Here is a 114097-nt window from a genome sequence, read left to right on the forward strand (position 1 = left end):
ATGTCCCAGACCACCCCCTGGAGGCTGCCCGGAAGCGGGGACAGGTTGGCCAGGAGCTGGGAATCCGGGAAACTGACGCTGTGCACGTGCTGCATCGGTGAAGCCTATCGGTTGGTGGTGAAAGGGGTTGGCTGCAAGCCGCTGGTCAGGCGGCCTGCCCGCGCCGGTTGAACGTCAGACCGCCCGGAACCTGGAAAGTAGGCATGAGCTCGAGCATGCCGACGTTCACGTGGCGTGGGGTATCGATCGCGTAGTCCAGGGCGTTGACGATGTCGTCCGTGGTCAGGGACTCGTAGCCCTCATAGTAGGTTTCCCAGGCCTCAAGCATGGCCTCGGGACTGCCGCCCATGTTCCGGCCGAAGATCTCCGTTTCCACCCGCCCCGGGCAGATTTCCGTGACGCGGATCCGTTTGCCCACGGTATCGTTCCGGAGCTGCCGGGAGACCTGGTGCACCGCGGCCTTGGTGGCGTGGTAAACAGTGTGGCCATAGAAGTTGTACAGGCCGGCAATCGAGCTGATGTTGACCACATGGCCCAGGTCGCGCTCCACCATGCCGGGCAGGACCAGCCGGGTCAGCTGCAGCAGCCCGCGGAGGTTGACGTCCACGAGTTCGTCGATGTCCTGCTCGGATGAATCAAGGATGTTGCCCGGCCGGGAGACGCCGGCGCAGTTGACCAGGACGTCGATCTCCAGGTCCTGGACCGCGGCGGTCAGGGCTGTCGTGTCGGTCAAGTCGACGACGTGGGGAACTGCGCCCGTCTTGTCCGCCAGCTCTTTGAGCCGTTCCTCGTTGCGGGCTACTGCATGGACGGTAAGGCCCCTCTTGGTGAGGCGTTCGGCGATGGCGGCGCCCATCCCTGTGGAAGCGCCTGTCACGAGGGCAGTTGAATAGTCTGAAAATGGCATGAAAGTCTCCTGTGAAGGTGGGCGAAGGTACCCGGTTTGGAAGCGGTGGGGCCTTGTGGCCGTTTTTTATGCGTCGCGAAGGGGCAGGTGGGCGCGGTCCTTGACGCGGCTTACCGCTGCAAGGGTGCCGAGGGCGGTAATGACCGCGTAGAAAGCCGGCATGTAGATGTTGCCCGTTTCGGAGATGAGCCAGGTCATCAGCAATGGGGCCGTTCCGCCAAAGAGGGCCGAGGAGATGTTGTAGCCCAGGCCGTAGGCGGAGTAGCGGACGCGGGTGGGAAACAGCTCAACAATCAGGATATGGATGACGGCGGTATGGCCGGCGAAGACGACGGCCATGATGGACGCGCCGAGTATGGCCAGGCCCATGTTGCCGGTGGCAATCAGCGCGTAGGACGGAACGCCGAGGACGGCCATGGCGATTGCGGAGCCGGCGATGACCTTCTTGCGGCCGATACGGTCAGAAAGAGCCCCCATGAACGGGATGGCAAAGCAGATAACCACCAGGCTGCATGCCGTCACCAGCAGGGCTTCGCCGATGGTGAAGTTGAGCTGCTTGCCCTTGAGGAACGTGGGCATGTAGGAGAACAGGACGTAGTAGCCGGAGCCGTTCATGAGCGGGATGAAGAGCGCCAGGAGCATGGCGCGCCGGTGCTCAGCGGACTGGAAGGCCTCTTTGAGGGGGTTCTTGGAGAGACCGCCCTCTTCCTTGAGCTTCTGGAAGTTGGGGGTGTCGCTGATGGCCTTGCGGATGTACCAGCCGATGATGCCCATGGGGATGGCAACCAGGAACGGGATTCGCCAGGCGAAGGACCCAAAGCCACCGCCCTCAATGGCTGCCTGCGTGAGCCACGGGGACATCGAGTAGGCCACGAGGGTGCCGGTGAGCAGTGCTGCGAAGGATGCAATCTGTGCGTAGGACGTGATGACGCCGCGCTTGCCTTCGGGGGCGTGTTCGGCCAGGAAGGTCATGGCACCGGCAGCTTCACCGCCCACGGAGAAGCCCTGCAGGAGCCGGAGGAGGACCAGCAGTACCGGCGCAGCGATGCCGATCGCGGCGTAGTCCGGGAGCAGTCCGATACCGGCCGTGGCAGCGCTGATCAACATAATCACGAAGACCAGCAGCTTTTGCCGGCCGATGATGTCCCCGAGGTAGCCGCAGACCACCGCACCCAGGGGCCGCACGAAGAACGAGACGGCATATCCGGCAAAAACGAAAAGCAAGGCGTTGTCCGGGTTGCCCGGGGCCAGGAAGACAAGGGCCAGGGTACCTGCCATGAAGGCGAAGATGCCATTGTCGTAGAGTTCCACGAAGATCCCGACGCAGCCGGCCGTTACTACTTTCCGGGCTTGTCGCGCATCGAGGCGGTCATGCTGTTGCGGACTGGCCGCACGCGTTGGTGTTGTCACTTTGGGTTCCTTAAGGGTTTCTGGCACGCCGCGCATGCGCTTAGATTCCTGCAGCGGCGGGGAGTTCCCGCCAGCCGGCGCTCGTTCCGATGCCGAGGAGGCTAAAGACCGTGTTGACTCGGGTTCGGAGCCTTTCCAGCTCCATGCACGCTGCCCGATGCGTGGCGGTGGCTTCTGCAACAGTCGTCCTGCAGAAGTTGATGGTATGCCCGGGCCGGGCCTGCCCGAGCAGGTCCAGGGAACGGGTGGTGGCCACAGCGAGCACCGGGTAGCCGGCCGTCACACCGCGCCCCCGGAGCAGCAGGAGCAGTTCGTCCCGGGACGGTATTTCGATGGCGCCTACGGGGACGCCGCGCGAAAGTACTTCCGCCGTCGTCTGCCGCTCCGGCAAGGCGCCGCCAAGGCGGAGCCCGATGTGGTTGCTTCTGGGGCTGACCGTGTATGTGCTCGTGAACAGCAGTTCTGCGGTGCTGCCGAACTCTTCCACGTCAGGGCCGTCGGTCACCTCTATGACTTGGTGGGTGCTGAAGTCCGGCGCGGCGAAGCCCAGCCGGAACAGCGGCAGGCCAAAGTGGGGCTGGGTGATGGGAGCGGTGGTCTTCTGCGTCGCGATCTCGCTGCCCTCCACGAGCTTCAGGCCGAAGCCCACTACCGTGTCGGGCGCACAACTGCCGAGCAGGGTGGGAACGTCAAAGGACCCGTGGACTGCAATGTAGGCGCGCAGTCCTGTCCGGATTCGACGGATAGCCACTGTTTCTCCTGCCCGGACGGAGACCGGTTCCCACTGCGGGCATTCCCTGCCACCCACGGTAAGGTCCAGGGGGGCGCCGGTGACGGCGATCAGCAGGTCCGTCACCGCCCGCATGCGGAAGTCCAGTGCCGTGATTTCCAGGAGTGGATCATTGTCCAGGTTGCCGGCCAGGATGTTCGCGGCCTTGGCCGAAAACTGGTCCAGCGCACCGTTCACGGGAAGCCCGAACGCAGGCCCTTTGGTTCGTCCCAGGTCGGTGACCACGCAGTGGCCGGGCTGCAGGATGACGAGTGAACCGGTCATGGCCGTGCCTCCAGGAACTGCCCGGCAAAACGGGTGAAGTCCTCCTCAGGGATCTGGTGGAAGCGCAGCTCGTCACCGGGAACGTAGGGAACCAGCGGTTCGCGGGATGCGTCCAGAACGGTCAGGGGTGTCTGGCCGATGACGCACCATCCGCCCGGTGCAACGGCGGGGGCAATCACGGCTTGGCGTCCGGCGACGGACACGGCCCCGGCGGGAACTGAAAGCCGCGGATCCTTGAGCCTGGGCACCGGGAGCGGGAAATCCGGACCGTCCATCATGGGCGAGCCGGCGGGCGCACCCAGGCAACGGATGATGTAGGTCTTTTCGGTGTGCCGGGCGATGACGTCTGCCACCTCCAGGCCCTGGTGCTCCGCCACGCGTTCCAGGTCGGGTCCGCAATCACCGCCGTATACCACCGGCACGTCGAATCGTCGCGGCCGCCGCAGCGCGGTTCCGGCATATTCCAGCTGCCTCATGCCCAGCTGGACGAAGGCCCGGACCTGCCTGGCGGATGTCACGTAGGGATCGAATTCGACCAGGACGGAGTCGTAGGTCGGGACGGCGCCGTAAATGCCTTCGACGGCTGCTGTCCGCAGCCAGGCTGCGAGCGAGTGGACCGCTGTCCAATTGGCTTCCACATCCGATGAGGTGGCGACGGCCCGAAGGGCCGCGTCACCGGCTTCAAAGATTTCGAGGGTAGGAGCTGACATCTCAGGAGACTTTCTGGCTCGTCGGCAGCACCTTGGCCAGCGGCGCGATGGCCACTCCGGCCGCCACGAGCTCGGTCTTGATCAGCCGGGCGAGTTCAACTGCCCCCGGGTTGTCGCCGTGCAGCAGCACGGTATCTGCCTTGATCGGCAAATCACGGCCGGATACTGCCTGGATCAGGCCTTCGCGCACCATGCGAACGGTCCGCTCAACGATGACGTCGGGGTCGTGGATAACGGCGCCGGGCTTGGTGCGCGGTACCAGCGTCCCGTCGTCCTCGTAGGCGCGGTCTGCGATTCCCACGATGGCCACGCGGAGCCCGCGTTCGGCAGCGGCGTCGGCCAGCTCTCCGTCCTGGGCCAGCACGATGAGGTCCGGATCGACGCGCAGGGCTGCGTCCGCCACCGCGTCCGCGTAGTCCGGCCGGGTCGCGACGAGGTTGCCCAGACGGCCGTGCGGCGCCAGGTGCGCCACGGAGCCACCATGATAGGCGGCGAAGGCCTTCAGGGCACCAAGCTGGTAGATGACGTCGTTGCGGACCTCGTCTGCGGTGAGATCCATGGTGCGCCGGCCAAAACCGCGCAGGTCCGGGAAGCTGGGGTGGGCACCGATGCCCACTCCCCTGCTGACGCACGCCGCCACGGTCGCATTCATGATGTCGGGGTCTCCGGCGTGGAACCCGCAGGCGATGTTGGCACTGGAAACGATGTCCAGCAGCGCGTTGTCGTCACCGATTGAGTAGGCACCAAAGCCCTCACCGAGATCCGCTACGAGATCAACTGTTGGCATTCTGGGCCTTCCTCTGCTGGTTGCTGTTGTTGCCCGTTGCACCGTGTTGGTGCGGACCGGACGGAGTGAGCTGGTGGTCCCTGCTGAACGCCCTGGCGGGCACTCCGGGGGACATAAAAAGTCTGTCACCGAGAGCTGAGCCACACAAAGACGTAATCGGTGTCACGGGATAGGGCCCGGTTATGACCCCGGGCCCTATCCTCAGCTGGTGTTGGGCTGCCTGGCGCGGCTTGTCAGAGCGCTTTTCGCAGACCCATGACACGTTCGACAACGACCACCACTGCGAGGGAGATCAGGATCAGGATCACGGAGAGTGCGGCGACCGCCGCATCCGCGGAGTTCTCGACGTAGCGCAACACCTGAACGGGCAGCGTGGGCAACCCTGACTCCGCAACGAAGAGGGAGATGACCGCTTCATCGAAGGAGACAATGAAGGCGATGACCCCGCCGGCAATGACGCCCGGCTGGATGATCGGCAGGGTCACTCGACGGAAGACGGTCCAGGAGTTCGCTCCCAGGATGCGGGCCGCTGCCTCACAGGAAGTGTCCGTGGTGGTCAGGCTCATCAGGGTGGTCCTGATGACGAACGGGATGGTGATGGCAACGTGGCCGATGATGATGCCGGCGTATGTGTTGGTCAGCTTCAGTGGCCCGAACAGCAGGACCATGCCGAGGGCCAGGACAATGCTGGGGATCAGCAGGGGTGAGAGGAAGAACGACTGGACGGCGGCTTTCGCCTTGAACTGGTACCGGTCCAGGGCCAGTGCGGCCGGTACGCCCAGGGCCAGGACAACGATCGTCACCACGACGGCGACGATCACGCTGACCCGCATGCCGTTCATGAAGGTGCTTTCCTCCGGCAGCATCCCGTACCACTTCAGGGTGAAGCCTTCCGGAGGGAAGGACAGGTACTGGTTGGAGGCAAAGGAGACCACGAACACGATCAGCAGCGGGGCCAGCAGGAACAGGTAGAGCAGGAATACCAGGAGGCCGAATGCGGGTTTCGCTGCATTGAAGCGCGGCTTGAACAAGGGTGCTTCGCTCATGGCTAACCTCCGATCTTTCGGGTGAGCCGCTGGTAGACGGCGATGATGAGGCCGAACAGGACCAGCAGGATGACGGATAGCGCCGCGGCGAAGGGCCAGTTCAACAGGCCGGTGGTCTGGTCGTAGATTTCCGTGGCGAGCACCTGGACACTGCCGCCGCCAAGCAGCCGCGGGGTGATGAAGGTGCTGATGGACAGGACGAAGACGAGCAGGAACGCTGTGAGGATGCCTGGCAGGCTCAGCGGCAGGGTTACCCGCGTGAACACGTTGAGCTTGCTGGCTCCCAGCGATCCGGCAGCTTCTTCAAGTTGCGGGCTGAGCCGCCCAAAGCCGGAGATCATAGCCAGGATGGCGTACGGCATGAAGATTTCCACCAGGCCGATGGTGACGCCGGTCATGTTGTTGGTGAGCTTGAGCGGGGTATGGATCACGCCCAGGCCGGTCAATGAAGAGTTGACCAGGCCGTTGGTGCCCAGGATGACCATCCAGCCGTAGGTTCGGACGACGGCGGAGGTCAGGAGGGGTGCGATGGCGATGGCCAGGAGCAGGCTGCGGTATTTGCTCCGGCTCCTGGCCAGGAACAGCGCCACTGGATAAGAGACCAGGATGCACAGGACGCCGACGGTGAGGCCCATTTGGAAGGTGTCCAGCGTGACTTTCCAGTAATACGGATCGGTGAGGGGCTGGAGATAGGTGTCGAACGTAAAGGTCTCTTCAATGACCCCGTCCGGGGCGCCCCGGTTGAACGACATCCGGACCATATAGGCCAGCGGGAAGACGAAGCTGACCAGGAGGCCCAGCAGCCCCGGGATGAGCAGCGCGAGGTAGGTGCGGCGGTTTCGTTTCGCTGTTGCCCGCTCCAGTTCTCCGGTTTCCGCCGGCCGCAGGGCTGACCGTCCGCGTGCCTGGAGCATGGTCATGATGCCTGCCCTTTCGCCAATGGCGGCAGGATGTAGGCATCTTCAGCCGACCAGGACAGGTAGGCTTTGTCGCCGACGCGGGGCAGCTCCCCGCTGGAGGTGAGCAGCTGTGCATTGAAGCTCTTTTGGCCGACCTTGACCGCGACGGACAGCGCGTCCCCCGTGTAGCTGACACGTTCGATGGTCCCTTCGATGGCGTCACGTTCGCCATGGGAGAGGGTCACTTTGAGCCGGTGTGGACGGATCACCAGTTCATGGGTTCCGGCGAGCCCGGAAGAACCAACAGCGCCGAACCCTCCAAGGCCCTCGATATCCACCTTGTAGTAGGACTCGCCCGCGGCGGCAGGCCCCGCTTCGGAGACGACCGTGGCCTGCAGGAAGTTGGCCTGGCCGATGAAGTTGGCCACGAAGTGAGTGCGGGGACGTTCGTAGACGTCGGTGGGTGAGCCAAATTGTTCAATCAGGCCGCCGTTCATGACGGCGATCCGGTCGGCCATGTCGAGTGCCTCGTCCTGGTCGTGGGTGACGAAGAGCGTTGTGGCACGGGTGCGCTGCTGGATGGACCTGATCTCGGTGCGCATGGTTTCGCGGAGTTTCGCGTCCAGGTTGGAGAGAGGCTCATCGAGGAGGAGCAGAGTGGGTTCCACCACCAGTGCCCGGGCAAGCGCGATGCGCTGCTGCTGTCCGCCGGACAGTTCACGTGTCTGGCGCTTGCCGAGATGGCCGAGCTGGACCATCTCCAGGGCCGCGGCGACGCGCTTCTTTTGCTCTGCCTTGGGTGTCTGCCGCATTTGCAGGCCGAAGGCGACGTTTTGCTCCACGTTCATGTGCGGGAACAGGGCATAGGACTGGAAGACCATGCCCATCCCGCGTTTGTTGACGGGGGTGTGGGTGATCTCCTTCCCATCCACCACGATGGACCCCGCGGTGGGGTCCATGAGGCCGGCCACCATCCGAAGCGTGGTGGTCTTGCCGCAGCCCGAAGGGCCCAGGAGCGCCACAAGGTGCCCCTCCTCCACCTGCATGTTCAGGCGGTCGACGGCCGGTTCCAAGCCAGCGGCGTATCGCTTGGTCAGATCAACGATCGACAGTTTTGTTTGACTCACGGTTCAGTTCTCCTGATGCAAAGGGAGGGAGGGGCGCCTGTTGGGGGCGGCTATTTGGTGATGATTTCGCGCTTCCAGGTGTCGGTCCACTTGTCGCGGGCCGAGGACAGGAAGTCGACATCGAGGGGGATGATGTTCAGTGATCCATCCGTGGGTACCACCCGGCTCTTGACGTCGGCCGGAAGTTCCGCGTTCGTTACCGAGGGGGCGTAGAAGAGAGCCTTGGCGAAGGCGGTCTGAGCTTCAGGCGAGAGGGCGTAGTTCATGAAGGTCTTTGCTGCGGCAGAGTGCGGGGCGGCCTTGACCAGGTTGACCGTGTTGATTTGGTAGACGGTGCCTTCCTTCGGGAAGGTGACACCCATCTTCTTGTTGCTTTGGTCGCTGTAGAACTGGCCGCGGGCGTTCTGGCCCAGTCCCAGGACTGTCTGCCCCGTAATGACGTTCTGGTACTCGTCAGGGTTCGGCGCGAAGGTCTGCACGCCTGGTGCCATCTCCTTGAGCTTGGCCACGGCCTTGTCGATGCTCTTGGTGTAGTCCTCGCCCTCCATTTTTGCGGTGATCGCAGTCAGCGAGAGTCCCAGGAGTGATGGCGGTGCGTTGACGTTGATCTTGCCTGCATAGGCGGGGTCCCACAGGACCTTCCAGCTGTCGGGGGCCTGGGGGAAGGTCGTTGTGTCGTAGAGCAAACCGACGGCATCGAGCATGGCGACGGGGCCGTAGCCGTCTTTGTCACGGAACTTCTCCGGGACATTGGCCAGGTTAGGTACGGCCGCCTGGTCAACCTTGTCGAAGAGGCCCTGCTTGTTGCCCGTGGTGGAGACGGAGTTGTCCATGATGGCCACGTCTGTGGCGGGGTTGCTCTTCTGGCCCTGGAGGGCGCTCAGCATCTCCGCGGAGGACCGCTTCGACGAGAAGTTGATCTTGATGTCCGGGTACTTGGCCTTGAAGGGTTCAATGACGGCTGCCGTGTACTGGTCCTGCCACACGCCCGAGTAAGCGATCAGATTGACCTCGCCGGACGTTGCACTGCCGGATCCCGACGATGACGGGGAACCTCCGCAGCCGGACAGAACCATCGCCGACACGGAAATGGCTGCAACGGCCGCCAGCTTTCCTTTTATTGCAATTTTCATCTGAAGCTCTTTCCATTAGAGAAAAATTCGGTTTGGCAGGTGATTCAGAAACATAGCAAAGCTAGGGATTGCTTGTTTCCGAAATGTATATAGAGGACGACTTTCCGCCGCCGGGCCGCTTTATGCAAAACCGGTATGCCGTCATTGCCAACAGTTATGGAGGGCGGGGGCTAGAATGCTGTCATCTAAATGTCATCTGACATTAAAGCTAGGTCGGAGACCTGGATCACACAAAGACCGATTGCATGTCCCGCCATAGCATTCGGATATGACCCCGGCCTTGCCGGTTCTGCAGGAAGATGGAGCGCATGGACACTCGAAAGCTGGCGTACTTCGTAAAGATCGTCGATTCGGGAAGTATCACCAAGGCGGCCGCTGCCCTGCACGTGGCCCAGCCGGCCCTCAGCCAGCAGGTTTCGGCCCTCGAAACCGAGCTGAAACAGCGGCTGTTGATCCGCAGCAAGCAGGGTGTGGAGCCGACGGCGGCCGGGCACACGTTGTACCGGCATGCCCAGACCATCCTGCGCCTGGTGGAGCAGGCACGCCTGGACGTCGCCGCCTCGGGTGCGGCCCCCTCCGGCCGGGTCTCCATCGCGATCGCTCCCTACAGCATGGCTTCCAGCCTCACGCCCCGGATTATTAGTGAAGTGGGGCGGCGGTATCCGGATATCGTCCTGCATATCACCGAGATCTATGGCGGCGTGCTGAGCGAGGCCATCAAGAACGGACGCCTGGACATGGCCCTGATTTATGAGCCGGGGCCCATCCGCGGGGTGCAGTTCACTACCCTCATCGTGGAGGACCTCCACTTGGTGGTGAACGCGCGGCGGGACATAGGAGTGGAGCCCGGCGAAGGAACCATAGGCCTGGAAGCGGCGGCAACTCTGGGCATGTTCCTTCCGGAGCAAAACCATACGCTGCGCCAGGTAGTCCAAGCCGGGATTGAGGGTAAGGGCATGAAGCTGCGGCTGGTGGGCGAGGTGGAGTCGGTACCGTCGCTGACGCGGCTGCTGCGTTCGGACCTGGGCGCCACCATCCTGCCCAAGTCCGCCGCGGACGCTCTGTTCCATGAAGAAGACTTCCGCGTGCTTCGGATTGTCGACCCCGCATTGCAGTGCAAAATTGCGCTGTGCACACCGGACCACGAACCCTTGTCAGAGGCGGCTTCCGCCGTGCTGCTGGTGCTCAAGGAAATGCTCCAGGAAATGCTGAGCACAAAATACGCCCAACAGGGCGGCGCTTCATAAGACCGCCTTATCATGGCACTCAGCTTTAGTCTTATCCGGATAACCCACATAGTTCTAGGATGAAATCAGAAAGGTTCACCAATACCTTCGCCTGATAATAATGTCCCTGGAGCCAGCCGTGAAAAAGATAAACCCGCAGTACCGGAAATCATCGGAAAGAAAAATACAACTGAAGGCCAGCACTGGTTCGCACTGCCCTACGAACGGCTTTTGGCGAGCGGAAGACCGGCCGGCAGAGCCGGTTTTCGTATTCGAGGGAAGCATGATGCCGCCGGGAAAGCGGGGCTCCACGATGTGGTATCTGGACGACGCACAAGTCGGGCCGCCCTCCCACCTTTTGCCCGGTATGAACTGATCGACAGCAGGCAAAGCCCGGAGTTCCGAACGGAACCCGGGCTTCTTGCATTTCCCGGGCCTCTTGCATTAATCGAGCCCCCGCAACTGCCGTTATGGGTGCCCGGACGGCAGTTGCTTTGCTTGGGGCGGGCGCACGCCGGCAGGACGCCCTGGCTTGTCGAGCTAGGGCGTCCTGTGGGGAGCAGCGTTGGGGGTGAGCAGGGGGAGCTACAGGGACGGCTCCAGTTCGGCGTCCTCGACGAGTAGTCCTTTGGCCTTGAGCACGTCGGTCAATTTGCACAGCTCGATGGTGGTGCCGCCTTCCTTGTAGCGGCGGATGAGGTCGTCCTCGGCGTCGACGCGTTCCTGCGACAGCCGGATCACTTCCTCGATCTCTTCCTTGCGGACCACCACCACACCGTCCGCATCCCCCAGGAGGACGTCACCGGGGTGGACGATTTCGTCGCCAAACACTACCGGGTGGTTGATCGGGCCGATGGTTTCCTTGACAGTCCCCTTGATGCAGATGCTGCCGGAGAACACGGGAAGTCCAAGTTCAATGAGGTCCTTCGTGTCCCGGACCCCGGAATCGGTGACCATGCCGGCCAGGCCCTTCGCCTTCATGGCGTTTCCCAGCACGTCGCCGAATGTGCCGGCCTCCTCGTATTCTCCGGCCGAGACCAGGACAACGTCGCCCTGTTGCGCGTAGTGGATTGCCACCTGGAGCATCAGGTTGTCCCGGGGCGCACACACCACGGTGACTGCGGGCCCGCAGAAGGACATGCTGCGGTCGATGGGCTTGATCTTGGAGCTCAGGGCGCCTTTACGCCCCTGCGCTTCGTGGACGGTGGCCGAAGAGAACTTGGAAAGCCGCTCGATGGCGTCCTCAGAGGGCCGGTCGAACTTAGTCTTGACGTGGATCATGGTGTTGCTCCTTGCGGGGGATTCAATGGGCGGATGCTCAGGCGAGCGCCTGGACGGCCTTGTCGATGGCGGCAATGGATTCCTCGATGACTGGGAGCCCGGTGGCGTAGGAGATTCGGAAGTAGGGGCCCAGGCCGTAGGCCGATCCCTGGATGACAGCGACTGAAGCCGCTTCCAGCAGGTAGAGGGTGAAGTCCTCGTCGTTGGTAATGGTCTTGCCGTCGGGCGTGGACTTTCCCATGACACCGCCGCAGTTCACGTAGGCGTAAAAGGCGCCGTCCGGCGTCGAACACTTCAATCCCTCGACCGCGTTCAGTCCCGCGACTGCCACGTCGCGGCGTTCACGGTATGTTGCAACGCTCTCGCGGACGAAGGACTGGTCTCCAGTGAGCGCGGCGGCGGCAGCAGCTTGGCTCACGGAGGACGGGCAGGAGGAGATCTGGGACTGCAGTTTGTTGATGGCTCCCACCAAAGGCGCCGGTCCTGCACCATAGCCCAACCGCCAACCGGTCATGGCGTATGCCTTGGATACACCGTTAGTGATCAGCACGCGGTCCTTCAGTTCCGGGGCCACCGCCACCAGGCTGGAGATGGGGTCAGCACCGAAATGGATCTCGTCGTAGATCTCATCGGTCATGACGTAGACCCACGGGTGTTCCTTGAGAACCTCCGCCAGTCCGGCCAGTTCCCGGCTGGAGTACACGGCGCCGGTGGGGTTCGACGGCGTGTTCAGGATGAGCCACTTGGTGCGCTCAGTCAGGGCCCCGGCCAGTGCTGCAGGAGTGAGTTTGAAGCCGTCGTCCTCGGAGCACGGGACAATGACAGGAGTCCCTTCGTTGGCCAGCACCATGTCCGGGTACGACACCCAGTAAGGGGCCGGAATGACGACTTCGTCCCCTGCGTCCAGGGATGCCATGAACGCGGTGAAGATAACCGGCTTGCCCCCTCCCCCGATGGTGAGTTCACTGGTTGAGTACCGCAGCCCCGTCTTCTTTTCCAGGGATTGCAGAATCGCCTTCTGGAGTTCGGGTGTGCCATTGACCGACGTGTACTTCGTTTCGCCCCGGGCGATCGCGGCAATGGCCGCGTCCTTGATGTACTGCGGGGTATCGAAATCCGGTTCGCCGACGGTCAGGTCGAGGATGCGCCGGCCTTCGGCCTTCAGTTCCCGCACGCGGGCCGCGGCAGCAACACTGGGCGAGGATTTTATACGGGTTACACGCGATGCGGGCACGAATTCAGGCATGTTCTCTTCCAGGGGTTCCAGAACGGACGAGTTTGGTTCATTCGAGCCTAGGTAAGGGAGGCCGGGGTTGGATAAGACCTAATGTGCGTGGACGGATAAGCGGTCCTTATGACCGGCAGCCAGAAGTTTTACCTATCGCACCACGCACTATCGGTATTGCCTCCCGGGCCGGGATACGGCGTAGCGTGCAGGTTAACCATGGCGCTGCGCCAAGGGACGACGGCGGCCCTTGGCGCAGCCTTCCGGACACGCGGCTCCGCCAACTCCCTCAAGAACACCAATCGCCATGCCACCAAGGAGTAAAGGTGCCCGGCACACAGACCTACGCACAGATGATCACGACTTCGGGGGCCCTCCCGACGGGCAGCCACTCCCCTCGCGGTTACCGATACCGCGGCGTGCCAAGGCAAGACGCGGCCGCATCCCGGACGGAGGAGCTTCTCGGCCTTCTCGTACAGCAGCGAAAGATGATTGCCCTTCGGAACAGCCGACTGCGGGCACTCTCCTGCGAACTCAATGAGCTGATCGCACAGGCCATCTGCGACGGCGTCAAAGTGGCTGCGGTCGCGCTGGCGTCCGGCCTGCCGACAGCCAGTGTCCGCACCACCGTGCTGGCCAGGGATGACCTTTTCCCGTCAGGCCAAAGCCGCACCGAACAGCTCCGCTGCATCGCGGCCCTGGCGGCAGAAGTGGCAGAGGTGGAAAGCGTCCGCGACGCCATCGAGCGAAAGCGCACGGAGGTGTTAGCCCTCGCAAGAAAATCCGGCCTCCTGGACGACTATCAGCTGGCCTGCGCCAGCGGACTCAAGCACGACGAAATCCGCAAGATGACCCGGGGAATCAGCTCACGGAATCCGGGGTAGAGGTGTCTTCTGCGCATGCAGCCAACCACACTACTGACCAGAAGGGCCGCCCGACTCGATGAGCGCGTGCCGCTTGACACGTACCCATGTCAAGCGAGGCGCCAGCCACTTCTCGAAGCATGTGGAGTCCCTGCCGAGCGCGCATCCCACTACGCCGCCACGATGACTTCCACAAGGCAGACGTAAAGCGGTCGCCTCAGGTCGTGGTTGCTTCGCTCCGTTTGCGCCTACCAAACAATTACCAGTTGCAAACATCGACATCCCGGTTGCCTGGAGCCCCGTGCCCGATATCTTCCCGAACGACGGCGTAACGCAATCATGTGCACGTTCATCACCTCGTCAACAGCCCATTTCACAGGCCTCTCAGTGGTGTCCGAACCGCTCCCGGGCGGTCCGAGCGGACGTGCCGAGGGCGTGACCGATAGTCTCCCATGAGTCTCCGTTAGCGCGGGCGGAGCTGACAGCGGCGTCTAGCTCGGCCTCGGCCTTCGCGGCGGCCGTACGGGCAGCGGTGATCCGGCGGAAGTCCGCGGCGTCCCTGTTAACGTGAGGCGCCGGGCTCAGGCGAAGGAGCGTACCATCCACCAGCAGCGGCGCGGCTAGGTGCTCGACGTGCAGGACGTAACCTTCTTCGGGCCCGCGCTGTACGTAGATGGTGAGGACGGTCTTTCCCTCGCCGTCATCAAAGTCCACTTTCCCGTAGCTCTCACTCGGGCCAACGGGCCAGGGGCGCGGCCTCAACCGCCCTCCAGCTTCGTACGGCGTCGGCTCGTAGACGTGCTCCGCGACCCTTAAGTCGGGGGTCCGTGCTTCGCGAGGGGGCATACTGACCTTTCTCCTTTAAGTTGTCTTGCCACTGCGCGGAGGCGTAGGGGCCGCAGCAAGGGCTCTCGGCTGGGTGCGATGCCGCTTCATATGGATTCCCCCACTTCATCACCTTGTGTTCGCAACGCAGTGCGGGCAGCGCTCTAGTACAGATACCAGTACAAGTTACTGCGGGTTGAAACGCACGAGTACCGAGTACGCGATCCTCCCGCCAAGCAGTAGCAGGGAGACGAGAAGCCGGGAAATAGGGGCAGCGGCGTCCCCGTCGGCCTCTCCTGCAGCTCAACCGCGTTGACCGTACCTGCGAGGACAGGCGCGGGCGCCAATGGGCCCGCTCATCTGCCCATCCTGTAACGATGCGATGGAGTCACCCCGTAAGGTGAAGGCCCGGGCAGGTTGTTACCGCCCAAAGCCGCCCTTCCTTTTGCACCAGGCGGCGGAGACTCGCTCCCTTCCGGCCGTCTGTCGGTTTCCAGATTCATGATGATTGCACAGAATAATGGGACCATTGAGCGCTGATGCGCTGGACGAGAGGCCGTTCGCTGTCGCTCTTACGTCGTTGGCCGTCATCGTCGCGGCAACCTGAGGTGGTGGGCCAGCGAGGCGTTTTCCGGCCGAGGTGAAATCCTGTTTCGCGGACACAAGAAAGCCCCGGACGTGTGAACTGGTCGGTTCAGGGGTCCAGGGCTTCACGGCCTGCTATCGCTCGATCGTGACGCTGAGATCCAGGTGGATGCCAGCGGTGGCGAGACGGTCCTCCAGGAAGCGGGCGAGCCGCTCATCAGTCGAAGTATGTGTGCCCATCGGGACAGCACCGCGAAAAACAGCTTGGGTACTTGTGGACCTGAGCACATCAAGGGGTGCCCAATGCAGGTGTCTGGCGCTCAAGCGTTCGATGTCAGTGCGGAAGCTGCCGCGGTGGTCGTTACGGGCTGACGCGCGCATTGTGAAGGGAATAAACGTTGTGGGCAAGAGGGTCCTTTCGAATGAGCCAGCCAGCGTCCGGCGGCCCCACTATGCACAAGGTGCTGGCAGGCTCCCCTATTCCCTCTTTGCTGTAAGAGAGTCGTGCTTCACGCGGCTCTGCTTAGGATCGGCACACAAGACCAGCTGACGAGCATGAAACAAGTCCGCCCGACCGACGAGAACAGCGAACTCGCGCGTCAGTGGCGCTTCTCCACCGGCCGGTACCTGTCAGCGAAGGCAGCCAGTGCGTCGTGGAGCAGCGGCTGGTTGTCCAGCTGGTCCAGGGGCCAGGAACGGGACGGTGCTGGTAGCTCCGTCACCGGAAACGGTGAAACCATGGTAGGAGCCCTGCGGGGTTGCGACAATCGGCTGTGCGGTTAACTCAAGAGGCGCCTTCTTGCTTCATTCGCTGAAACCCCGATCAACCGAGGACTGCCCAGCCTTATCAGATCGAGCCAGGTCATGGCTGCATTAGCACGAGCAGCAACGCCGGCTGCGTCCGGCATGGCCTAGATCGAGGCCCCGAAAAAGAGCCAGTTTGCGAGACCGAGTAGAAGTGGCCGCCACTCCCCCGGTTGTCATCCCTTTATATAGGAGTGAAAGACCAGCTCCACCCCAACGCCCGCGCGACGTCGTAAACTGCCCGACTTCAGCAGGTTGTTCCGCGCCCGGTCATACCCTGGGTGCAACGCAAGGAGTTGCGCGCATCGGCAGTAGGATTCGGGTGGCCGATCGATGGGATCCAGAGCGATTGCGCCAACACCTTCCGCTTTCACTCGATAGGAGCGCTGACTTGGCCGGAGTCCATGAACCGAACGTGATCGATCTCGTGACACACGACCCCTCCCGTGACGAGTACAAGCTGGTCATGGTTGAGGGGCGGCCGTGGTCGGATGCACCCGAACAACTCGCACAGCTGAGCGAGAAGATCAACAACTACGCCATGTTCGTCCTCAATGAGGGTCTGCTGCGCGCGTACCCCGAGACCGCCGGACATCCACTATGCGTCCAACTGGATTGTGCGACCCCACCCACTGCGGAGGCACAGAAACTCATCAATCTGGCCTCGCAACGTCTCCTCGATTACGGCATCCGGTTCATTGTCAATCTGCTCGAGTGACCGCCCGGCATGGAGAGGCTTGGACACAACTGGTCCACCGATCGGGGCGGCGGGTTGCAACATCGGGCCGAGTGCGGACCTGACATGCTGATTGGTTGCGAATCATCCGAACAAGGTGTCCTGTGAAGGATCTCTCACCGCGAAACTAAGTAGCGTCTCTCACGAGGGATACATTTTCCTGGGGTACGACAGCCCTACACCTCGCGAACTGGCAGGCCTTCCGAAAGGAGACCGAACCGACTCCGCGGATATGTGGAAGGCTGTTAGGAATGAACTCGGTGCCCGAGACAAGACGTTGAGGACGCGGCTAGGTTCTTCCTCACGGGTCGAGGCTCATGTACCGGGACGGCTGGTTCCCGCTGGGTCAGCCATGCGACCTGGGCGCCGGCATGCAACGGCTGCAGATCCCGATGTCGATGTTTATTATTGCCCCTCGACGCCGTGGCTTGCAGGTGCCACCACATCCTCCAGTACCGACCTGTCGAAAAAGCGGACCTCGCCCGTGGCCTCGAAGAACACCGGAACCACTGAAGTGCTCGCGTCCTTGGACGTTTCATAGATCTCAGGCGCACCTCCGTGTTTCCGGGCGATTGTCCCCAGGAGATCGGTACCGCGAACACGGACGGTTCGATATTTATAGCTCATGGTGACCCCTTCGTCGGCTACGGCAAACCCTACCCCTGGAACGCGTACCTCGGACCTTCCGGCGGAAAAAGACTTCGGCCGGCAAAACCCCAATACCGCGCCCTTGTCCAAGGCCTGACCCGCAAGGGCGTGCGGGTCATGGCTGCCTTTGTCGAATTCGAAGGCTCCCTCATCAGGGAACTTCCAACGGAAGGCATCGCCCTTGCTAAGCAGCGCCGCGCCTACAAAGGGCGGAAGAAGACCCTCACACCGGAGCGGGCAGCGGAGCTGGCCCAGCGCGCCACAAACGCTGTTCCAAGAGCTCTCCTCGCCCGTGACTACGGAATATGCCGCGAATCCGTCCACCAGTACCTGCGCCACTCCAAGCTGGAGTGAACCAGCCCCTGCCGGCGCCGTCCACTACCGGCTCTTTGTGCCATGCGGAGAGGGCTCCTTCGGGTTCCGAAAGACAGGGTTCCGGGAGCATCTCGGGCGGCGCCCCGAACTCCCATCCGGCCGGAAGTCGCCCGTGCCACTGCTGCCTGCGTTCAACGCGTGCTCGGCAGCTGGGCCTTAGCCGGGTAACTGCCAGTAAGTCTTGCTTGGGTCAGGGAAGCTTCCTGGCCAACCGAATCAGTCACAGCTCCTCCACAGCAGGGCGAAAGTACCCGGACAGCGTGCCCCCGCAGGATAGGAACAGCTTCGAAATCCGGAGTGGAACCAGCAAGGAGAACAACTGTGAATAACGTCCGGAAAATCGCGGCAGGTGCCACCCTGATGGGAGCACTCATTGGGGCGGGGCCCTCACCGCCGCCGCCCTGCCAGCAAACGCCGGCACCACAACGCCCCACCTATCCAGCGCATCTCAGCCCGGTGCGGGCCATGGCAGCGAAACACCCCTCACGGGCGACACCGCTGACAAGGTCAAGGCGGCCGTCCTGGTTGCCAACGCCGGCGCCACGGTCGATTCCATGACCACTGAGGATGACGGCTCTGCCGCGTACGAAGCGCACATCACCAAATCCGACAACACTCACGCAACGGTCAAGCTCGACACCAACTTCACCATCACCGCCACCGAAACCGGCTGCCACGGTGGCAGTCGCGGAGGTCACGGGCATAACGGCAGCGAGACGGACCTCACCGGTGATACAGCTGACAAGGTCAAGGCCGCCGTCCTGGCTGCCAACGCCGGCGCCACGGTCGATTCCATGACCACTGAGGACGACGGCTCTGCCGCGTACGAAGCGCACATCACCAAATCCGACAACACCCACGCCACCGTCAAGCTCGACACCAACTTCACCATCACCGCCACCGCAACCGGCGGGCACTGAGCCGATGCCCTGGCTCCCCCGCGCGGACACTACACATCGGCGTCCGCCCGGATTTCTCTTGCCACTAAGAACGTGATCAATCGACCTCAAGGCCCGGTTGGGACCGCACCCTGACAGAGGTCTTCCTGCCTGCCACCCGCTCAAGAAGGACGCTGATGATCATCGTCTACCACTCCCCGGTCCTGCTGATTGCAGACCGTCCGCACTCCATCTCTGCCCTGGCGACCAGGCCAGTGAGCGCGTTGCCGGGAACCAACTGGCGGACGCGCAAAATGCCGTCAGCAGCACCGGATGAAAGCGCAAAAAAACCAGCAAACGCACACCCTGCGGGTAACTGACTATGAGAACTACCACGGCCGCCGCCGGTCCTCACCTGGTCACAGCACGGCGTCCGGCAGGGGGCCGCGCTTATGTGTGGGCTTGGTTCCAGAGGGCATTGTCCGTCACGGTCGTGGCCGCTGCCGTCGTCGTTGGCGTGCAGCTGGGCCTGACCGGCCCCACCGTTTCTCCTGTTCAACCCCCGGTCATCGCGGGGGCAGTCACGGCTGGCTCCGGTATAGCGACCGCCCCGATTCAACAGGTGCGTCCCGCGCCTGCACGGGGCGGGACGGCCCGCGCAGACGGCCGGGGAAGGCGCTAAGACAGCTCTAAACAATCCTAAAATCCGACAGTGCCGCTTGCGCGCGTCAAAGGAAGAAGACCATGAGTACAAAAGCCTACCGCCGTTCCGGATTTGCGCGATCCGATGCGCCGGCAGGGACTGCCATGAGTGTTTCACCGGCTATGGTGCTCTGGCTGGTCATGGCAGGGGCCGGCGCCGTCGTCGCCCTGGCGGTCATCAAGGCTCCCCTCCCGGTGTTTTTCAACCTTCCCCTCCTGGCACACACATCCGGTCTGCTTGCCGGCTACGGTGTAACCGTCATGGTGGCACTGATGTCACGCGCGCCTGCCCTGGAACGTGGAGTCGGTGCAGATCGGCTGGCCCGATGGCATGGCTTGGGCGGCAGGGCAATCTTCGCCCTCATCCTCATCCATGGCGTCGCCGCGACCGCGGCATGGTCAACGGGTCAACGGATTCCAATATGGGCTGCCACCGTGGAAGTTCTCCACATGCCAGGACTTGTCGCTGCCACAGCCGGGACATTGCTTTTCCTGTCTGTTGGCTACATCTCTGCGCGGAACGTGCGCCGCAAGCTGAAGTACGAGACCTGGCACTTCCTCCACCTGCTGACCTATCTGGCGATCGCACTGTCCTTCTCCCACGAACTGGCAGGCCCCGATCTGGCAGGACTACCCCTCGTACAGGTCGCGTGGAGCCTGCTCTACACCTTCAGCTTCGGGCTGGTACTCCGGTACCGGGTCCTGGCACCGCTCACACAGTTATGGCGCCACGGGCTGCGCGTTGATCACGTGATCAATGAAGGAGGCGGAGCGGCCAGCATCATCCTTCGCGGCCGCCACCTCCACGAACTCCACGCCGAATCCGGACAATTCTTCCGCTGGCGATTCCTGACGGAAACGCTGTGGAGATCGTCCCACCCCTTCTCACTTTCAGCACCGCCCCACGAGCAGTTCCTGCGGATAACCGTCAAAGCGATCGGTGACGGCACGCGGCTGATCCATGCCGTGAAACCCGGCACAAGAGTCCTCGCCGCCGGCCCATACGGCGCCATGACGAACGACCGCCGCTTAGGACGAGGGGTCCTCCTGATCGGCGGCGGGGTAGGCATCACCCCCATGCGTGCACTCTTTGAAACACTGCCGGTCCCCGGAAGCACCCTCACCCTGCTCTACCGCTCGTCCGCTCCAGGAGAGATCCTGTTCCGCGACGAGCTCGAACACATCGCTCAACGACGGGGCGCCCAACTGATCTTCCTGACGGGGAGATCCTCAGACCCCCGAAACGCGATAACCGCCCAAAGCCTCCAGCAGATGGTCCCGGGTCTTGCCTCCCGTGACGTCTACATCTGCGCATCCCCAAGATTCTCCGCCGCCCTGACAGCGGCGCTGATCCAGGCGGGCCTGCCACGCAGACAAATCCACCAAGAGGAATTCAACTTCTAATCCCACTACATGCAATGAATGCCCATCCAGCAGGCGCGATCCACCGCCTGGTCACGGCCTGTCCGATAAGCGGTGTGTGGGTCCGGCCGGTTTTCATTAGTAAGTGGTTCCTTCGAACTGTCCGGCGAAGGTAATAGCGAACGCGTTCACCTCATCACCCAGCGTGCCCGACCGCGGCCGGTCGGATCAAGAGACCTGGTCACTGAATACAGACATTTCAGGGCAGCGGCCTCGTTCGAAAAGTGCCCGCGGACCCTCACGGCCCTTCGGTAGCGGGCATTGATCGACTCGATCGCGTCCGTCGTGCACGCACCTCAATCTCGACCCGGCCGATCTCGGTCAGCACGGTCTGGGATCTGGTGCCGTTGCTCATGTTGGCTGCGATCGGCGTCTGGCCATGCTCGTGGCCCAGGTGCTCGGTCAGTTCCGCTTCCAGCGCGGTCTCCAGCACATTCCTCGTCAGCTGGTTCAGCAGTCCGCCCGGGCCTACCAGGCTCACCCCCTGTTCCTTGGCCTGCGCGAGCAGCCGCTTCGCAAGTTCCTTCTGCTCGATGATCTCTCCCGTCACAGGATCGATCATCACCCCTGTCATCTCGGTCGTGGACTCCGACACGGGCGTCTCCTTTCGGATCAGGCCGGAACCTCACACACCGTCTTTCTTACAGTCCCTGTTCATGATGCCCGCCATCGCTGGGATTGCAGGAAAGCGGCTGCGTTGCGGGGTGCGTCCACGACCACGGATCAATATGGTTGATAGGCGTGAGCTATCTGAGCTCTTGCCGTCCTGAACCTTTGAGCGGTCACTGTCCGAGCCGCCTCCCGATCAACTCCCTAAGGAAAACTGCGTGGATACACGGAAGCTAAAGTATTTCCTGGCCGTTGTGGATCATGGTGGCTTTAATCGGGCTGCAGAGCACTTGCTGATAGCGCAGCCTTCGTTGTCCCAAACCATTGCCAGTCTTGAAAAGGATTTGGGGGTTCCACTGTTCCATAGGATCGGACGTCGGGCGGTTCTGAGCGAAGCCGGTCAGGAGCTGGTTGGTCCTGCCCGGTTGGTCATGCGGGACCTCGATGCGGCGCAATCCGCAATACAGGCTCTTCGAGGTGTCCGCAGCGGTCAGCTGGACATCATCACGATGCCGTCACCGGGGATTGAACCTTTGACTTCCATGATCGCCGGGTTCACCCGCTCGCACCCCTCGGTTCGATTGAACGTGATAGCCGCCTTCACTCCGGAGGAAGTCATCGAATCCGTCCGCAGTGGCAGCACGGAGATCGGACTGGCTGGATCACCCAATCCCATCCGGGTCCCCGGAGTCCACGTGCTCGAGCTGGAGCGCCAGCCACTGATCCTGATCGTGAACCCGCAGACCGACACCTTTCGGCCTGGAACCGCAGTCCAACGGGAAGATCTGGCCGGACACCGGCTGATTGCAAGCCAGCGCGGATCGCTGATGCGATGGCTCGTAGATGACGCTCTGGCCCGCGGTGTGGATCTTGAGATCGTGGTTGAGGTGGCCCACCGGACATCCATCCTGCCGCTGGTACTGGCGGGCGTCGGGCACGCCGTTATGCCTTCGTCCTGGGCCCCGCTGGCGCACAAGTCCGGGCTTCGCACCCTTCTCATCGAGCCCGTATCCGACCTCGACGTTGCAATCCTGAGCCGCAAACAAGACCTCACCCCAGCTGCCAGGGCATTTTTGAAAATTGCCAAGCTGCACGTAACCCGGCCAGAGACTTCTCAGGAGAAATCATAGGCGGATCCTATATAGCGCATTGGATCTTGGTCTTGGACGCAGTTGGACTGCAGCCCGTCTACTTGAAGAGGAAGGAACGGTGTGACCCTGCTAACAGGCAAGCACCTCAGACTCAACGAGGAGACACATCAACATGAGTACCACCCAGACATTCAGCATCGCTTCAATCCCCGCCGACGGCGTGGGCAAGGAAGTCGTTGCAGCCGGCCGCCGCGTCCTGGACGCCCTGTCCGAAAACTCCAACGGCAAGTTTGCATTCGATTGGACCGAGTTCCCCTGGGGCTGCGGCTACTACGAAAAGACCGGCCAAATGATGGACCCCAAAGGCTTGGAAGCCCTGAAGGACTTCGACGCCATCTACTTCGGCGCGGTCGGCTGGGAAAACGTTCCGGACCACATCAGCCTCTGGGGCCTGCGCCTGAACATCACCCAGAACTTCGACCAGTGGGCCAACATCCGCCCCGTCAAGTTCCTGCCAGGCGTCCAGTCCCCGCTCCGCAAGGCCGACACCACGGAACTCGACTGGGTTGTGGTCCGCGAAAACAGTGAAGGCGAGTACGCAGGCCTGGGCGGCCGCAACCTGAGTGGCCGCGGCCCCGGCAACGAGGTAGCCCTGCAGACCGCCCTGTTTACCGAAAAGGGCTGCGAACGCATCATGCGCTTCGCCTTCGACCTGGCCCGGACCCGCACCGTGAAGAAGGTTTCCTCCGTTACCAAGTCCAATGCCCAGCAGTACGGCATGGTCCTGTGGGACGAAGTCTTCAACCGCGTGGCGCTGGACTACCCGGACGTGCAGACCGAAAGCGTCCTGGTGGACGCCATGAGCGCCAAGTTCATCCTCAAGCCCGAAGACCTGTCCGTTGTGGTGGCGTCCAACCTGAACGCCGACATCCTCTCCGACCTGGGTTCCGCGCTTGCCGGCAGCCTGGGCCTGGCCGCCAGCGCGAACCTGAACCCGGAGCGCCGCTTCCCGTCCATGTTCGAACCGGTCCACGGATCCGCTCCGGACATCGCCGGCCAGGGAATCAGCAACCCGATCGGTGCCATCGCCAGCGCCGCCCTCATGCTGGATCATTTCGGCCTGCCTGACGAAGCACGCCGGGTGGAGGCCGCCATCGAAGCCGCCACCGGCTCGGGCCACCTGACCCGCGACGTCGGAGGCGACGCCACCACAGAGGACGTCACCGAAGCCATCATCAAGGCCCTCACGCTCACTCCGGCAGCCGTCTAAGCAAAGCAGTTCCCCCGGCGCGGCCGTGCGGTTGCCGATGCCACTCCGGGGCGGGTGGTAAAGCAGCACCGCCGCCCGCCCCTCACCACCTTTTTCAGAACATCCTCCAGCGACATTCCACAATGAGGTAGGACATGGACCACACCACCGCCGCCGGCAAAGCGACACCGGCCACCAAAACACGCTGGTACCGCCAGCTCTACTTCTGGGTACTGACAGCAATTCTTATCGGCATCCTCGTCGGCTGGCTCGCCCCGACCGCCGGCATCGCCATGGAGCCCATTGGCACTACCTTCGTGAACTCGATGAAGATGCTCATCGGCCCCATCGTGTTCCTCACCATCGTTGGCGGAATCGCCAGCGTCGCGGATCTGAAAAAGGTCGGCATGACCGGCCTGAAAGCTCTGACCTACTTCCAGGTCGGCACCATCTGCGCCCTGGCATTCGGGCTTGTGGCCATCAACGTCTTCCGCCTCGGTGAAGGCGTGAATGCTGATGCGAGCACCATCAAAACGTCCGATTCCGCAGCCAAGCTGATCGAAGCCGGTGCACACCAGGAGTGGTGGCAGTTCATCACGCACATCATCCCGAACAGCATCGTGGGCCCCTTCGTTGACGGCGACATCCTCCAGGTCATCTTCATCGCCGTGGTCTTCGGCATCGCCCTGAACTCCATGGGCAAGGTGGGCGCACCCGTTCTCGACGGCGTGCAGCGGCTCACCGGCGTGATGTTCAAGATCCTGGGCTTCATCATGAAGGCCGCCCCGCTGGGTGCCTTCGGCGCCATGGCCTTCGCTGTTGGCAAGTACGGCGTCTCGTCGCTGACCAGCATGGGCGGGCTTATCGCGCTCTTCTACGTCACCTCCATCCTTTTTGTGGTGGTGGTCCTCGGCTCCGTGATGGCCTTCCTGAAGCTGAACATCTTCACGATGATCCGCCATCTCAAAGAGGAGTACATGCTCATCCTGGGCACCTCCACCGCCGAACCCGCCCTGCCCGGCCTGATGCGCAAGCTCGAGCACGCCGGAGTCAAGAAGGAAACCGTGGGCCTGGTTGTCCCCACCGGCTACAGCTTCAATCTGGACGGCGCGGCGATCTACCTGTCCCTCGCCGCCCTCTACATCGCCCAGGCCACAAATACCGACCTGACCATCGGCCAGCAGCTCGGCCTGCTCGCCGTCATGCTCCTGACCTCCAAGGGCGCAGCCGGAGTGGCCGGCGGCGGCTTCATCGCCCTGACCGCCACCCTCACCACCATCGGCACTATCCCGGCCGCCGGCATCATGCTCATCTTCGGCATCGACAAGTTCATGTCCGAATGCCGGGCCTTGGTGAACTTCACCGGCAACGCCGTGGCCACCCTCTTCATCGCCTGGTGGGACCGTACCCTGGACGTGGACCGCGCCCGCCGCGTCTTCGCCGGCGAAACCGTCGAGCCCATGCCCGCCGAAGACCCGATCCACCTCGACGACGTCACCGACATCGACGACGACATCGCCGGGTACGGCCATCACGCCCCCAAGCATGCTGGAACCGAAGACATGACATCCACGGGACCGGCCGCCGTCGAACCCTCCACCGACCGCCGCCCCGCCTTGTCGGAAACTGTCTGACATGACCGCAGAAACCGCCCCGCAAAGCGTCCGCGCCCTCATCGCGCCGGACAAGTTCAAAGGCAGCCTCACCGCCAGCGAAGTGGCGGACGCCCTGGCCTCGGGCCTCCGCTCAGTCGCTTTTCCTGGCGGCCAGGTCCACTGCGAACTGCTGCCGCTGGCGGACGGAGGTGACGGCAGTGTCGATGCCGCCGTCACCTCCGGGTTCGGCCGCCGCAGCTACACCGTCGCGGGACCCACCGGCCAACCGGTGCAGGCAAGCATCGCGTTCGACGGCACCACGGCAGTGGTGGAGGTGGCGAATACTTGCGGGCTCGGGCTGCTCCCCGGCGGAAAGTTCGAACCGCTGGAGGCCTCCAGTCACGGCTTCGGCGAAGCAGTCCTTTTCGCTATCAGCCTCAACCCCGCCAGGATCATCCTGGCCCTGGGCGGCAGCGCCAGCACCGACGGCGGGATGGGAATGCTCACGGCCCTCGGCTACCGCTTCCGCGACGCAGAGGGCCGGCAACTCTACGGTAGCGGCCGGGCGCTGGCCCAGATTCACACCGTTGAGCGGACTGACCGTCCCGAGCTGGGCGAGACTGAACTGGTCGTGGCCAGCGACGTCCATAATCCGCTCCGCGGCCCGCAGGGCGCACCAGCGGTGTTTGCACCGCAGAAGGGCGCCACGCCCCCTGATGTTGCCGCGCTCGACGCGGCCCTGGCGAACTTCGTGGCGAAAATGTCCGAAGCAGGATTCAAGGACGCCGCGGTGCTGGCAGAAAACGACGGAGCAGGCAGCGCAGGCGGCATCGGCTACGCCTGCCTCCTGCTCGGCGCCCGGCAGGTCTCCGGCGCGGACTACTTCCTGGACCTGCTCGACTTCAACACCCGCAAGGACAACTGCGACGTGGTGATCACCGGCGAAGGCAGCATTGACGAGCAAACCCTTGCCGGGAAACTACCGGCGGCGGTGGCCCGACGATCCGGAAATCGCCCCATTATCGCCGTTGCCGGCCGCTCCATGCTTCCCAAAGAGCGCTGGCCAGACCTGGATCTGACCAATGTGTTCACCCTGGGTGAATACACCGACCGGGACTCATCAAAGGATCCCGAACTCTCCGCGTCGCTGCTGCGAAAAATTGGCGAAGACATCGGCAAAAGCCTCCTGGAGTTCAGCTCCCGTTAGCGTGGGAAACTGAAGCACCCGTCCGAGGAGTCACACGGGCGGGTGCTTTTCATTGCCAGTCCGCCTTGAACAGCGACCTCATCTCCAAACCTATGACAACGTCCAGAAGGCAGCCAATGATCTTCGCAAGGCTGTGGCCATCAGAGCCGACGTGCAGGAACCAAGATCGCGGACCAGATTCGACCCTTCTGCGAGGCGCTAATATTGACCCGTTCGCCTTCGCGAAAGCCCGAGCCCGAGCCCGAGATGCTGGTCTGCGTCTGGGCTGAGTTCGTGGCGGTCGGGCACGATGGGTAACGAGGTGGAAGCTCGCGCTGAACGCGTTCGCTATTACCTTCGCCGGGCGGTTCGATAGAACCACTCACTAATGAAAACCGGCCGGACCCACACACCGTCTATCGGACAGTCCCTCGCGGGCGTATGGAAGAGAGCGTGCCAGGCGGCCAAGTTTGGGCCATCGCTTCACGGAGCCTTGGCGGGCTCCTGTTGTGCCTGCGAGTCGCTGGTCGCCATGAATATTCTGGGTATGACGCCAAGGCCAATAAGGCCTAACGAGTAGGACGGTGAGGTCTTGCTCTTCGTGGAGACGCGCGAGTGTCTGACTGACAAGTCGCTGTGTTCTGCTCAGCAATGGGCGCCATTCGGGCATGTTTGCATGCGGTGGTTGCCGGTTGGCAGGGTCTTGGGCTTGTCCTGCCCAGTGGCGTGCTGCTGACAGACGTGTCAGTGGCGGCTGTGGGCTCGAGCTGCTGAGCGGGCTAGGCGGCGGCCGACCTCGATGGGTGAGCGGGGGTGGCCCCGCAGGAAGGCAGCCAGGGTTCCGCTGTAGGCCAAGAGCACTTCATCAGCCAGGTCTTGAGCGCGCGGCCCGGCAATCGGGTGCGAGAAATGCAGGAGGCGGGTCGCGAGCAGGTCGGTGTCCGCGGCCAGGACGGTGCTGATCTCGTCCGCAGCGGCGGGAAGCTCGGTGGCGGCGGCCAGAAAGGCGCACCAGCGTGAAGGGTGGTTACGGTCGCGCCGGTAGGCGGCAAGGGCGTCGAACAGCGCTAGCAACCGCTCCATGTCGTCGTCGGCAGCGACAATGTGTTCATCCCACACTGCCTGCCAGTCCGCCAGCCGAACTCTCAAAGCCTCTGCTATCAGTGCGTCCTTGCTGCCGAAATGCGTGTACAACGTGGCGGTGGAGACATCCGCCTGACGCAGCAGATCATCAACAGGCGTGACGCGGATGCCACGGTCGAACAGCACTTGATCGGCTGCCTGAAGCAGCCTCGCGCGGGCGGGAAGGCGCTGACCGGTGATCACCACTCCACTGTAACGGCCACTATCGCAGAACGACAGTTCTGCTGTAGCGTAACGCTCGTTCTTACGTTGATGGTCCCAGGAGGATACGATGCGGGCTTTGGTGGTCAGCGGCATGGCCTTAATCGCGGCCACCTACGGGCTGGCACGCTTCGGTTACGGGCTTTTCCTGCCCAGGTTCACCGAGACCTTCCACATGGACTCGGCCACTGCCGGGCTTATCCAGGCCGGAAGCTTCCTCTCTTTCTGTTTCGCGGCATTTCTCGCTTCGCGCATTGCTGCCCGCCCGACCCTGGTCGTGCTGTGCGCGGGGGCAACGGCTGCCCTGGGATCTGTGGGTGTGGCGGTCGCCCCTAATGTCGTTGTCCTCGCGATTAGCGTGGTTCTGGCGGGTGCCGGTGCCGGATTCGCGACCCCGGGTCTGGTCACGCTCATCGAACGCGATATCGTCCCGCCACTCCAGGAAAGCGCGCAGACGATTGTCAATGCGGGCACCGGAGCAGGCATCGTCGTCGCGGGCATCCTCATGCTCCTCACAATCGGTCAATGGCGCTTGGGCTGGCTCGCCATCGCAGTCCTGGTTTCCATCGCTGCCGTTGCCACCCTCCGTGCCGATCGATCCGCCCACCGGGGTAGGGCCGCTGACCCCCCGCCACGGGTGCGCGCCCGTGACCTGACGCTACTGGCCTGGCCTATCGTCGCGGCTGCTCTGGCCGGGGCCTCCAGTGCTGCGATCTGGACTTTCGGCCGCACGGTCATGGACGCTTCCCGTCCGGGTGAGGAGTCATACTCCATCGTTGCGTGGATCGTCCTGGGAGCTTCCGGCGTGCTCGGCGCCACCGCCGGAAAGATCGTTAAGGTGTGGAGCCTGCGGACGGCTTGGATCCTGACCTCGTTGGCCATGGCAGGCGCGACGACCGTCCTAGGTGCTGCACCAAGTGCCCCCTTCGCGGCCTATACCTCCATGGCGCTGTTCGCGGCCAGCTACACCGCATTGTGCGGTGTTCTCATCATCTGGGCCGTCCGCCTGGTTCCCAATCGCGCAGCTGAAGGCACAGCCGCGCTGTTCATCGCCCTCGCCATCGGCCAGGCGGTCGGTTCGGCAACACTGGGAGTTCTGTTCACCCCCGATTCTCCGGGCCTGGCCTTCACAGTCGCCGGGATACTCGGAATCCTTGCAGTGCTACCGGCGATGAAAAGCCGGCCGGATGCGTCGTCCTGCACCAGCACCACGGCGCCGGCCGAGGTGAGGCTCAAGCGGACCGGTATATGAACGGCCCTTCACGGAACACACTTGCCGGTGGTTCGCCTGACTGTGAATGAGTGTGATTAGTAGCGGTGTTTGGCGTTGTTCTGTTTGCGATACATCGCGCGGTCTTCCGAGCGGGGAAACCGAAGCATCCCGCTAAGCCTTTCAATGAACTGGTCGGCTTGGGCGAGGTTTCATGCCATCTTGGCCCGCTGATGCACGGCCCATTCGAGGAATCACTGCAGGGCCTTGCTGCTTGAGACTGTTCGTTGCGAAGGTCGTACATGCTGCCCCTCAGTAACGCCCGAAAGTGCCGTGCTCCAACCGGACGTTACGCGCGGCGCACTACCCGAGATGCCCGTCGGCGCTTCCCCTACCGGCACACCCTTAAGGAAGACGTAAGTGTGGACACTGTCAACACCGATTGGGCAGGACAAAAGACTGAATTAGCTGCCCACAAGAAGCGCTTCCAGAAGACGCTCCGCACGGAAATTGGCGAGGTCAAGTAGTCCCCGTAACGCCTAACCATGAACTGGTGTTGGACACGCACGCCCAACCCAACAGAACCGGGAACGAGGAACCGCACAACCCCACACCAGAGCAGGCGGAGGGCCCACCCGCCAGGACCCTGAGCCCACCACCCCGCACACCTGAACAGAGAAGAGCACTGAAAATCTATTGCACGAAGGCTGCGATTCCCCTAGTCTGATATCGATATCAGCGATACAGGTCTCGTATTGGCTGCTGCCTTTGCCCCTGCTCAATTGCTGCTTCGAATATGACGAACGAAGGGGTTCACCTTTGAAAGACCCAGCAATTTGCCGCCCACTGGGGGCTGCCCTGGCACTTTCCCTGCTTGTCGCGACTGTAACTGCCGGGGGCGCAATCGCGGCGTTCCCCCAAGCACCTGCGACAGATACTTCCCAAGGCTTCTCTATTCCAGGAGCGACCTTCGAAGAAGGTGCACAGCCGTCCCTGCCCGAGGGCTGGAGCCAGAGCGGACCGGGAACGACCTCTACCGGCACGGCTTCAGCACGGACCGGAAAATCCGGCGCAAGAATCAACTCCGTCTCTGAGACCGACGCGACGGTGCTCAGCTCCCCCGCCGTTAAGTTGAAGAAGACCACCGACGTTGTTTACTACCGCGCCCTGGTGCGGCCAGCGGAAGGGTCACCAAGGGTTGAACTTCGGGTGAAGTTCACCGCAGCCGACGGCAGCGAAGTAGGCCAGCAGGTTTCCACCCTTACGGCGATGAAGCCGGGCTCCTGGTCCGAACTGTCCCTGACGGCCGCCACCCCAGCTGACGCAAAAAACGTCCAAGTCTCGATACACGTCCTGGGAGCCACAGCTGTGGATGTCGATGACATCTCCCCCGACGTCCGTCAACAGCGGGAACTCGTGCCAAATGGAGGGGCAGAAACTGCTAGCGACACCGGCCAACCAGGGCCGGCCGGGTGGTCCCCGGCCTCCGTACAGTGGACCCCTGTCACAGTCCCGAACCCCTCGGCGGAATCAGGGACAACAACCCCGGAAAACTGGAAGACGTTCAACTACTCCGCAGCTAAAGCCATGATGGTTTGGGATAACGCGGTTGCGCACACTGGCACAAAATCACTGCGCATTGACGGTGTCCCCGGGGGCATCGGTGACTGGCAGCAAGTCAACTATGTCCCGATCTCTCCAGGCACCTACAAGTTCGGGTTTTGGATTAAAGGACAGAACGCCGCCCCTGGTGACATCCGGCCCTTGGTGATTTTCCGCAATGCCAACGGCCAAACGGTCGGCGGCGACCGGATCATCCAAAACACGGTGTCCACGTCGGACTGGACCTACGCTGAGTCCATACTGGCGGCACCTGCCGGGGCCGTCTCGGTCCGGATCGACTACCGGCTCTACAATGGCGGAACTGCATGGTTCGATGACATCACCATCGCGAAGCAGACCACCGTATCCGGCGTGGCCGAAGGAAACACGGCCGGCACGGACTCCGGAACCGCCCAAACCGGGCAGAATTCCCTGACCCTTACCAATAGATCCGACGGCGACCAGTCAGTCCTGGAGTCTGCCCCTATTCCCGCCGAGCGGCTGGCAGGCTACGACTTCTCAGCCGCGCTGAAAACGGATCTGGCCAGCGGCTCGGCGGCTGCAGGGCTGAAGTACCTGGACGCCAACGGAGTCACCCTCAGCGAACAGCTGACTGAGCCTGTAAGCGGCGCTACCGGATGGCATGCCAGCAGGCTGCAGGGGTTTCCCCCCGCGGCAGCAACCGAGGCCCGGGCCTTCGTCCGCCTCACCGGCAAAGGCCAGGCATGGTTCGACGACGTCTCGCTCGTTCGGAGCACCGTCGTCGACCCGAACGCCAAGGCAATCGCCCGGCCGTCACTGCTGCTCAACAGCTCCGAGGTCAAGAGTCTGCAGGACCGCGTCAAGACGGGCGTTGTAGGTGAGGAGTACCAGCGCCAGCTCGCGTTATCCCAAAAATGGACTGTCGACCAACTGAAGGACCCCGCCTACCTGGTCAACCCCTACAGGGCACAGAGCAACATCTATACGGTCCCGGCCGGCGCCACCAGGATGCGCCTGTCTTTCGACGTCGAAGGTAAAGGTTCGACCATGATCGACGCCATCACCCTCACGTCCCTGGCCAACGGCCAGCCCGTTACCATTCCGGACAATAGCTTCGAGGAGTTTGGCTCCGGCACGAGCCCCTGGACTGCCAACACGGCGGGTGCCGCGGTCAGCAGGACCACCGATTGGGCCGCAGCCGGCGCCGCCTCCCTTAAGTACGCCGCCGGCTCCCCCGCCGGCAAGGCCACGGTGACCTTGAACCAGGACCTTCCGGCAACGGCAGGCGCCCGCTACTCCCTCGGAGCCACCATCAGCCAGCGTGGACTCATTGAGGGGGCCGGCCTCACCTGGAGCGTCACGTATACAAATGACGCCGGGACACCGGTAGGCGCAGCGTACAGAGCCCCTGCCTACAACTGGGACACGCACACCCGGTGGGATTCACCGCTATTTGAGGCCACACAGGCGAGTGCCAACGTGTACCTCGTGACCGGGGACGAAGAAGCTGCCCAAAAGGCGATCCTAGGACTCAAGTACCTCATTGGTGAGTCGGTGTGGGGTATGAACTACGCCCTCACCACCGGGGGCAAGCCCAACGGTGAGGACGGCTACGGGGCTGTGCATTTCGGCCGCGCGATGGGAGGCTTCGCCCAGGCTCTGGACCTCGTCATCAACTCAAAATCCATCAATCCTACCGACCAAGCATGGCTCATCGACCGGCTCGGCTGGATGCAGGACACCCAGATGAACCTGGCCTACTACGACCGCTCCACCGATGCGGGCCGGATCTCGAACTGGAATCTTGACCGGGCCATCGGCGTCGGTCTTGTCAGCATGGCCCTCCCGAACCTGACGTCATCGGGCACCTACCGCGCCCACGCCCAGGGGGAAGTCGAATGGACCCTGCAAAACGTCGTCGGCGACGACGGGGCATTCCCCGAAACCATCAGGTATCACGCCGCCCCGCTGGTGCGTCTCGTGCCGTTTGCGCAGGCGCTTCGGCGGGCCGGTGGGCCGGATCTGGTCAACAACGACAAGCTGAAAAAAATGTTCTCCTTCCTTGTGAACATCCAGACTCCTGTCGATTCAACCAACACCAAGGCGCCGGGAACAGTCCTAATGCCTGCCATCGGTGACGCTGACTACAACGAAAAGCCCTACCGGATCCTCGGCTGGAACGCCCCGCTGTACGAGCATTCCGACCCAGAGCTTTCCGCCGCTATGCAGTGGACCTGGAATCGGGCAGGGTCACCGATAGCCGACACCGGCGCCAACCCATGGGCACTGCCGCCGCTGCTAAACACTGACCCGGCACTGCCCTCCAAGGACCCGGCCTTGTCCTCGACAGCGGTCAAGAGCGTTGGGTACGACATCCTGCGAGACAAGGTGGGAACGCCCGACGAAAACTACCTGATCATGTCGGACACGCCGCGGCCCCTGGGCCACAACCACGATGACCGCAGCGGCTTCTCCCTCTGGGGCAAGTCCGTTCCCCTGGCCCTGGATTCGGGTGTGGGCGGCTACTTCAACGGGGACAATGTCTGGTTCAACAGTGCAGCGGCCCACAACGTTGTCCAGTTCCAGTCCGACGGTGCCTGGCAGGGCACGGCCCCATCTGTGGAAACGCCTGTCCGCTACTACTCAGACAAGCTTGACCTGGTCCAAACCGGCGGTGCCACGCCGGGTGCCACGGACTACCAACGGAACATGATCCAGCTCAAGGGCGGATTCAACGCCTTCCTCATGTGGGACCGCATCAAATCCTCCGTACCGAGCCGGTTCAACCTGCACACGCTGACCACGTCAATAGACCAGGCCCCCGGGTTGCTCACGGCCCACGGTTATCAGGGAGTGGATCTGGATGTTCACCTCCTCGGATCGGCGCAGCCCTCGGTTGGCCTCGACAAGGGCAAAGTCTCCGGTGATTGGCCACAGGAGAACCAGCAGTGGCTGCAGCTTGGCCAACCTGCCGGAACAGACCACACGGTTATGCTCCAGCCACGGGCGAAGGACGCAAAGCCAATCGAAACCATCGAACGCGCAACCGGCTCCGGTACCCTCAAAGCGTTCGAGTTTGTCGCTGCCAACGGAGAGCGTGCCCTGGTTGTCCTCAATAGCGGGGACGCGACCGCCAGTACCGAGCTCGGACTGACAGGAGACTGGACGGGCGCTACCCCCGAGGCAAACGGCTCCATCAACGGCACCGCCGTTAACGTCAGCGCTCATCAGGCTCTGGTCCTCATGAAGGCCTCGTAGGGCCAAGAATGCGGAAGGATTAGCTGAGGCGGCCCAAGACGGTCCCGCCTCAGCTAACCTGCAGAACTGAAAATTGGCACGGCGCACAAAAGGCCGGTGGAAATGGCATCATCAGCCATCTCCACCGGCCTTCCGGCATCCCAGGAAGATCATGTCCCTCGGCGTGCACCCCGGTCCGATCCGTCGGGAATTCCCAGCAGGAGGGCGGCGCTGGATTCCTCGTCCGTGCGGAGGGGGCGTCCCGGATAATCGCTGTTCCTGTGGATCGATGACCTGCTGCAGGAACATGGCACGGTGCCCGGCAGCCGTTTGCCCCTGATACCGGGTAAACCCGCGGGCGTGAGTGTCCGGAAGAACCAACAGGGGAAGTAGTTTGTGGCTTCCCCGTATACTCCCACGTACCCATTTTCACGGGTGAGGCCGGCCAGGCTCAGCCCGTAATAGTGGGGACCGTAAGGCATCCGCCGGACCTGGCGGCCTTAGTCATCGAGCTTGCTAAGGGCGAGGCCCTTCACACCGGCCTGCTTTAAGCGTTAAGAAATGACCGGGGTGTGTACCGGGATCCATATCCTCATGGTCGAGCTGCCGCGTTCGGCCCAGGAGTGGTACGGGACCAGCGCCGCTTGGGCGCTGCCGGCGGTCACCGTGTCATTTTGGTTTGCGAAGGGCCAGGCGCCCCCGGCCGGTCCCCGGTGCAGTCCGCCCAGCTGTACGGTGATGGTGCCGTCCTTTTCGGTGAGGCCTGCCGCTGTGTCTATGTGGGCGTCGGCGAGCTCCCATCCGGCCGGTAGGTCAACAGATTCCAGGGCGAAGACTTCGGGACCGCGCTCGATGGCCACGCAGCCGCGGACAGCGTCAATCCGGTCATCGGGCCAGGAGAATCGGGGAGCCATCGGAAGGTCGAGGATGATTTCCTGCCCGGGCCGGAAAGCCTCTGTGACTGTGATTGTTCCGGGGCCGGCAGGCTTCGGCCCTTCGCCGGCATTCAGCGTCGCGCCGGTGGCCCAGGCGGGGACCCGCAGACTGATGCTGACGGGCGTACCGGGCGCTTCGGCCACGGTCAGCTTGATCCGTCCTGTGGCTGGGTAGTCGGTTTCGACGTCCAGGATCAGGGCGCCGGTGGCCAGTTCGGCGCGGATGCGTCCAGCCGCGTACTGGTGAATCTGTACTCCGTCTGCGTCCGTGGTTGCTACATAGGAGCTGAGGCTTGCCAGGGTCCGGGCGACGTTGGGCGGGCAGCAGGACACTTCGAACCACGCCTCACGGCCGCTGGAGCCTCCCCGGATGCAGACGCCGTCTTCGTTCAGTGGCGCCTCCCCGGCGGTAGTGCGCTGATGCAGGGTGTTGGCGTAGAAAAAGGACTTCCCGTCGGCGGAGGGCGATGTGGCCACAATGTTGTAAAGCGTCCGCTCGATCAGGTCCGCGTATTGTGGGTCCCCCGTGGCCAGCAGCAGGCGCCAGCTGAACATGTTGGAAGCGACTCCGGCGCATGTTTCACAGTACGATCGATCCGGCGGGAGCACGAAGTCTTCGCCGTAGGCTTCGTCCATGTGATGTGAGCCCATTCCGCCGGTGATGTAGGTGCGGCAGGCAACGGTGTTCCGCCATTGGAGCTTCAGGGCATCGAGGAGTTCGGTGTCGTTGGTTTCAACCGCAACGTCGACGGCGCCGGCGGCGAGGTACAGGGCGCGAACGGCATGGCCGCGCAGGACCTTGGCCGCGCGGACGGGCATGTCGTCCTGCCAGTAGGCCTGGCCGAATTCAAAGAGGGGCAGTGTTCCGGTGCCTCTGCGCTCGATGAAGGTCCTGGCCTGGTCCAGGTAGCGCCGTTCGTCGGTGACCCGGTACAGCTCCACGAGGGCTACCTCGATCTCGGCGTGCCCGCATACTTTATCCAGCCCGCGGGGCCCGAACATGATGCAGACGTGGTCAGCAAGTTTTCGGGCAACGTCCAGGAGCTTTACCGCCCCGGTGGCGCGGTGGTTGGCTACTGCAGCCTGGATCAGGTGGCCGAAGCAGTACAGCTCATGGCCCCACTTGAAATCGGAGTAGCGGGGCTGCTGCCAGGGCCGGCCAAAAAGCGTGTGCAGGTAGCCGTCCGGCTCCTGGGCTGCGGCCAACTTGTCGATGAAGGCATCCATGACCTCACTGAGTTCCGTTTCGCCGGAGCGGGCGTGTTCCCAAGACATGGCTTCGATCAGCTTGTAGATTTCCGAGTCGGCGAATTCCCGTCCTCGGTGCTCGTACTTTTCCTTCCCAGCCGCCTTCTCAAGGTTGCCCAACCAGTCAAGCCGGGTGACCCAGGAGACGCCATGAGGAATGATGGCGGCACGGTTCAGTTCTTGGCGTTCCCCCCAGAAGCCACCCGACAGGGATACAGCCGGCAGGGGCAATGGCGAAAGAACACCAGTCGAGGGGGCGACTGGAAAAGTCTTTGCTGCGGGGACGTAAACGGATTTCATTGGGCCTCCATATGCCGCCGCAAGGCGGCGGGCTGGATTTTCGACAATGTTTGAGGAGAGAGAAACTTCGGTATGGCTAGGCCGGTCGCGCCGGATGTTCCGCGGCGAGCTGGGGGACACCGTAGACGGGGTCTTGGGTAACCGGGCGGACATCGGTTATTCCGTCCCTGGCCAAGGCTTCACGGAAGGCTGATTGAAGCCGCAGTACGTGCATGCCGAGCCCTCCTCCCAGGACAACGGGTCCCGCGATGCCCAATTGAGACAGTGTCTGCGCTGTCATATCAGCGAGATCCTGCCCGGCACGGTCAAGCATCTTCTGACTGGGAACGTGTCCAGCGTCGGCGCCCTCTACTACCAGACGTGCCTGCTGCGCCCAGTACCGGCGTCCTGTGCCCGCCGAATGGAACAGCGCGATCAGTTGATTCGGATGATCCAGATCGCATGCGCGGAGGAGACTCCGGGTGAGGGCGTCCGCTTCGTAGCCTTGGTTCATTCTGCGCAGGCTGTGGCGGACAGCTTCCCGGCCGAGCCAGTATCCGCTTCCTTCGTCTCCCAGCAGGTATCCCCAGCCCCCTGCACGTGCATCGACTCCGCGCGGATTGCGTCCCCAGGCCGCTGACCCCGTCCCGGCGATGACGGCGACTCCGCTGCTGACTCGGCCTGCTGCCAGCAGCAGCCGCGAGTCGTGGACGACGGTGGTCAGGGCTTTCGGTGCGAAAGGTGCAATCAGAGCTTTTAGGGCTTCGGCATCGGCGTCCGAGTCGATTCCGCCGGCACCGGCGTATACCTGCCGGACGTCGCCGTAGCCAATCTCCGCGAAAAGCTCTGCGAGGTGGGCGCGGGCACCTTCCCGGCTGACGTTCTGGACGTTGGCACTGCCGGCGATACTGTCAGCGACAGGCACGCCATTTTCGAACCGTACGCCGTGGGTCTTGGTCCCACCAATATCCAAACCGATCAAGGCTCCCGTTGCGACACTGGCCGTATGAATCCCCTCGGCTGTGAACACGGAGTTTGTTGAGTTGGTCATATCACGCCTGACATGTCGCTGAGCTCCAGTGCGGTTTTCAAAGCGGCGGTATGGGGACCCTCGGGGATCGTCGAGCCCAGCAGCGCCGCCGCGGCGTCAACCGCACGGGAGACTTCATCGCCGCCCCTGATCAGTCCGGTGAAGGTTCGGCGGACAGCAGTTGGGTCGTTGGCGGCGGCAAGAGTGGAGCTGGCCTGTTGCAGGACCTCGTGGATTTCTGGCCCTGTCTCCCTGAAAGAGGTCACGAGCGCGTCGAAAATCGCTTTGGTCTCAGTTGCAGGACGGAACCCGCACAAAGCTTCGAAGTCCGTGAGGGCCAGAATCATCTCGGGCTTGTGGTTAGGGTCCTTATAGTTGCGTGCCTGGGCATCTTTCGGGACGCCGAGAGCATCTTCAGCTGCGAAGCCGGACGCGGTTTGTTCCCGTGTCGGGTGTACCTGAAGTGACAGTGCAGATTCAGCAGCCAGCACCTTCATCAGGAACGGCAGTGTGCTCCCGAAAGCGGCGTGCCTGTCCGGCCCCAGCAGGCCTTCCGGATCGGCACCAATCAACTCATTCAAGCGTTCGCGGCCGGTGTCCAGGACTGCCACTGACGGCGCTCCTGGATGGGCGCCGATCCACATCTCCGCCTCAGGGGCACCTGAGGGTGTGCGGCCAAGGTAGTCAGCGATGAGTGTCGTGGAACTCCAGGCGCTATCCCTGATCCGGTTGTTCAGTTTGTACATGGCTTCTTCTCTCGGAACCAGGAACCGCAAATGGCTCGGACGTATCAGCGGTGGGAGGGAGTCGTCAACTATTGGGTTTCACCCGTTCAGTCGTGCCCAACGCAGCTTCTACGGTGAAGGTCACTGCGGAGGGACGTCCATTGGGCGTGGTGGCGGTGAGGAATAGGTAGCCGGATGGGTCCCACTTTGTCTTGAAGCCCTTGCCTGATCCCAGCCGGTTGAAGGTGACTTCCTGGCCGGCCCAGCGGGGCAGGTGCAGTGTCAGTTCGTTTTGTGTATGCCCGCGGTGCCAGACCGTTATCAGGTCCCTTTCGGACGCCCGGAGTCCCACGGACAACCACTGGTCCTTCCACAGGGGTATTCCTGACGGATAGAACGCGGTGGACGCCTGGATTTCCGGCAGTATTTCCTTGTGCACTGATACCGCTTCGCGGACTAACGCCAACTGGCCGGTTGTCATCCTGTCGAGGAAGCCCGAGAGGCACATCCGGCCGAGCATCCCGGTTGCCAAGGTGAACCGTATTTCCTCGTCGTCCATTTCGGGCTGGGGGTAGGACCAGTTGGCTGCCTGCTCGGGGAGGACGCTGAGGAAGGCGTTGGCCGCGATGGGCGGATACAGCAGCGGATCCTGCTGGTCCGAGGTTGACTGAAGGTCAAGGCGTGCCAGCAGCGCATAGTCCTGCCGCATCGCACCGGAGGCACAGTTTTCGATGATTACCTGGGGATGGCGGGCCTTCACGCCGTCCAGCCAGTCAAGGTAGCCCCGGTTATGCCCGAGCAGACCGGCGCCGGAGGAGCTGGCGCCGAGATCAGTTCCGGTACCGGCGGTGATGTTGTAGTCGAGCTTGAAATACACCGTGTTGAAGTCGGCCACGAGCCGGTCCACCGTCTCATCAAGGTGCGCTCTCGCTGCCGGATGCCTGAAGTCCAAGTGGTACCGACCGTGTTCTACTATCCGGACATCACGGCGCTGAAGGAATGCCTCTTCGGGCAGAGATGCGGCCACGGGGCTCCGGACGCCCACCACTTCCGGTTCCAGCCAGAGCCCGACGCCCATGCCGGAGGAGCTGATGGCGTCGGTGACCTCTGAGAGACCGTTGGGGAACCGTGCAGTTGAGGGTTGCCACTCCCCCACAGCGTCCCACCAGTCGGTTGTGTCGTCGTACCAGCCGGCGTCGATGCAGAAGATGTCAGCACCGGCGTCAGCGGCAGCTGTGACCAGCGGAAGGAGCCTTTCGGTGCTGGGGTCCCCCATCAGGGTGTTCATGAAGTCGTTGTAGATCACGGGCGGCTGGCGCGAAAAAATGGGGCCCCGGAGCGCCCGGCGGTGTGCGGTCATCTGGGCAAGCGCACCCTGCAGACCGGCCCGGCTGATGGCCAGGGCTGCCGGCACGGTAGAGAACTCCTCGCCGGGCTGCAGGGCATGAAGCCAGTTGTGTTGATCATCTGTGGGACCGAGCAGGGCGAGGCCGAGGGCGTCGCGGGTCTCGCTCAGTTCCCAGGCCCATCCCCCGTTGTGTTCAACCTGCCACATCCAGCACCACTGGTCATCGGCATCGACAACTGCAGCGGTGGGTAGAGGCCCCCCGGTGGACCAGGATGAGGTCGAAGCGCGCAGCAGGTGCCCCCGTTGGTCCTGTTCGTGAAGGCCCAGGTTCAAATCAGGCAGGTTCCGGCGTACGTCTTCCACGGTCCATTGGTTTTCACCCAGCCATTGCGAGGTGGCCGAGGCCAGTTGCAGGGTGGCGGCGTCGACGGGGTGGTGTCCGGCCAGGAGCGGGAGGGCCAGTGTCGAGACGGCCTGAAGCGCGACGGGTTTGCTTCCGCTGTTGCGGACGGACGTGACGGCCTGGACGGTTGCGGTACCGGTGGCGGCGCGGAGGACAACTTCTGCTTCCAATCGGGTTTCCTCGTCACGCTGGAGCACGGTGAGGATGTGCCAGTCGCCATCCGTTGTGATTGTGTGCCCGATGTATCTAAGCCGCTTGCCAATGGCGGATTCAGCGTAGCGTTGGCTGGTTCTGGCCCTGCCCTCCTCAACGGTGAGGATTTCCACCAGGGCAGGACCGGACGCCAGCGGTGCAGAAGGGGCTTCGGCCGGATGCAGGTAGGCGACACCGACAGGGCTTTCGCTGTCGGCACGAAGCACCAGTTGCAGGGTGTCGTTTGACCATGAAATAAAACGGGGTTCCATCGTTATGCCATCCTTGTCAGGTCGCTTTGGCTAACCGGGAACCGCTGGGGTGCGGCTGCGGCGTAACGTTCAATTTCATCCATCGCGTAGGCTGCCAGCCGGTGCAGCTCGTTACCCATCGAACCAGCAATATGGGGTGTGAGCAGTACATTGGGAAGCGTGAACAACCGGTGGCCGACGGGCAGGGGTTCCGGGCTGGTGACGTCCAGGAAGGCATTGAGCCGGCCTGATTCCAGCTCAGCAACCAGTGCGTTGTGGTCCACGAGTTCCCCCCGGGCCGTGTTGATCAGGGTCGAGCCGTCCTTCATGGCGGCAAGCTGCGCCGGTCCAATCATGAGCAGGGTCTCTGGCAGAACCGGCGCGTGTAACGACACCATGTCGCTGCAGCTCAAAAGCTCATCCAGACTTACCCGGCGGGCGCCCAGCCGCAGCGCCTCCGCGTCGCTGATCGTTGGGTCATACACGGTGACATCAAAATCAAAGGGCCGGAGACGTTCAAGGACCAGCCTTCCGATGGTGGATGCTCCGACGATTCCGATGGCCCGCTCGTAGTTACCGGTGTCCGGGAACTCCAACTCCCGGTCAATTTTGGTTTGGCGCTGCGTGTAGAGGTGGCTGGCAGTGATCGCTGACTTTCCGGCCAGGAGGATGAGCCCGAGGGTGTATTCGGCAACGGGCAACGCGTTGGCTTCTGCAGCCGTTGTCACGATGATGCCTTGCTCCCAGCATTCGGGCAGGACATGGCCCTTGACGCTTCCGCCCGCGTGGGCAATGAGCTTGAGCCGGGGCATGCGGGCAAGAACGGTTGCGTCGATGCGGGGAGAGAACCAACCGGTGAGGAGAACATCCACGTCTCGGATGGCTTCGTCGGGCGTCGTGTCGAAGTCCTGGATGACCATGCTGAAGTCGCAGTCGCAGATCGATTCGAGCCGGCTGCGGAGACGTTTGGAAAACAGGGCGTCCCGCAGGTCGGCATCCTGCATTGCCAGAGCCACTTTGGGCCTGAGCACAGGCGTTCCTGACGCGGTGGTGCTGTGCAGTGCTGCACTCAATTGATGTCCTCATCCCAATGTCTGTCGAGCCATGTCCGGACGGACTCCAGTGCGACGTCCAGCTGAGCCGCCTGCGGATACCAGGCTTTTTCCCACTCAAGAGTCACCGGACCGCAGTATTCGTGGCGGACCAGCAGTTGGCCAAACTCCTCGGTGGGCAAGGAGCCCTTGCCGATCGGCAGGGGTGTACTGCTGGCGGGCATGTTGGCGTCTTTGATTTGGACGCAGCCGCGGCCGGTCGCCAGCCAGGGGGCGAGGGTTTCCCACGTCTCTTCCAGCTGTTCGCCTACACGCCAGGGATGCAGGACATCCCATACCACCCCCACGGGTCCGTCCACTCTGTGGAGGATCGCGGCGATGTCCTTGCCCGTGGGATGCGAATCGTGAGTCTCCAGCACTGGCAGGACGCCGAGGTCAGCGGCGTATGAGGTGATGGCACTGAGCCTTCGTGCCGCCCGGTCATCTACTTCTTCACGTGATTCCATCAAGGGCGGGACGTCGATGAAGGCGGCAGGTCCGGTATCTGCTCCGGGAAATACCCGGACCATGGGTGCCCTGAGGTCCCTGGCGAAGGCTATTGCCTGGGTGAGCTCGGCGAGGACCGCTTCATCGGGCCCCGGAGCCGCTACCTTCACGTAGCTCGCGATGGCGGTTACCTGCACACCTGCAGCCTCAATCCGGCGTCGCAGGTCGCCCCGGGCCGGTGTGCCCATCTGTGGGTCGGCGATTTCCCCCGGCGCGAGCCGCAGTTCGATGCCCCGGATGCGGTGTTGTTGCAGCCAGGTCAGGACGACGTCCAGGGGTGTCCCTGGTGCGCCCAGCGTTGAGGCGGACGGCGTGATCATGTTGTTCCTCTGGTTTGGAAGGGATCAGCCCTTGAGGCCTGCGCTGGCCATGCCCTCAACGAAGCGCTTCTGGGCAAAGATGAACAGGATGATCATGGGCAGCGTGGCGAGCGTGGCGCCGGCCATGAGGTAGGGCCATTGCACGTTCAGAGGATCCTGCGAGAAGATCGCAAGCCCTACCTGCAGGGGCCGGAGCTCATCTGAGTTGGTGACGATGAGGGGCCACAGGAAGCTGTTCCACGCCGCTTCAATCTGGAAGACACCGATGGTGACCAGAGCCGGCTTGACCAGGGGCGTCATGATCCGGAAGAAGATCCCGAACTCTCCAAGTCCGTCCACCCGCGCTGCGTCGGCCAGCTCGGAAGGAAGCGTGACGTAGAACTGGCGGGCCAGGAAGGTATAGAGCGGTGCGATCGCCAAGGGAATGATCAGAGCCCACCAGGTGTTGAGCCACCCGGTCCCGCCCATCCCGAGGATGTCATTGCCGCCAAAGAAGGGAATGGACTTCACCAGCAGGAACAACGGCACCAGAATGATCTGGAAGGGAACCATCATCAAGGCGATGAAATAGTTCAGGATTCCCTTTGCTCCGCGGATCGGAGCTTTTGCCAACGCGTATCCGGCCATGGTGCAGAAAACCAGCGTCAGCGCGGTTTCCCCAAGGGTAAGGACCAGGCTGTTCCAGAAATAGCGGAGGAATGGTGCTGCGTCCATTGCCTCCACAAAGTTGGACCAATGGAATTCCGTGGGCAGCCAGGAGAACGTACCAACTTCGCCGTTTGATTTGAGCGCGGTGAGGATCATCCAGATGAACGGACCGACCATGAGCAGACTGCCCAGTGCGAGTACGACATAGAGGACTACGCGCCCCGGCGTGAGATTCTTACTGCGCATCCTGGTTTTTCCTTTGCGAACGACCACCCAGGTAGATGAAGGCAGCGACGAGTATGAGCATGATCACCGTTTCGGCCGAGGCATAACCGAGGCGGAGGCCTTCAAAGGCATTGTTGTAGATGTCGAAGGTCAGCACGGTGGTGGAATTGACCGGACCGCCCTTGGTCATGACGAAGACAAGGTCGAAGACCTGGAACGTCTGAACGATGGCAGTGATCAGCACGAAATAGTGGGCCGGGCCGAGGGCGGGCCAGATGACGCTGCGGAAAACCTGCCAGCGATTGGCGCCATCCAGGTTCGCAGCCTCAAGCAGTTCGTTGGAGACGCCCTGAAGAGCCGCCAAGTAGACGATCATCTTGGCACCCAGTCCTTGCCAGATGCCGACGGCCATCAGAGCAGGCAGGGCCGTGGCGGGGTCGTTCAGCCACTCGGAGCGGGTCAGCCCGAAAAGGCTCCCTACGGCGTTGGCCAGGCCGGCGCTGGGGTGGTAGATCCAGAGCCATACCGAGGCGACCGCCACGGTCGCGGTCACGACCGGCAGGTAGTAGACAGTCCTGAAGAAACCAAGGCCTCGGATCTTTTGGTTTAGTCCCAGCGCGATGATCAGCGCCAAAACCATGGACAGGGGAACGACGGCGAGCGTGTAAAGGATGGTGTTGCGGAACGCCGCTTGGAAGCGGGCGTCCTGGAACAGCTCGACGTAGTTTTCCGTGCCGATCATCTGCCAGGCGCCGGAAAAATCGTAGTTCGTGAAGCTCAGAAAGATTGCGGCGAGGGCGGGCACGGCGAGAAAGAATGTCGAGTGCAACAGGGCCGGTGCCAGGAGCAGCCAACCGGCACGGGACTGCTGTCGGGTAAGACGTGACTTCCGCCCCGCAGGGCGTGCGGCGCGGGTGCTAACCGCCCCCGCCGCACGCACCGCTGGTTTGGCCTCTTTGAGAGTGCTCACTTTGACTGCTGCTCCAGAGCCTTGAGCGTTTCCTCGACTGACTTCTTACCCAGAAGGGCATCATCAAGGCTTGTTCCAAACGTCCCACGCAATTCGAGCCAATTGGCGGCTCCGCCCTCAAACTTGGCGTCGCCAAGGTTTGCGGCCACGAACGTGCTCGCGGGGTTGGACTTTACGACCGGCGAATCCGCGGCGTCCTTGCCTGCCGGGACCGCGAAGTTCAGGGTCGCGATGCCGGCCTCAGCCTCCGGCTTGCTGAGCTCCTGGATGAAGTCCCACGCCGCTGCCTTAAGCTTGCTGCTCTTACCTACTGAGGCAAGCTGGCCGCCGGTGAACATGGAGCCTTCCTTGTCTTTGACGTTGAAGTAGACGAGGTCATCACAGACGGCCTTGCCTACGCCCTTGTCGGAGCAGTCAATGTAACCGCCGGTGAATCCTATGGCAGCTTCGCCCGTGTTGACCAGGGGGGATTTCGCGGCGTTCTGTGCACCGTACTTCTGCACGTTGTTCACCATGCTCTTCATCCATTCAAGGGTCTGCACGCCCTCGGAACCGGAGAACTCTGCTTCGCCGTCGGTGTTGTACAGGGGCTTGCCCAGTGACCCGAGCAGAGCAACGAAGTCCTGGCGGTAGCCACCCGGCGCCGCCCAGAAGTCAAATCCTGCCTGGGTGATGTTCCCGACGGCATCCTTGACGGTGAGCTTCTCGGCAGCGGTCTTGATTTCGGCCATGGTTGTCGGCGGCTTTGACGGATCAAGACCCGCCTTCTCGAAGAGTGATTTGCGCAGGGCCAAAGGCTTGGGCCCTGCGATCAACGGAACGGCGTAGACCTTGCCCTTGTATTCCGAAGCCGGGACGAGGGCGGGGTTCGTCGACTTGCCAAGCGATTCGGCGGTGGCACCGAACGTTGAGAGGTCCTCAAAGACGTTCTTGGCGGCGAACGGAGGCACCCAGCCGATCCCGGTCACCAGGACGTCGTAACCCTGGCCTCCAGCAATGGAAGTGGAAATTTTCTGGTTCAGGGTGTCGAAGGTTGCGAAGTCAGGTTCGACAGCTACTTGCGGATATTTGGTCTTAAAGGAAGCCACCACCTTCTCAAGCTCGGCTTTGCCTTCGTTGCTGGCGGGGTAGCTCGGAACCAGGACCCGAAGAGTTCCTGTCACTTCCGCGGGGTTCGAAGCGGGGGCAGTAGATGCACCGCCGGAGCCGCAGGCTCCCAGAGCCAGGGTGCCGGCGACTGCCAGCGCGAGAAATCCTGCACGTCGACGTGCCATATCAAATCCTCCTGATGTAGCCACCCGGCGTTGGATGGCGCTGCATCGAGTGTATGATATCGATATCAGAGGCGCAAGTCACAGCGGTCATTCCATAGGATGATGAGACGTGAAGCGGCTCCGGTCCCCCGGCAATGATGCTGCAGACACTGAATGGAAGTTATGGAACAGCAAAGGCGCAGACCCCGAAGTGCGGCAGTCATGGCTGCTTTTGAAACTGTCGGGGACACCCTCCTTCTGCAGGTCCTGTTCCTGCTCGCCAGCCTTCCGATGTTTACTGTGGTTCCTGCGGCCGTCGCTTTGCAGCGCGCACTGCGCAAAACGGTCATCGAAGAGTGCCCCGGGGTGGCCCGATTTTTCTTGAGGGAGTTCTGCTGGGCCTGGTCCCGTGCTGGATATGTGGGCTTGGCCCTGCCGGTAGCCATGGCTGCAGCTGCCTTTTCCATACTGTTCTGGCTGGCAACACCAGGAGTTGCCGGCGTGCTGGCACTGTGCGTAATCATCCCGATCTGTGGCATAGGGGCCGCGGCTTACGTGGCACTGTTGGCCGTGTCCATGGTTGCCGAGGATGACGTCACCGGCCCGGAGCTTTTGAGATCGACTCGGGGTCTGATGCTGGCTAAGTCCCTGCCCCTTGCCGGCTGCATGGTTGTCTTGAGCACCTGGCTGCTTCTGGCCTTCCGCCTGCCGACCTTGATTCCGCTAGGCAGCGGATTAGTCCCTGCCTTTCTCGCCTGGCTGCTCGTCCGCCAACAAATGGGCGCCCGCAACAGCGCCACGGGATAACCTTCCCCATAGAGCTTCAATTGGAACGGCAAGGACGGACATGAGAATTACGAAAGATTCCCGCCAACCGGTGATCGCCGACGTGGCCCGCCTTGCGGGTGTCTCCGTACCAACAGTCTCGCGCGTTTTAACCGGAAACATCCCGGTTAGCGAGGAGCGTCGGCAGAGAGTGTTGGCTGCAATCGAAGAGCTGAATTACCGACCGAGCTCACTAGCCAGAGCGCTCAAAAGCGGCGAAAGATCGATGATCGCGATCTTTGCTGCCAGCACCTCCACCTATGGCTACGCCAACACGCTGGCCGGCATCGAGGAGGTGGCGCAAGGAGCAGGCTACTCCGTCGTGATATCGGCTGTGAAATCTTCCGAAGACCAGGATGTGAAAGCCGCGCTCGAAATAGCCCTGCAACAGCAGCTTGCAGGGATCATCGTCCTCGACTTCGATCCATCAGGCGCAGAGGTGCTAAAGCAACTGCCGAAGAGCATACCCACTGTCGCTGCATCCGGGTTCTCAGCTGGCCAGCCCGGCTTTCCCTACGCGTTCATTGATGAGTACGCAGCCGGACGCGAGGCCACGCAACACCTGCTCGACCTGGGACACTCAACAGTCCATCACCTGGGCCTTTATCCTCTGACCCAGTTCTCGGGGCGATACCAAGGATGGCACGATGCACTCTCGGATGCCGGCATCAAGCCGCCCCCTGTACTCGAAGCCTCCCGCGCCCCGAGATCGGGCTACGAGCAAGGACTTCGAATCGCCGCCGATCCAGGAATAACAGCTGTCTTTTGCTCAAATGACGGACTCGCTCTCGCAGCCCTCCGCGCACTCACCGAGAAGGGAGTAACGGTTCCCGACGAGGTATCCATCATCGGCTGGGACAACCAGCCCTTCAGCGAGTTCACATGGCCCGCCCTGAGCACAGTCGCCCCCGACTTCAAGGACCTCGGCATTAGAGCCTTCCGTTTGCTCCAACAGCAGCTGTCCGGAGCGGAGGAAATTGCTGACTCAACGGTCCGACCCCAACTTTTGGAAAGAGAATCCACCGCCGCACCAGGTCGGCGGCCAGTAGCCTCCCCCTCCCAGTAAGCGCCGTGCAGGGCAACTACGTTCACAGCCGTACGCGACCCCTATGTGATTGGACGCAGGTCCAGAGCCAACTCAAGCGAAATTGTCCAGTCAATCCACGCCCCAATCTGACGTCAATCAGGTTCAAAGGGGTGGTCGGAGTAGAAATTGATCCTTCTATTCTGACAATGCCTTGCGAATACTCTTAGATCGGAAACTGGCAGCCCTGACTCCGCCGACCGCCAGCGCAAGCGCCCGGCTTCATCTGGGCCAGGTCGCCCGTTGGTACGTGCGATCGATACAGTAATTGAGGCTCCCGCCCGTCATGGTGCCGCGCTCCCCGACGCTTGATCGCAATAGGGCATCCGCACTGTTTGTCACGCTGCCTCAAGGGTCCCGCGGTCCTGTCCAACCCGGAAGTCACGCGCCGCGCGTTACGGAGATACCCGTCGCCGGTGCCAGCACGGGCACACCTAAAGCAGTGTGTTTGTTTCCGCGCCTCGCTCCAATCAGCTCCGGCCGACGCCCGCTCGCCTGTCTCATAACTAAGGATGAGTACTCGAGGCGAATTCCAGTGGTGCCTGCAACACCGGACTTAGTTGACTGGGTTCGAGACTAGCTCGGAGAGGACTTCTGCGGGCGTTCGGTAGCCGTGTCGTTTCCGTGGCCGGCGGTTGAGTTCCGCGGCGACGTTTTCGAGGATTCCGGGCCCGTGGAACGACAGGTCGGTGCTTTTCGGGAAGTACTCGCGGAGGAGCCCGTTGGTGTTTTCGTTGCTGCCGCGTTGCCAGGGCGAGTGTGGGTCGCAGAAATAGATCGGCATACCGGTCGCCATCGTGATCTCCTGATGCCGGGACATCTCCGCTCCTTGATCCCAGGTCGTCGAACGGCGCAATTGCTCGGGCAGGCTGTTCATCGCGGTGATCATGGCATCGGCGACGGTGCGGGCGGTGTGGTCCTCTGGCAGATGCAGCAACATCACATATCCGGTTGTGCGTTCGACAAGGGTCCCGATCGCGGATTTCGATGCCGTTGAACCGATGATTAAGTCCCCTTCCCAATGGCCGGGAACGGCGCGGTCCTCGACCTCGGCCGGCCGGTCAGAGATCATCACCATCTCCTGGAACCGTTGCGGGCGAGGACCCTCCGACCTTTGCGGGCGCCGACGCACCCGCCCGGACCGTAGCGCCGTCGCAACTTCCAGGCGCAAGGATCCGCGGCCCTGGACGTAGAGGGCCTGATAGATCGTTTCGTGTGACACCTGCATCTCCGGATTCTCCGGATGCTCCACCTTGAGTCGGCCCGCGACCTGTTCCGGGCTGAACCGGTCGGTGAGCATCGTGGTGACCTGTTCACGTAACGCTAACCCGTCCAGCTTCCGTGGCTTCGGCCTGCGCGCACGAGCCCACGTCTGCTCCTGCGCGAGCGATGGCGAATACCGGTCACTGACGCGGTTCCTCGCGATCTCCCGGCTGATTGTCGACGGAGCCCGGCCCAGGAAGGCGGCGATACGACGTACTCCATGGCCCTGGGCAAGCTGGAAGCCGATCTCTTCCCGCTCACGCAACGACAAAAGCCCTGCACGGGGCACACTGAAATCCGGAAGCGGCGATGGCAACACCTTCTGATGGTCGCTCAACCACCGGTACGCGGTCGGACGCGACACCCCGGCCGCCCGCGCCGCTACGGCTACCGCCAGCCCGGCATCCAGCCCTTCCCAGAACGCTAAACGAACACTCAACCGCGACCACGGTCTGCCCATCGATGACACCCCACAGAATTCAGGGTGTTGCACTCACCACCTGAACTCGCCACGCAAGGGTTTCGAGACAGTCGGGGTGTGTAGCGTTTAGGGCACCTTCACCGGGCATTTATGCGGGCGGGGTATACGGGACACCTCGAAATCCGTCCTCGCAAAGCCGCACGTCAGAACCGGATTGTCGCAGTTAGGGACCGGCTTACGGGACGTTATGCTGACCGTCCCCCCGGGTGGTGGAACAAGACCCGTGAATAGAACGCGGCCGCCCGGGCTCGTACTACGAGTACCTCCTGCTTCAGGGGGCCAGATCCAACCATGTACCGAACTTGGAATCACCCGCCAGACCCTCTACCCGCACGTGCCGCCCAGCGGGGAGTTGCGACCCGACGGCGAAAAGCTACTTGCGAGGTAGACGCACAGGGAGTTACCCGTGTTGCACCTGGACATTTTCAAGGCCTGCGTTCAATTGGGTTGGGGCAAGCGGCTGGGCTCTGCTGCTGACCCGGTCGACAGCTGGGATATTGCGGTCAGGGGACGATACTCCCAAGGCCCTCCCACTCTTTGGTCACGTTGTTGAGAACGGTCGTCCCGGTGCCGGATCCTCTTACTTCTCGGAAGCCATACTGGAACCCTTGGATGGAATATTCTTCGGCTGTTCCATCCCTGTACTGCTGGGGCAACAGGAGTGCGATGTAATCCTTTCCGACCTTGATCTCAGCATCCTCGGAATACATTTTTTTGACGTACTCGATTCCGGTTGGCTTCTGACCGCCGTTGAGGTTCGTGAACTTGTCCTGCTGTTGGGGATTGAGGCTCTTCCAGTACTCATCGAAGGAGACGATTCCACCACCCTTGTTGTAGGTCAGCTGAGCACCCGGTTTCACGTCTCCCTTGTATACCGTTTGGATGGTCATTTTTCCGATGGTCTGGGGGAAGGTGTATTGATCGAAGATGGGGCTGTAGGTGCGTCCACCGTCGATTGAGTCGATGTGCACGCGGGCCACGACGGGAACCGTGTTGAATCCGTAATATGGGTCCTTCAGGTCCCAAATAAAGTCAGAGGCGGTTTCAGTCTGCTGAATTTCGTCACTTGGGATGGTGGCGTATGCGTCATGAGAATTCGCTGCTGCATTGTTGGGGGGCTCGGCAGCCGCGCAACAGGCAACGGAACTTTTATCCGTGGCGGGCTGTTGCAGTGCTATGGCTGCTCCGCTGACCGCCAGGGCGACCGCCACGCCGGACAGAAGGATCTTTTTGCCTTTGGTGTGCTGGAAGCTGCGGTTTTCCGGGGTTCCATCTTGGGCAACTTTAGTCAGGAGCTCTTCAATAGCTTTGCTGCGTTCCACGGTGAAGTGCGGTGACCCTGTGATCTCATTCATGGTGTGCCCTCTTCAGGAGTCAGTGAAGTTGCCGGCAGCAGGCCGTCGTGTGGATTGAGCAGCTGGGACAGTTTGTGTTTGGCTCGCGAGAGCCGAGACTTCACTGTCCCTGGTGGGATATTCAGCAACTGGCTTACCTCGGCGGTACTCATCTCCTCCAGAACGCAAAGGGCAACGATCTCCTGGTCCTTTCGGCCAAGAGTGCGGTAGGCCCGATGAAGGAGCTGGGATAGTCGGTCCTGGTCAACGGCCTCGGCTACGTAGTCTCCGTGATCCGGTGCCATCTCTGGCTGGGGCAGTTTCCGGATGAGCTTTTCATACCGAAGAGCGGACCGCCGTCGGTTCCTAGCAACGTTGGTAGTTGTTACCAGTAGCCAGCCGACTATGGAATCGTTAACCAGTCGAACCTTCGACCTGCAACGCCAAGCTTCGAGGAACACCATCGCGGTGACGTCTTCAGCCTCATGGGGAGTCCCGACAAGGCGCAGGCTATGACCAAAGACTCTGTCCCTGTGGAGAACAAAGAGTGAAGCGAACGCGGGACCGTCACCTTCTAAGACGCGCAACCACAGGTCACTGTCCGTATGCGCCTTTCCTTGGTTCCCCATACCCATAAGTGTCCGGCAAGCCCGTTTCGGTTCCATAGGAACTAGGGAACTTTCTTGAGACCTCTCCCACCGGCCGTTAAGCGATCCCTTACCGGGTGGCTGTGGGACTCCCACGAAAACTGGGATGTTCAATAATCTAAGTTGGGGCTACGCTTCAGCACATGAACGAGCACGCGGTACCCGGTCCTGCCGACGGGTACTTGTTTGAGTTCAAGGGAAAGCACCCCCTTCGTGAGACCGCCCGCTGGGTATCTGGCGTCGGTCTGGTTTGCGCGGGAGTATCCATCGCGATCATAGGGAACGTCTTCCATTCCTACTTATCCATGCCGCTTGGGATTGCAGTAGCGGTTCTTGGCGCCATCATGCTCGTCTTGTACTCAATGACAAAGAGCCGAACGAAGGATGTGGCGGCTGCTCCTGGCCGGGCTGGCAAGCGCCATGTAAAGAACGGAAGCACCGGACGGGATTCGGTTGCAGCGGATCTTGCCCTTCTAGCAGACCTCTATTCGAGGGGTGCCCTCAGCGCAGAAGAATTTTCCGCGGCCAAACGTCGCATACTCGATAGCTAAGCCTCCACAGCTAAAGCCGCCCGGTAGACGATCGTCTACCGAGCGCCACTGTGTACCAGGCGGATAGGCCGTCTAGCGATTCACTCGAGCCGCGACCCTGACGGGTGGGAGGGCTCGTTGCCGTTCAACCTTTTGTGGCTCTTCCGAGAGGAAACAGCTATCGCCATAGCAAAGACCACGACGCAGGCTACAGGCACGGCCAACGCATCGGGAGCTATCGGGCTGAAGTTTCTGACTATCCATGCGACACCCGAACCAACCGGGATCGCTGCAATCAGCCATAACCAATTCATCCAGCGCGGCTGGACTTTCCGTTCTTCCATGTTCCCCATTGCCGAAGCATAATCCCGCCTCCTGCGGAATGCCCCAGTTGCTTTTTACTGGAACCGAACTGATACCAAGCCGATCCGGGCTGAGACTCGACGTAGGCCACCGTCCGGTGAAGGATGGCTAAACGGACCAAAGTCGAAAACAACCTCAAACACAGAGGCCAGCGAGTCTCGTCGCTTCGCATCGTAACGCTATACCGGTTCGTCACAATAGAGCGCGACTAGAGGTGCACCTTCACGTTGATGACACGCGGGGGCGCACTCATCGGGGCGGAACCGGATATAGGCAAGCCCGTCTGTCGGGCACTTAGGATTCTCTTCAATGAACAGTTCGCGTCGTTCCCTCCGAATCGCAACCGCCCGTGACGGCCCACAACTCTTACGGCTGTGGGCGCTGCTCTTTGATGAGGCCGCGACTGCTGCCGACGAGCCGTGGAGGAGCCACGCTCAAGAGTGGTTCGCCCGCCACGTCGGCGACTCCAGCGCTGCTCGGTTCCCGGTCGTCGACATCGGTGGCGAAATCGTCGCAACCGCAATCGGCACACTTGAACTGGGCGTTCCCAATCATATGTGTGTCCACGGGCGAACCGTCCGGCTCGCGAATGTCATCACTCTTCCCGAGCACCGTGGCTGCGGGTACGGAACCCTTCTGGTCCGCGACGTAATCGAATGGGCCAGGTCGATCGATGCAGATCGGGTGGACCTCAGTTCAACGGAGGTGGGACAGGGCCTCTACGACAAGGAGGGGTTCGTTTTGACGTCTGCTCCGCGGATGAAACTCATTCTTTGACGGGCGCGACCGAGATCACGGGAGCTAACCCAGGATTCTGCCTGATGAGACTCGATCCGGCCGGTAGAGGATCCCCTTGCGGGCTGCACCAAGCGCCAAATAGCGCCGCGAAAAAGCCGCCATTTATCGCCGAAAGTCACACGTATACCCAAGTTCTCTCACCCGGTCATTGTGCCTCAGAAACCCCCGGTCGGCACCCGCCTGAGACGATCCACGGTGAGACATCTTTCCAAGACACGCGGCGGCCCGGCAGGACGCCGGTTCCTTCGATCCTCATCGACGTGACGGCCGTGTCTCGAAAAACTGTACTTAGATGAGACAGCAATTCGTGGTGCAAGACTCGGTACTGCCTAGATGATCGGCGCGGGGTCCTCACCGTTGGCGATGGTTTCGATCCAGTCCGTGGCGGCGTCGGTCAGTTGGTGTCCATCAGCCGAGTCACCTGCCCACCATTCGGGTTCTGTGGCACCGCGTGTGGCAACAAGGATGTCCGCGCTGACCTGCGGGTTGAGGGGTTCCCCGTTGTGGGCAATTAGCCAGTTCCTGGTTTCGTCGGTGACCAGGGGCCGCCACTCTTGGATCTTCACGGAATCAGTGTCGCTCCCGGGGATATCGCCAGTAAAGGCAGACGGTGTTAAGGATGCGTAAGGATCGGGGCCCGAACCGTTAGGGAGGTATTAAGGACCTGTCCGGGCCCACGGGGCCGGTGTTCACTGATTCCATGGCGGCAGGGTGCTGCCGTGGAAGGGGTGTGTCATGGCCGATGTGGCCGTCGTGGCGATCTTGTTTGTGCTGGCGGGCTTGGCCGTATGGTGCTTGTCCGCGCTGTCGGGGCTGGTGGACGGGAAATGAATGGCGAAGTCATTGCGTGGACGGTTCTGGGCCTGGTGGCCCTGGCCTTGTGCGTGTATCTCGTGGACCAGCTGTTCCGCCCGGGAGGCCGCTGAGCCATGCAGTTCAACGTCCTCTCGTTCATCACCCAGATAGCGATCCTGATCGTGGCGCTCGGAGCCGTGCACCGCCCGCTCGGTGCGTACCTTGCCAGGGTCGCTGACGACACCGGTCATCTGCGCCTGGAGCGCTGGGTCTATCGCGCAACCGGTGTGGGGGCTGACAGTTCGCAGACCTGGAAGGCCTACGCCCGCAGTGTCCTGGCGTTTTCGATCGCAGGCGTCCTGTTGCTCTACGTAGCGCAGCGGATCCAGCCGCTGCTGTCCGGGGGGCAGGCCGCGGGCGTGGACCCGTGGGTGGCGATGAACACCGCCGTGTCCTTTGTGACCAACACCAACTGGCAGGTCTACGTGCCCGAGACGACTCTGGGGTTCGTGGTGCAGATGGCTTTCCTCTCGGTCCAGAATTTCGTGTCGGCTGCGGCCGGTATCGCGGTGTCGTTCGCGCTTATCCGCGGGATTGCCCGCCGTGGCTCCGGTTCACTGGGCAATTTCTGGGTGGACCTGACGCGCCTGATGTTCCGTGTCCTGCTGCCGCTGTCGGCGGTTGCAGCCGTCCTTCTCATGGTCGGTGGTGTTGTCCAGAACTTCTGGCCGACCGAGGTGCATAACGCTGTCACCGGGGTTTCCCAGACGATTCCGGGCGGCCCGGTCGCGAGCCAGGAGGCCATCAAGGAGCTCGGCACGAACGGCGGCGGGTACTTCAACGCGAACTCGGCGCACCCGTTCGAGAACCCGACGCCGTTCACGAACCTCTTCGAAGTCTTCCTGCTTCTGCTGATCCCCTCGGCCCTGCCCTATACGTTCGGGCGCATGGTGGGTGACCGGAAGCAGGGTTACACGGTCCTGACGGTGATGGGTGCGCTGTGGCTGCTCTCCATGACGGTCATGGCCTGGACGCTTTCAGCTGCCCCGAACACGGGCGAGGGCATGGAGCAGCGTTTCGGGCCGGCGGCCAGCGGCATCTTCGCGACGGCGACCACCCTCACGTCCACCGGCGCGGTCAACGCGGCGCACGACTCGCTGCCACCCCTGGCCGGCGGCATGGCGATGTTCAACATGATGCTCGGTGAGGTCGCACCGGGCGGGGTCGGCTCTGGCCTGTACGGCATGCTTGTCCTTGCGATCGTGGCGGTGTTCCTCGGCGGGCTCATGGTCGGGCGGACACCGGAGTATCTGGGCAAGAAGGTCCAGACCCGGCACATGACACTGGCTGCCCTGTACCTGCTGGTGACCCCGGTCCTGGTGCTGGTGCTCACCGGCGCCGCCGCCCTGATCCCGGACGCCGTGGCACAGGCCCCGGCCCAGGGGCCGCACCAGTTCAGCGAACTCCTTTACGCGTTCACTTCCGGCGCCAACAACAACGGATCCGCCTTCGGCGGGATCACCACCTCCGGGCCCCTGCTGTCATCCCTGATGGCGGCCGCGATGTGGCTGGGCCGCATTGTGCCGATTCTGCTGGTCCTCGCCCTGGCCGGCTGCTTCGCAGCACAGGAGCCCATCCCGCCCTCGCCCGGGACACTGGCGACCTACGGGCCGCTGTTCGCCGGGCTCCTCGGCACTGTCACGTTCCTCCTCACCGCCCTGAACTACTTCCCGGCACTCGCGCTGGGACCCATCGCCGAAGGAACCTTCCGATGACCACCACCCATAATCCGCAGCGGGACGTCCCCACCCCGCCGCCGCACGGTGCACCGGGCCATGTCCCGGCCCCCCGCGTGACCGAGCTCTCCGGCCATGCCTACAAACGCCGCAAGGCCTTCGACCGCCGGCTCATCCTCGCCGCCATCCCCCAGTCGTTCACCAAGCTCGACCCGCGGCAGATGGCCGGATCCCCGGTCATGTTTACCGTCCTGGTCGGCACGGCAGTCTCTGCCGTGGCCTGCGGCTTTCAGATCGCCCAAGGCAGCCCGGCCGCCGTCTTCAGCATCGTCATCACGGCGTGGCTGCTATTGACCGTCCTGTTCGCCAACTTCTCCGAAGCCCTCGCCGAAGGACGCGGCAAGGCCCAGGCAGACAGCCTGCGCGCAGGGCGTGAAGGCCTCACAGCCCGCCGGCTCCGCGGAGAGGCCGAAGAACAGGTCCCGGCCCCGGACCTGAGGAAGGGCGACCTCGTCATCTGCGAGACCGGTGACGTCATCCCATCCGACGGTGAAATCGTCGAAGGCCTGGCAATGGTCGACGAGTCCGCGATCACCGGTGAATCGGCGCCGGTGATCCGCGAATCCGGTGGCGACCGTTCCGCGGTCACCGGCGGAACGAAGGTCATCTCGGACCGGATCGTCGTACGCATCACCGCAGAACCGGGCTCGACGTTCATTGACCGGATGATCGCCCTCGTCGAAGGATCCCAGCGGCAGAAAACCCCCAACGAGATCGCCCTCCACGTTCTGCTCGTGGCCCTCACCATCGTCTTCCTCGCCGTCACTGTCGCCCTGGTGCCGTTCGCCAACCTCGCCGGCGGCGTCCCCTCGCCGGTCGTGCTCGTGGCCCTGCTGGTATGCCTCATCCCCACCACGATCGGCGCGCTCGTCCCGGCCATCGGAATCGCCGGTATGGACCGGCTCGTGAGGCACAACGTCCTCGCAACCAGCGGCCGCGCCGTCGAAACCGCCGGGGACATCACCACGCTGCTGCTCGACAAGACCGGCACCATCACCTTCGGCAACCGCCGCGCCGTGGACTTCCTCCCCGCACCGGGGATACCCGGGGACGAGTTCATCGAAGCGGCACGGCTGTCCTCCCTCGCCGACGAAACCCCCGAAGGCCGCTCCATCGTGGACCTTGCCATCGACCGCGGCGCCACGGGCCCGGGACTCGACGAGCTCGCCCGCCTGCGGCCCGGGGCCGTCACGGCCGTCGAATTCACCGCGGTAACCCGGATGAGCGGACTCGACGATGGCCCCCGCCGCTACCGCAAGGGCGCAGCCTCGGCCGTGGGCCGCTGGGTGTACGACCTCGACGGCGTCCTGCCTGAGGAAGTCAACGACGACGTCGACCGCATCGCCCGCGACGGCGGCACCCCCCTGGTCGTCGCGCTCGACGACGCCGGCCGGCCGCGGGTACTGGGGACGGTGCACCTCGCGGACGTGGTCAAACCGGGCATCGCCGACCGCTTCGCGGCACTGCGCCGCATGGGCATCCGGACCGTCATGATCACCGGCGACAACAAACTCACAGCGGCAGCGATCGCCCGCGAAGCCGGGGTGGACGACTACCTCGCCGAAGCCACACCCGAGGACAAACTCGCCCGCATCCGGCAGGAGCAGGACGCCGGGCAGCTCGTAGCCATGACCGGCGACGGCACCAACGACGCACCGGCCCTCGCCGCCGCGGACGTCGGCGTCGCGATGAACTCCGGCACCCAGGCCGCCAAGGAAGCCGCCAACATGGTCGACCTCGACTCCGATCCCACGAAGCTCATCGACGTCGTCGCAATCGGCAAGCAGCTGCTGATCACCCGCGGTTCGCTCACCACGTTCTCCGTCGCGAACGACATCGCCAAGTACTTCGCGATCATTCCGGCCCTGTTCGTCGCGGCCTACCCGGGGCTGGCCGTGCTCAACGTCATGGGTCTCACCAGCCCCAAAAGCGCGGTGCTCTCCGCGGTCATCTTCAATGCGGTCATCATCGTGCTGCTCGTCCCGCTCGCCCTGCGCGGCGTGCGCTACCGGCCCGTGACGGCGCAGCAGGCCCTGCGCCGAAACCTGCTGATCTACGGTGTCGGCGGAATCATCATCCCGTTCATCGGCATCAAGCTCATCGACCTGCTCCTGGCCATCGTGCCCGGCCTGCACTAAAGGGACCCCATGAACGCCTACCTCCGCCAACTCGGCACCTCACTGCGCTTCCTTGCCGTAGCCACAGTCCTCCTCGGAGTGCTCTACCCGCTGGTGATCTTCGGCGCCGGCCAAGGCATGGCCCCGGGCCAGGCCAACGGGTCAATCGCCCGGCTCAACGACCGCCCGGCCGCGTCGACGCTCATGGCCCAGTCCGTGCCGGACGGCGAGGACCGGTTCTTCCACCCGCGCCCGTCCGCGGTCAAGTGGGACCCCTCGGCATCGGGGGCGAGCAACCTTGGCCCATCGGACCCAGCCCGAGCCAAGGCCGCAGAGGAAGAACGCGCGATGGTCGCGGCGCGGGAGGGCGTCCCGGCGGCGTCCGTGCCGGTCGACGCCGCCACCGCCTCCGCCTCGGGCCTGGACCCGGACATCTCCGCCGCCTACGCCCAGCTCCAAGCGCCGCGCGTCGCCCGGGCCACCGGCCTGAGCTCCGCCGAGATCGACAAGCTCATTACGGACGCCACCAGCACACCGGTTGCGGGCCTGCTCGGCCAGCCCGCAGTCAACACGACCAGGCTCAACCTCGCCATCGGCGCACGCGTCCAATAGAACCCCGGAGAGACGGAGGCTGGAAGAATCGGGACCATGGACCGCGGAACTCTGCGCATTTTCCTCGGCGCCGCCCCCGGCGTCGGCAAAACCTACGCCATGCTCGAGGAAGCGCACCGGATGGCTGCGGCGGGCGACGACCTCGTCATCGCCGTCGTGATGGACCACGGGCGGGCCCAGACGGCGGCACTCACCCAAGGGCTTGAGCAGATCCCGCTGCGCAGCATTGAGTACCGCGGCACGCAGCTGCCGGAGATGGATGTCGACGCCGTGCTGGCCCGGAAACCGCACACGGCCCTCGTGGACGAGTACGCCCACACGAACGCCCCGGGTAGTCGGCATCCCAAGCGCTGGGAAGACGTCGACGAGCTCCTCGCCGCCGGGATCAACGTGCTGACCACTGTCAACGTCCAGCATCTCGCGTCACTCAACGACGTCGTCGCGTCCATCACCGGAGCGCGCCAGCAGGAAGTCATCCCCGACGCGATCGTGCGCAAAGCCGACCAGATCGAACTGGTGGACATTCCGCCCGAGGTCCTCCGGCAGCGACTGAGCTCCGGGCTCGTTTATGCGCCGGAAAAAATTGATGCGGCCCTCGCCAACTACTTCCGGCTCGGCAACCTCTCCGCGCTGCGCGAGATGGCGCTGATCTGGCTCGCCGACCGCGTTGAGGAAGGACTTGCCCAGTACCGGCAGCAGCACAAGATCGATGAAACCTGGCCCGCCCGGGAACGCGTCGTCGTCGCGCTCACCGGCGGCCCTGAAGGCGAGGCTCTGCTGCGGCGTGCTGCACGCATCCTCTCCCGGGTTAGTGGCGGCGACCTGCTCGCCGTCCATGTCCGGAGGCCGGACGGACTGGCCGAAGGCTCAGAGCAGTCCCTGGCCCTGCAGCGTAAGCTCGTCGAGGATCTTGGCGGAAGCTATCACCAGCTCGCCGGGGACGATGTCGCCGGCAGCCTGCTCGACTTCGCCCGGAGCGTCAACGCCACCCAGATTGTGGTCGGCGTCTCCCGTCATACCCGCCTCCAGCAGCTCCTCGGGGCAGGAAGCGTGGGCGTGTCTGTGGTGCGGGACTCCGGCGAGATCGACGTGCACATGGTCACCCACCCTCTTGCCGGCCGGAGCCCCAAGTTCCGGCTCACACCGGTGCTCGGGCGCACCCGCACCCTGATCGGGTACACCCTCGCGGTCATCGCCCCGGTCCTCATGACCGCGGCGCTGCTGCCTTTCCCGGGTCTGAACCTCACGACCCAAGCCCTTGCCCACCTGTGCGCGGTCGTTGCCGTCGCATTTGTTGGTGGCCTGTGGCCGGCAGCCGTCGCCGCCGTTCTCGACTCCCTCCTTCTGAACTACTTCTTCACTCCGCCGGTGGGAACCCTGACCATCAGCGATCCCCAAAACGTCTTCGCCCTCCTCGTCTTCCTCGCCGTCGCCGTCGCCTTCTCCCTCGTCATCGGCGTCTCCACCCGACGGTCCCAGGACGCCTCCACCGCCCGCGCTGAAGCCGGTACCCTCAGCGACCTGGCCCGCGGCTCTCTCGCACGCGACCAGGGTCCTGAGGAGTTCCTCGACCAGCTCCGGGAAGAGTTCCAACTGTCCGCCGTGAGCGTCCTCGCCGACGACGCCGGAACGTCGAGGGTCCTGGCACAGACCGGAACCGATGCCCCAGGGACCAACGACGAGGCCGACGGCTCCGACCGGTTGGGTGGCGGCCTCACGCTCGCATGGAAGGGCAAGCCGCTCAGCGGCGGGGAACGCCGGCTGCTCGCGGCCTTCGAAGCCCACCTCGCAGCACTGATCGAACGGCAGCAGCTCACCTTCAGCCTGCGCGAGACCGTTAAGCTCGGCGAGGCCAACCGGATCCGCACCTCCATCCTGCGCGCCGTCTCCCACGACCTGCGCACTCCGCTTGCCGGCATCCGTCTCGCCGTGACCGCACTCCGACGGCAGCGCAACAAAACCACGGCCGAAGAGCAGGCAGAAATGATCGACACCATCGACGACTACTCGTCCCGGCTCGAGAACCTCGTGGGCAACCTCCTGGACATGTCCCGCATCGACAGCGAAGCCCTCTCAATCCTCCATGAGCCCGTGACCTGGCTCGATGTCGTCTCCGAAGTTGTCCGGGAACTCCCACCGAACTCCGTGCGCGTCGATCTCGCCCCGAACCTCCCGGCGCTCGACGGCGACCGTGGACTCCTCGAAAGGGCACTGGCCAACATCGTCGAGAACGCCGTCAAGTACGCGCCGGGAAGCGATATCGTCATCGTCGCAACCACCGGCGGCCTCCTCGCCCCCGGCGCCAGCGACCGGCCCGTGAGCGAGCTGCGCGTCATCGACCACGGCACCGGCGTGCCCGCCGAGCGTGTCCTGGCCATGTTCCAGCCCTTTCAGCGTCTCGGAGACGAAAGCAACAGGGCCGGGATCGGGCTCGGCCTGGCCGTTGCGAAGGGCTTCCTCGAAGCCATGGGCGGCGAACTAACCGCCGAGCAGACACCCGGCGGCGGGCTCACAATGGTCCTGCGCGTGCCACTGTACGTTGGACCCCAGGACTAACCCTGCAAGGGCAGGACAAGAAAGGGACGATGAAGCGCATCCTCGTGGTCGACGACGAGCCACAACTCCTGCGTGCAATGCAGATCAACCTCCGCGCCGAAGGCTACGCCGTCTCCGTCGCATCCAACGGCACCGAAGCCTTGCGCCTGGCCGCGTCCAACCCGCCGGACGTCATCGTCCTCGACCTTGGACTGCCAGACATGGACGGCGCCGACGTCATCCGGGGCATCCGGGGCTGGTCTGAACTGCCGATCGTCGTTCTCTCGGCTCGACAGGGATCAACGGACAAGGTCGAGGCTCTTGACGCCGGCGCTGATGACTACGTGACCAAGCCCTTTGGCCTCGACGAACTCCTCGCCCGGCTCCGCGCCGTCGAACGACGCTCCGCCCACTCCTCGCCAGGCGGGGTGATCGAAACAGGCAACCTCCTCATCGACCTCGGCGCGGCCACCGTCACCCGCGCTGGCGAACGCGTCCACCTCACCCCACGCGAATGGGACGTCCTGCAACTGCTTGTCGCCAACCGCGGCAAACTCATCACCCAGCGCCAACTCCTTCAGACAGTATGGGGACCGGCCTACAAGGAAGAAACGCAATACCTGCGCGTCTACATGGCCCAACTGCGCCGCAAACTCGAAACCGACCCCGCACACCCCAAACACCTCATCACAGCAGCCGGACAGGGATACAGGTTCGAAGAATCACCCGAGTTGAACCCGCATCGAAGCTGACCACGTCCGCGCACGAATGCTACGAGACGACCTAACCCACCGGCAGCGGTACGACACAGATCGCTAACAAAACACCGCCATTTATCCCTGCGAGTCACACGGAGCGGTTCCAGAGAACGATGGCGTCTCAACAACCTGTCTCACTTGGGACTATCTCAACTAAAGGGAAAGTGACCTTTGATGCCCCGGCACACCCTGATACATCGCCCTGCACGACCTGGTTAGGAACAACGAAACGGCCGGCCTGCTCGCGATGCCGCACAGGTAGACCACCTTGCAACCCATCTATGGGATGTTCCAGAATGTTAGAACTGGAACACATCTGTTAAGCCTGTTCTTCATTTGGTCCATATCAGGTCGTCGAGTATCAGAGCGGACCAATCGGCGGAACAGCCCGGCGAAGTGCCAGGTTAGAGGGCGGCAGCACCGGGAGTAACTGCCCGCCGTCCAAACACTCAAGGTGCCAGTTATCGGTCCGCTCCTGCCCGTTGGTCATGGAGCGCTCCTCCCCCGCGCTCTTGAGGAGCCGGCTTCGCTGTTGTCCTTCTGCCGGCTGTTAGGCGGCTTGCCTGCGCTGTCAGGACACCAGGCACCGCCAGCAACCCCTAAAATCGCTACGTCAGTCTTCCGCCCGGCGATCAAACAAAGCAGACGTAAGTGTGGACACTGTCCACACCCTCTTTGGCAGGACAAACCTCGGGCCGCGCCTCTCGCGGGCACGCCCTAAGACCGCCTCCCAGGGGCGCCCATTAGCGAGATCGCCGAAGTCATGTCGTCCCCGCTTCCCTGACACCTGAACAGGTGTAGGCCACCCCCGGCCAACCCGAAAGAACCGGAACGAGGAACCATATAAGCCACTTCAGCAGGCGGAAGGCCCACCAGCCAGGGACTTGAACCCGCCACCCCACACACCTGAACAGGCTCCGCGGCGGCCAGGCCACAGCCCGCGCATCTAGCGTCAGAGGGACGCCACCACAAGCTTTGTACACACGTTAAAGCAAAAACCCCTCTGACGAGGGGATATGCTGTGCCCGAGGTGGGACTCGAACCCACACACCTTTCGATACCGCATTTTGAGTGCGGCGCGTCTGCCAATTCCGCCACTCGGGCGCGGATTACGTGGAGGAAAGTACGCCCACAGCTGACTGTGAGCAACGCGATCGCTTCACGTACGCGGAATCACTCTACATGCAGATAGGCTGAATTCCAGAATCGCGCCGCCGTCGCCGCAAACAAACCCTGCAAGCCAAGTACAGCCGCGGTGGCACCTAAGATAGTGATGTCCCGCCGTACCTTTTCAAGGAGATCCCGTGACTGAACAGACGGATTCCAAGCCCACGTCCCAGCCGGCGCGCCGCGTCATTGTGGCTGAGGATGAAACCCTCATCCGCCTCGATATCATCGAGATCCTGCGCGGCGAAGGATATGACGTCGTGGGTGAGGCGGACAACGGTGAGAAAGCCGTCCAGCTCGCCGAGGAACTCAAGCCCGACCTGGTCCTCATGGACGTCAAGATGCCTGTCATGGACGGCATCTCCGCCGCCGAGAAGATCGTCAAGGCCCGCATTGCTCCCGTGGTGCTGCTGACCGCCTTCAGCCAGAAGGAACTGGTGGAGCGTGCCCGCGACGCCGGCGCCATGGCGTACGTGGTGAAGCCGTTCACCCCGGCGGACCTCATCCCCGCCCTGGAGATCGCCCTCTCCCGCCACGAGGAAATCAAGGCCCTCGAGGGCGAGGTTTCCGACCTGCAGGAGCAGTTCGCCACCCGCAAGCTCGTGGAACGCGCCAAGAGCCTCCTGACCACCAAGATGGGCCTCACCGAACCGGAAGCCTTCCGCTGGATCCAGAAGACCTCCATGGACCGCCGCCTCAGCATGCGCGAGGTTGCCGAGACCATCATCAACCAGGTCAACTAAGTCCCAGCACAACAAACAAAAGCGAAACAAACAAAAGGGAGGATCCCCACCAACCGGTGGGGATCCTCCCTTTTTCAGCCTTAAAGGACTAGGCCTTCTTCTTCCGTTCCGGCCAGGGGCCGAGCTTTTCCTTGTTGCTGCTGACTTCACCCGCATAAGTGGAGTCGGCGAGGTCACCCACCTTGTGCACCTTCAGGGAGTTGGTGGAACCGGCCTTTCCGGGAGGGGACCCGGCGGCGATGACCACCAGGTCACCGTCCTGGACCAGGCCCATCTCCATGAGGCTGCGGTCAACCTGGGCGGTCATGGCATCGGTGTGGTCCACCATCTGGACGAGCACCGGCTGGATGCCCCACGTCAGCGCCAGCTGGTTCCAGACCTGCTCCACCGGAGTGAACGCGAAGACGGGCTTGATGGGACGCAGGCGGGACAGGCGGCGTGCGGAGTCGCCGGACTGGGTGAAAGCACAGATGTACTTGGCGTCCAGCTGGTCGGCGATTTCGACGGCGGCACGGGTGATGGCGCCACCGCGGGTCTTGGGCTTGGTCCCCAGCGGGGGGACGCGCTCCAGGCCGTGGACCTCGGTGGACTCGATGATCCGGGCCATAACCTTGACGGTCTCGATCGGGTACTTGCCCACGCTGGTCTCGCCGGAGAGCATCACGGCGTCCGCACCGTCAAGGACGGCGTTGGCGCAGTCGGAAGCCTCTGCACGTGTGGGGCGTGGGTTGTCGATCATGGATTCCAGGACCTGGGTTGCCACGATGACCGGCTTGGCCCAGCGGCGGGCCAGTTCGATGGCGCGCTTCTGCACGATCGGCACTTCCTCCAGCGGAAGCTCCACACCCAGGTCGCCACGGGCCACCATGATGGCGTCGAACGCGTCGATGATCTCGGGCAGCTGCTCCACGGCCTGCGGCTTTTCGATCTTGGCGATGACCGGCACACGGCGGCCTTCCTCATCCATGATCTCGTGCACGCGGCTGATGTCGGAGGCGTCACGCACGAAGGACAATGCCACCAGGTCAACGCCGCGGCGCATGGCCCAGCGGAGGTCGTCCTCGTCCTTTTCGCTCAGCGCGGGGACGTTCACGGCCACGCCGGGAAGGTTGATGCCCTTGTTGTTGGACACCATGCCGCCGACGGTCACCTCGGCGACTACCTTGACGTCGTCGACCTCAATGGCGCGAAGTGCCACCTTGCCGTCGTCGATCAGCAGCGCGTCGCCCACCTTGACGTCGTCGGTGAGGCTCTTCAGGGTGGTGGAGCAGATCTCCTGGGTGCCGGGAACATCCTCGGTGGTGATGGTGAAAATGTCACCCACGGCGAGGGCGTGCGGGCCATCCACGAAGCGGCCCAGGCGGATTTTGGGGCCCTGCAGGTCAGCCATGATGGCGACGGCCTTGCCAAGATCGGCGGCGGCCTTGCGGACGTTCTCGTACGTGTTGTCATGCACGGTGTAGTCGCCGTGGCTCATGTTCATGCGGGCGACGTCAACGCCGGCCTCCAGCACCGCGAGGGTGTTTTCGTAGCTGGCGATTGCCGGCCCAAATGTAGCCACAATTTTTGCGCGTCTCATATACCTACCCTATTGGTCTCTTGCATTGGTTAAGTTGTCTGCGAGGTGAACCCTCGGTGCATCCCCCGGGGCTGCGGTTAGAGGACGGCGATGGCGCGGTCCGTCGGCGCTACGGGAGCGGGAAGGATGGTGCTTCCCATCAGGTACTTGTCCACGGCGGCAGCAGCGGCGCGTCCTTCGGCGATGGCCCACACGATCAGGGACTGCCCTCGGCCGGCGTCACCGGCAACAAAGACACCTTCGGTGTTGGTCATGTAGTAGCCGTCGCGGGCCACGTTGCCGCGGCCGTCGAACTCGGCGTGCACCTGCTCGTTGATGCCGGCAGGTTCAGCGCCGGTGAAGCCGAGCGAGAGGAACACCAGGTCGGCCGGGATGATCCGCTCGGTGCCGGCCTTCGGGAGGCGCTTGCCATCGACGAACTCGGTCTCGGCCACCTTCACGCCGGTCAGCTTGCCGTTTTCGCCAACGAACTCGACGGTGGAGGCGAGGTAGGTGCGTTCGCCGCCTTCTTCGTGCGCGCTGGCCACCTCGAACAGGTTGGGGAACGTGGGCCAAGGCTGGTGGCTGGCACGCTCCGACGGCGGCTGCTTGCCAATGGCCAGGGTGGTGACGGACGCGGCGCCGTGACGGTGCGCCGTGCCCAGGCAGTCCGCTCCGGTATCGCCACCGCCCAGGATCACCACGTGCTTGCCGTGGGCGTTGATCTGGTTCTCGAGGGTCTCCCCCGCAACCACGCGGTTGGCGGGCACCAGGTAGTCCATGGCGAAGTGGACGCCGTCCAGGTTGCGGCCCGGGATGGGCAGGTCACGCGGAACGGTGGCACCCGTGCAGACCACAACGGCGTCGTAGCGCCGGCGCAGCTGCTCCCAGGTGACGTCGGTGCCCACGGAGACGCCGGTCCGGAAGCGGGTGCCTTCCGCCTTCATCTGCTCGACGCGGCGGTCCACCTGCTCCTTTTCCATCTTGAAGTCGGGGATGCCGTAGCGCAGCAGGCCGCCGATCTTGTCGTCCCGTTCATAGACGGCAACGGTGTGGCCCACGCGGGTGAGCTGCTGGGCGACGGCCAGGCCGGCCGGCCCGGAACCGACCACCGCAACGGTCTTGCCGGTCAGGCGGGCGGGCGGCAGCGGGTTGACCCAGCCGTTGTCCCAGGCCTCGTCGATGATCGAGACTTCCACCTGCTTGATGGTGACGGCGGGCTGGTTGATGCCCAGGACGCAGGACGCCTCGCAGGGCGCGGGGCATAGCCGGCCGGTGAACTCGGGGAAGTTGTTCGTGGCGTGCAGGCGCTCGATTGCTTCCTCGCCCTTGTCCCGCCACATGAGGTCGTTCCACTCGGGAATGAGGTTGCCCAGCGGGCAGCCCTGGTGGCAGAACGGGATGCCGCAGTCCATGCAGCGCCCAGCCTGGGCCTTCAGCGTGCCCTTTTCCTGCGCCTCATAGACCTCTTTCCAGTCCATGATGCGAACGGGAACGGGACGGCGTGGCTGGGTTTCACGCTGGCGTACTTTCAGAAATCCGCGTGGATCAGCCACCGGTCACCTCCAGGATTCGAGACCATACTTCTTCGCCGTCCGGGTCAAGGCCCTCTTCGATGGCGTCGAGACGGGTTTGCAGCACGGCCGCGTAGTCGCGCGGCAGTACCTTGGTGATGCGGGCGGCGGTGTCATCGAAGTTCTCGAGGAGGCGCGCCGCCAGCTGGGAGTCAGTTTCTTCCACGTGCTTGACCAGCAGGCCGTGCACGATGTCGCGGTCCTCGGCGTCCAGCTCGCGGAGCTGGAGTTCGCCGGACTGCAGGGCGTCCTTGTTGACCTTGGCAGTGTCAAGGTCCAGGACGTAGGCGGTGCCGCCGGACATGCCGGCGCCGAAGTTCCGGCCGGTCCGGCCGATGATCAGCGTCTGGCCACCGGTCATGTACTCGCAGCCATGATCGCCGATGCCTTCGACGACGGCGGTGGCACCCGAGTTGCGGACCAGGAAGCGTTCGCCCACCTGGCCGCGCAGGAACATCTCACCGCTGGTGGCGCCGTAGCCGATCACGTTGCCGGCGATGACGTTCGTTTCGGCCTTGAACACGTTGGTCCGGTCCGGCCGGACGATGATGCGGCCGCCGGAGAGGCCCTTGCCCACATAGTCGTTCGAATCGCCGAACAGCCGCAGGGTGATGCCTGCGGGCAGGAAGGCGCCCAGGGACTGGCCGGCGGTGCCGTTCAGCGTGATGTCGATCGTATCCGTGGCCAGTACATCGGTGCCAAAGGTCTTGGTCACGACGTGCCCCAGCATGGTGCCCACCGAACGGTCGGTGTTGATGACGTCGACGGTGATCTTCACCGGGCTGCGGTCGGTCAGGGCCTCGGTGGCCATGGTGATCAGGCGCTGGTCGAAGTGCTTGTCCAGCTCGTGGTTCTGGCCGGTCATGTTGCGCAGCGGCGCGTCGTCGTCGAACTCCAGGCCGTGCAGGATGGGGTCCAGGTCCAGGCCGTCGGCTTTCCAGTGGTTGACCGCTTCGCGGGCGTCCAGGACCTCGGCATGGCCGATGGCCTCTTCGAGGCTGCGGAAGCCAAGCTCCGCCAGGATCTCGCGGACTTCCTCGGCCAGGAACTCGAAGAAGTTGACCACGAACTCCGGCTTGCCGCTGAAGCGCGCCCGCAATTCGGGGTTCTGCGTGGCAACGCCCACCGGGCAGGTGTCCAGGTGGCAGACGCGCATCATGATGCAGCCTTCCACCACCAGCGGAGCGGTGGCGAAGCCAAACTCCTCGCCGCCCAGCAGTGCGGCGATAACAACGTCGCGGCCGGTCTTGAGCTGGCCGTCCACCTGCACCACAACGCGGTCGCGCAGGCCGTTGAGCATCAGCGTCTGCTGGGTCTCGGCCAGGCCGAGCTCCCACGGGACACCGGCGTGCTTGAGCGAGTTCAGCGGCGACGCGCCGGTCCCGCCGTCGTGGCCGGAAACGAGCACGACGTCGGCCTTGGCCTTGGTCACGCCGGACGCCACGGTGCCGATCCCCACTTCGGAGACGAGCTTGACGTGCACCCTGGCCGAAGGGTTGGCGCGCTTGGCATCGTAGATGAGCTGCGCGAGGTCCTCGATGGAGTAGATGTCGTGGTGCGGGGGCGGGGAGATCAGTCCGACGCCGGGCGTCGAGTGGCGGGTACGGGCCACCCACGGGTAGACCTTCTGCGCCATCAGCTGGCCGCCTTCGCCGGGCTTGGCGCCCTGGGCCATCTTGATCTGGATGTCATCGGCGTTGGTCAGGTAAAGGCTGGTCACGCCGAAACGGCCGGACGCGATCTGCTTGACCGCAGAGCGGCGCTTGGGGTCAAGCAGGCGCTCCACGTCTTCGCCGCCTTCACCGGTGTTGGACTTGCCGCCCAGCTGGTTCATGGCGATGGCCAGCGTCTCGTGCGCCTCCTGGGAGATGGAGCCGTAGCTCATGGCTCCCGTGGAGAACCGCTTGACGATGCTGGAGACCGGCTCCACTTCCTCAAGGGGAACCGGCGGCCGCTCGTTCTTGAACTTGAGCAGGCCGCGGAGCGTCATCAGGTTGGTGGACTGGTCGTCCACACCCTTGGTGTAGGCCTTGAAGATGTCGTAGCGGCGCTCACGCGTGGCATGCTGCAGCCGGAAGACGGTCTCCGGATTGAACAGGTGCGGCTCGCCGTCGCGGCGCCACTGGTACTCGCCGCCGCCCAGCAGGGGGCGGTGCGGCTGCTCGATGCCGCCGTCCGGGTACGCCATCTGGTGGCGCGCCGAAACCTCAGCCGCGATGACGTCCAGGCCCACGCCGCCCAGCTGGGAGTGCGTGCCGGCGAAGAATTCGTCAACCAGTTCCTGGCCCAGGCCAAGCGCCTCGAAGGTCTGGGCGCCCGTGTAGGAGGCCACCGTGGAGATGCCCATCTTCGACATGATCTTCAGGACGCCCTTGCCCAGGCCCTTGATCAGGTTGTAGACGCCGTCCTGCGGGGTGACGCCGGTGACGTCGCCGGCAGCGATGAGCTGCTCCACGGATTCCATGGCGAGGTAGGGGTTGACCGCGGACGCGCCGTAGCCAATGAGGACGGCGACGTGGTGCGTCTCGCGGACGTCCCCGGCCTCGACCACCAAGGCGGTCTTGGTGCGGTTGGCGCTGCGCAGCAGGTGGTGGTGCACGGCGCTGACCAGCAGCAGGGACGGGATGGGCGCCCACTGGGCATTGGAGTCGCGGTCAGACAGCACGACGTACTGCACGCCGCGGTTGATGGCGCCGGACACCTGCTCGCAGATTTCCGTGAGCCTGGCGCGGAGCGCGTTCTCGCCGCCTTCAGGGCGGTACAGCCCGCGGACCTTCATTGCGACGCGGAAGCCATCGGCGTCCTCGATGTTGGCGATCTTGGCGAGCTGGTCGTTGTTGATCACGGGGAACGGCAGCTGGACCTGGGGCTGGCGGACCTGCTTGGTGTCCAGCAGGTTGCCGTTGGGTCCGATGGCGCAGGTCAGCGACGTGACAAGTTCTTCACGGATGGCGTCCAGCGGCGGGTTGGTGACCTGCGCGAAGGACTGCACGAAGTAGTCGAAGAGCAGGCGCGGGCGCTTGGACAGCACGGCCACCGGGGTGTCGGAGCCCATGGCGCCCAGCGGCTCGGCGCCGGTGCGGGCCATGGGGCCCAGCAGGATCTTCAGTTCCTCGGTGGTGTAGCCGAACGTGCGCTGGCGGATGTTCACGGACGCGGCCGTGTGGACCACGTGCTCACGCTCGGGCAGGTCGTTGAGGTCGATCAGGTTGTCCTTGACCCACTCCGCCCACGGGTTGGCGGCGGCAACCTCTGCCTTGACCTCTTCGTCGTCGATAATGCGGCCGGCGTCGGTGTCCACAAGGAACATCTTGCCCGGGGACACGCGGCCTTTCTTGACCACCTTGGAGGGCTCGACGTCGATCACGCCCACCTCGGAAGCGAAGACGATCAGGCCGTCCTCGGTGATCCAGAACCGGCCCGGGCGCAGCCCGTTGCGGTCAAGGGTGGCACCCACCAGGTTGCCGTCGGTGAAGGAGACGGCGGCGGGGCCGTCCCACGGTTCCATCAGCAGGGAGTGGTACTCATAGAAGGCATGCCGGGCCGGATCCATGGTGGCGTGGTTTTCCCAGGCCTCCGGGATCATCATCATGATCGAGTGCGTGATGGGCCGGCCGGACAGCCACAGGAGCTCGGCTACCTCGTCGAAGGACGCGGAGTCCGAAGCGCCGGGGGTGCAGATGGGGTACAGCTCTTCCGGCGAGTCACCCAGCAGCGGGTTGGCCAGCTGGGACTGGCGGGCCCGCATCCAGTTCCGGTTGCCCTTGACGGTGTTGATTTCACCGTTGTGGGCGATGGTCCGGAACGGCTGCGCGAGCGGCCAGGACGGGAAGGTGTTGGTGGAGAAGCGCGAGTGCACGATCGCGAGCTTGGTCTTGAACCGCTTGTCGGAGAGGTCCGGGTAGAACGGCTCAAGCTGGGCGGTGGTGAGCATGCCCTTGTAGACGATGGTGCGGGAGGACAGCGAGGGGAAGTACACACCGAACTTGTTCTGGGCACGCTTCCGGATACGCCAGGCGCGGGAGTCCAGCTCGTTGCGGTCCAGTTCCTCCCCGTTGGCGGATGCCAGGAAAGGCTGGGAGAAGTAGGGCATGCAGGCACGGGCCATGGCGCCCACGAGGTCGGCAACCACCGGCACTTCACGCCAGCCGAGGACCTTGAGGCCCTCGTCGGCGGCCAGGCCTTCGATGCCTGCCTTGGCGGCGTCGGCTTCGCGCTGCTCCGCAGGCAGGAAGGCCGTACCCGCAACGTACTGGCCGGGAGCGGGCAGTTCGAACTCGGTAACCGCGCGGAAGAACTCGTCCGGGATCTGCATGAGGAGGCCCGCGCCGTCGCCCGTGCCCTCATCGGCACCCACGGCACCGCGGTGCTCGAGGTTGCGCAGGGCAGTCAGGGCGGCGTCGACGATGTCGTACCCGGGTTCGCCGCGAAGGGTCGCGATGATCGCGAGTCCGCAGGCGTCCTTCTCCTGTTCCGGGTTGTAGAGCCCGGCGGCCTCCGGCATGGCTGCGAAGCGCTTGAACGGCGACATTGCAGTCTCAGGCTGGTCCGGTTCGGACCAGCTGGGCGTGTTAAGAGTTTGGGTCATGGGAGACGTCCTTCCTCCTGATCGTGCGTATGGAAGGGACACCGTTGGCCCCACTCGTCGGGCGCCGCTGCGGTGGGCACAACAAAGTGTTGATTACTGGAAATTGTAGGTCAGCGCAGCCTGCTGAACTAACGGTTACGCAGGCCCCTGCCCGAGGCATCGCCACCCAGCATGTCTCTGCTGGCCGGACGGTGCCCCATGCCACGACATTGTGGTTTCCGGGCGCTTCGAGCGGTGGCTCTGCTGCCCTGCCCGGCCGGCGCCTTACTTACCGGTGCCGGCCTCCGGTGCGGGTCCTGTGGCTGTGCTGCCGGAGTGTCCGGCAGCCGTTGCATCCGTTCCGGGCTTTGAGCCGGCCGGTGCTGCCGCGGCTTCTTCCGTGGGGTCGGAAGCATGCCTGGAACCGCTGTGGTTATCAGGGAGATTACCACGCGAATCACTATTTGAGACAACATCGTCCGGATCACGGACGTCATGACTGGCCGGGGCATCCCCTCCCGGCACCGCCGGTTTCTCCGGTTCCCGGCCCGGAAGGTACACGGTGTCCGGCTCCGGGCGGCCCTTCAGGCCCAGGAGGATGAAGGCGGCCAGGGCCAGCACGAAGACGAAGATGCTGGTCCACACGTTGAGACGGGTGGTGATGCCGAAGATGCTGATCTGCTCGGCGTCGTCGATCCGCATCGCCTCGATCCAGACGCGCCCCAGGGTGTAGTACATGGCGTACAGCCAGAAGAGCCGGCTCCGGCGGAAGTTGAAGCGCCGGTCCAGGGCCAGCAGGATCAGGACGCCGGCAAGGTTCCACAGCGACTCGTAGAGGAAGGTGGGGTGGAACAGGGTGTCCGCGGGCATGCCGGCGGGAAAGTTGGGGTTGTCGGCGTCAACCTGCAGGCCCCACGGCAACGTGGTGGGACCGCCGAAGAGTTCCTGGTTGAAGTAGTTGCCCCACCGCCCGATGGCCTGTGCCAGGAGCAGGCCGGGTGCCGCGGCGTCGGCGAAAGCGCTCAGCTTCACGCCGCTGCGGCGGCAGCCGATCCACGCACCAAGGGCGCCAAGGACGACGGCACCCCAGATTCCCAGGCCGCCGCGCTGGATCTGCGGGATAAGTGAGAGGTCTCCGGTGCCGTCGAAGCCCGGACCGAAGTAGGCATCCGGTGATGACACCACGTGGTAGAGCCGGCCCCCGATGATGCCGAAGGGGATGGCCCAAATGACGATGTCCCAGACGCTGCCTTCAGGGGCGCCGCGCCTGGCCCAGCGGACGGACGTCAGCCAGAGGCCCACCACGATGCCCGCCAGGATGCACAGAGCATAGGCGTGGATCCGCAGGCTGCCCCACGGCAGGGGAATGTCGAAACCGGACCAGTCCGGGCTGGGGATGCCGGCTGGCACCAAAGCAGGGGCCAGTGTGGCTGCCTGAAGGAGTGGCTGCATGTCCTAGGCCCCGGTTCCCTGTGCCATGCCCGTTTCCCGGGCCAGGCCGGTGCTCAGGTCCTTGGTGAGGGCGCCGACCGCGTCCACTCCCCCGTCGCGGAGGGCCGCGACCAGGGCGGTGCCAACGATGACGCCTTCGGCGTAGGCTGCGATTTCCCGGACCTGGTCTGCCGTGGAGACACCCAGTCCGACGCAGACGCGTTCGGCGCCGGCACCGTGCGCGGCGGCCACGACGCCCTTGGCTGCGGTGCTGACGGACGTACGGGCGCCGGTAACACCCATGATGGAGACGGCGTACACGAACCCGCGGCTCGCGTCCACGGTCCGCTGCATGCGCTCCCCGGTGGAGGACGGCGCCACGAGGAACACGCGGTCCAGGCCGTACTTGTCCGAGGCTGCCATCCACTCGGCGGCCTCGTCCGGGATCAGGTCCGGGGTAATGAGCCCGGCTCCCCCGGCCTCTGCCAGCCGGCGCGAGAACTCATCCACGCCCATGCGGACCACCGGGTTCCAGTAGGTCATGACCAGGACGGCGGCGTCGGTCTTGCTGGTGATGCCGGCGACGACGTCGAACACCTGGCTGACATGGAAGCCCTTGGCCAGTGCCTCGGTGGTGGCGGCCTGGATGACCTGGCCGTCCATGACGGGGTCCGAGTACGGAATGCCGATTTCGATCAGGTCGGCACCGTTCTGCGCCAGGGCTATGCCTGCGGCAATGGTGTCTTCCACGCTTGGGTAGCCTGCGGGGAGATAGCCGATGAGGGCGGAGCGTCCCTGGGACCGTGCCCTGTCAATCGCTGCTGCCGACTTGCTGGTCGTCTCTGCCTTGCCGGCCATCTCTGCGCTGCTCACAGCTGCTCCCCCTCTTTGCCGATCTCGGATTCGGCGGAATTCTTGTCCAACAGGTCAAACCATTCGGCGGCGGTGGCCACATCCTTGTCACCGCGTCCGGACAGGTTGACGATCACGATCCTTTCGGCGGCCGAGGCCGGGTCCTCCGCGGCCATCCGCTGGCCCACCTTGATGGCGCCGGCCAGCGCGTGCGAGGACTCGATGGCTGGAATGATGCCCTCCGTGCGGCACAGGAGGCGGAAGGCCTCCATGGCTTCGGCGTCCGTGATGGGCTCGTAGCTGACCCGTCCGATGTCGGACAGGTAGGAGTGCTCCGGGCCAACACCGGGGTAGTCCAGGCCCGCGGAAATGGAGTGCGACTCGATGGTCTGCCCGTCGTCGTCCTGCATCAGGTAGGAGCGGGCGCCGTGCAGGACACCGGGCTTGCCCAGGGTGATCGTGGCGGCATGCCGGCCGGTCTCCACGCCCTCGCCGCCCGCCTCGAAGCCGTAGATCTTCACGGAGGGGTCGTCCAGGAACCCGTGGAAGATGCCGATGGCGTTGGAGCCGCCGCCGATGCAGGCGCAGACAGCGTCCGGGAGCCGGCCTTCCTGCTCCAGGATCTGGGCGCGGGCCTCCTCGCCGATGACCTCGTGGAAATACCGGACCATGGCCGGGAACGGGTGGGCACCGGCGGCGGTGCCCAGCAGGTAGTGGGTGTTTTCAACGTTCGCCACCCAGTCGCGCAGGGCCTCGTTGATGGCGTCCTTGAGCGTCTGGGATCCGCTGGTCACCGGAATGACGGTGGCGCCGAGCAGTTCCATCCGGGCCACGTTGAGCGCCTGGCGGCGGCAGTCCTCGGCTCCCATGTAGACCACGCATTCGAGGCCCATCAGGGCGGCGGCGGTGGCGCTGGCCACACCGTGCTGGCCGGCACCGGTCTCGGCGATGACGCGCGTCTTCCCCATCCGCTTAGCCAGCAGGGCCTGGCCCAGGACGTTGTTGATCTTGTGGGATCCGGTGTGGTTGAGGTCCTCGCGCTTGAGGAACACCCGCACTCCCCCGGCGTGCTGGGAGAACCGCTTGGCTTCTGTCAGCAGGGACGGCCGGCCGGAGTAGTTCTTGTTCAGGTCCGTAATCTGCGCCCGGAATTCGGGATCGTCCTTGGCCTTGTTGAAGGTCTCTTCAAGTTCGTCCAGGGCGGCAATGAGGGACTCCGGCATCCATCGCCCGCCGTAGTTGCCGAAGTACGGCCCCGGGGCGTGGCGGAGGGATCCGCCCTGCAGGAATGCTTCCGCGGTGTTGTTGTCAGCGTTTCCTGAGGGTGCGTCAGCCATCAGTCCTGTCCTGTTCCATGTTGGTTGGTCAAAAGTGTGCTGTTCCGGCTGGGCCGGATGGTGTGCCTGTGCTGCGGGGCCGGCGTGCGCCGGCACCCGCAGGAAGGCGTGGAGGTGTGCCTCAGCCTCAGCCGCGGGCGGCGATGGCGGCGGCACCCGCGGCAGTGAACTCAGCGATGCGTTCCCGGGGCGTGGCATGGCTTACCAGGGCCTCGCCCACCAGTATCGCGTTGGCGCCGCTGCCGGCGTAATGCGTGACGTCGCCGGCGTCGCGGACCCCGGACTCGGCAACCACCACTGCCTCGGCTGGAATCAGCCCCGCCAGTGAGGCAAAGACAGAACGGTCGACGTCGAGCGTCTTCAGGTTGCGGACGTTGACGCCGATGATCCGCGCGTTGGCCGCGACGGCACGCTCGATTTCCTCTTCGGTGTGGGTTTCCACGAGCACGTTCATGCCAAGTTCGGCGCTGAGGGCGCTGAATTCGGAGAGCTGCGCGTCCGAAAGGGCCGCCACGATGAGCAGGATAAGGTCGGCGCCGTGGGCACGGGCCTCCCAGATCTGGTACTCGTCGAGCGTGAAGTCCTTCCGCAGCAGCGGGATGTCGACGGCGGCGCGGACGGCGTCGAGGTCGGCCAGGGACCCGTTGAAGCGGCGCTGCTCGGTGAGGACGCTGATGACGGCGGCACCGCCGTCGGCATACTGCCTGGCGAGCGAGGCCGGATCGCCGATGCTGGCGAGATCACCCTTGGAGGGGCTGCGGCGCTTGATTTCGGCAATGACTTTCAGCTGTTCCCGGGTTGGGGAGGTTCCGCCGAGGGCGGCCCAGGCGTCACGGGCAGGTGCCGCGGCCCGGGCCAGGTCCTTCAGCTCGGCCAGGGAAACGAGCCGTTTCCTGGCCGCCATATCCTCCCTGACACCGGCGTTGATGTCGTCGAGAACAGTCGCCATCAGTGGCCGGAGTTTTTCAGCTTGCTGCCCTCAACGCCGTAGCCTGCCTTGCGCATGATGAAACCGAGGATCAGGCCGACGACCATGACGGCGATGCCGCCAATGAAGATGGGGGTGCTGGCAATGACGAAGGCGATGGCTGCGATGAGCGCGCCTACGAGCATGACGATGACGCAGGTCCAGGCGGCCGGGCTGTTGCCGTGGCCCAGTTCCTGGCTGTGGTCAATAGCGCCGGGGGCCACCGTGCGGCTGCCTGACTTGGAAACGGACGCAGGTGCTTTGCTCATGGAAATCTCCTCAGGATGGATACTGCTTACATTCTGCCATTTTTTGGCCGCCGCCCGCGTACCGCCAGGCTTGCCGCCCCGTGCCGGCGCTGCCTCCCGATGGCGTTAGGTGGGGTCCTCGCCGCGGGAAAGCCGGTCCCAGCTGTCAATCTCGTCCACCGGGCCAGCCGCCGGCGCAGTCCCCGCGGCGCCGGCCGCGTCATATTTGGTGCGTGTCTTCCAGTAACGGGACGCAGGCAGGATCAGCAGGGCTGCCAGGGCGAGGACGCAGCCGGCGACGACGGCGAGCACCGGGAAGGGCGTGAGGTCCACGCGCGCCTGGCTGCCCGACACACCCGTGGCAGCTGCAATGGACCCCTGCGCGGCCGCGAGCGGGTCGGCCAGGACGGTGGCTGCGGCCGTCACCACGCCTGCTGAGGCAAAGACAATGATGGCGGTGATGACCCACCGGGCGATCCTGCCGGCAATGGCCGCCGCGAGCCCGCCGGCCAGGGCCACCAGGGCCAGGGCCGTGACGGTGGTGGCGGCCTTGCTGCCCTGGACCTGGATGGCGCTCTGGCCGGCTCCCGCCTGGCCCATCTGATTGGGATCCAGCGTGGCCGTCATCCAGGTCTGGGTGGTGGTGCCGAACGCAGCCAGCGCCAGGAGGGTGATCAACAGCACCAGCGTCGACCTGCGCGCCCAGACCGGCGTGGCCCTGGCCTTTTCGGCCTTTCCTGCCTGCCCTGCCGCAACCCCGGCATCCGACATCAGGAAGCCGTCCCGCCGGGGAGCGATTCCGCGGAGATGTTGTGCAACGATCCGGCCGTGTGCACTGCGCGCAGCGGAGCGGCGGCCTTGTTGACGGTTTCCAGGGCCTCGGTGGGGTTCACCGAGTCAGCCACGATGCCGCCGCCGGCCTGCACGTAGGCGCGTCCCTCCCGGATCAGGGCCGACCGGATGGCGATGGCCATGTCCATGTCACCGGCGAAGTCCAGGTAGCCCACCACGCCGCCGTAAATGCCGCGGCGGTGCGGTTCCAGCTCGTCGAGGAGGCGCAGCGCCCTGGGCTTGGGGGCACCCGAAAGGGTGCCGGCCGGGAAGGTTGCCTTCAGCACGTCATAGGCTTTGGCCTGCGGGGAGAGCCGGCCCACCACGGTGGACACCAGGTGCATGATGTGGCTGAAGCGCTCCACCTCCATGAACTGGGTGACATCCACGGTGCCGGCCACACAGACCTTGGAGAGGTCGTTGCGGGACAAGTCCACCAGCATCAGGTGCTCGGCGCGTTCCTTCTGGTCCGCGAGCAGCTCCTCGGCAAGGGCCTTGTCCGCTTCCACGGTCTTCCCGCGCGGACGGGAACCCGCGATGGGGTGGGTGATGACTTCCTCGCCCGTCACGGTGACGAGGGCTTCGGGCGAGGATCCCACGATGGAGTATTCCCGGCCGTCGGCATCGGCCAGACTGAAGATGTACATGTACGGGCTGGGGTTGGTGTTGCGCAGGACGCGGTACACGTCCAGGGCCGAGGCCTGGCACTCCATCTCGAAACGCCGGGAAATGACCACCTGGAAGACCTCGCCGTCCACGATGGCTTCCTTGCCGCGGTCCAGTGCGGCGAGGTACTCGGCCTCGTCCCAGCGTTCCTGGACGCTGGACGCGAAGTCCAGGGCCGCCGGTGCAAGAACGGAGACCGGCTGCACCACGGGGGTGCTGATCTGTGCCAGGAGCTCCTTGACCCGGGCCACGGCGTCGTGCCAGGCCTCGTCCACGCGCTCGGAGCTGTTGTCGAAGTTGATGGCGTTGGCAATGAGCAGGACCGTGCCGTCCACGTTGTCATGCACGGCCATGTCGGTGACGAGGTTCAAGGCCATTTCCGGCAGCTGCAGGTCGTCCTCCGGCGGGCTGACCAACCGTTCCCAATGCCGGACGGTTTCCCAGCCCAGAAACCCCACCAGGCCGGACGTGAAGGGCGGCAGCCCGTCGAACCGGTCGGTGCGCAGGGCGTCAATGGTGTCGCGGACGGCATCAACGGGGCTGCCGCCCACCGGAACGCCTGCAGGCGGTTCGCCCAGCCAGTGCGCCTGGCCATCCTTGGTGGTCAAGGTGGCGCGGGACCTGGCGCCGATGAAGGAGTAGCGGGACCAGGCTCCGCCTACCGCCGCCGATTCCATCAGGAAGGTGCCGGGCTGCCCCTGGGCCAGCTTCCGGTACAGGCCGATCGGGGTCTCGGCGTCGGCGAGGACCTTGAGCCTGACGGGGATGACACGGCTGTGGCCGGCGAGTTCCCGGAATTCCTCGAGGCTTGGGCTGATGGTTCCAAGGTCCTGCATGGCTATGCTTGTCCGCCTGTTCTTCGAAAGGGCCGGCCGTGCCGGACACCTTGAGTGTGCTTGCTGGGTTGGCCACGGCCGGATGGGGACGCCGGCCGGGCAGCCTATTCGGCTTAGCCTGCCTGGCCTGCCACCACGTCCAGGTCCCTGCCGTCGAAGCAGGTGCGGGTACCCGTATGGCAGGCGGCACCCACCTGGTCCACGCGTACCAGCAGTGCGTCGCCGTCGCAGTCCATGGCCACGGATTTGACCCACTGGACGTGCCCGGAGGTGTCACCCTTGCGCCAGTACTCCTGGCGTGAGCGGGAATAGAACGTCACGCGGCCGGTGGTCATGGTGCGGTGCAGGGCCTCGTCGTCCATCCAGCCGAGCATCAGGACTTCGTTGGTGTCGTACTGCTGCACCACCGCGGCCACCAGGCCTGCGCCGTCGCGCTTGAGCGCCGCGGCCACCTCCCCAGGAAGCGGGCCGGCAAGCGGTGCTGCGGGGCCGGATTCCGCGGACGACGACGGCACGGACTTCACGGACGCGGACACGGCGGATCCTGCGGCTGGGACGGGGGTTGGCTGCTCAGACATCGGGTCAAGTCTAGTGCCTTCACGTGCCCGTCCTCCTGTTGTGAACAACGGCACACCACCGGCCCCTGCAGTGCTGCCCAACTCCGCGCCTCTCGTGCTAGTTTTCCAAGTGATGCATTTCGTCGAACCGTCCCGAGAAGTCCTGGCCGAAACCCTGCTGGCGGCCGGCCCTGATGCGCCCACGCTGTGCAAGGGCTGGCGCACCAGGGACCTTGCCGCGCACCTGTACCTGCGCGAGCGGAAGGCGGCAGTCGGGCTCGGACTGATCATCAAGCGCCTGGCCAAGGCATCCGACCAGGCAACCGCCAAGCTCGCGGCGAAGCTGACCAGCAACGAGGACTACGCGCGGCTGGTGAACACCTTCCGCGCCGGTCCGCCGGCGCTCTCGCCGATGAACATCAAGGCACTGGACGAGAGTGCCAACCTGATCGAGTACTTCGTGCACACCGAGGACGTCCGGCGGGCCGTGGACCGGTGGGCACCCAGGGCACTTGATGAGGCTTACTCGGACGCACTGTGGGACGAACTGGTCAAGCGTGCTGCCATCCTGTACCGCGGCGTGGATCTGGGCATCGTCCTGGTCCGTCCGTCCGGGCCGCGCCATGTTGCCAAGCGCGCACCCGTCTCGGTGGCAATCGTTGGCGAGCCGGGTGAACTGCTGATGCACGCCCACGGCCGCACCCGCCACGCCCTGGTCACCTTCGAAGGCCAGCCCGACGCCGTCGCCCTCCTCCAGTCAGCTGAAGTAGGGCTCTGAACTTAGCGGACCTCGAAGCCTGCCGCGCGGATGGCGTCCTTGACCTGGGTCATCATGTTGTCCGGTCCCCAGTGGAAAATCGAGGCCGCCAGGACAGCGTCCGCACCGGCTGCGACGGCCGCGGGGAAGTGCGCCGGCTCCCCCGCGCCGCCGGAGGCGATGATGGGGACCTTGACTGCCGCGCGAACCAGTTTGATGAGTTCGAGGTCGAAGCCGTCCTTGGTGCCATCAGCGTCAATGGAGTTCAGCAGGATCTCGCCCACCCCGCGCCCGGCTGCTTCCCTGGCCCATTCGATGGCGTCGATCCCGGTGCCGGTGCGCCCGCCGTGTGTGGTCACTTCGAATCCCGACGGCGTGGGCTGGGACCCGGGGCGGGTCCGCCTGGCGTCAACGGACAGGACGAGCACCTGGGAACCGAAGTGCCGGGTGATTTCGTCGATGACGTCCGGCCGGGCAACAGCCGCGGTGTTGATGGACGCCTTGTCCGCGCCGTAGCGCAGGAGCTTGTCCACCTCGGCCACACCGCGGACGCCACCGCCCACAGTCAGCGGAATGAAGACTTCCTCGGCGGTGCGGCGGACAACGTCGAACGTGGTCTCGCGGTTGCCCGAGGACGCCGTGACGTCAAGGAACGTCAGTTCGTCGGCGCCGGCGTTATCGTAGCGGTGGGCGAGTTCCACGGGGTCGCCGGCATCGCGGAGGCCCTCGAAGTTGACGCCCTTGACGACGCGCCCGGCGTCGACGTCAAGGCAGGGAATGACCCGTACTGCTACTGCCATGGGAACTCCTGAAGTCTTTGGTGGTTGCTGCGCGCCGCGTTAGATGCGGCAGGCGTGGATGCTGCTGACCAGGATGGCGCGGGCGCCGAGGTCGTACAGTTCATCCATGATCCGGTTGGTTTCCTTCTGGGGCACCATGGACCGGACGGCTACCCAGTCGGAGTCACGCAACGGCGAGACCGTGGGCGATTCGAGGCCCGGTGTCAGGCCGGCTGCCTTCTCCACGAGCTCCTTGCGGATGTCGTAGTCCATCAGCACGTACTGACGGGCCACCAGGACTCCCTGGAGTCGGCGGATGAGGACGTCGATTTCCCTGGCCGTGCCGTTGGCCGCGCCCCCGTTGCCCGTGCGGCGGATCAGGACGGCCTCGGATTTGAGGATGGGGTCGCCGAAGATTTCCATGCCGGCGGCCTTGAGGGTGTTGCCGGTTTCCACGACGTCGGCGATGGCGTCCGCGACGCCGAGGCGAACCGAGGATTCAACTGCCCCGTCGAGCCGGACCACTTTGGCGTTGATGCCGCGTTCGGCGAGGTAGTTGCGCAGCAGGCCGTCGTAGCTGGTGGCAAGGCGCTTGCCGTCCAGCTCGGCAGCGGAGCTGAAGTCGCCCACCGGTCCGGCAAAGCGGAAGGTGGAAGCGGCGAACCCCAACGGCAGCAGCTCTTCGGCTTCCACCCCTGCGTCCAGCAGCAGGTCACGGCCGGTGATGCCGACGTCGAGCGTTCCCTGGCCGACGTACACCGCGATGTCGCGGGGGCGCAGGAAGAAGAACTCGATGTCGTTGTCGGGGTCCACCATGACCAGTTCGCGGCTGTCGCGGCGCTGGCGGTATCCGGCTTCGGAGAGCATGGCGGAGGCGGCTTCGGACAGGGAGCCCTTGTTGGGGACGGCTACTCGCAGCATGGGGAATTCTTTCTGGGGTGGAAGGTCTAAAATTTCAGGCAGTCAGGCCACAGTGGGTCGGGCGGGCACGCGCCGGACCGGTGGCTACAGATGCTTGTAGACGTCTTCCAGGGTCAGGCCTTTGGCGAGCATCAGAACCTGCAGGTGGTACAGCAGCTGGGAGATTTCCTCGGCCGCCGCTTCATCGGATTCATATTCGGCAGCCATCCACACTTCGGCTGCTTCCTCAACGACTTTTTTGCCGATGCCGTGAACACCGGACTCCAATTCAGCGACGGTGCGGGAGCCTTCCGGGCGGGTGGCTGCCTTCTCGCTGAGCTCAGCGAACAGCGTCTCGAAATTCTTCACGCCCTCCAGCCTACTTGCTGCGGCCGCAGCGGCGCTTCCCGGGCGCTTGCATGACGGGCGCGATGTGAGCGAATACACACCGCGCCCGTACGCAGCAGGGTGCCTAGCTCCTGTACTGCTTGAGGACCACGGCGGTGGCCAGGGCGGCGGTTACGGCCTCATGGCCCTTGTCTTCCTTGGAGCCGGGCAGGCCGGCGCGGTCCAGGCCCTGCTGTTCGTTGTCGCAGGTGAGCACGCCGAAGCCCACCGGCACGCCGGTGCGTACGCTGACGTCGGTGAGGCCCGACGTCGCGGCCTGGCATACGTAGTCAAAGTGCGGGGTTCCGCCGCGGATCACGACGCCGAGGGCAACGACGGCGTCAAAGTGCGGCGCCAGTCGCGCAGCAGCAACCGGAAGCTCGAAGCTGCCCGGAACGCGCAGCACGGTGGGCTCTGCGATGCCGGCGTCCTTGGCGGCCCGGAGCGCACCGTCCAGGAGCCCGTCCATGATCTGCGTGTGCCAGCTGGCGGCGACGATCGCCAGCTTCAGCTGCGAGGTCCCGGCCGGGTTGAGGGTGCTGAGGTCAATGTCGGGGGCGCCGTGTCCGCTCATGGGTTCTTCTGTTCCGTTCAGTCTCGGGTAGTTCAGTCTTGGGTAGTTCAGTCTTGGGGAGTTCAGTCTTGTTCGTGGTCGAAAGGTATTTCGGGGGCTGGGACGGGTACCGGAGCCACCTGGGTGTCCAGGAGCAGCCGGTGTTCCATCCGGTCCTTTTTGGTGCGGAGGTACCGGATGTTCTGTTCGCGGGACGGGACCTCGGTGGGGACCATCTCCACGACCTTTACTCCTGCCCTGGCCAGCCGGTTCTGCTTATCCGGGTTGTTGCTCAGCAGCCGCACTTCGTGCAGGCCCATTTCGGCGAGGATTTGTGCCGCAGCCTTGTAGCACCGGGCGTCGACGGGCAGGCCGAGCTGCTCGTTGGCTTCCACGGTGTCGAAGCCTGCTTCCTGCAGGGCGTAGGCCTTGATCTTGTTGGCAAGGCCGATCCCGCGGCCCTCCTGGCCGCGCAGGTAGAGCAGGGTGCCGCCGTTGTCCCGGATCAGTTCCAGCGCGTAGGCAAGCTGTTCGCCACAGTCACAGCGGTAGGAACCGAAGACATCTCCGGTGAGGCATTCGGAGTGCAGCCGCACCAGGGGGGCTTTACCGTCACTGGGGGCGTTGGGGGAACTGACGGCCAGGTGTTCCACACCGGTCACCAGGTCCGTCCATGCCTGCGCCACGAACTCGCCGAAGGCGGTGGGCAGCTGCACGACGGGACCTGCGCTGACGGGATGGGGCGCCTCGGCGGACACCGCATGGTGCTTCCGATGGCCGTTCTGGTGGCTGTCGTCGCTGCCTGCCGCTGCCGTCATCGTTTCTCCTTCTCTTCGCCCGGGGTTACCCGGACATCCTCACGCAGGGCTCCCCCGGCCCCGGCTTCAAGATACGCCACCAGGTCCTCAATGGAGATCAGGGGGCATCCATGTTCCGCCGCGAACGAACGGAGCCCGTCCAGGCGCATCATTTCGCCGTCGTCGTACACCACTTCCGCGATCACTCCCACGGGCTCCAGGCCCGCAAGGCGGCACAGGTCCACCGCGGCCTCGGTGTGGCCCTGGCGTTCCCGCACACCACCGTCAACTGCACGGAGCGGGAAAATATGCCCCGGGCGGGTCACGGAGGCAGGACCGGCCTGAGGGTCCGCCAGTACGCGGGCGGTCAAGGCCCGGTCCGTGGCGGAGATTCCCGTGCTGACCCCGATGGCGGCGTCGCAGGACACGGTGTACGCCGTGCTTTTGGCGTCCTCGTTGATGGCCGTCATGGGAGGCAGCGCCAAGGCGTCGGCACGGTCTCCGGTCAGCGGCACGCAGATCACGCCGGAGCTGTACCGGATGGTCCAGCCCATCAGGGCCGGCGTGGCATGCTGGGCGGCGAAGATGATGTCGCCTTCGTTTTCGCGGTCCTCATTGTCGACGACGAGCACGGGGCGGCCTGCGGCCATGGCACGCACTGCGTCCTCGATGGAGTCCAGTCCCCTGGCAGCAGGTGCGGCCGGGCGTCCAGGTGATCCAGGCTCGCTGGTGGCGGGACCAGCGGCAACGGCCGGTTCCAGGCGTACCGCGGCGTTCACCGGGCACCTCCGGCAACCGCGGCTTCGCCGGTGCCGGCTGCTGCGCCGGCGTCGCGGAAGGCAAGCAGCCGTTCGGTGTACTTGGCCAGGACATCGACCTCCAGGTTCACGCGGCTGCCGGTGGTCCTGGTGCCCAGGCCGGTTTCGGCCAGGGTGGTGGGGATCAGCCCTACTTCGAACCAGGGTTCCGGCTCGGGGGCCGGGCTGACAGCCGTCACCGTGAGGGAGACGCCGTCGATGGCGATGGAGCCCTTCTCGGCAATGTACCGGGCCAGGTTGGTGGGAACGCCGAAGCGCAGCCGCTCCCAGTTGCCCTGGGGTTCCCGTTCCAGCAGGACTCCCACACCATCCACATGGCCTTGCACCACGTGCCCGTCGAGGCGGCCGCCTGCGGGAACACAGCGCTCCAGGTTGACCGAATCCCCGGCAACGAGTTCGCCGATGGTGCTGCGGACAAGGGTTTCCCCCATGACGTCCACGCTGAACTCTTTGCCGTCGATTGCGGTTGCCGTGAGGCAGACCCCGTTCACGGCGATGGAGCCGCCGAGTGCAAGGCCATCGGTGGAGGCGGGGGCGTGCAGCCGGACTGTGGCGCTGGTGTTCCCGTCGCGCTCTACGGACAGCACCTGCCCCTGCTCGGCAATAATTCCGGTGAACATCAGTAGCCTCCCTGGGCTTGCTCCGCGGTACCGCGGGTTGGTGGGTGGTCGAGTGCAACTTTTCGTTGCGGTCTGAGGTGAAGCCTGAGGTCCCGGCCGAGCGTTCGGACGGCGCCGCCGTCGGCCGCGTCCCATTCCCATTGCTGGGCGTCCGGGAGGCTCGTGATGCCCAGCCCGTTCAGGGCGGGGGTGCCGGATCCCAGCAGCGTGGGGGCCAGGTACACGATGAGTTCATCAACCAGGCCCGCCGTGAGGAAGGAACTGAGGATCCTTGAGCCGCCTTCAACCATGACGTGCCGGGTGCCGGCTTTGTACAGCATGGTCAACGCTTCCCGGGGGTCGCGGGTGGGAAGGTGGACGGCCAGTCCGTCATCGCCAAGGATCGCGGCTCCGTCCGGAATCCCGCGGAGTCCCATGACGGCCCGTACCGGCTGTTTGGGTGCAGTACCGCCGGAGGGTTCCCGGGCGGTCAGGCGGGGGTTGTCCACCAGCACGGTCTGGGTGCCCACCAGGATGGCGTCGATACGGCTGCGGATGCCGTGGTTGTCCGCCAGCGACTCAGGGCTGGAAATCCACTGGCTGGTGCCGTCCTCGGCAGCTATGCGGGCGTCCAGGGTCTGCGCGATGTGGAGGGTGACGAACGGGCGTTTCTCGGCTACTGCCTCAAACCATTGGCGGTTCAGGTCAAGGGCTTCGTCGGCGCCGAGGCCGCTGCGGACCCGCACGCCGGCCGTGCGCAGTGTTGCAGCGCCCCCGGCAGCGGGGTCGTGGGGGTCGTCGACCGCGTACACCACGTCCGTGATCCCGGCTGCGATGATCGCTTCCGCGCACGGGCCGGTGCGGCCCACGTGGTTGCAGGGTTCCAGCGTGACCACCATGGTGCAGCCGGATAGGTCCAGGCCGACGGCGGCTGCCTGGGCAATTGCGTCCGCCTCGGCGTGTGCCGTGCCGGCACCGCGGTGGTAGCCGGTGACGAGCTGGCGGCCGTCAGGACTGACGACAACGGCGCCCACCAGGGGGTTCGCACCGCGCGGACCCTGGAGGGCCGCCTGCAAGGCGTGCTCCATGGCGCGGGTTTCGTCTGCGCTGAAGGCGGTGACCACCCCGGCGGCGGGATGCAGTTCCACGGCGCCCGTCATGCGGCGGCCGTGGCGGAGTTGGGGCCTGCCTTTGAAGCGGCAGGACTTTCGGCGTCAAAGAGCCATCGCTGGGGGTTCATTCGTGTCGTTCCTTCCCTGTCGAACCGCGATGGCTCCGGGGATATACGACAGCAGAACGTTGCGCGGCCGAGGGCTGCGCAAATACAGCTGTACGTGCTTCTCTCATCCAGACTTTAACTGTCGGTACCGGAATTCCACCGGTTCAACCGTCTGCCGGAATCCTCCGTGGAGGACGCCGGCTCGCGGGTCGCGGACTGTAACCGCCGGTTCGGACTTACACCGACCCCGGAGCACGTATGTGTGTTGTTATTGTGCCATAACCGGCAGGGGCTCCCGCTTATTCCGTCGCCGCGCGTAATGTCCGGCTGCCCTTGCTGCGCAGCAGGTCGATGGCTGCGGCAGGATCGTCGGCGCCATAGACGGCTGAACCGGCAACAAAGACATTGGCGCCGGCTTCAGCGGCACGGGCGATGGTTTCTTCGGTGATCCCGCCATCCACCTGGATGGCCACTCCCAGTCCGGAACCTTCCACGGCGGCGCGGGCCCGGCGGATTTTCGGCAGGGTGAGGTCCAGGAACGCCTGGCCACCGAAGCCCGGTTCCACCGTCATGATGAGCAGCATGTCCAGTTCCGGCAGCATGTCCAGGTACGGTTCCACGGGGGTGGCGGGCCGGAGGGCCATGCCCGCTTTGGATCCCCTGCTGCGCAGTTCCCGCGCCAGCTTGATGGGCGCAATGGATGCCTCGGCGTGGAAGGTGACCGATGCCAGGCCGGCATCGGCGAACCCCGGCGCCCAGCGGTCTGCGTCGGCAATCATCAGGTGGGCGTCGAGCGGAACCGGGCTGACGGCCTGGATCCGCTGCACCACCGGCAGCCCGAGGGTCAGGTTGGGCACGAAGTGGTTGTCCATGACGTCCACGTGCACGGCGTCGGCATTGCTGATCCGCTGCAGTTCGGCCTCAAGGTTGACGAAATCGGCGGAGAGGATGCTCGGGTTGATGCAGCATTGCGTCACAGGGTTGCCTTTCGCTGAAGGTGCGTTGGTCTCGTGGAGCTGTTCCGGGCCGCCGATGGCAGGGCGGACTCGTTGCCCACAGGTTGGAAAGCCGGGCTTTCTTCCGGATCAGGCTTTCTTCCTGATCAGGGCCAGGAACATGGCATCGGTGTGGTGGATGTGCGGCCAAAGCTGGGCGGTCAGCTCATGGCCCGCACCGAGGTTTCCGGTAAGGCTGACTGCGTCTAGGGCCGCCCCGGCGTCAAGGAGTTCCAGGTCGGTGCGCTTCCGGAGGACATCAGCCACAACTGCCGTGGTTTCTGCCGGATGCGGGGAGCAGGTCACATAGGCCACCACTCCCCCGGGCCGAACCGCCGCCAGGGCGGAGGCCAGCAGTTCCCGCTGCAGCGGGCCCAGGTCCGTGATGTCCTTGGGCGAGCGCCGCCACCGGGACTCCGGCCTGCGGCGAAGAGCTCCCAGGCCGGTGCAGGGAACGTCCACCAGTACGCGGGTGTACTGTTCCGGCTGTTCGGCCCCCACTTCGCGGCCGTCCCCGGTCCGGACCTGCCAACTGCCGTGCGGTATGGCGGACAATGCCTGGCTGACCAGCTTTGCACGGTGCGGGGCAGGCTCGTTCGCAAGAAGCGTGGCGCCGCGCTGGTGCGCCAGCGCGCCAAGGAGCGCGGCTTTCCCCCCGGGGCCCGCGCAGAGATCGAGCCACGCTTCAGCGTCAGCAGCATACGCTGCACCGTCAGCGCCCGTGCCGGCACCGGCCGATGCCGGAATTTCCGTGCCGGCACCGTAGCCGGAACCGCCCACTGCCTGGCCGAGGTCCACCGCGGCCAAGGCCCTGGCCACCAGCTGGGAGCCCACATCCTGCACCCGCGTGGTGCCCGCGCGCACGGACGCCAGGCGGCCCAGGTCGCCACCGCTGGAGAGTGCGGAGCCTTCCACCAGTTCCCCGGGGGCGGCACCGTTTTCCAGCGCCTCGTCCAGGCTGCCCAGCCCCGGCAGGGCCACGAGATTGACCACCGGGGCGGCGTTGTCCGCTTCCAGCAGTTCGTTGATCTCTGCCGCGGGCCGGCCGTGCGCCACAAGCGACTGGCGCATGGCCCGGACAATCCACTCCGGGTGGGCGTACCTGAGCGAGGCGATCCTGGTCTCGTCGGTTTCGCCGTCCACCAGCAGGTCCAGCCATTCTTCAAGGGGGTGGGCGTTGACCTTGCGGAGGACGGCATTGATCAGTGCCGAAGGGCCCGCTCCGATGACGGCACGGGCGAGCCCCACGGTCTGGTCCAGTGCGGCGTGGGCCGGGACCCGCATGGCCAACAGCTGGTGGGCACCGATGCGGAGGGCGTCGAGGATGGCCGGGTCAAGCTTCGCCAGAGGCCGGTCCACGCACCGGGCGAGGATGGCGTCGTAGGTGCCCTGGCTGCGCAGGGCGCCGTAGCTGAGTTCAGTGGCGAAGCCGGCATCCCGCCTGTCCAGGCGGTGGTGCCGGATCCGTGCGGGCAGCACCAGGTTGGCGTAGGCATCCTCCTCGGCCACGGCGCGAAGCACTTCGAAGGCAACCAGGCGGGCGGGATCGGCGCGCCTGGTCCGCTGCGACGGCGCCTGCCCGGTAAAGCTCCGCTGCGGCCCGCGGTTGCGTTCCCGCCCCTTGGCGTCCCGCCTGCCGGCCCCAGGGGATCCACTCCCGCCGCGGCCGCCGGCAGCTCCGCCGCTGCCGCCCTGTCCGCTTTTCCCGGTGCTGCCGCGCCCGCCGGCGCTTCCCGCTCCGCCTGTATTCCGTCCACCTGTATTGCCGCCGGACCCGCTCATTCGAACACCACACTCTCCAGTGAAGCCATGCCACGTGCCCAGTCGGCTGCAGCCATCATCTTTTTCCCTGCCGGCTGGATCCGGGTGAGTTCCACGGCGTGCGAACCTGTTCCCACCAGCACGGCTTTCCCCTGCAATGCCAAAGAGCCCGGGGCAAGTCCTGGAATATCCGGCCGGAGCCGGACCGGCTCGAGCTTGACCCGCTGCCCGTCCAGCAGGGTCCAGGCGCCGGGTTCAGGGGTGACGCCGCGTGCCTGCCTGCTGATGGCAAGGGCCGGATGTGCCCAGTTAAGGCGGCCGTCCTGCAAGGTCAGTTTCGGGGCGAGCGAAACCTCGCCAACCTGCGGCTGCGGCGACGCTTTTCCGGCGTCGATGGCTGAGAGCGTCTGGGCCAGCAGGACCGCGCCGCTGCGGGACAGCCGCTCAAGCAGGTCTCCTGCGGTGTCCTGGGGCCTGACGGCTTCGGTCAGGGTGCCGTAGACGGGACCGGTGTCGAGGCCTTCCTCGAGCCGGAAAGTAACGGCACCGGTGACGTCGTCTCCGGCCATGACGGACCGCTGGACGGGCGCCGCCCCGCGCCAGGCGGGCAGCAGGGAGAAATGCAGGTTGACCCAGCCGTGCCGGGGGATGCCCAAGGCGGCAGGGGGAACCAGCCCGCCGTAGGCAACGATGGCGGCGACGTCCGGCTGCACGGCGGAGATGCCGGCAATGGCGGCATCGTCGACGCGTGCGGCACGGATGACATCAATACCCAGTTCCGCGGCCCGTTGCGCAACGGGCGACGGCGTCAGCACGCGTTTCCGGCCTATCGGAGCATCGGGACGGGTCAGGACCGCCACGACGTCGAAGCCGGCACCAACGAGGGCGTCCAGGGAGGGCACAGCGACGGCGGGTGTTCCCGCGAAAAGGACCCTCACCCGGCTGCGCCGAAACTGGAGCCGGGGGTGCTGGTTCCGCCAAAGCTGGCCCCGCCAAAACTCGACCCGACACTCTTGGCGCGCTTGGCTGTGGTGCGCTCGGTCACGGCGTCGTAATTGGCGTTGCGGATGGACCGCAGCGCGGCCTTCCGGTCCTCCCCCTCAAGTCGATCGGTATAGAGGATGCCGTCCAGGTGGTCATTTTCATGCTGGAAGCAGCGCGCCAGCATCCCCTCGCCCTCGACGGACACCGGGTTGCCGTGCATGTCCACGCCGGTGACCCGGGTGGCGCGGAAACGGCGCACGGGGAAACCGAGGCCCGGAATGGACAGGCAGCCTTCCACCTGGTCCGGCTGGTAGTCCGCGCTGTTTTCCAGGACCGGGTTGATGATGTGCCCTTCAACGCCGTCGATGCGATAGGTGAAAACACGCTTGCTGATGCCGATCTGCGGAGCGGCAAGACCGGCGCCGTCCACGTCCTCCATGGTTTCGGTCATGTCGGCGACCAGTTTGGCAAGCTCGGGTCCGAATTCCGTCACGGGATCGGCAACTGTGCGCAGCACAGGATCCCCAATGATGCGGATATTCAGAATAGCCATGCTCTGTTTGTCCTCACGGTTGGCGGCAAAGGGAACCTATCCAGTTTAGGTGCAGTCTCTTCAGGTCGATCCGCCGTCAGGCGGTCCGGGCCTGGGCCAGCGGCGGGGGCGCGATGGGCAGCAGCGCGGTGCCTGCGCTGATGGTGTCCGCGTTCAGTTCCCAGACCCGGCGCAGGGCGCAGAACTTCCACCAGTGGTGCTTGAGGACCTCGGGGTTGGCGCGCACGGGCCGGACCTCGGTCTCGCCGATCGCGACGGCCAGCAGGACCGGGTTTTCGCCATACTTCCAGGGCTCCCAGGTTCCAGCCTCCGGATCAACCAGGCTTTCCTCCGCCTTCATGCCGGCCACCAGCTGCATCACCACTTTGTCATCCAGCGGTTTGACCTGCCCGTCCCGGGTTGTGCCCTTGGTCTTGTAATCGATCAGGCAAATACGTCCGTTGATCCGGGCCACGAGGTCAAGGGTCCCCGCGTATCCCACCGAGTTGTTCCAGACCGTGATTTCCGGGGCAATGGGTTCCACCCGGTACAGCTCCCACCACTCGTCGAACCGGACGGCGAAGGCCTCCTCACCGTTCGCGGCCAACGCCTCCCGGGCTTCCTTCATGCCGTGGGGGCGGCCCAGCGCGCGGAGTGCCACCTGCTCGCAGTAGTTGTGGACGCGGTCCCCGCGCCTGGCGGCATCGTCCCGATAGGTTTCGGCAGCCTTGGCCGCGCGGTTGATGGCCTGCTTGATCTTGGCAGGGCTCCCCAGGCAGTCCGAGAGCAGTGGATCCTTCGCAAGGCTGCTGGCACCCATGTAGCCGAACCAGCCGTCAAGGCCGTGCGGCTGCTGGCTGATGACGGTGGTGATGGAAGGTACCGAAAACTGCTCAGACGTTGACCGTGCGTACATCCGGCCGTAGTCGGTAGCGTGGGCGAGAAGCGGATCAGTCATACAAAAGACTCTTTCACAGGGGGCCGACAAAAGCTCCGGGGCAGGAGCCGCACACAAAAAAGGCCCGTTTCCGCTGCTGATGAGCGGAAACGGACCTCTGCGGTGGGCGATACTGGGTTCGAACCAGTGACCTCTTCGGTGTGAACGAAGCGCGCTACCACTGCGCCAATCGCCCCGATGCATTTGAATGCTAGCCCACCTCTGCCCCATTTCAAAAATCGGCGGCGCTACGGCAAACGCCACGCCAAAAACGGGCGGGCAACTGCTTCACGCCCTCGCCGCTCTTTCGCCCGCACCGGTCAAAAGCAGCACGGCGGACTGCAGCCATGCCGGGGAGGCGGCCTTCCGCCGTCGGAAATTACACAGTTGTAACTCCTGAGATCCCCGCCGTTGCAGGGAAGCGGGCCCGCCGCTCCGTCACCTGCCGTGGCGATTTGGAGAATCCCCGAACCTCCTATATTGTTTTTACTCGTTGGAACGCGAGGAAATGCCGGAAACGGCAAGGAATCAGCCCTCCAAAATGCGGACGTAGCTCAGCTGGTAGAGCACCACCTTGCCAAGGTGGATGTCGCGAGTTCGAATCTCGTCGTCCGCTCGCAGGACACTGTCACAGCAAAGGTTCTTCGGAATTGACGCTAACACGGTGGGTTGGCCGAGAGGCGAGGCAGCGGCCTGCAAAGCCGTATACACGGGTTCGAATCCCGTACCCACCTCGGTGAAAACCATGGTTTCCGGATGTTTCGGATTCAATGGGCGATTGGCGCAGCGGTAGCGCGCTTCCCTGACACGGAAGAGGTCACTGGTTCGATCCCAGTATCGCCCACTGGCAAGGCAACTTGCCCGCAGTAGAGCCGGTTTACCGGAACATCCTGCACACGCGGACGTAGCTCAGCTGGTAGAGCACCACCTTGCCAAGGTGGATGTCGCGAGTTCGAATCTCGTCGTCCGCTCTCTTATATCCCATCAGCCGGTCTTCCGGTCCCGGGCGATTGGCGCAGCGGTAGCGCGCTTCCCTGACACGGAAGAGGTCACTGGTTCGATCCCAGTATCGCCCACACGAACAGCAGCTCTGCGGAGCTGCTTTTTTCGTTTCCGGCATCCGCTGCAGGCGAACTCCCTTGGCACACCTTCTGCGCCCCGATAGGATCGAAGGCGCGAGGAGCAATCTGGCTCCGCGATCGAAGGGAGGTGCTCGTGGGTTTGATTGACGATCTAAAGGGCAAGGCTCAGGGTCTCATCCGCGGCAACGAGCAGGCCATCAAGAACGGCATCAGCAAGGCCGGCGATTTCGTCGACACGAAGACCGGCGGCAAGTACGCAGGCCACGTCGACAAGGTCCAGGATGGCGCTTCCAAGCTCATTGACAAGAACGGAACCCCGGGTCAGGCACCTGCCGCCGGGCAGGTTCCGCCGGCAGCTCCTGGAAATCCGGTTCCGCCGGTTGACAGGGCTCCGTAAAGGATTTGGCCAGGGCCTTGCCCTAGCACGTCACCGGGGCGCGGGTCCCGCCGCGAGGCGGCGCCCGCGCCTTTGGCGTCTTAAGACGGCTTCTAAAGCAGGCACCGGCGGATAACGGCGCCTTCGCAGCCCCGATTGCCGGTTCCCGAACCCGCGACGGTACCCTGCCGGTATGGCCAAGTCCCCCGCACCTTCCAAGGCAACGAAGACCGGCCAGGCCCGGATCGACTCCCGGCCCATCGTTGCCGGGATCGTCACCGCACTGGTGGGCTTCACTTCATCCTTCGCCGTGGTCCTGGCCGGCCTCAAAGCGGTGGGTGCTGATCCCGCCCAGGCCGCGTCCGGCCTGCTGGCCCTGACCCTCGCGGTCGGCCTTGGCGTCCTGGTTCTCGCCTGGCGCTCCAGGGTGCCGGTCACACTGGCCTGGTCCACGCCGGGCGCGGCGCTGCTTGCTGCATCGGGAACGCCCGACGGCGGGTGGCCGGCCGCCGTCGGGGCCTTCATCGCGGCGGGTGTGCTGCTGTCCCTCACCGGTCTGGTGCCATCGCTCGGCAGGCTGATGGCGCGCATCCCGTCCTCCCTGGCGCAGGCCATGCTGGCCGGGGTCCTGCTGCAACTCTGCCTGGCGCCTTTCAAAGCCTTGGGCACGGTCCCTGTGTTCGTGGCGCCGGTGATCCTTTGCTGGCTGGCGATGATGAAGTATGCCCCACGCTGGGCGGTGCCCGCAGCGTTGCTTGCGGCCCTGGGCGTGATCGGAATTTCCCTGGCGTCGGCCGGGACATCAGTGGACCCGGATGCCCTCATGCCCGCCCTCGCGTGGACTGCGCCCGTGTTCAGCCTGCAGGCCCTGGCGGGGATCGCTGTCCCGTTGTTCGTGGTGACCATGGCGTCGCAAAACGTTCCCGGAGTCGCCGTCCTGCGGTCATTCGGGTATGAGACCCCGTGGCGGCCGGCGATGCTGGTTACGGGAGCGGGGACTGTTGCGGCAGCGCCGTTCGGCGGCCACGCCATCAATCTGGCAGCCCTCAGCGCGGCGCTTGCCGCGGGCGCGGAAGCGGGCAGCGGCCGGAGCAGACGGTGGGTCGCCGGCTTCACATCCGGGCTGGCCTACCTGGTGCTGGCTGCTTTTTCCGCTGCCCTGGTGTCGGTGGTGAGCCGGGCGCCGGCGGGGATGCTCGAAGCCGTGGCCGGGTTGGCCCTGCTTGGAACCCTCGCTTCGGCAATTTCGGCTGCCCTGGCGGACCCGGAAGACCGCATAGCCCCGGCAGTCACGTTCCTGATGGCAGCCTCGGGACTGGCCTTTGCCGGCATAGGATCCGCGTTCTGGGCGCTGGTTGCCGGGCTCACGGTCCGGTGGGCACTGAAGCCGCGGCGCAGCCCGGCGTCCCGGAAGAACTCCCGCTAGGAGGGTTCGTGGTTCTGGCCTTCCCGCGCCAGCGCGGTGAGGCGGGAGACGGCGCGGAAGTACTTCTTCATGTACCCGCCGGTCATCATCTCCTCCGTGAACAGCTTGTCGAAGGGGACGCCGCTGGCCAGGATGGGAACGTCTTTGTCGTAAAGCCTGTCCGCCAGGACCACGAACCGCAGCGCGACGGCCTGCTCCTTGATGGTGTCCACGTTGCGCCACACCACGCCGTCGATACCGTCGATCAGCTGCCGGTAGCGGCTGGGGTGCACGCCGGCCAGGTGGTGGATCAGGGTGGAGAACTCGTCCTGGGCCACGGTCTTGCCGTCGAACTCGGCCTTCATGTGGGCATTGAGCTCGCTGTTCCGGAGCGGGGCGGGTGCGGCCGGGAGCCCACGGTGCCGGAAATCCTCGCCGTCGATGCGGACGACGTCGAACTGGTCGGCCAGGACCTGGATTTCGCGCTGGAAGTCCACTGCGGCAAAGCGGCCATCGCCCAGGGAGCCGGGCAACGTGTTGGAGGTGGCCGCAAGCTTGACGCCGGCGTCGGCCAGTTCGCGCATGAGCCGGGACATCAGGACGGTGTCGCCCGGGTCATCCAGCTCGAACTCGTCAATGCAGACGAGCTGGTAGCTGCTCAGCGCCTCCACTGTTTTACGGAAGGACAGCGCCCCCACCAGGTTGGTGTACTCCACGAACGTGCCGAAGGCTTTCGGGCCCGGCGCTGCGTGCCACAGGGACGCGAGCAGGTGGGTCTTGCCCACGCCGAAGCCGCCGTCCAGGTAGATGCCTGCCCGGGATTCGTCCTTCTTGCCGAACAGCTTCTTGAACAGCCCGCCTCCGTTACCCGACCCCACGCCGTCGGCAAATCCCTGGAGGGCGCGCACGGCCGCGGCCTGGCTGGGCTGCTTGGGATCGGGGCGGTAGCTCGAAAAGGACACCTCGCCGAACCGCGGCGACGGGTAGAAGCCCTTGAGGAGTTCGTCCACCGAAACTGCCGGAGTGCGGGCGGCAAGCTGTTCGATCTGTACCAAGGGTGGTCCGTTCTGCTGGTGGTTGGTCCCCAGAAAGGATACCGGCAACCCGGGCCGGACCCGGGCGCACCGCCCTTCCGCGGCGCCTTCGCGTGACCAAGGCAACATTTCGTCCTATTAACGGAATACGGACAACGTCCGGGGCGCTGGCTAGGGTGGGAACAGGTTCCATTGCCGGTCCCGCGGTCTCCCGCGCTCTTACTGAAAGGCCAACCTCATGCCCTACCCGGTTGAACAGAATGAAATGTTCGCAGCCTACGCCCACCCGGAGCGGCTCGTTTCCACCGAATGGCTCGCGGCCGCCATCGAAAGCGGCGCAGTGGCAAACGGCGAGCTCATCGTGGTGGAATCCGACGAGGACGTGCTCCTGTACGAAACCGGCCACATTCCGGGATCCGTCAAGATTGACTGGCACACCGACCTGAACGATGACGTCACCCGGGACTACGTGAGCGGCACCGCCTTCGCGGAGCTCGCGGCGTCGAAGGGCATCTCCCGCGACAGCACCGTGGTCATCTACGGTGACAAGTCCAACTGGTGGGCCGCCTATGCCCTGTGGGTCTTCACGCTCTTCGGCCACCAGGACGTCCGGCTGCTCGACGGCGGCCGGGACAAGTGGATTGCCGAAGGCCGGGAACTGACCAGGGACAGGCCCGCGCCCGCGCCCGGCAACTACCCGGTGGTTGAGCGTGAAGACGCCCCCATCCGTGCGTTCAAGGAGGACGTCCTTGCGCACCTGGGCAAGCCCCTCATCGATGTCCGCTCCCCCGAGGAATACACCGGCCAGCGCACCCACATGCCCGCGTACCCCGAGGAAGGTGCGCTGCGCGGCGGCCACATCCCCACCGCCGCGTCCATCCCGTGGGCCCGTGCTGCAGCCGCGGACGGTACCTTCCGCAGCAGGAAGGAACTGGAGGCCATCTACCTGGGCGAGGCCGGACTGTCCGAGGGCGACGACGTGGTGGCGTACTGCCGCATCGGCGAGCGTTCCAGCCACACCTGGTTCGCCCTGAAGTACCTCCTGGGCTTTGATTCCGTCCGCAACTACGACGGATCCTGGACCGAGTGGGGCAACGCCGTGCGCGTACCGATCGTGAAGGGTGCCGAGCGCGGTTCCGTTCCCGTCGCCGTCGGAGCCTGACCTACGGCCCGCCCGCGTAGACTTGGAACGATGACTACTCAAGCTTTGCCTTCCGCCCTGGCGGCGATCGTGGATGATTTCCAGGCCCTGTCCGAACCCGAGAGGCTGCAGCTGCTGCTGGAGTTCTCGGAAGGCCTGCCCGAACTCCCCGACCGGCTCAAGGACCACCCCGAACTCCTTGAGCAGGTGGTGGAGTGCCAGTCGCCGCTTTTCCTCACCATTGAGACGGAGAACAACGACGCCGGTGCTGCCGCCGGCGTCCGGCTCTACTTCAAGGCCCCGGCCGAGGCTCCCACCACACGGGGTTTTGCCGGCGTCCTGCACGAGGGCCTGGACGGCCTCTCCGCCGAAGAGATCCTGTCCGTGCCGGACGACATGCCCGAACTGCTGGGACTCACCCGGGCCATCACGCCGCTGCGCATGAGGGGCATGACCGCCATGCTGGGAAGGATCAAGCGCAAGGTGGCCGCCGCCTCCCGCGCCAACGCCTGAACACCCCCATGGCACGCAGGAACAACTCCCAGGGAACCCCGGCCACAGCGGCCTTGACCGCGGCCGGGGTTCCCTTTGTGGTTCATCCCTACACCCACGATCCTTCCGCCCCGAGCTACGGCGCGGAAGCAGCCGAAGCCCTCGGCATCCATCCGTCCCGGGTCTTCAAGACGTTGATGGTGGAAGTGGAGGGCCGGCTCGCGGTGGGCGTTGTTCCGGTCAGCGGAACCCTGGACCTGAAGGCATTCGCGGCAGCACTGGGGGCCAAGAAAGCCGCAATGGCCGATCCCGCCGCGGCCCAGCGCCGCACCGGTTACGTCCTGGGCGGCATCTCCCCGATCGGGCAGCGGCAACCCTCCCCCACGGTGCTGGATTCCACCGCTTTGGCCCTGGACACGCTGCTGGTATCCGGGGGCCGGCGCGGACTGGACATTGAGCTCGCCCCGGCCGATCTGGTGCGGCTGACAAACGCTGTGGCCGCGCCCATCAGCTGTCCGGCTGCAGGCGCCGCTACCCGATGACGTAACGCTGCATCATGTCGTTGTCCTCATGCTCGAGGATGTGGCAGTGCCAAACGTATTCGCCCTTGAAGGACGAGCCGATGGCCAGGGGGGCTCCTCCTGCCGCGTCTGCGCCGAAGGGGACGCGGATCCGTGTGACTTCGCCCGGCATCGCCACCACGGTGTCCTTCCATCCCTGCTCATTTGGAGGCGCACCCTTGGGCCTGCCAATCAGGAATGGCCCGACCGGTACCGCGTTCCCCCGGCCAGGCGTGACGAGCCCGGTTCCGCCATCCACGTAACCCGTGGCTCCAAGATAGCCGTCAACGTCAAACCCTTGCCGGTCCAGGACCTGGAACTGGGTGAAATGCAGGTGGATGGGGTGGGCGTCCACGGTGGTGTTGATGAGCTCCCACTGTTCCAGGGTGTCGCTCTGCACCACCGTGATGTCCGGGCTGTCGAACCTCCTGTTGTTCAGCAGGGCCATCACGGGCACGCCGTCGGCATTCGCTACTTCCACCAGGGCCATGGACCTCGTGGCCTCGGTGGGCAGGTCCAGGAGCCTGGTCAGGGGCCGGGACCGGAGCCGGGCAGGCAAAGGTGCCGTGTAGCCGCGCTCCGCCAGCACGGTGAACTGCATGATCTGCGGGAGGGGGAGGCCGCCAAGGCCGTCAGGATAGGGCACCCGGGCGCTGTTGCGCAGAACCACGCGGGAACCGGCCTTGAGCCGGGCGAAGTCCACCACGATGTCTGCCCGTTCACCGGGTCCCATCACCAGCCTGTCGAGCCGGACCGGAGCGTCGAGCAGGCCGCCGTCGGACCCAATCTGGTGGAAGGCCAGTGCGGACCCGTCGGCGGCGAACTTGAAGTCGTAGAACCGGGCGTTGGAGCCGTTGAACATCCGGAAGCGGTACTTCCCGCGGGCCACGTCAAGGTTGGGCCAACATTTACCGTTGACGGTGGCCACATCACCGAAGAATTCGGGCGCCCAGGGGCGCGGGCGGCCGTCCGGTCCCTTGAGGTCCGGGTTCGGCGGGTAGGCAAACGAGCCATCCGGGTTGAACATCCTGTCCTGGATGACCAGGGGAACCTCGTAGGGCGGCGGCGGCAGGTGCGTCCCGTCGCCCGTGTCGATGCCCGTACCGCCGGGGCCCGGGGTGTCCCGGAGCAAGTAGCCGCCGGCCAGCCCGGCGTAGACATTCAGGCGGGTGATACCCAGCGCATGGTCGTGGTACCAGAGGCCGGCGGCGTCCTGGATGTTGCCGTAGTGATAGGTGTACGAAGTGCGGGGACGGAAGGCCTGCCCCGGGCCGCCGTCGGACGTTGGGCTGGTGTTGCCGCCATGCAGGTGGAGGGCCGTCCTGGGAGATTTGGCGTCGTTGCTGCCGTGCGGAACCAGTTCGGGGTCGATGGCAAAGGCAAGGGGATGCCGTTTCATGTCATTGTGCACAGTGAGGCTGAGGGGTGTGCCCTTTTGGGCGATGATGACCGGGCCGAGGTAGCTCCGGGACGAGGTGGCTTCCTGATATGCCAGCGTGTCGGTCCGGCCCAGTTGCGCTCCAAAACTGTGGCGGGCATTGCGGACAAACAGCTGAAGGTTGCCGCCGGCCCGCATATCCATGACGCCCAGGTCGGCCAGGGTGGGAAGCTGCTCGGTAAAAATGCCGGCTGACGGAGCTGCCAATGCCCGGCCTGTGCCTGGTCCATAACCCTGGGTCAGGACACCTGCGCCGGCTGCGGCGCCGGCCTGCAGAAGTTGTCGCCTTGTCAAACGCATTTGGGGCCCCGTTTCTCTTTCCCGGCTGGTCCCCCCTTGCACCTGACGCTAGGGCAGCTTCCCGGCAACCGGTAGGGCCAACGGTCCCCTTCAGGTGCCAGGACCAGCGGGCGGCCTCCCCCGCGTGCCTGCCGGGCGGCCGGTGAAGTGGTCCATGGTCCGGTTGACTCCCAGCACGTCCATGAGCCGGTCAAAGACGCCCACCGGAAGGATCCGCAGGGCCGGAAGCAGGTTCACAATGGGCGGCAGGACCAGCTTCCGGCGCCCGGCCGCGATGGCGTCCAGGACCTTGGTTGCCACCTGCTCTTCCTGGAGGATGGGAAGGAGCCGCGGCCAGCGCGTCCGGACGCCGTCGAACATCCCGGTATCGATGTAATAGGGGCACACCACCAGCGTGTTGACCCCGGTTTTTCCGGCGCGGAGCTCGGCGCGGAGTGACTCGTTGAATCCGAAGGCGGCAAACTTGCTGGCGGAATAGTCGGTCTGGCGGGCGACGCCCACCAGGCCGGCAGCACTGGCAACCGTGACCACTGTTCCCCGCCGTCGGCTCGCCATGCCGCCGAGGAAGGCGCGGGTGACCCAGTACAGGGCCATGACGTTGACCTTCATGGTCCGTTCGATGGCTTCGTCCGTGGCGTCGAGGAGTTGGCGGCCGCTGACCACGCCGGCGTTGTTGACCAGGACATCCACCGGTCCGGCAACAACCGCGGCAGCCTTCACCGCCTCCCGGTCCGTGACGTCCACCGTTTGGGCCTCCGCCGAGCCGCCGGCAGCACGGATTTCGTCGCGCACTGCTGCGCACCGTTCGGCATCCACATCCCAGATGACCACCCGGCTGCCCCTCCGGGCGGCTCCGAGCGCCATGCGCCGGCCCAGACCGCTTCCACCTCCCGTGATCAACACTGTTGCGCCGGAAAGCCGCGTTCCTTTGGGCATGTCAGTTCTCCTGGGGTTTCCGGGGCACGTGTTCCGGCAGCACGGCCGTCGTCCTGCCGGTCCGGGGAAAGCCGCCCATCAACGTGATGGCCCCCTTCATGATTCGTGCGTAAGCCTGGTTGGACATGCCGGGCACGGGCGCGACGCGGAGCAGCCGCTGCACGGCGATGGTCTGCGGCTCGGTGTATTTGAGGATGCCTTCCCGTCCGTGGCGGCGGCCGGCGCCGGAGTCCTTCATGCCCCCGATCGGCGCATCATGGGATGCCCAGGTGGTTGCATAGCCTTCGTTGACGTTGACGGTGCCCGTCAGGAGCCTGCGGGCCACCGCCTCGCCGTGCCGGGCGGACCAGACGCTGGCGTTCAGTCCGAAGTCGGAATCGTTGGCCAGGGCGACGGCTTCGTCGTCGTCCCCCGCCCGGTAAACCGCCACCACCGGCCCGAACGTCTCTTCCCGGGCGAGCAGCATATCCTCCGTGACTCCCGTCAGAACCGTTGGCTCGTAGAACAACGGCCCCAGGTCCGGCCGCCGCCGTCCGCCGGTGAGCAGTTGCGCGCCTTTGGCGAGCGCATCCTGGACGTGGCGGTCCACCCGCTCAAGCTGCGCCGCGCTGATGAGGGATCCCATGCCGATGTGCCATTCCGCTCCGGGACCCATGCGGATGCCCTTCGCCCCGGCCACGAACGCGGCCAGGAAGCTGTCATGGACGTCATCGTGCACGTAGATCCGTTCGATGCTGACGCAGAGCTGTCCGGAGTTGGAAAAGCAGGCGTGCAGCGCGCCGGCGGCGGCTTTGCCGACATCGGCGTCGGCCAGCACCAGCATGGGGTTCTTGCCGCCGAGTTCGGCGGAGAAGCCGATCAGCCGCTCAGCGCATTGCCGGGCCACGGTCTTGCCGGTCTTTGAGGATCCGGTGAACATCAGGAAATCGACCCGCTCAATCAAGGCGGGGCCAATGGCAGTGCCGGGCCCGGTGATGATCTGGAACAAGTCCGCGGGAAGGCCCGCCTGCCGGAGCAGCTTGAGCATCAGCAGCGCGGTGAAGGGTGTCTGTGAATCCGGCTTCAGGACAATGCCGTTCCCGGCCAGCAGTGCCGGGATTGCGTCCGAGGCCGCAAGGGTAAGCGGGTAGTTCCAGGGGCTGATGACACCCACCACTCCCTTGGGAATGCGGTATTCGGTGGTGCGGGTCAGGACCGGGGCGGCGCCCTTCCGGCGGCGTGGCCCAAGGTACCTTTCGGCGGTCCGCTCATAATAGTCCGCCGTCAGGACAACGTCCGCGAGCTCCTCGAAGGCACTCAGCCGGGACTTGCCGCTCTCAGCCTGCACCAGGTCCAGGATGTCCTGCTCCAGATCCAGCACCAGCCCCCGGAAGCGCCTGAGCACGGCGCGGCGCTCCGCGACCGGGACAGCGGCCCAGTGCCGCTGGGCCTGGCGGGCAGTGTCGACGGCGGCAGCGACGTCGTGTGCGTTGCAAACGGGCACGTGACCCACCACTGTGCCGTCAAAGGGTGCGTGCGAGGCCTGGGTTAGCCCGCCCGGGGCTGCCGCCACAAGTCCCGAAAGCCCCGCGGCCAGGTCCCTGCCGCGGTCCATGACGGTTCCTGTGCGGCGTTGATTCACCATGTCACAGCCCCGCCGGGGCCTGCCCGGCCAGCGAACCCGGGGTGGGCCCTGATCCCGGGTTGAGGCGCGGCGCGAGCTGCTGCCGGAGCCATGCCTTCACCAGCCGTTCCCAGCGCCCGGGGTCGACGTTCCATTCCTTGGTGTGCCGTGCGTGGCTGAACGTTTCGAACGTGACCATGTCCGGGTTCCGCTCGGCCAGCTGCGCGGAGGGTCCGTAGGGAACGTACTCGTCGTCAACGCTGTGGATGATCAGCGTGGGTGTCCGCAGTTCCACGGCCCGGGACACCCAGTCCATGACTTTCAGGTCCACGGGCGCCGAAAGGCCGGTGAGCCGGCGCCCCAGCGGGTGGCCCAGCATCAACTGCCCGTACCGGCCCACCAGCGACGGAATCCGGTTCAGCTGTGCATGGTGCGCCAGCACGGTGACCCAGTCGATCACGGGAGCGTCGAGCACCATGGCCCGGATCAGGTGCCGGTACCGGGAAAGGTCCGCGGTCTGCAGGCAAATGGCCCCCCCCATGGACCATCCGAACAGGACAATTTCTTCGGCACCATGGGCCAGCGCGTACTCAATGGCGGCCTCGATGTCCTGCCATTCCGTTGAGCCCAGACCATAGCGTCCGTCATCGGCGGACGGCGCCAGTCCGTCGTTGCGGTAGGACACCAGCAGGCTGGTCAGGCCCAGTTCCAGCGCCGGCCCCACTGCCCGCAGCGCTTCCTGCCGGGTGGCGCCGCGCCCGTGCACCATGATGGCCCACGTCCGTGCGGTTCCCTTTGCGCGGACCAGCCAGGCGGGCGCTTCGCCGCGCTCCACCGGGATCAGCACGTCCTCGGCCGGAATCCCGACGGCGGCAGGGTCCGGGTACGTAGCGCCGCTCCACCATCCCCAGCGGGCAGTGGACAGGTCACCGCTGTAAACGGCTTCGACCTCGCGCAGGACCGTCCGTTCGGCGGGTGAGTAGGAAACAATGCGGCCGATACGCGCATGGCCGCCGCCGTCGTCGAAAAAGAATCCGTAGACCCCATCCACCGTGGTGTCGTCGTCGGCGGCCAGGATCACCTGCTGCTTCTGCCCGTCCCGGATCACTGCCAGCAGTTCCTTGTCGGCCGCCCGTTGCCGCGCGGGCGTAATCACGCGGCGCGCGAAGTACACGGCGAGCGCGGAAGAACCCGCTCCCAGCAGGCTTGCCACCGATCCGCCGGCGATGGCACCGCCAATGGCCCACTTTGCCCCCGGCGACATTCCGCCGGAACCCCTGGTGGATGCAGTCATTGCAGGGCGCGCTCGCCGGAAAGGTGCCATGGGACTATTCTTACCGGCGTTGCCGCAGATACCCGCATTCCCGGGCAGGAGCGGCCCGGCGCAGCGCGGCTTCCCGGGCTGTTCCGGAAGTGCAGTGCGGGCGTCCCCGGGCGGCGCTAGGCTAAGGCCATGAGTGATCCCATCATCATCCTGACCGAAGAACCCCTGGGCGCGGACGACCGCGTGAACATTGAACGGCTGGTGGATGGGGCGGACAGCCGGCTGCTGGTCCTGGTGCCGGCAAACACCGAACGGCACCTGCTGGTGGACTTCCTCGAAAACCTCTCCATGCTGGACGTTGCCAAAGCGTTCCGGGAACTCGTGGACCGCAACCCGGATGCCGTGGCCGAGCGGGCGCACGCGGATGAAATCCTCGCGGCCTCGCTCGCTGCGCTGGAGGGGCTGGGCTCAGGTGTTACCGGCCAGGTGGTGGACGGCAAGGCAGTGGACGGACTGGTGGCGAAGGTCCGGGAAACCGGCGCCTCCCAGGCCGTGGTAATCACCAGGCCGCATGCCGTGGCCGACACCTTCCACACTGACTGGGCCAACAAAGCCCAGGACCAGCTCGGCGTCCCCGTGCTCCATCTGTATGCGGGCTCGGGATTTATCGGCGACCTCCTGAGCGTTGGGAATGCTATGAGCATCTTTGGAAACAGCATTTTCGGTAACAAGGCAGCGGGCATCCGTGGCGGAACGCAGCACGACAGCGCCCAGGAGGACGCGGCCCAGGAGGTCACTGTCCAAAAGAGCGATGCCCAGTGGCGGGAAGAACTGACCCCGGAGGAATACCAGGTTCTCCGGCAGGCCGGGACCGAACGGCCGTACACCGGCGAATATTGGGATACCCATACTGAGGGTGTGTACCAGTGCCGTGCTTGTGGCGCCGAACTGTTCACCAGCAACGAGAAGTTTGACTCCCACTGCGGCTGGCCTTCCTTCTGGTCTCCGTTGGCTGAGGGCAACGTGCGCTACATCCATGACAGGACCCTGGGCATGGACAGGATCGAGGTGCGGTGCGCCTCCTGCGACTCGCACCTGGGCCACGTCTTCGAGGGCGAAGGCTACGGCACGCCCACTGACCAGCGTTACTGCATCAACTCGGTGTCCCTGCGGCTGGTCGCCAAGGACGAAGCCCGGAATGATGCCCAGGAGGCGAAGCCCCAGGGCTAAGGCACCAAGGGATAGAGGCGCCGGCGCGGATCCCACAGCGGGGGGCCGGTCTCGGTACGCCGGGGAGAGCATCGAGGCTAAGCCCTTCTTACGAAAGACCCCTTTTGGCATAAGTCCTGCTGATTGCTTGTTACGCTCACCAGAGAAGCAAGCAACCAGAAAGGCAGCCGACGATGACAGAGACCCTGACCACCGCCGTCACCGGGATTTCCGCGCAGAACCAGGACTGGCTCCGGCTTAAGGCCGCCGCCACGGGGCTGCAGGCGCTCCAGGTCCAGGACGGCTCGGTCCCCGAGCCCGCGGACCATGCGGAGTCAGCGCAGTACGTGGGTGCCATCGTGGCCGCCATTCGGGCCCTCGCCCCCGCCTTTCCGCACGACGCCGCCTACCTGGAGGCCGTCTGCGCAGATTTCGAGGCATGGGCGGCCGGCGGTTTCGCTGTCCCCGATTTCCTGTCCTCGCTCCTGGCGTTCCAGCCGCAGGAGCAGCGCCGCGACGGGCTGCAGCACCTTGTGGTCTTCCCCATGTACACCCAGAACGGCAGCAGCAACCGGCTGGTGGAGGCCGTGCTGGTTGAGGTCATCTGGCCCGAATTCATCGCAGGCCTGGAGGCCGGGAACTACTCGAACAAGCTGTTCGTCCCCATCCGTTTCGTCGACTTCACCCCAGGCTACGACACCAACTCGGCCGTCCTCTTCCCCGAAACCGTGGCCGTCAGCCAGACCCCCACCTTCACATGGGGCGCCATCTTCGCCGACCGTGAAGCCGCACGGTTCCGCCGCGTCCTGAAGGCTGCCGCGGACATCACGTCCCTGGAGCTGCCGGAGGGCGCCGCGGAACTGCTCGCCGACCAGGACCTCACCGAGGCCACCTTCGTGATGTGGGACCTGATCCACGACCGGACGCACATGCGCGGCGACCTGCCATTCGATCCGTTCATGATCAAGCAGCGGATGCCCTACTTCCTGTATTCACTGGAAGAACTGCGCTGCGACCTCACGGCGTTCCGGGAGTCGGTCCGGATCGAACAGGACGACGACGCCGACCCTGACGCACGGCGGCACGCCAAGCTCGTGCAGTACGCCATCATCTTCGACCGCATCTTCCGCTTCGCCATCACGGGCAGCCGGGTCCGGAACTACGACGGCCTGGGCGGCCAGCTCCTCTTCGCCTGGCTGCACCAGCAGCACGTGCTGCACTGGACGGATACGCGGCTTACCATCGACTGGGACGAGGTGGCGGACGCCGTGATCGCCCTGGGTGCCAGCATCGACGAACTGTACTGGCGCTCCATCGACCGCCCCAAGACCGCGCACTGGCTGGCGGCGTACCAGCTGGTGTCGGCAACCGTCACCCCCAACCCGGCCTCCGTATGGGCCAAGGGTCCGGACGCGCTGCCGTTGGCTGGAACGCCCCGCGGCCTCACGGACCAGGTGCTGGACGACGAATTCCCGCTGTCCATGTTTTACGAGGCACTGGAGAAGAAGATGCGGCCCATCATTGAGTCCACCGCCGGGATCACCGGCCGCACCGCGCTTTGACCAGCGCCGGCGCCGCGGGGGCCGTTCAGGGCGCCCAGCCCCTCACTGTCCTGGTGGCCGGTGGCAGCGGTGCGTCCGGAACGGCCGTTGCGCGGGCCCTCGCCGCTGCAGGGCACCGCGTGGCAACGGCGGGGTCAGACCAGGCCCGGATCAAAGAGGCAGCGCAGAAAGCGGGCCACGGCGTCAGGCCCTTCACGTGCGACCTGGCGGCACTGGACGACGTCCGTCAGCTGCGCGACGACGTCGCCGGCGCACTCGGGACGGTGGACGGCGTCATCCACCTGGTGGGCGGCTGGCGCGGAGCCAAAGGCATAGCGGACCAGTCCGATGACGACTGGGACTTCCTGGAACGCGGCGCCGTCACCACGCTGCGCAATGTGTCACGCGTCTTTTTCGACGACATCGCCGCATCCGCCGCCGGCAGGTTTGCGATGGTGTCATCCACGGCCCTGGACAAACCCGCCGCAGCCGTGGCCAGCTACGTGGCAGCGAAGGCGGCCGCGGAAGCGTGGACCATGGCCATGGCGGACGGCTTCCGCCGGGCTTCCGGGGACGGCGGAAGCACAGCTGCGGCGACCATCCTGGTGGTCAAGGCGCTGGTGGACGATGAGCTGCGCCGCACCTACCCGGAGCGCACATTCCCGGGGGCGACGGACGTGGCTGACCTGGCTGCCGCCGTCGTACGGCTTTTCGGCACTCCGTCCGGCGAACTCAACGGTGCCCGGCTCCGGCTGGCGGACTGACCGCCACCGGGGCGGTACCTGATGTGACTGCACCCGATGTGACTGTACCTACACTGGAAACGTGAGCAACCCTATGACGACAACAGCAGAAACAGGCGCAGCGCTGCGGCTGCACGATCCAAACGTGCGGGGGTTCGCCTCGGACAACTACTCCGGCGTCCACCCCGAAGTCCTCGCAGCACTGGCGGCGGCCAATGACGGGCACCAGGTTTCCTACGGCGAGGACGACTACACCGCGCGGCTGCAGGAACTGATGGTTGGCCACTTCGGTCCCGGCATCGAATGCTTCCCCGTCTTCAACGGCACCGGCGCAAACGTCCTGTCACTGCAGTCCCTGCTCCCCCGCTGGGGTGCCGTGGTGTGTGCCTCCTCCGCCCACATCAACATGGACGAAAACGGGGCTCCGGAACGCATCGGCGGCCTCAAGCTCCTGCACGTCCCCACGCCGGACGGCAAGCTGACCCCTGAACTGATCGACCGGGAGGCCTGGGGCTGGGGCGATGAACACCGCGCCCAGCCGCTCGCCGTCTCCATCACCCAGACCACGGAACTGGGCACCTGCTACACCCCGGAAGAGGTCCGTGCCATTGCCGACCACGCCCACGCCAAGGGCATGAAGCTGCACATGGACGGGGCGCGGCTGGCCAATGCGGCTGCCCATCTGGGAGTGCCGCTGCGGGCCTTCACCCGGGATGCGGGCGTGGACATCCTGTCCTTTGGGGGCACCAAGAACGGGCTGCTCTTCGGCGAAGTGGTGGTGGCGCTGAACCCGGAGGCGGCCCACGGCCTGGTCTACCTGCGCAAGATGGACATGCAGCTGGCCTCGAAAATGCGGTTTATGTCCGCCCAGTTCATCGCCCTGCTGGAAGGCGACCTGTGGCTGCGCTCGGCCTCGCACGCCAACGCCATGGCCGCCCGGCTGCGCGCCGCCGTCGATGCCATCGAGGGTGTCCGGGCCACGCAGAAGACCGAATCCAACGGCGTCTTCGCCATCCTTCCCCCCGGCACAGCAGACAGGCTGCGGAAGTCATTCCGGTTCTACGACTGGGATGAGGCGGCAGGGGAAGTCCGGTGGATGTGTTCCTTTGACACCACCGAGGAGGACGTCGATACCTTTGCTGCCGCGATCCGCCATGAACTCCGGGATTACCGGGACAGCCAGGCGGGCTGACCGCCCGTTGACGGCGAGCCTTCCTGCCCCCGCCCGTCCCGCCCCGTAATCTGCGAAGGTGAACGCACTTGACCAGGTTCCCCCGGATTTCCGCCACGCCTTGGGAACCCTCAGGAAAGCCCGGTGCCGCAAGGAACTGCGCCTCGCGGAGATCCCTGCCCCCGCACGGCTGGCACCTTTCGCCGTCGCGCTGGGTGCCGAAGTGCTGGCGCCCGGCGCCGGCGCGCCCGCCACGCCCGTGCACGGACCTGCGGCCATGGCCCTTGCCGCCGCATCCGGAACAGCCGCTTCGGGACCGGCGGACGAGGACGAAACGGAACTCGCCACCGGACGCTTTATCCTGCTGCATGATCCGGACGGCTCGGCGGTTTGGGACGGCGAGTTCCGGATCGTCACCTACATCCGCGCCGAACTGGAACCGGAAATGGGCAACGACCAGATGCTGGGAACCGTGGCGTGGACCTGGCTCGTGGAGGCGCTGGAGAACCACCAGGCGGCGTACCGGGCAGCGGGCGGCACCGCAACCCGCGTTCTCTCCGAAAGCTTCGGGACCCTGGCCGGCCGGCCCGGGTCCATCGACATCGAGCTCCGGGCCTCCTGGACACCCGATTCCTCCGACGTCCAGGCCCACCTTGAGGCCTGGTCCGACATGGTATGCACGTTCGCCGGACTCCCGCCGCTGCCCGACGGCGTCACCGCACTCCCGCCCCGGCGGCGAAGCCAGCAGAACGGTTATGGGGCAGCCCGGTAAACTGGGGGCATCATGACCCCAAACATTCCGGAAAACACCACGGCCGGCGTCCCGGCTGCTGTTGCCGCACCCCACATCACGGTGGAGGGCTTTGACAGCCCCATCCCCGAAATCATCGACCTCGACTCGCCCCGGGACGGCGTTCCGCTGGTCATTGAAACCCAATCCGGCCTGGCGCGCTGTGCCGCTGCCATTGCCGCCGGCACCGGACCCGCCGGCGTGGACGCCGAGCGCGCCTCCGGCTTCCGCTACGGACAGCGCGCCTTCCTGGTCCAGATCCGCCGCGAGGGCGCCGGAACCTGGCTGATCGATCCCGAGCCGTTCGAGAACCTGGATATCATCAACGACGCCCTGCGCGGCGTCGAATGGATCCTGCACGCCGCCACCCAGGACCTGCCCTGCCTTTCCGAGCTGGGGATGTGGCCGGACAAGCTCTTCGACACAGAACTGGCTGCCCGCCTTGCCGGGCTGCCCCGCGTGGGCCTGGCCGCGGTCATCGAACAGCTGCTGGGATTCGGCCTTGCCAAGGAACACTCCGCGGCCGACTGGTCCACCCGCCCCCTCCCGGAGCCCTGGCTGCGCTACGCCGCCCTGGACGTGGAAGTCCTCACCGAACTGCGCGAGGAACTCATCGAACTGCTGCAGGCGGACGGGAAACTGGAGTTCGCCGAACAGGAATTTGCGGCCATCCTCGAAGCGGGCATCGCTCCCCCTCGCGTGGACCCGTGGCGGAAGACCTCGGGCCTGCACCAGATCCGGGACCGCCGCCAACTGGCCGCCGTCCGCGAGCTGTGGCTGGAACGTGACTCACTGGCGCAGAAACGCGACGTGGCGCCCGGCCGGCTACTCCCGGACTCAGCCCTCGTTGCCGCGGCGAAGGCCATGCCCGCCACGGTCCCCCAGCTGCTCAGCACCAAGGGGTTCCATGGGCGGGCCGCCCAGCGCGAAGCTCCGCGCTGGCTGCGCTGCATCGCCGGGGCCCGGGACCTGGAAGAACTGCCGCCCCTGCACCTGGCCACCAACGCCCCGCCGCCGCCGCGGGTCTGGGCAGACCGCGATCCGGAAGCCGCCGCCCGCCTGGCCACGGCCCGTCCCCTGCTTCAGGGGAAGGCCGAGGAGCTGAACCTCCCGCTGGAAAACCTCCTGACGCCCGACTACCTGCGGCGCGTGGCGTGGCGGCCGCCGGCTGAAATCACCGAAGACTCCATTTCCGCTGAACTGCGGGCGTTGGGGGCCCGGCAGTGGCAGGTGGAAATTACGGCTCCGCTGATTGCCGGCGCCTTCCTGAACCCGCAGCCGCTGCCGCCCAAGGAAGCCAAACCCCTCGCTGCCGCCGGCAACCAGTAAGCGGTTCGCGTCAGCCCTTGCGGGCTAAGTTACTCACGAGTAACATCGGGGTGACCGACGTCAGGCTGCTGCCGCCCTCCGGCATGCACCCGGCGCGCTACGTCTCGATGAGGAGTTACACGTGAGCCAGCACGGAAGCGGCGCATCCCCGCGCACTGTCCGCGACGTCGTCTTTGTGGACGGCATCCGCACACCCTTCGGCAGGGCCGGCGAGAAAGGAATCTACGCCGGAACCCGGGCCGACGACCTGATCGTGAAATGCATCCGCGGGCTGCTGCGGCGCAATCCGTCGCTGCCCGCCGAGCGGATCGACGAGGTGGCCATCGCCGCCACCACCCAGACCGGCGACCAGGGCCTCACCCTCGGCCGCACCGCCGCCCTGCTGGCAGGCCTCCCGCGCACGGTCCCGGGCTTCGCCATCGACCGCATGTGCGCCGGCGCCATGACCGCAGTCACCACGACGGCCGGCGGCATCGGCTTTGGCGCCTATGACGTGGTGGTTGCCGGCGGCGTGGAACACATGGGCCACCATCCCATGGGCTCCGGCGCCGACCCCAACCCGCGGTTCATGTCCGAGCGGCTGGTGGACCCGGCAGCCCTGAACATGGGTAACACGGCCGAGAACCTGCACGACCGCTTCCCGGCCATCACCAAGCAGCGCACTGACGCCTATGCGGTGGCCTCGCAGGACAGACTGGCCGCCGCCTACCGGGATGGCAGGATCCAGCCGGACCTGGTTCCGGTTGCCGCCCGCAAGCCCGGCGAGGGTTGGACCGTCCACAGCAAGGACGAACCGCCCCGTCCCGGCACCACCATGGCCGATCTCGCCGCCCTGCGCACGCCGTTCCGCGCCCACGGCCGGGTCACGGCCGGAAACGCCGCCGGCCTGAACGACGGCGCAACCGCTGCCGTCCTTGCCTCCTCCGACGCCGCCGCGGAGCTGGGCCTGCCCGTGAAGATGCGGCTGGTCAGCTACGCGTACGCCGGGGTGGAGCCGGAGGTCATGGGCATCGGCCCCGTACCGGCAACCGAAAAAGCACTGAAGAACGCAGGGCTGACCATCGATGACATCGGCCTGTTCGAAATCAACGAGGCCTTTGCCGTCCAGGTCCTGAGCTTCCTTGACCACTACGGCATTGCCGACGACGATCCCCGGGTTAACCGGTACGGCGGCGCGATCGCCGTGGGCCACCCGCTTGCCTCCTCCGGCGTCAGGTTGATGATCCAGCTGGCCAGCCAGTTCGAGGAAGACCCCTCGGTGCGGTACGGGATTACCACCATGTGCGTGGGCCTTGGCATGGGCGGCACCGTGATCTGGGAGAACCCCCACCACCCCGATTACAGTGGAACCCCCTCAAGGCAAACCGCCGCTACCGATTCCGAAGGAGCCCTGGCATGAGCGCCGCAGATTTCCGCAAGCTGGCGGACCTTTTCCCCAACGAGACCGTCACCCACTCCTACGTGCAGGACATCATCCTGCCCGGCACTGCGGGCAAGCCGGGCCCGGGCACCTTCGCCCTGGTCACCCTGGACAACGACCTGGACCACACCAAGCCCACCACCCTGGGCCCCAATACCCTGGAGGAGCTCGGTACGGTGCTGGAAGGCCTGCGCGACCGGGCCGCCCGCGGCGAAATCGTGGGCGTCGGCGTTACCGGCAAGCCGCATTACCTGGTGGCGGGCGCGGACCTTTCCGCCGTGAAGTCCCTGGAAAAGCGCGAGCACGGGCTGTGGATGGCACAGCTGGGCCACGACGTCTACGCCACCCTTGCCAACCTTGGTGTTCCCAGCTTCGCCTTCATCAACGGCGCGGCGCTGGGCGGCGGCCTGGAAATCGCCCTGCAGTCCACGTACCGCACGGTATCCACGGGCGCCGGCGCCCTGGCGCTTCCGGAAGCGTTCCTTGGCCTGGTGCCGGGCTGGGGCGGTGTCTACATCCTCCCCCGCCTGGTGGGGCCGGAAAATGCCGTAAAGGTCATGATCGAGAACCCGCTCAGCAACAACCGGACCCTCTCCGGCGCCCAGGCCTTCGGCATGGGCATCGCCGACGCCCTCTTCGAGCCGGCCGACTTCCTGGAGCAGTCACTGGCCTGGGCCGCCGGTGTCATCTCCGGCGGGATCGTCCCGGAGCGGGCCAACGCCGTCGACCCTTCCTCCCCTGGCGCGGCAGCCCGCTGGGCTGCCGCGGTGGATGCCGGCCGGGCCTTCGTCGAAGCCAAGACCTCCAACGCCTCCCCTGCACCCGCCAAGGTCCTGGACATCCTCGAGGCGAACCGCACCATGACCGCAGCGGAGTCCGCGGCGCTGGAATGCGAAACGCTGGCCGAGCTGATGCAGACGGATGAGTTCCGCTCCACCGTCTACGCCTTCCTCGACCTGGTCCAGAAGCGTGCCAAGCGCCCGGCGGGCGCCCCTGACCGCAAGCTGGCCCGCCCCGTCACCAAGGTGGGCGTGGTGGGCGCCGGACTGATGGCCGGCCAGCTGGCCCTGCTCTTTGCCCGCCAGCTGAAGGTGCCCGTGGTGCTGACCGATATCGACCAGGCCCGCGTGGACAAAGGCGTGGCCTACGTCCATGCCGAGGTGGACAAGCTGCTGGCGAAGCAGCGCGTCAGCCAGGACGCCGCCAACCGCACCAAGGCGCTGGTGACGGGCTCGGTGTCAAAGGAAGCCTTCGCGGACGCCGACTTCGTAATCGAGGCGGTCTTTGAAGAACTGCACATCAAGAAGCAGGTCTTCGCCGAGCTGGAAGGCATCGTGGCGCCGGAGTGCATCCTGGCCACGAACACGTCCTCGCTCTCGGTGACGGAGATGGCCGCGGACCTGCAGTACCCTGAGCGGCTGGTCGGTTTCCACTTCTTCAACCCCGTGGCCGTGATGCCGCTCCTGGAAATTGTCCGCGCCCCGCGGACCGACGACGCCGTGCTGGCCACCGCCTTTGAACTGGCCAGGTCGCTGAAGAAGACCGGTGTGTTGGTCAAGGACGCCGCAGCGTTCGTGGTCAACCGCATCCTGCTCCGGCTCATGGGGGAAGTCACGGCCGCCCTCGATGAGGGCACCCCTGCAGAAGTGGCGGACAATGCGCTGCGCCCCATGGGGCTGCCCATGACTCCCTTCACGCTGCTGGCCATGGTGGGCCTGCCCGTGGCCCAGCACGTCCAGGAATCACTGCACGCCGCCTTCGGCGACCGCTTCCCGGTTTCCACCAACCTCAAGAAACTCATCGACAACAACGTCAAGGCACTGTGGGAGACCGCCCCGGACGGGTCCCGGGCCATCCCCGACTCCACACTTAAGTTGATGTCCTTTGGCTCGAGCCCGTCCACGGGAGAGCAGGTGCTGCGCCGCGTCCAGGATGCCCTGGCCGAGGAAATCGGTTTGATGCTGGACGAGGGCGTTGTCGCCGGCCCGGAGGACGTGGACCTCTGCATGATCCTCGGTGCGGGCTGGCCCATGTTCCTGGGCGGCATCACTCCCTACCTGGACCGGGTGGGCGCCTCCGTGCGGGTCAATGGCAAGCGCTTCCTGGCGCCGGGCGTCGCGTCACCCGCCGCGGGTTAGTCTCCGCACGCCCGGCGTTTCCAGCGGTCAGGCCGGTGCCAGCCGGCCGCCGTCGAGCGTCAGGATGCGGTGCGCCGCCGTCCGTGCGTAGCCCAGGTCATGGGTGACCAGCACGACGGCGGCGCCCCCCGCTGCTGCCGAGCCGACGGCGGCGTCCAGCAGGGCCAGTCCGTCGCCGTCCAGTGCCACCGTGGGTTCGTCCAGTGCCAGGACGGCGGGCTGGCGGGCCAGGACGGTGGCCAGTGCCAGGAGGCGCTGGGCGGAGGCCGGCAGCTCCGCGGGATGTTCGTTGGCGGCCGCCGCCAGCCCCACGGCTTCCAGCGCTTCGGCGGCCCGCCGGGCAGCATCCGGTCCCGCCAACCGTTCCAGCCCAAAGCTGACCTCCCGGAGGACGGTGCGTTCGAACAGCTGGTCGCGCGGCTGCTGGAACAACAAGCCCACGGACGCGGCGGTTTGCCCCACGGGCGCCCGGGCAATGTCGCTGCCGCGGACCAGGACAGTGCCAGCGGTGGGGCGCAGCAGGCCGTTGAAGTGCCGCAGGAGCGTTGATTTTCCGGTACCGTTGGGCCCGGTGACCGCCACGATTTCCCCTGGCTGGACCGCCAGGTGGACGTCCTGCAGCACCGGGGAATGACCGTTCCGCTCCCCCGTTTGCGTGGCCCTTCGCCGTCTTTTGCCGCGGGCCGGTGATTCCGGGTACGCGAAGGACACACCCCGGAGCTGCAGTGCCGCCGGCACTGTCCGCTGCGCCGCGGGCCGGGGCTTTGACGGGGCTGCAGCCTCCGCTCCATCGGCGCGCCGGAGGGCCGGCGGCAACAGGCCCGAACCGGGACCCATGCCGGCTGGGGGCCCGCATGCCGTGACCGTGCCGCCCCGCAGCACCACCCAGGTGTCGGCTTCCATAAGCAGCGGATCGACCAGTTGGCTGAGGATCACGACGGCGGTACCCCGCGTCAGCAGGTCCCGGACCAGGGCGGCAAGCCGGTTGGCCCCTGCCGCGTCCAGCGAGGCGAGAGGCTCGTCCATGACCAGCACCGGGGGTCCGGCGATCATGGCGCAGCCGATGGCCAGGCGGCGCAGCTGGCCACCGGAGAGCCGGGCAGGATCCTGGTCCAGCTGGTCTTCAAGTCCCAGCAGCGCGGCTGTGCGCTCCACCGCAACCTGCATGGCGCCGCGGTCCGTGCCGGCATTTTCCAGACCGAACGCGAGTTCCTCGGCCACCGTGGACCGGACGGTGGACAGGACGGCGCCGGGGTCCTGCGGTACAAATCCCACGTGCCGGCCCCACTGGGCGGGATCGATCCGCGGGTCCCCCGTGCCGCCGTCGAACTCCAGCCGGGTGCCGGACAACTCAAGGAACCCTGCCAGAGTTCCGTGGCCGCCCGGGGGCAGCCAGCCGGCCAGCAGGCGGCCCAGGGTGGACTTGCCACTCCCTGAGGCGCCGAGGATGGCCGTGAAGGAGCCCCGGGCAAAGGAAACAGCCACATCCTGCAGAACCGGGGCGTGCCCGTCGTGGAAGGTGAAGTCCCGGATGCCGGCTGCCAGGACCGGGGGGTTCGTGTGAGCAGCCGGCCGGACAGCTGCCCTGCCCTCAGCCACCTGCACCTGCCACCCGGAGAACAACTGCCGCCAGGGCCGACAGCACCAGGACTACGCGTGTTG

98 protein-coding genes, 7 tRNA genes, 4 pseudogenes and 1 riboswitch (2 of these 110 cut by a window edge) are annotated in these 114097 nt (G+C 64.9%); of the genes and pseudogenes, 45 read left to right on the plus strand and 64 right to left on the minus strand.

The genetic code is table 11. The features are described from left to right. The 10 genes from QFZ57_RS15885 to QFZ57_RS15930 form a co-directional block, all read right to left on the minus strand. On the minus strand, nt 1-95 hold the 5' end (the start) of the coding sequence (locus tag QFZ57_RS15885; protein ID WP_306900904.1) for a 2-hydroxyacid dehydrogenase. Its footprint begins 847 nt before the window's first position; the window shows 95 of its 942 coding nt (coding positions 1-95); its start codon is at nt 93-95; its stop codon lies beyond the left edge, outside the window. A 50-nt stretch (nt 96-145) separates the two neighbouring features. Beyond that, on the minus strand, nt 146-907 hold the full coding sequence (locus QFZ57_RS15890) for an SDR family oxidoreductase (RefSeq protein WP_306900905.1): 762 nt from the start codon (nt 905-907) through the stop codon (nt 146-148). A gap of 66 nt (nt 908-973) precedes the next feature. Further along, complete coding sequence (locus QFZ57_RS15895) at nt 974-2353, minus strand: MFS transporter (protein WP_373461257.1); 1380 nt, start codon at nt 2351-2353, stop codon at nt 974-976. Between the two features lie 4 nt (nt 2354-2357). Beyond that, nucleotides 2358-3371 carry a biotin-dependent carboxyltransferase family protein gene (locus QFZ57_RS15900; protein WP_306631292.1) on the minus strand — a complete coding sequence of 338 codons (1014 nt, stop codon included), beginning with the start codon at nt 3369-3371 and terminating at the stop codon, nt 2358-2360. Next, nucleotides 3368-4081, minus strand: a complete 714-nt coding sequence (locus QFZ57_RS15905) for a 5-oxoprolinase subunit B family protein (RefSeq protein WP_306631293.1) — start codon at nt 4079-4081, stop codon at nt 3368-3370. Before QFZ57_RS15905 ends, QFZ57_RS15900 begins: the two co-directional genes overlap by 4 nt. A 1-nt stretch (nt 4082) precedes the next feature. Beyond that, nucleotides 4083-4868 (minus strand): LamB/YcsF family protein, encoded by a 786-nt coding sequence (locus tag QFZ57_RS15910; RefSeq protein WP_306900906.1) that lies wholly within the window; start codon nt 4866-4868, stop codon nt 4083-4085. A gap of 233 nt (nt 4869-5101) precedes the next feature. Beyond that, a complete protein-coding gene (locus QFZ57_RS15915; protein WP_306631295.1) occupies nt 5102-5914 on the minus strand; it encodes an ABC transporter permease in 813 nt (270 codons plus the stop codon). A gap of 2 nt (nt 5915-5916) precedes the next feature. After that, nucleotides 5917-6834, minus strand: a complete 918-nt coding sequence (locus QFZ57_RS15920) for an ABC transporter permease (RefSeq protein ID WP_306900907.1) — start codon at nt 6832-6834, stop codon at nt 5917-5919. Then, nucleotides 6831-7940 (minus strand): ABC transporter ATP-binding protein, encoded by a 1110-nt coding sequence (locus QFZ57_RS15925; protein ID WP_306900908.1) that lies wholly within the window; start codon nt 7938-7940, stop codon nt 6831-6833. The genes QFZ57_RS15920 and QFZ57_RS15925 overlap by 4 nt, the downstream gene beginning before the upstream one ends. A 50-nt stretch (nt 7941-7990) precedes the next feature. Beyond that, the gene (locus QFZ57_RS15930) at nt 7991-9073 is read right to left on the minus strand and encodes an ABC transporter substrate-binding protein (protein ID WP_306900909.1); all 1083 of its coding nucleotides are present in this window, start codon (nt 9071-9073) and stop codon (nt 7991-7993) included. A gap of 308 nt (nt 9074-9381) precedes the next feature. Here QFZ57_RS15930 and nac point away from each other — a divergent pair, with 308 nt between their 5' ends. Continuing rightward, a complete protein-coding gene (nac, locus tag QFZ57_RS15935; protein WP_306900910.1) occupies nt 9382-10320 on the plus strand; it encodes a nitrogen assimilation transcriptional regulator NAC in 939 nt (312 codons plus the stop codon). Between the two features lie 564 nt (nt 10321-10884). Here nac and QFZ57_RS15940 read toward each other — a convergent pair. Together QFZ57_RS15940 and QFZ57_RS15945 are read right to left on the minus strand one after the other, a co-directional pair. Then, nucleotides 10885-11580 carry a 4-carboxy-4-hydroxy-2-oxoadipate aldolase/oxaloacetate decarboxylase gene (locus tag QFZ57_RS15940; protein WP_306631300.1) on the minus strand — a complete coding sequence of 232 codons (696 nt, stop codon included), beginning with the start codon at nt 11578-11580 and terminating at the stop codon, nt 10885-10887. Nucleotides 11581-11617: 37 nt separating this feature from the next. Next, on the minus strand, nt 11618-12826 hold the full coding sequence (locus QFZ57_RS15945) for an aspartate transaminase (RefSeq protein WP_306900911.1): 1209 nt from the start codon (nt 12824-12826) through the stop codon (nt 11618-11620). Nucleotides 12827-13293: 467 nt separating this feature from the next. Here QFZ57_RS15945 and QFZ57_RS15950 point away from each other — a divergent pair, with 467 nt between their 5' ends. After that, nucleotides 13294-13689 (plus strand): hypothetical protein, encoded by a 396-nt coding sequence (locus QFZ57_RS15950; RefSeq protein ID WP_306900912.1) that lies wholly within the window; start codon nt 13294-13296, stop codon nt 13687-13689. A gap of 363 nt (nt 13690-14052) precedes the next feature. On the opposite strand, the gene QFZ57_RS15955 is transcribed toward QFZ57_RS15950, so the two are convergent. Next, the gene (locus tag QFZ57_RS15955) at nt 14053-14382 is read right to left on the minus strand and encodes a hypothetical protein (RefSeq protein WP_306900913.1); all 330 of its coding nucleotides are present in this window, start codon (nt 14380-14382) and stop codon (nt 14053-14055) included. A gap of 1295 nt (nt 14383-15677) precedes the next feature. After that, a complete protein-coding gene (locus tag QFZ57_RS15960) occupies nt 15678-15818 on the minus strand; it encodes a hypothetical protein (protein WP_306900914.1) in 141 nt (46 codons plus the stop codon). A gap of 386 nt (nt 15819-16204) precedes the next feature. Between QFZ57_RS15960 and QFZ57_RS15965 the strand changes: the two genes are divergently transcribed. Then, on the plus strand, nt 16205-16600 hold the full coding sequence (locus QFZ57_RS15965; RefSeq protein ID WP_306631305.1) for a DUF6572 domain-containing protein: 396 nt from the start codon (nt 16205-16207) through the stop codon (nt 16598-16600). A 423-nt stretch (nt 16601-17023) separates the two neighbouring features. Here QFZ57_RS15965 and QFZ57_RS15970 read toward each other — a convergent pair whose 3' ends face one another. Next, on the minus strand, nt 17024-17245 hold the full coding sequence (locus QFZ57_RS15970; RefSeq protein ID WP_306900915.1) for a hypothetical protein: 222 nt from the start codon (nt 17243-17245) through the stop codon (nt 17024-17026). Between the two features lie 96 nt (nt 17246-17341). Between QFZ57_RS15970 and QFZ57_RS15975 the strand changes: the two are divergent. The 4 genes and pseudogenes from QFZ57_RS15975 to QFZ57_RS15990 form a co-directional block, all read left to right on the plus strand. Further along, nucleotides 17342-17620: pseudogene (locus QFZ57_RS15975) on the plus strand (recombinase family protein); the annotation flags it as partial. Nucleotides 17621-18195: 575 nt separating this feature from the next. Beyond that, the gene (locus QFZ57_RS15980) at nt 18196-18561 is read left to right on the plus strand and encodes a hypothetical protein (RefSeq protein WP_306900916.1); all 366 of its coding nucleotides are present in this window, start codon (nt 18196-18198) and stop codon (nt 18559-18561) included. A gap of 155 nt (nt 18562-18716) precedes the next feature. Then, nucleotides 18717-18899, plus strand: coding sequence for a hypothetical protein (locus tag QFZ57_RS15985; protein WP_306900917.1), 183 nt, complete (start codon nt 18717-18719; stop codon nt 18897-18899). 364 nt (nt 18900-19263) lie between these two features. After that, nucleotides 19264-20625: a ferredoxin reductase family protein gene (locus QFZ57_RS15990; RefSeq protein ID WP_306900918.1), complete on the plus strand. Its 1362-nt coding sequence runs from the start codon at nt 19264-19266 to the stop codon at nt 20623-20625. Nucleotides 20626-20721: 96 nt separating this feature from the next. Here QFZ57_RS15990 and QFZ57_RS15995 read toward each other — a convergent pair. Together QFZ57_RS15995 and QFZ57_RS16000 are read right to left on the minus strand one after the other, a co-directional pair. Further along, nucleotides 20722-20933 (minus strand): annotated as a pseudogene (locus QFZ57_RS15995) (transposase); the annotation flags it as partial. After that, nucleotides 20915-21205, minus strand: a pseudogene (locus QFZ57_RS16000) (transposase); the annotation flags it as partial. The pseudogenes QFZ57_RS15995 and QFZ57_RS16000, both read right to left, overlap by 19 nt. Nucleotides 21206-21470: 265 nt before the next feature. On the opposite strand from QFZ57_RS16000, the gene QFZ57_RS16005 reads away from it, so the two are divergent. The 4 genes from QFZ57_RS16005 (at nt 21471) to QFZ57_RS16020 (ending at nt 26394) form a co-directional block, all read left to right on the plus strand. After that, the gene (locus tag QFZ57_RS16005; protein WP_306900919.1) at nt 21471-22382 is read left to right on the plus strand and encodes a LysR family transcriptional regulator; all 912 of its coding nucleotides are present in this window, start codon (nt 21471-21473) and stop codon (nt 22380-22382) included. Nucleotides 22383-22515: 133 nt separating this feature from the next. After that, nucleotides 22516-23613, plus strand: a complete 1098-nt coding sequence (locus QFZ57_RS16010) for a tartrate dehydrogenase (protein WP_306900920.1) — start codon at nt 22516-22518, stop codon at nt 23611-23613. Nucleotides 23614-23747: 134 nt separating this feature from the next. After that, nucleotides 23748-25226: a C4-dicarboxylate transporter DctA gene (dctA, locus tag QFZ57_RS16015; protein ID WP_306900921.1), complete on the plus strand. Its 1479-nt coding sequence runs from the start codon at nt 23748-23750 to the stop codon at nt 25224-25226. Nucleotide 25227: 1 nt separating this feature from the next. After that, on the plus strand, nt 25228-26394 hold the full coding sequence (locus QFZ57_RS16020; protein WP_306900922.1) for a glycerate kinase: 1167 nt from the start codon (nt 25228-25230) through the stop codon (nt 26392-26394). A gap of 723 nt (nt 26395-27117) precedes the next feature. Here the strand turns inward: QFZ57_RS16020 and QFZ57_RS16025 are convergent. Next, on the minus strand, nt 27118-27813 hold the full coding sequence (locus tag QFZ57_RS16025; protein ID WP_306900923.1) for a TetR/AcrR family transcriptional regulator: 696 nt from the start codon (nt 27811-27813) through the stop codon (nt 27118-27120). Between QFZ57_RS16025 and QFZ57_RS16030 the strand changes: the two genes are divergently transcribed. Further along, nucleotides 27788-28969 carry an MFS transporter gene (locus QFZ57_RS16030; RefSeq protein ID WP_306631314.1) on the plus strand — a complete coding sequence of 394 codons (1182 nt, stop codon included), beginning with the start codon at nt 27788-27790 and terminating at the stop codon, nt 28967-28969. The genes QFZ57_RS16025 and QFZ57_RS16030 overlap by 26 nt on opposite strands. 1167 nt (nt 28970-30136) lie before the next feature. After that, on the plus strand, nt 30137-33769 hold the full coding sequence (locus QFZ57_RS16035; protein WP_306900924.1) for a heparinase II/III domain-containing protein: 3633 nt from the start codon (nt 30137-30139) through the stop codon (nt 33767-33769). A 533-nt stretch (nt 33770-34302) separates the two neighbouring features. Here QFZ57_RS16035 and QFZ57_RS16040 read toward each other — a convergent pair. The 9 genes from QFZ57_RS16040 to QFZ57_RS16080 all read right to left on the minus strand — a co-directional run bounded on the left by QFZ57_RS16040 (nt 34303) and on the right by QFZ57_RS16080 (nt 45194). Beyond that, a complete protein-coding gene (locus QFZ57_RS16040) occupies nt 34303-36231 on the minus strand; it encodes a glycoside hydrolase family 127 protein (RefSeq protein WP_306631317.1) in 1929 nt (642 codons plus the stop codon). A 76-nt stretch (nt 36232-36307) separates the two neighbouring features. Further along, on the minus strand, nt 36308-37261 hold the full coding sequence (locus QFZ57_RS16045; protein WP_306631318.1) for an N-acetylglucosamine kinase: 954 nt from the start codon (nt 37259-37261) through the stop codon (nt 36308-36310). After that, nucleotides 37258-37986, minus strand: coding sequence for a mannose-6-phosphate isomerase, class I (gene manA / locus QFZ57_RS16050; RefSeq protein ID WP_306900925.1), 729 nt, complete (start codon nt 37984-37986; stop codon nt 37258-37260). Before manA ends, QFZ57_RS16045 begins: the two co-directional genes overlap by 4 nt. Before the next feature lie 64 nt (nt 37987-38050). Beyond that, nucleotides 38051-40180, minus strand: a complete 2130-nt coding sequence (locus QFZ57_RS16055; RefSeq protein ID WP_306900926.1) for a glycoside hydrolase family 36 protein — start codon at nt 40178-40180, stop codon at nt 38051-38053. 2 nt (nt 40181-40182) lie between these two features. Beyond that, entirely contained in the window at nt 40183-41232 is a 1050-nt protein-coding gene (locus tag QFZ57_RS16060; RefSeq protein ID WP_306631322.1) for a hydroxyacid dehydrogenase, read from the minus strand. Continuing rightward, nucleotides 41229-42077: a sugar phosphate isomerase/epimerase family protein gene (locus QFZ57_RS16065; protein WP_306631323.1), complete on the minus strand. Its 849-nt coding sequence runs from the start codon at nt 42075-42077 to the stop codon at nt 41229-41231. Before QFZ57_RS16065 ends, QFZ57_RS16060 begins: the two co-directional genes overlap by 4 nt. 24 nt (nt 42078-42101) lie before the next feature. Further along, nucleotides 42102-42971 carry a carbohydrate ABC transporter permease gene (locus QFZ57_RS16070; protein ID WP_306631324.1) on the minus strand — a complete coding sequence of 290 codons (870 nt, stop codon included), beginning with the start codon at nt 42969-42971 and terminating at the stop codon, nt 42102-42104. After that, nucleotides 42961-43920, minus strand: coding sequence for a carbohydrate ABC transporter permease (locus tag QFZ57_RS16075; RefSeq protein ID WP_306631325.1), 960 nt, complete (start codon nt 43918-43920; stop codon nt 42961-42963). The genes QFZ57_RS16070 and QFZ57_RS16075 overlap by 11 nt, the downstream gene beginning before the upstream one ends. Beyond that, complete coding sequence (locus QFZ57_RS16080; RefSeq protein WP_306900927.1) at nt 43917-45194, minus strand: extracellular solute-binding protein; 1278 nt, start codon at nt 45192-45194, stop codon at nt 43917-43919. Before QFZ57_RS16080 ends, QFZ57_RS16075 begins: the two co-directional genes overlap by 4 nt. A gap of 201 nt (nt 45195-45395) precedes the next feature. Here QFZ57_RS16080 and QFZ57_RS16085 point away from each other — a divergent pair, with 201 nt between their 5' ends. Together QFZ57_RS16085 and QFZ57_RS16090 are read left to right on the plus strand one after the other, a co-directional pair. After that, nucleotides 45396-45980 carry a DUF624 domain-containing protein gene (locus QFZ57_RS16085; protein ID WP_306900928.1) on the plus strand — a complete coding sequence of 195 codons (585 nt, stop codon included), beginning with the start codon at nt 45396-45398 and terminating at the stop codon, nt 45978-45980. 40 nt (nt 45981-46020) lie between these two features. Further along, complete coding sequence (locus QFZ57_RS16090; protein ID WP_306900929.1) at nt 46021-47064, plus strand: LacI family DNA-binding transcriptional regulator; 1044 nt, start codon at nt 46021-46023, stop codon at nt 47062-47064. Between the two features lie 574 nt (nt 47065-47638). On the opposite strand, the gene QFZ57_RS16095 is transcribed toward QFZ57_RS16090, so the two are convergent. The 3 genes from QFZ57_RS16095 to QFZ57_RS16110 all read right to left on the minus strand — a co-directional run bounded on the left by QFZ57_RS16095 (nt 47639) and on the right by QFZ57_RS16110 (nt 50825). Further along, complete coding sequence (locus tag QFZ57_RS16095; RefSeq protein WP_306900930.1) at nt 47639-48805, minus strand: IS30 family transposase; 1167 nt, start codon at nt 48803-48805, stop codon at nt 47639-47641. 524 nt (nt 48806-49329) lie between these two features. Then, entirely contained in the window at nt 49330-50181 is an 852-nt protein-coding gene (locus QFZ57_RS16105) for a hypothetical protein (RefSeq protein WP_306900931.1), read from the minus strand. Next, entirely contained in the window at nt 50178-50825 is a 648-nt protein-coding gene (locus tag QFZ57_RS16110) for an RNA polymerase sigma factor (protein ID WP_306900932.1), read from the minus strand. Before QFZ57_RS16110 ends, QFZ57_RS16105 begins: the two co-directional genes overlap by 4 nt. A gap of 125 nt (nt 50826-50950) precedes the next feature. On the opposite strand from QFZ57_RS16110, the gene QFZ57_RS16115 reads away from it, so the two are divergent. The 3 genes from QFZ57_RS16115 (at nt 50951) to QFZ57_RS16125 (ending at nt 52477) form a co-directional block, all read left to right on the plus strand. After that, nucleotides 50951-51358, plus strand: a complete 408-nt coding sequence (locus QFZ57_RS16115; RefSeq protein WP_306900933.1) for an SHOCT domain-containing protein — start codon at nt 50951-50953, stop codon at nt 51356-51358. A 117-nt stretch (nt 51359-51475) separates the two neighbouring features. Then, nucleotides 51476-51703: a hypothetical protein gene (locus QFZ57_RS16120; protein WP_306900934.1), complete on the plus strand. Its 228-nt coding sequence runs from the start codon at nt 51476-51478 to the stop codon at nt 51701-51703. Between the two features lie 306 nt (nt 51704-52009). Further along, a complete protein-coding gene (locus tag QFZ57_RS16125; protein ID WP_306900935.1) occupies nt 52010-52477 on the plus strand; it encodes a GNAT family N-acetyltransferase in 468 nt (155 codons plus the stop codon). A gap of 350 nt (nt 52478-52827) precedes the next feature. Here the strand turns inward: QFZ57_RS16125 and QFZ57_RS16130 are convergent, their stop codons facing one another. After that, a complete protein-coding gene (locus tag QFZ57_RS16130) occupies nt 52828-53064 on the minus strand; it encodes a hypothetical protein (protein WP_306900936.1) in 237 nt (78 codons plus the stop codon). Nucleotides 53065-53325: 261 nt separating this feature from the next. Here QFZ57_RS16130 and QFZ57_RS16135 point away from each other — a divergent pair, with 261 nt between their 5' ends. From QFZ57_RS16135 to QFZ57_RS16160, 6 genes are read left to right on the plus strand one after another with little or no spacing between them, the layout of a single operon-like run. Next, nucleotides 53326-53424, plus strand: coding sequence for a potassium-transporting ATPase subunit F (locus QFZ57_RS16135; protein WP_306900937.1), 99 nt, complete (start codon nt 53326-53328; stop codon nt 53422-53424). Between the two features lie 3 nt (nt 53425-53427). After that, nucleotides 53428-55068, plus strand: a complete 1641-nt coding sequence (kdpA, locus tag QFZ57_RS16140; protein WP_306900938.1) for a potassium-transporting ATPase subunit KdpA — start codon at nt 53428-53430, stop codon at nt 55066-55068. Next, complete coding sequence (gene kdpB / locus QFZ57_RS16145; RefSeq protein WP_306900939.1) at nt 55065-57227, plus strand: potassium-transporting ATPase subunit KdpB; 2163 nt, start codon at nt 55065-55067, stop codon at nt 57225-57227. The genes kdpA and kdpB overlap by 4 nt, the downstream gene beginning before the upstream one ends. 9 nt (nt 57228-57236) lie before the next feature. Further along, entirely contained in the window at nt 57237-57818 is a 582-nt protein-coding gene (gene kdpC, locus QFZ57_RS16150) for a K(+)-transporting ATPase subunit C (protein WP_306900940.1), read from the plus strand. Between the two features lie 36 nt (nt 57819-57854). Beyond that, nucleotides 57855-60374, plus strand: coding sequence for a sensor histidine kinase (locus QFZ57_RS16155; protein ID WP_306900941.1), 2520 nt, complete (start codon nt 57855-57857; stop codon nt 60372-60374). A gap of 29 nt (nt 60375-60403) precedes the next feature. Then, nucleotides 60404-61105, plus strand: a complete 702-nt coding sequence (locus QFZ57_RS16160; RefSeq protein ID WP_306900942.1) for a response regulator — start codon at nt 60404-60406, stop codon at nt 61103-61105. A 1028-nt stretch (nt 61106-62133) separates the two neighbouring features. Here the strand turns inward: QFZ57_RS16160 and QFZ57_RS16165 are convergent. After that, nucleotides 62134-62215: transfer RNA gene (locus QFZ57_RS16165), tRNA-Leu, on the minus strand. Nucleotides 62216-62415: 200 nt separating this feature from the next. Between QFZ57_RS16165 and QFZ57_RS16170 the strand changes: the two genes are divergently transcribed. After that, nucleotides 62416-63021, plus strand: coding sequence for an ANTAR domain-containing response regulator (locus QFZ57_RS16170; protein WP_306631537.1), 606 nt, complete (start codon nt 62416-62418; stop codon nt 63019-63021). Between the two features lie 88 nt (nt 63022-63109). Here QFZ57_RS16170 and pyk read toward each other — a convergent pair whose 3' ends face one another. From pyk to hisI, 11 genes are all read right to left on the minus strand, one after another. Continuing rightward, on the minus strand, nt 63110-64600 hold the full coding sequence (gene pyk, locus QFZ57_RS16175) for a pyruvate kinase (protein WP_306631538.1): 1491 nt from the start codon (nt 64598-64600) through the stop codon (nt 63110-63112). A gap of 77 nt (nt 64601-64677) precedes the next feature. After that, on the minus strand, nt 64678-66135 hold the full coding sequence (locus tag QFZ57_RS16180) for a glutamate synthase subunit beta (RefSeq protein WP_306900943.1): 1458 nt from the start codon (nt 66133-66135) through the stop codon (nt 64678-64680). Next, nucleotides 66128-70741: a glutamate synthase large subunit gene (gene gltB, locus QFZ57_RS16185; RefSeq protein ID WP_306900945.1), complete on the minus strand. Its 4614-nt coding sequence runs from the start codon at nt 70739-70741 to the stop codon at nt 66128-66130. Before gltB ends, QFZ57_RS16180 begins: the two co-directional genes overlap by 8 nt. A gap of 264 nt (nt 70742-71005) precedes the next feature. Beyond that, on the minus strand, nt 71006-72172 hold the full coding sequence (lgt, locus tag QFZ57_RS16190; protein WP_306900946.1) for a prolipoprotein diacylglyceryl transferase: 1167 nt from the start codon (nt 72170-72172) through the stop codon (nt 71006-71008). Between the two features lie 3 nt (nt 72173-72175). Then, nucleotides 72176-73009, minus strand: a complete 834-nt coding sequence (gene trpA / locus QFZ57_RS16195) for a tryptophan synthase subunit alpha (RefSeq protein ID WP_306901601.1) — start codon at nt 73007-73009, stop codon at nt 72176-72178. Between the two features lie 11 nt (nt 73010-73020). Then, nucleotides 73021-74340, minus strand: coding sequence for a tryptophan synthase subunit beta (trpB, locus tag QFZ57_RS16200; RefSeq protein ID WP_306900947.1), 1320 nt, complete (start codon nt 74338-74340; stop codon nt 73021-73023). Between the two features lie 127 nt (nt 74341-74467). Then, the gene (gene trpC / locus QFZ57_RS16205; protein ID WP_306631543.1) at nt 74468-75289 is read right to left on the minus strand and encodes an indole-3-glycerol phosphate synthase TrpC; all 822 of its coding nucleotides are present in this window, start codon (nt 75287-75289) and stop codon (nt 74468-74470) included. After that, nucleotides 75289-75576, minus strand: coding sequence for an HGxxPAAW family protein (locus QFZ57_RS16210; protein WP_306631544.1), 288 nt, complete (start codon nt 75574-75576; stop codon nt 75289-75291). Before QFZ57_RS16210 ends, trpC begins: the two co-directional genes overlap by 1 nt. Before the next feature lie 105 nt (nt 75577-75681). Further along, entirely contained in the window at nt 75682-76326 is a 645-nt protein-coding gene (locus tag QFZ57_RS16215) for a Trp biosynthesis-associated membrane protein (RefSeq protein ID WP_306631545.1), read from the minus strand. After that, nucleotides 76326-77888 carry an anthranilate synthase component I gene (locus QFZ57_RS16220; RefSeq protein ID WP_306900948.1) on the minus strand — a complete coding sequence of 521 codons (1563 nt, stop codon included), beginning with the start codon at nt 77886-77888 and terminating at the stop codon, nt 76326-76328. The genes QFZ57_RS16215 and QFZ57_RS16220 overlap by 1 nt, the downstream gene beginning before the upstream one ends. A 113-nt stretch (nt 77889-78001) precedes the next feature. Beyond that, a complete protein-coding gene (hisI, locus tag QFZ57_RS16225) occupies nt 78002-78466 on the minus strand; it encodes a phosphoribosyl-AMP cyclohydrolase (RefSeq protein WP_306631547.1) in 465 nt (154 codons plus the stop codon). Between the two features lie 112 nt (nt 78467-78578). Between hisI and QFZ57_RS16230 the strand changes: the two genes are divergently transcribed. Next, nucleotides 78579-79223, plus strand: a complete 645-nt coding sequence (locus QFZ57_RS16230) for a TIGR03085 family metal-binding protein (protein WP_306631548.1) — start codon at nt 78579-78581, stop codon at nt 79221-79223. Nucleotides 79224-79225: 2 nt separating this feature from the next. On the opposite strand, the gene hisF is transcribed toward QFZ57_RS16230, so the two are convergent. The 14 genes from hisF to QFZ57_RS16300 form a co-directional block, all read right to left on the minus strand. Beyond that, a complete protein-coding gene (hisF, locus tag QFZ57_RS16235; protein ID WP_306900949.1) occupies nt 79226-80002 on the minus strand; it encodes an imidazole glycerol phosphate synthase subunit HisF in 777 nt (258 codons plus the stop codon). A 39-nt stretch (nt 80003-80041) separates the two neighbouring features. Continuing rightward, nucleotides 80042-80902 (minus strand): ATP phosphoribosyltransferase, encoded by an 861-nt coding sequence (gene hisG / locus QFZ57_RS16240; RefSeq protein ID WP_306900950.1) that lies wholly within the window; start codon nt 80900-80902, stop codon nt 80042-80044. Nucleotides 80903-80986: 84 nt separating this feature from the next. After that, nucleotides 80987-81250, minus strand: a complete 264-nt coding sequence (locus QFZ57_RS16245) for a phosphoribosyl-ATP diphosphatase (protein WP_009358176.1) — start codon at nt 81248-81250, stop codon at nt 80987-80989. 103 nt (nt 81251-81353) lie between these two features. Then, on the minus strand, nt 81354-81842 hold the full coding sequence (gene ribH / locus QFZ57_RS16250) for a 6,7-dimethyl-8-ribityllumazine synthase (RefSeq protein WP_306900952.1): 489 nt from the start codon (nt 81840-81842) through the stop codon (nt 81354-81356). Between the two features lie 62 nt (nt 81843-81904). Next, nucleotides 81905-82639, minus strand: a complete 735-nt coding sequence (gene ribA / locus QFZ57_RS16255; RefSeq protein ID WP_306631552.1) for a GTP cyclohydrolase II — start codon at nt 82637-82639, stop codon at nt 81905-81907. Continuing rightward, entirely contained in the window at nt 82636-83397 is a 762-nt protein-coding gene (gene ribB, locus QFZ57_RS16260; protein ID WP_306631553.1) for a 3,4-dihydroxy-2-butanone-4-phosphate synthase, read from the minus strand. The genes ribA and ribB overlap by 4 nt, the downstream gene beginning before the upstream one ends. After that, nucleotides 83394-84056 (minus strand): riboflavin synthase, encoded by a 663-nt coding sequence (locus tag QFZ57_RS16265; protein WP_306631554.1) that lies wholly within the window; start codon nt 84054-84056, stop codon nt 83394-83396. The genes ribB and QFZ57_RS16265 overlap by 4 nt, the downstream gene beginning before the upstream one ends. Further along, nucleotides 84056-85195, minus strand: a complete 1140-nt coding sequence (ribD, locus tag QFZ57_RS16270; protein ID WP_306900953.1) for a bifunctional diaminohydroxyphosphoribosylaminopyrimidine deaminase/5-amino-6-(5-phosphoribosylamino)uracil reductase RibD — start codon at nt 85193-85195, stop codon at nt 84056-84058. The genes QFZ57_RS16265 and ribD overlap by 1 nt, the downstream gene beginning before the upstream one ends. Before the next feature lie 170 nt (nt 85196-85365). Then, a riboswitch (FMN riboswitch) is annotated at nt 85366-85514 on the minus strand. A 39-nt stretch (nt 85515-85553) separates the two neighbouring features. Continuing rightward, nucleotides 85554-86231, minus strand: a complete 678-nt coding sequence (gene rpe, locus QFZ57_RS16275) for a ribulose-phosphate 3-epimerase (RefSeq protein ID WP_306631556.1) — start codon at nt 86229-86231, stop codon at nt 85554-85556. A gap of 108 nt (nt 86232-86339) precedes the next feature. Next, complete coding sequence (locus QFZ57_RS16280; protein ID WP_306900954.1) at nt 86340-88031, minus strand: RsmB/NOP family class I SAM-dependent RNA methyltransferase; 1692 nt, start codon at nt 88029-88031, stop codon at nt 86340-86342. After that, the gene (fmt, locus tag QFZ57_RS16285; protein WP_306900955.1) at nt 88028-88948 is read right to left on the minus strand and encodes a methionyl-tRNA formyltransferase; all 921 of its coding nucleotides are present in this window, start codon (nt 88946-88948) and stop codon (nt 88028-88030) included. Before fmt ends, QFZ57_RS16280 begins: the two co-directional genes overlap by 4 nt. Continuing rightward, on the minus strand, nt 88945-89547 hold the full coding sequence (gene def, locus QFZ57_RS16290) for a peptide deformylase (RefSeq protein ID WP_306631559.1): 603 nt from the start codon (nt 89545-89547) through the stop codon (nt 88945-88947). The genes fmt and def overlap by 4 nt, the downstream gene beginning before the upstream one ends. Before the next feature lie 76 nt (nt 89548-89623). Beyond that, a complete protein-coding gene (locus QFZ57_RS16295) occupies nt 89624-90484 on the minus strand; it encodes a cytochrome (RefSeq protein WP_306900956.1) in 861 nt (286 codons plus the stop codon). Nucleotides 90485-90587: 103 nt separating this feature from the next. Then, nucleotides 90588-90659 (minus strand) — tRNA-Val (locus tag QFZ57_RS16300). Between the two features lie 347 nt (nt 90660-91006). Here QFZ57_RS16300 and QFZ57_RS16305 point away from each other — a divergent pair. The 7 genes from QFZ57_RS16305 (at nt 91007) to QFZ57_RS16335 (ending at nt 93347) form a co-directional block, all read left to right on the plus strand. Next, nucleotides 91007-91079 (plus strand) — tRNA-Gly (locus QFZ57_RS16305). Nucleotides 91080-91126: 47 nt separating this feature from the next. Next, a tRNA-Cys gene (locus QFZ57_RS16310) sits at nt 91127-91197 on the plus strand. A 38-nt stretch (nt 91198-91235) separates the two neighbouring features. Beyond that, nucleotides 91236-91307, plus strand: a tRNA-Val gene (locus tag QFZ57_RS16315). Between the two features lie 54 nt (nt 91308-91361). Beyond that, a tRNA-Gly gene (locus tag QFZ57_RS16320) sits at nt 91362-91434 on the plus strand. Nucleotides 91435-91467: 33 nt separating this feature from the next. Next, nucleotides 91468-91539, plus strand: a tRNA-Val gene (locus tag QFZ57_RS16325). Between the two features lie 133 nt (nt 91540-91672). Further along, on the plus strand, nt 91673-91942 hold the full coding sequence (locus QFZ57_RS16330; RefSeq protein ID WP_373461261.1) for an antitoxin: 270 nt from the start codon (nt 91673-91675) through the stop codon (nt 91940-91942). Between the two features lie 172 nt (nt 91943-92114). After that, on the plus strand, nt 92115-93347 hold the full coding sequence (locus QFZ57_RS16335) for a benzoate/H(+) symporter BenE family transporter (protein ID WP_306900957.1): 1233 nt from the start codon (nt 92115-92117) through the stop codon (nt 93345-93347). Here the strand turns inward: QFZ57_RS16335 and zapE are convergent. Further along, entirely contained in the window at nt 93344-94381 is a 1038-nt protein-coding gene (zapE, locus tag QFZ57_RS16340; RefSeq protein ID WP_306631563.1) for a cell division protein ZapE, read from the minus strand. The two genes, QFZ57_RS16335 and zapE, sit on opposite strands and share 4 nt — an antisense overlap. A 217-nt stretch (nt 94382-94598) precedes the next feature. On the opposite strand from zapE, the gene QFZ57_RS16345 reads away from it, so the two are divergent. Genes QFZ57_RS16345 through ybaK form a run of 3 tightly spaced genes read left to right on the plus strand, consistent with a single transcriptional unit; the run spans nt 94599 to nt 96535 of the window. Continuing rightward, nucleotides 94599-95522, plus strand: coding sequence for a sulfurtransferase (locus tag QFZ57_RS16345; RefSeq protein WP_306900958.1), 924 nt, complete (start codon nt 94599-94601; stop codon nt 95520-95522). A 30-nt stretch (nt 95523-95552) separates the two neighbouring features. Continuing rightward, nucleotides 95553-96014 carry a SufE family protein gene (locus QFZ57_RS16350; RefSeq protein WP_306631565.1) on the plus strand — a complete coding sequence of 154 codons (462 nt, stop codon included), beginning with the start codon at nt 95553-95555 and terminating at the stop codon, nt 96012-96014. 8 nt (nt 96015-96022) lie between these two features. Continuing rightward, the gene (gene ybaK, locus QFZ57_RS16355; RefSeq protein ID WP_306631566.1) at nt 96023-96535 is read left to right on the plus strand and encodes a Cys-tRNA(Pro) deacylase; all 513 of its coding nucleotides are present in this window, start codon (nt 96023-96025) and stop codon (nt 96533-96535) included. On the opposite strand, the gene QFZ57_RS16360 is transcribed toward ybaK, so the two are convergent. The 4 genes from QFZ57_RS16360 to QFZ57_RS16375 form a co-directional block, all read right to left on the minus strand. After that, nucleotides 96525-98198 (minus strand): multicopper oxidase family protein, encoded by a 1674-nt coding sequence (locus QFZ57_RS16360; protein WP_306900959.1) that lies wholly within the window; start codon nt 98196-98198, stop codon nt 96525-96527. The two genes, ybaK and QFZ57_RS16360, sit on opposite strands and share 11 nt — an antisense overlap. Nucleotides 98199-98381: 183 nt before the next feature. Continuing rightward, nucleotides 98382-99227, minus strand: coding sequence for an SDR family oxidoreductase (locus QFZ57_RS16365; protein ID WP_306900960.1), 846 nt, complete (start codon nt 99225-99227; stop codon nt 98382-98384). 1 nt (nt 99228) lies between these two features. Then, a complete protein-coding gene (locus tag QFZ57_RS16370; protein WP_306900962.1) occupies nt 99229-100821 on the minus strand; it encodes a succinic semialdehyde dehydrogenase in 1593 nt (530 codons plus the stop codon). Nucleotides 100822-100852: 31 nt separating this feature from the next. After that, nucleotides 100853-102124: an alpha/beta hydrolase family protein gene (locus QFZ57_RS16375; protein WP_306631569.1), complete on the minus strand. Its 1272-nt coding sequence runs from the start codon at nt 102122-102124 to the stop codon at nt 100853-100855. A 159-nt stretch (nt 102125-102283) separates the two neighbouring features. Here QFZ57_RS16375 and QFZ57_RS16380 point away from each other — a divergent pair. From QFZ57_RS16380 to QFZ57_RS16420, 9 genes and pseudogenes are all read left to right on the plus strand, one after another. Further along, nucleotides 102284-102769, plus strand: a pseudogene (locus QFZ57_RS16380) (hypothetical protein); the annotation flags it as partial. A 21-nt stretch (nt 102770-102790) separates the two neighbouring features. After that, the gene (gene msrB / locus QFZ57_RS16385; protein WP_306901603.1) at nt 102791-103324 is read left to right on the plus strand and encodes a peptide-methionine (R)-S-oxide reductase MsrB; all 534 of its coding nucleotides are present in this window, start codon (nt 102791-102793) and stop codon (nt 103322-103324) included. 173 nt (nt 103325-103497) lie between these two features. Continuing rightward, on the plus strand, nt 103498-104865 hold the full coding sequence (locus tag QFZ57_RS16390) for a DUF6421 family protein (protein WP_306900963.1): 1368 nt from the start codon (nt 103498-103500) through the stop codon (nt 104863-104865). Continuing rightward, nucleotides 104862-105608 (plus strand): SDR family NAD(P)-dependent oxidoreductase, encoded by a 747-nt coding sequence (locus tag QFZ57_RS16395; RefSeq protein ID WP_306900964.1) that lies wholly within the window; start codon nt 104862-104864, stop codon nt 105606-105608. The genes QFZ57_RS16390 and QFZ57_RS16395 overlap by 4 nt, the downstream gene beginning before the upstream one ends. A gap of 73 nt (nt 105609-105681) precedes the next feature. Further along, nucleotides 105682-106779: a threonine aldolase family protein gene (locus QFZ57_RS16400; protein ID WP_306632545.1), complete on the plus strand. Its 1098-nt coding sequence runs from the start codon at nt 105682-105684 to the stop codon at nt 106777-106779. Between the two features lie 58 nt (nt 106780-106837). Next, nucleotides 106838-107530 carry a DUF3000 domain-containing protein gene (locus QFZ57_RS16405; protein ID WP_306631574.1) on the plus strand — a complete coding sequence of 231 codons (693 nt, stop codon included), beginning with the start codon at nt 106838-106840 and terminating at the stop codon, nt 107528-107530. Between the two features lie 12 nt (nt 107531-107542). After that, nucleotides 107543-108877 (plus strand): HRDC domain-containing protein, encoded by a 1335-nt coding sequence (locus QFZ57_RS16410; RefSeq protein ID WP_306900966.1) that lies wholly within the window; start codon nt 107543-107545, stop codon nt 108875-108877. A gap of 121 nt (nt 108878-108998) precedes the next feature. Beyond that, nucleotides 108999-110276 carry a thiolase family protein gene (locus QFZ57_RS16415; RefSeq protein ID WP_306900967.1) on the plus strand — a complete coding sequence of 426 codons (1278 nt, stop codon included), beginning with the start codon at nt 108999-109001 and terminating at the stop codon, nt 110274-110276. After that, nucleotides 110273-112435, plus strand: coding sequence for a 3-hydroxyacyl-CoA dehydrogenase NAD-binding domain-containing protein (locus QFZ57_RS16420; protein ID WP_306900968.1), 2163 nt, complete (start codon nt 110273-110275; stop codon nt 112433-112435). Before QFZ57_RS16415 ends, QFZ57_RS16420 begins: the two co-directional genes overlap by 4 nt. 27 nt (nt 112436-112462) lie before the next feature. Here QFZ57_RS16420 and QFZ57_RS16425 read toward each other — a convergent pair whose 3' ends face one another. Both QFZ57_RS16425 and QFZ57_RS16430 read right to left on the minus strand, forming a co-directional pair. After that, on the minus strand, nt 112463-114034 hold the full coding sequence (locus tag QFZ57_RS16425) for an ABC transporter ATP-binding protein (protein WP_306900969.1): 1572 nt from the start codon (nt 114032-114034) through the stop codon (nt 112463-112465). Continuing rightward, nucleotides 114027-114097 carry the final stretch of an energy-coupling factor transporter transmembrane component T family protein gene (locus tag QFZ57_RS16430; RefSeq protein ID WP_306900970.1) on the minus strand. It continues 712 nt past the right edge of the window, so only the last 71 of its 783 coding nucleotides appear in the window; its start codon lies off the right edge, out of view; its stop codon occupies nt 114027-114029. Before QFZ57_RS16430 ends, QFZ57_RS16425 begins: the two co-directional genes overlap by 8 nt.

This window comes from Arthrobacter sp. B1I2, from assembly GCF_030816485.1.
GTDB lineage: Bacteria > Actinomycetota > Actinomycetes > Actinomycetales > Micrococcaceae > Arthrobacter.

What these genes read in the sequence shown, in the direction of transcription:
- pyk (WP_306631538.1), bottom strand. Translation starts at nt 64,600, where the DNA reads ATGAGACGCGCAAAAATTGTGGCTACATTTGGGCCGGCAATCGCCAGC.
- QFZ57_RS15905 (WP_306631293.1), bottom strand. Translation starts at nt 4,081, where the DNA reads ATGTCAGCTCCTACCCTCGAAATCTTTGAAGCCGGTGACGCGGCCCTT.
- trpA (WP_306901601.1), bottom strand. Translation starts at nt 73,009, where the DNA reads ATGGCCGGCAAGGCAGAGACGACCAGCAAGTCGGCAGCAGCGATTGAC.
- QFZ57_RS16080 (WP_306900927.1), bottom strand. Translation starts at nt 45,194, where the DNA reads ATGGCACGTCGACGTGCAGGATTTCTCGCGCTGGCAGTCGCCGGCACC.
- QFZ57_RS16230 (WP_306631548.1), top strand. Translation starts at nt 78,579, where the DNA reads ATGCATTTCGTCGAACCGTCCCGAGAAGTCCTGGCCGAAACCCTGCTG.
- QFZ57_RS16280 (WP_306900954.1), bottom strand. Translation starts at nt 88,031, where the DNA reads ATGAGCGGGTCCGGCGGCAATACAGGTGGACGGAATACAGGCGGAGCG.
- manA (WP_306900925.1), bottom strand. Translation starts at nt 37,986, where the DNA reads ATGTACAAACTGAACAACCGGATCAGGGATAGCGCCTGGAGTTCCACG.
- QFZ57_RS16125 (WP_306900935.1), top strand. Translation starts at nt 52,010, where the DNA reads ATGAACAGTTCGCGTCGTTCCCTCCGAATCGCAACCGCCCGTGACGGC.
- QFZ57_RS16420 (WP_306900968.1), top strand. Translation starts at nt 110,273, where the DNA reads ATGAGCGCCGCAGATTTCCGCAAGCTGGCGGACCTTTTCCCCAACGAG.
- QFZ57_RS16010 (WP_306900920.1), top strand. Translation starts at nt 22,516, where the DNA reads ATGAGTACCACCCAGACATTCAGCATCGCTTCAATCCCCGCCGACGGC.
- QFZ57_RS16090 (WP_306900929.1), top strand. Translation starts at nt 46,021, where the DNA reads ATGAGAATTACGAAAGATTCCCGCCAACCGGTGATCGCCGACGTGGCC.
- dctA (WP_306900921.1), top strand. Translation starts at nt 23,748, where the DNA reads ATGGACCACACCACCGCCGCCGGCAAAGCGACACCGGCCACCAAAACA.
- kdpB (WP_306900939.1), top strand. Translation starts at nt 55,065, where the DNA reads ATGACCACCACCCATAATCCGCAGCGGGACGTCCCCACCCCGCCGCCG.
- QFZ57_RS16265 (WP_306631554.1), bottom strand. Translation starts at nt 84,056, where the DNA reads ATGTTCACCGGAATTATTGCCGAGCAGGGGCAGGTGCTGTCCGTAGAG.
- QFZ57_RS15990 (WP_306900918.1), top strand. Translation starts at nt 19,264, where the DNA reads ATGAGTACAAAAGCCTACCGCCGTTCCGGATTTGCGCGATCCGATGCG.
- QFZ57_RS16410 (WP_306900966.1), top strand. Translation starts at nt 107,543, where the DNA reads ATGACCCCAAACATTCCGGAAAACACCACGGCCGGCGTCCCGGCTGCT.
- QFZ57_RS16220 (WP_306900948.1), bottom strand. Translation starts at nt 77,888, where the DNA reads ATGCAGGACCTTGGAACCATCAGCCCAAGCCTCGAGGAATTCCGGGAA.
- msrB (WP_306901603.1), top strand. Translation starts at nt 102,791, where the DNA reads ATGAGCATCTTTGGAAACAGCATTTTCGGTAACAAGGCAGCGGGCATC.
- hisF (WP_306900949.1), bottom strand. Translation starts at nt 80,002, where the DNA reads ATGGCAGTAGCAGTACGGGTCATTCCCTGCCTTGACGTCGACGCCGGG.
- QFZ57_RS15930 (WP_306900909.1), bottom strand. Translation starts at nt 9,073, where the DNA reads ATGAAAATTGCAATAAAAGGAAAGCTGGCGGCCGTTGCAGCCATTTCC.
- QFZ57_RS16110 (WP_306900932.1), bottom strand. Translation starts at nt 50,825, where the DNA reads ATGGAACCGAAACGGGCTTGCCGGACACTTATGGGTATGGGGAACCAA.
- QFZ57_RS16040 (WP_306631317.1), bottom strand. Translation starts at nt 36,231, where the DNA reads ATGAAATCCGTTTACGTCCCCGCAGCAAAGACTTTTCCAGTCGCCCCC.
- QFZ57_RS16210 (WP_306631544.1), bottom strand. Translation starts at nt 75,576, where the DNA reads ATGAGCAAAGCACCTGCGTCCGTTTCCAAGTCAGGCAGCCGCACGGTG.
- QFZ57_RS15985 (WP_306900917.1), top strand. Translation starts at nt 18,717, where the DNA reads ATGATCATCGTCTACCACTCCCCGGTCCTGCTGATTGCAGACCGTCCG.
- QFZ57_RS16105 (WP_306900931.1), bottom strand. Translation starts at nt 50,181, where the DNA reads ATGAATGAGATCACAGGGTCACCGCACTTCACCGTGGAACGCAGCAAA.
- QFZ57_RS16085 (WP_306900928.1), top strand. Translation starts at nt 45,396, where the DNA reads ATGGCTGCTTTTGAAACTGTCGGGGACACCCTCCTTCTGCAGGTCCTG.
- kdpA (WP_306900938.1), top strand. Translation starts at nt 53,428, where the DNA reads ATGCAGTTCAACGTCCTCTCGTTCATCACCCAGATAGCGATCCTGATC.
- QFZ57_RS16020 (WP_306900922.1), top strand. Translation starts at nt 25,228, where the DNA reads ATGACCGCAGAAACCGCCCCGCAAAGCGTCCGCGCCCTCATCGCGCCG.
- QFZ57_RS16065 (WP_306631323.1), bottom strand. Translation starts at nt 42,077, where the DNA reads ATGATCACGCCGTCCGCCTCAACGCTGGGCGCACCAGGGACACCCCTG.
- QFZ57_RS15895 (WP_373461257.1), bottom strand. Translation starts at nt 2,353, where the DNA reads ATGCGCGGCGTGCCAGAAACCCTTAAGGAACCCAAAGTGACAACACCA.
- QFZ57_RS15890 (WP_306900905.1), bottom strand. Translation starts at nt 907, where the DNA reads ATGCCATTTTCAGACTATTCAACTGCCCTCGTGACAGGCGCTTCCACA.
- kdpC (WP_306900940.1), top strand. Translation starts at nt 57,237, where the DNA reads ATGAACGCCTACCTCCGCCAACTCGGCACCTCACTGCGCTTCCTTGCC.
- QFZ57_RS15945 (WP_306900911.1), bottom strand. Translation starts at nt 12,826, where the DNA reads ATGCCTGAATTCGTGCCCGCATCGCGTGTAACCCGTATAAAATCCTCG.
- hisI (WP_306631547.1), bottom strand. Translation starts at nt 78,466, where the DNA reads ATGTCTGAGCAGCCAACCCCCGTCCCAGCCGCAGGATCCGCCGTGTCC.
- QFZ57_RS16345 (WP_306900958.1), top strand. Translation starts at nt 94,599, where the DNA reads ATGCCCTACCCGGTTGAACAGAATGAAATGTTCGCAGCCTACGCCCAC.
- QFZ57_RS16055 (WP_306900926.1), bottom strand. Translation starts at nt 40,180, where the DNA reads ATGGAACCCCGTTTTATTTCATGGTCAAACGACACCCTGCAACTGGTG.
- QFZ57_RS16135 (WP_306900937.1), top strand. Translation starts at nt 53,326, where the DNA reads ATGAATGGCGAAGTCATTGCGTGGACGGTTCTGGGCCTGGTGGCCCTG.
- QFZ57_RS16115 (WP_306900933.1), top strand. Translation starts at nt 50,951, where the DNA reads ATGAACGAGCACGCGGTACCCGGTCCTGCCGACGGGTACTTGTTTGAG.
- QFZ57_RS16295 (WP_306900956.1), bottom strand. Translation starts at nt 90,484, where the DNA reads ATGACTGATCCGCTTCTCGCCCACGCTACCGACTACGGCCGGATGTAC.
- ybaK (WP_306631566.1), top strand. Translation starts at nt 96,023, where the DNA reads ATGGCACGCAGGAACAACTCCCAGGGAACCCCGGCCACAGCGGCCTTG.
- ribD (WP_306900953.1), bottom strand. Translation starts at nt 85,195, where the DNA reads ATGACGGGCGCCGTGGAACTGCATCCCGCCGCCGGGGTGGTCACCGCC.
- QFZ57_RS15920 (WP_306900907.1), bottom strand. Translation starts at nt 6,834, where the DNA reads ATGACCATGCTCCAGGCACGCGGACGGTCAGCCCTGCGGCCGGCGGAA.
- nac (WP_306900910.1), top strand. Translation starts at nt 9,382, where the DNA reads ATGGACACTCGAAAGCTGGCGTACTTCGTAAAGATCGTCGATTCGGGA.
- QFZ57_RS16070 (WP_306631324.1), bottom strand. Translation starts at nt 42,971, where the DNA reads ATGCGCAGTAAGAATCTCACGCCGGGGCGCGTAGTCCTCTATGTCGTA.
- QFZ57_RS16365 (WP_306900960.1), bottom strand. Translation starts at nt 99,227, where the DNA reads ATGCCCAAAGGAACGCGGCTTTCCGGCGCAACAGTGTTGATCACGGGA.
- QFZ57_RS16095 (WP_306900930.1), bottom strand. Translation starts at nt 48,805, where the DNA reads ATGGGCAGACCGTGGTCGCGGTTGAGTGTTCGTTTAGCGTTCTGGGAA.
- gltB (WP_306900945.1), bottom strand. Translation starts at nt 70,741, where the DNA reads ATGACCCAAACTCTTAACACGCCCAGCTGGTCCGAACCGGACCAGCCT.
- QFZ57_RS15910 (WP_306900906.1), bottom strand. Translation starts at nt 4,868, where the DNA reads ATGCCAACAGTTGATCTCGTAGCGGATCTCGGTGAGGGCTTTGGTGCC.
- QFZ57_RS15970 (WP_306900915.1), bottom strand. Translation starts at nt 17,245, where the DNA reads ATGAGCTATAAATATCGAACCGTCCGTGTTCGCGGTACCGATCTCCTG.
- ribH (WP_306900952.1), bottom strand. Translation starts at nt 81,842, where the DNA reads ATGAGCGGACACGGCGCCCCCGACATTGACCTCAGCACCCTCAACCCG.
- QFZ57_RS15950 (WP_306900912.1), top strand. Translation starts at nt 13,294, where the DNA reads ATGATTGCCCTTCGGAACAGCCGACTGCGGGCACTCTCCTGCGAACTC.
- QFZ57_RS16025 (WP_306900923.1), bottom strand. Translation starts at nt 27,813, where the DNA reads ATGCCGCTGACCACCAAAGCCCGCATCGTATCCTCCTGGGACCATCAA.
- QFZ57_RS15960 (WP_306900914.1), bottom strand. Translation starts at nt 15,818, where the DNA reads ATGGTTTCACCGTTTCCGGTGACGGAGCTACCAGCACCGTCCCGTTCC.
- QFZ57_RS16370 (WP_306900962.1), bottom strand. Translation starts at nt 100,821, where the DNA reads ATGGACCGCGGCAGGGACCTGGCCGCGGGGCTTTCGGGACTTGTGGCG.
- ribA (WP_306631552.1), bottom strand. Translation starts at nt 82,639, where the DNA reads ATGACGGCAGCGGCAGGCAGCGACGACAGCCACCAGAACGGCCATCGG.
- trpB (WP_306900947.1), bottom strand. Translation starts at nt 74,340, where the DNA reads ATGGCTGACGCACCCTCAGGAAACGCTGACAACAACACCGCGGAAGCA.
- QFZ57_RS16390 (WP_306900963.1), top strand. Translation starts at nt 103,498, where the DNA reads ATGACAGAGACCCTGACCACCGCCGTCACCGGGATTTCCGCGCAGAAC.
- QFZ57_RS16160 (WP_306900942.1), top strand. Translation starts at nt 60,404, where the DNA reads ATGAAGCGCATCCTCGTGGTCGACGACGAGCCACAACTCCTGCGTGCA.
- QFZ57_RS15900 (WP_306631292.1), bottom strand. Translation starts at nt 3,371, where the DNA reads ATGACCGGTTCACTCGTCATCCTGCAGCCCGGCCACTGCGTGGTCACC.
- QFZ57_RS16375 (WP_306631569.1), bottom strand. Translation starts at nt 102,124, where the DNA reads ATGACTGCATCCACCAGGGGTTCCGGCGGAATGTCGCCGGGGGCAAAG.
- lgt (WP_306900946.1), bottom strand. Translation starts at nt 72,172, where the DNA reads ATGCAGCCACTCCTTCAGGCAGCCACACTGGCCCCTGCTTTGGTGCCA.
- QFZ57_RS16350 (WP_306631565.1), top strand. Translation starts at nt 95,553, where the DNA reads ATGACTACTCAAGCTTTGCCTTCCGCCCTGGCGGCGATCGTGGATGAT.
- QFZ57_RS16045 (WP_306631318.1), bottom strand. Translation starts at nt 37,261, where the DNA reads ATGACCAACTCAACAAACTCCGTGTTCACAGCCGAGGGGATTCATACG.
- def (WP_306631559.1), bottom strand. Translation starts at nt 89,547, where the DNA reads ATGGCTATTCTGAATATCCGCATCATTGGGGATCCTGTGCTGCGCACA.
- QFZ57_RS15915 (WP_306631295.1), bottom strand. Translation starts at nt 5,914, where the DNA reads ATGAGCGAAGCACCCTTGTTCAAGCCGCGCTTCAATGCAGCGAAACCC.
- QFZ57_RS16335 (WP_306900957.1), top strand. Translation starts at nt 92,115, where the DNA reads ATGGCCAAGTCCCCCGCACCTTCCAAGGCAACGAAGACCGGCCAGGCC.
- trpC (WP_306631543.1), bottom strand. Translation starts at nt 75,289, where the DNA reads ATGGCGACTGTTCTCGACGACATCAACGCCGGTGTCAGGGAGGATATG.
- QFZ57_RS15940 (WP_306631300.1), bottom strand. Translation starts at nt 11,580, where the DNA reads ATGATCCACGTCAAGACTAAGTTCGACCGGCCCTCTGAGGACGCCATC.
- hisG (WP_306900950.1), bottom strand. Translation starts at nt 80,902, where the DNA reads ATGCTGCGAGTAGCCGTCCCCAACAAGGGCTCCCTGTCCGAAGCCGCC.
- QFZ57_RS16400 (WP_306632545.1), top strand. Translation starts at nt 105,682, where the DNA reads ATGACGACAACAGCAGAAACAGGCGCAGCGCTGCGGCTGCACGATCCA.
- QFZ57_RS16215 (WP_306631545.1), bottom strand. Translation starts at nt 76,326, where the DNA reads ATGTCGGATGCCGGGGTTGCGGCAGGGCAGGCAGGAAAGGCCGAAAAG.
- QFZ57_RS15980 (WP_306900916.1), top strand. Translation starts at nt 18,196, where the DNA reads ATGACCACTGAGGATGACGGCTCTGCCGCGTACGAAGCGCACATCACC.
- QFZ57_RS16155 (WP_306900941.1), top strand. Translation starts at nt 57,855, where the DNA reads ATGGACCGCGGAACTCTGCGCATTTTCCTCGGCGCCGCCCCCGGCGTC.
- QFZ57_RS16030 (WP_306631314.1), top strand. Translation starts at nt 27,788, where the DNA reads ATGCGGGCTTTGGTGGTCAGCGGCATGGCCTTAATCGCGGCCACCTAC.